Raw genomic sequence first — 112,581 nt, forward strand, 5'->3', positions numbered from 1 at the left:
CTGCCCGGCGTGGTGCTGGCCTACATCGTCGGACTGCCGATCATCGTCGGCGCGTTCGCGGCGGGGATGCTCACTGCCACCGCCACGGGCTTTCTGGCCGAGAACAGCCGGGTCAAGCAGGACACGGTGATGGGCGTGGTGTTCTCGGGCATGTTCGGTCTTGGCATCGTGCTTTACACGCAGGTGCAGACCAACGTGCATCTCGACCATATCTTGTTCGGCAACATGCTGGGCGTGGGCCCGGCCGATCTATGGACCGCGGGCAGCATCGCGGCGCTGGTCACCGCCGGATTGCTGCTGAGCTGGAAGGACCTTGTCCTGCACGCCTTCGATCCGGCGCAGGCGCGGGCCTCGGGGCTGCGGGTGGGGCTGCTGCATTACGGTCTGCTCACCGCGCTGTCGCTGACCATCGTGGCGACGCTGACCGCCACCGGGCTGATCCTCGCCGTGGGTCTGCTGATCGCGCCGGGGGCCATCGGCTTCCTTGTCAGCCGGCGTTTCCCGACGATGATGCTGGTGGCGAGCCTCGCCTGCCTGCTGTCGATGCTCGCGGGCACCTATGCCAGCTTCTTCCTCGACAGTGCACCGGCGCCCACGATCATCCTGATCCTGACCGCGCTGTTTGTCGTGGCCTTCGTGCGGCGGAGCCTGCTGACCCGCCGCGCCGCGCGGGCGGGTGTCTGAACGCCCCCGCGGGGGAGATGCCCGCCGCGGCGTGGGGCGGGGCCGCGCCGGGCAAGGTGTCTGACCGTCGAGACTCTGCCCGGATCGCCGGCAAGGCCCACGGCGCCGGGCGCTGGTGTCGGGCGGGGGCGAGGTCCGGAGGGCACGCCCCCGGGGCCCGCGCGGCGTCGTGACGGCGCGGCGTCCGCACCGCCCGGCAGGCCCCGGCAACGGGCCGGACACCCCGCCCGAACCTGTTACCCCTATGCATCTTCTCGATTTGCCGGGCCGCCGCCACTTTCCCAGACCCCTTGGTCGCTCTAGATTGGCTTCATGTCCGTCGAATCCCCGGCTGATGCGCTTGATCCCTCCAAGCTGATCGCCTGTCCCGCCTGCGATGCCCTCTACACCGATCGCGACGTCGCGACCGGCGAGACGGCGCGTTGTGCGCGCTGTCATGCGGTGCTCGAGGCGCCGCGGCGCACGGCGATGACGCGGATCATCATGCTGGCGCTGTCGGCGCTGATCCTGATGGTGGCCGCGATCTTCTTCCCGTTCCTCGAGCTCGAGGCCGCCGGGCGCATCCACCGCGCCTCGCTTCTGGACACGGTGCAGGCGTTCTCAAGCGGGCTCACCGCGCCGCTGACCTTCGCCATGGCGGGGCTGATCGTGATCCTGCCGGTGATCCGCTTCTGCGCGCTGATCTACGTGCTTGGCCCGATGGCCTTCGGCCACGCGCCGGCGCGCCATGCCGAGTTCTTCTTCCGGCTCGCTGATCACCTGCGGCCCTGGGCCATGGCCGAGGTGTTCATCGTCGGCGTGGCGGTGGCGCTGGTCAAGGTCGCGGGCCTGGCGCACATCTTCATCGGCCCGGCGTTCTGGGCCTTCGTGGCGCTGGTCATCGTGACCGTGCTGAAAGACAATTTCATGAGCAGGCTGACGCTATGGAAGACGCTGGAACGGCGCCGCGCATCCTGACCGCCAAGGAGGCGGGGCTGGTGGGCTGCACCGAGTGCGGTCGGGTGCACGCCCCCGGCGTCGCGCGCTGCACCCGCTGCGGCACGCGGCTCAGCAGCCGCGACACCGCCAGCCTGCAGCGGGTCTGGGCGTGGCTGTTCGCCGGTCTGGTGGTCTACGTGCCTGCCAACCTCTACCCGATGCTGCGCACCACGCTGCTTGGCAAGACCACCGACAGCACCATCTTCGGCGGGGTGGTCGACCTCGTGCATCACGGCAGCTACGGGGTGGCGGCAATCGTTTTCGTCGCCTCGATCGTGATTCCGGTGTCGAAGTTCATCGCCATCGGCTACCTCGCGCTGAGTGTGCAGCGGCGGGTGCAGATGTCGGCCCACAAACGGCACCTGCTGTTCGAGGTGGTGGAGTTCATCGGGCGGTGGTCGATGATCGACGTGTTCGTGGTCGCCATCCTGTCCTCGCTGGTGCAACTGGATTTCGCGGCCTCGATCAACCCCGGGATCGCAGCGGTGAGCTTCGCGCTTTCCGTAGCCTTTACAATGATTTCGGCCCTGAGCTTCGACTCGCGGCTGATCTGGGACGCAGACGTTGGAGTGAACGAGAATGAGTGACCCGCGACCCGCCGAGATGGAGATCGAGGGCCCCAAGCGGTCTATCTGGCGCAACCTGTCCCTGACCTGGCTGATCCCGATCATCGCGCTGGCGATCACCCTGCTGATCGCCTGGCAAAGCTGGGCCGAGCGCGGCACCCGCATCGAGATCACCTTCGAGAATGCCGCCGGGATCGTGCCGGGCGAGACCGCGCTGCGCTACCGCGACGTGAGCATCGGCCTGGTCGAGGACGTGGTGTTCTCCAACGACCTCTCCTCGGTGCATATCGGGGCCCGGATCGACAACATCGTCGCCGAGTCGCTGCCGTCGGATGCCGAGTTCTGGGTGGTGCGCCCCGAGGTCAGCGCCTCGGGTATTTCGGGCCTGTCGACGGTGCTGTCCGGCGTCTATATCGAGGCCGCGTTCGAGCCGCAGGACGGCGCCGAGGCGACCCGCTTCAAGGGGCGGGACACCGCGCCGCTGGTCCGGCCCGGCATGAAGGGCACCCGCATCGTGCTGCGCGCCCCCGACGGCGCCATGCTCAGCGCCGGCGCCCCGATCTTCCACCAGGGCATCGAGGTCGGCCGGATCGAGACACCGCGCCTGATCGAGAGCGGCAACGGCGTGATCGCCGACGCCTTCATCGAGGCCCCCCATGATCGCCGCGTCACCACCTCGACCCGGTTCTGGGACACCTCCGGCTTCAACGTCAATTTCGGCCCGCAGGGGCTCGACCTGTCGGTCGGGTCCGTCTCGGCACTGATCCGCGGCGGCATCGCTTTCGACACCGTGGTGTCGGGCGGCAACCCGGTGCCCTCGCGCTACGTCTTCGACCTGTTCGACGACGAGGCCGCGGCGCGCGACAGCGTGTTCAGCCAGAGCATCGACAACGCCGTCGACCTCATGGTCGAGTTCGACGAATCCGTGCGCGGCCTCGAGGCCGGTGCCCCGGTGAGCTATCGCGGCCTCAAGATCGGCGCGGTCAATTCGCTCGGCGCCTTCATCGACGACGTGAGCGGCGAGCAGCGGGTCAAGCTGCGGGCCTCCATCTCCATCGACCCGCGGGCGCTCGGGCTCGAGGATGACGGCGCCGCCGAAGCCGAGGTCATCACCTTCCTCGCCGAGGCGGTGCAGGACGGCCTGCGGGCGCGGCTCGCATCGCAGGGGCTGTTCAGCCAGTCGCTGATGGTCGAACTGGTCGAGATTCCCGACGCGGAACCGGCGGCGCTTGGCATCTTCGACACCGAGGCACCGGTGCTGCCATCGGTCGAATCCGATGTGCCGGACGTGGCTGCCACCGCCGAGGGCCTGTTCCAGCGCATCGACGATCTGCCGGTCGAAGAGCTCATGGAGCAGGCAATTGCCACGCTGCGCTCGGTCGAGAGCTTCGCCGGCGACCCGGACCTGCGCGCCGTGCCGGCCTCGGTCAGCGGCCTGCTCGACGAGGCCCGCGGGCTGATCGGCAGCGAAGAGACGCAGGCACTGCCGGGCGAGCTCAACGCCACGGTCACCGCGCTGCGCGAGATCGTCGAGGAACTGCGCGAGGCCGGCACCGCCGAGAAGCTCGCCGCCGCCCTCGACGGGGCCACCGCCGCCACCGACAGCGTGAACAGCGTTGCCACCGAGATCACCGCCGCGACCGAAGAGGTGCCGGCGCTGATCGAGGAGATGCGCGATCTCGTGGCCAAGGCCAACGCGCTGCAGCTCGAGGCCTTCGTCGACCGTGCGACGGCTCTGGCCGACAGCACCGACCGCCTGGTCGCCAGCGATGCGACGCAGGCCCTGCCGGGCGAGATCAACGCCACCCTCGCCGAGGTGCGCGGCGTGGTCGAGGAACTGCGCACCGCCGACGCCGTCGGGCGCCTGATGACCACGCTCGACAATGCCTCCGCCGCCGCCGACTCGGTGACCGGGGTGGCGACGGATCTCTCCGGGGCGACCTCGGAGGTGCCGGCGCTGGTCGACGACCTTCGCAACCTCGTGGACACCGCCAACCAACTGCCGCTCGACGCCTTCGTCGAACGCGCCACCAGCCTCGTGGAAAGCGCCGACCGGCTGATCGACAGCGACCAGACCCGGGCGCTGCCCGGCGCCCTGACGCGGATGCTCGACGAGGCGCGCACGGCGCTCGAGGAGCTGCGCGAGGGCGGTGTGGTCGAGAACACCAACGCCACGCTGGCCTCGGCGCGCGATGCGGCGGCGGCCATCGAGGAAGCGGCGGAAAGCCTGCCAAGCCTCTCGACCCGCATCCAGGGCATGGTCGGAGAGGCCCAACTGGCGCTTCAGGGCTATGGCGAGAACTCGCGCTTCAACCGCGAGACGCTGGCGGCCCTGCGCGAAGTCCAGGCCGCCGCCGAGGCGCTCAACAAGCTCGCGCGCTCGATCGAGCGCAATCCCAATTCCCTCCTGTTTGGACGATAAGCATGTATCTGCGCATTCTGCCCCTCGCCCTGATGCTCGCCGCCTGTTCCGGGCCCGAGCCGCAGTTCCTGATCGACACGCCGACGCAGGCCGGCAGCGCCCGGTTGCGGGTGGCCACCCTCGAGGTGCGGCAGGTCTCTCTGCCGGCCTATGCCGCCGCCTCCGAGATCCTGCTCGAGGGCGAGGACGGCGCGCTGACGCAGGTCGACAACGCGCTCTGGGCCGACGAGCCCGCCCGCGCGGTGACGCTCGCCATCGCCGAGCAGATCGGGGCGGCCTCCTCGGCCACCGTGGCGCCGGAGCCGTGGCCGCTGGCCGACGAGGCGCAGGCGGCGGTGCAGGTGACGGTCTCGCGCCTCGTGGCGCGCAACAACGGCACGCTGCGGCTGACCGGGCAATACGCCATCTCGTCCTACGACAAGGTGGTGCGCGAGCGCATCCAGGGCTTCGACATCGTCGTACCGATGGTGGGCGAGGGGCCGCAGGCCATCGCCCGCGCCACCGGCGCCGCGGTCACCGAGCTGTCCGGCCAGATCACCCAGGGCCTGCGCTGACGCGCGGCCTCAACACAGAAACAGGCGGCGCCGGGGCGAGAGCCTGGGCGCCGATCTTCGTCGCGGTGACTGTGGAGTTGTTCAGCTACGGCTGTCGGGGAGCGAGATGTTGGCGACCTGCTCGGCGATCGGATCGGTGGAGAGCGGATGGCGCTCTTCGTCGTAATCGCGGGTGTCTTGCATGACCTCCCAGCCGCCGCGGCGGTAGACTTCGAGCGCGTCGAACTGCGCCTTGTAGCCCATCTTGGGGCTGCCGGGCACCCAGTAGCCGAGATAGACATAAGGCAGGCCGGCCTCGCGGGCGATCTCGACATGGTCGAGGATCATCCAGGTCCCGAGGCTCTTGCGCGCCAGCTCGGGCTCGTAAAACGAGTAGACCATCGACACCCCGTCATCGAGCACATCCGTCAGGCACACCGCCTTGAGGTCGCCGCTGGCGATGTCGCTATACTCGACCACGCGCGAGCGGATCGGGGTCTCCTCGATCATCGCGGCGAACTCGAAGATGTCCATGTCGGCCATGCCGCCATCGGCATGGCGGGTGTCGAGATAGCGGCGGAACAGCGAGAACTGCTCTTCCGTGGCCCACGGGCTCGAGGCGCGCCGTGCGAGGTTGGCGTTGCGCTTCAGCGCCCGGCGCTGGCTCTTGGAGGGCTGGAAGCGGCGCACGTCGATGCGGGCCGACAGGCAGGCCGAGCAATCCGAGCAGGAGGGCCGGTAGAGCACGTTCTGCGAGCGGCGGAAGCCCTGCTTCGACAGGCTGTCATTGAGCTTCTCGGCACTGTCGCCCTGCAACGCGGTGAACAGCTTGCGCTCCATCCGGCCCGGAAGATACGGGCAGGGCTGCGGAGCCGTCACATAGAATTGCGGCGCGAGAGGCAGGGAGTGGCGCATGAAGGTCCTGTCTGGAGATCCTCGAAAAACCTAGCAACGAAATCCTGACCCGCCAAGCCCCCCAAACCGGTGGATCGCGGGGCTTTGATCGCGCCCGGGCTCGCGCTTAACGCAGGGGCGTGCAGGGCGTTCCTGCGGGCGCTGAGGCGAAAACGCAAAACGCCCGGCGGAGATCGCCGGGCGTGTCGGATCGGAATGCGTGCGGGGGCCGGTTCGGGCGCTTCTTCAGGGTCGGTGCCCTCGGGCGTGGTTGGGGGCAGAGCGGTCACGCGCCGCTTGTTGAGCGCAGTCCTTACGCGCGCTTGTTGAGCGCAGTCCTTACGCGCGCTTGTTGAGCGCGACGGTCCCCAGAACCATGTCGGTCAGGCCCTGGCCACGCTCGGTGGCGAACATGCACACGATCGAGATCAGCTGCAGCGGCGCCATGGAGACCGAGACGGCATAGCCCAGCGTATGCAGCACCGCCTGCATGAAATCGAGCCGCTCGCCGCGCCAGTCGCGGAACTCGATCGCCATCAGGCGCATCCCCCACGTGGCCGAGCCGTTGGCGATGGTGAGCACGCGGTAGATGAAGCTCACCACCATCCACAGCGCGAAGAACACGAAGGCGCCGAGAAAGGCGGTGAAGATCAGCGCCAGCAGCACGAAGAAGGCGACGATGATCGTGTCGATGACCCAGGCCAGGCCGCGCTTGATCGCGACACTGTCATAGAACGCGCTCTGGCGCACTGGATCGGGAAGCTGGGAATAGGAAGCGTCGGTATACATCTGGCTCACTTGCGGGCTCTCTGGACCTGTCTCTCTGGTGTCTCGGGCTGTGGCCGCGCGGGCGGCCTTGTGGGGGATGATAGACCATGGCCCCGGTGCGGGGCCATGGAGAAGGCGCTTACGCGTCCTCTTTGCTGTCTTCCTCGGCCACATCGCGCGGGGCGCGGGCACGCTCGTCCATGAACTGGTCGAACTCAGCCTTGTCGCGGGCTTCGCGCAGGCGCTGCAGGAAGTCCTCGAAGCTCTTCTGCTCATCCTCGAGACGGCGCAGCGTGTCCATCTTGTAGGCATCGAAGGCGGCGTTGCCCGAGGGCCGCGCGGCGTTGAAGCTGTGACGGTAGGCGTTGGCGCTGCTGTTGCGGCGACTGCGGCAGGATTTTCCGAACATGCGTTTGCTCCAGATCATGTAGGCAAGAAGGGCGAGGCCGATGGGCCAGAAGACGATGAAGCCAAGTACCATGGCCACGATCCAGGCGGGTCTGCCGCGCTCGTCGAGCCAGGCCTCGGCGCGTTTGAGCCACCCGGGGTTCGCGGGTCTGGCGTCGTACTGCGTCGCGGCGTTCATTTGCGGTTCCTTTGTCTCTCGTTTGCGTATGTGAATGTCTTTCACATTACATCAGATCGGGATTGCCAGCGGTCCGATCAAGGGGCGATGTGAAAGTTTTTAACATCACCCGGAAAACGCGAGTTTTATCAAGGGTTTGCGCTGTATGATTTAGCGCCAAACCCGGGGCCGGGCGGGCGGCTCCGCCGGTGAAACTGGGTGGTTTTGCGGGGAGGAGGCAGGGGTCACAATGTTCTGGCTCCCGGGCGCGGGGGCGTTTGAAGGGGGGGATGCGGACGTTAGGCTCGGCGCGGAGACGGCCTCTCTCGTCGGGAAGGGTGGTCTCTCTCGGGCCGCGCGGCGTCTGTCAACGCCCAGAGCTGCCGTTAAGGCAGCGTGTGGCGAAGGCCGGCAGTGAGGCCAACCTACGCTTTCGACGGGCTGCAGCGAACGGCCGCTCTCGCAATCATCCAAAAACGTGGAAGAACCACATAAGCTATTCCTTGGGGTTCTGTCCCGGCTAACCACTATAAGACGCAGGCCCTCTTGAGGAGGGACAGAAACCACCGTTCTAGGGACACAGGTTCTGGTGAGGGGTTTCTGTCCGGTCGCGGCCGTTCGTGACCAACCGATGATCCAGCCAACTTAAATTTTGCCGTTCGGTATACAAAGGTATACTATAAGTTTGCTATGGCAGTTTGGCTGGTTGTTGCAGGAGGCGAAAAGGGTGGCTGTTTTCGAAAAGGCAGGACTGCGTGAGGTTATCAATGCGCGAGGAACGTTCACGCCCCTCGGGGTGTCACGATCCCCCGCCGAGGTGCAAGAAGCTGTTGGAAAAGCGCTTGGGTCCTACCTATGCATAGAAGAGTTACAGGAGGCGGCCTCGGCGAGTTTAGTCCGTTTCTCTGGTGCAGAGGCAGGAACCGTCGTTCACTGCGCTGCTGCTGCCGTCACTCTGGCGGTCGCGGCTTGCATGACCATGGGTGATGCAGATGCTGTTTCGCGCCTGCCGGAAGCTGATGGACTCGCACGACGTGTTCTTTTGCCCGTCGGCCATGACGTGAATTACGGTCAGGCCATTGAACAGGCCGTTCGGCTTTCAGGCGGGCTGCCGGATGTGGTCGGCACGGAGGCGGGATGCGACTTGAATCTTCTCGCCAATGCGATGTCTCGAGACGACACCTGCTCCCTACTTCTCGTGTCCTCGCGCCTTACCCGGGGGCCAGCATTGAATATGACGTCGGCTGTGGCACTTGCTAAAGAAAGGGGCATTCCCGTCATCATTGACGGGGCCGCGCAGGACATGCGCGTGGCGCATTTGATTGGTACGGGTGCGGACCTGGTAATCTTGAGCGGACAGAAGTATCTTTCTGGACCCACGGCGGGACTTGTTGTGGGCTCAAGGGCTGCCGTGGCAGCGGTGCGTGCGCAAGAGAAAGGCATCGGCCGTGGCATGAAGGCGAGCAAGGAAGCCATTGCTGGAACCCTCGCAGCACTTGAGGTTCGTGCAAATCTGGACCTCGAAAACTGGCGAGCCGCACAGTCTGAAAAACTGAACTGGTTTCTTGGCGAAGCCAGCGAACTTTCCGGCTTGAACGCTTTTGCAGAACCGGATCCGACAGGCCTTCCCTTTGCCCGCGTTGTGCTGGAGCTCGCCCCTGGATTCTGCGCAGAAGAGACAATTCGACAACTCAAGTCACTCGATCCGCCAGTCTTCGTCATGGATCATTTGGTGAACAGCAATAGGCTCGTTCTAGAGATCGTGTCATTGCGGCAGGACGAACTCGAATTAATTCTGGCGGGTCTGAAGTGCCTCTTAATAAAGTAGTCAGTCAAAGAACCTGTTGCTGAAAGGCGAAGCGGCAACCGCCGCTCGCTCTTCTCCATTGCGCCAGAGCGCCTGCCGGGAGAACACCAGACTTTACGCGCCCGAGGCGGATTTCTGCCTCGTCGGCGCAGGTCGCCGGGTCGGAGGCAACGCCTCTGACGGAACCGGCAGAGCCACGTGAGGCCGTCCGGGAAGACCGCCGTCACATCGGGATCGGGCGTTGTTCCTCGATCGCCTCCATGGCGAAATAGGAGGTCACCGTCTCGAGCTCCACCTCTTCGATCAGGCGTTTGTAGACCTCGTCGTAACTCGCCATGTCGCGAGTGATGATCTTGAGCAGGTAGTCGTACTCGCCCCCGATGCGGAAGAAGTCGATGACGTCGGCGATTGAGGAGACATGGGTGCGGAAGCGCTTGAGCCAGCTGGCGGAGTGGTGCCGGGTCTTGATCATCACGAAGACCACCAGCCCGGCGCCAAGCTGATTGCGGTCTAGCACCACCGTGTGATTGCGGATGACGCCGGCCGCATCGAGCGCCTTGAGCCGCCGCCAGCAGGCGTTCTGTGACAGGCCGACCTTCTCGCTCAGGGCGCGCTGCGACTGCGAGGCGTCGCGTTGCAGCTCCTCCAGGATGCGGTAATCAATCTGATCGAGTTTGAGCGTCATTTGTCGTTCATATGATAGAATATGCCTGTTTGTAAGGTGGAAATATGTGAAGAAATTTCCCCTCCGTGTGACATGCTTTGCATCAACGCCCTATTGATACAAGACGGATCCCCCATGTCTCCCCTCGACGATTTCGCCCGCTCCCTCGATCGCCCGGACCTGGCCAGCTGGCTGCGCGGCGGGTTGATCGGGGATGGCGTGGAGATCGACGGCCCCTATGGCCCCAAGCCCCTGATCTACGCCGATTATGTCGCCTCCGGTCGGGCGCTGGCGCAGGTCGAGGATTTCATCCGCGACCGGGTGCTGCCCTATTATGCCAACAGCCACACGCAGGCCTCCTTCTGCGGCGCCTTCATTACCAAGCTGCGCGAGGCGGCGCGGGCCGAGATCGCCCGCATCACCGGCGCGGATGACGGCATGAGCGTGGTGTTCACCGGCGCGGGCAGCACCGCCGGGATCAACCGGCTGGTCGGGCTGCTCGACATTCCCGCGGTGCTGGGCGCCGGCGGGCGCGCCGTGGTGCTGATCGGCCCGTACGAGCATCACTCGAACCTGCTGCCGTGGCGCGAAAGCGGCGCCGAGGTGGTCGAAATCCCCGAGGCGCCGGAGGGCGGGCCGGACATGTCCGCGCTGGCCGCCGCGCTGCGCGAGGCGCATGGCGCCGCGCTGATCGTCGGCAGCTTCTCGGCGGTGTCGAACGTCACCGGCATCCTCACCGACACCGACGCGGTGACCCGTCTGCTCAAGGCGCATGGCGCGCTGGCGTTCTGGGATTTCGGTGCCGGCGGGCCTTACGTGCGCATGAACATGGAGGCGGGCGGCGAGGCCGAGAAGGACGCCATCGTGTTCTCGACCCACAAGTTTCCCGGCGGCCCCGGCGGCTCAGGCGTGCTGGTGCTGCGCGACGCGGTGGCCCGGCGCGCGACACCGACGCTGCCCGGCGGCGGCACCGTCAGCTTCGTGTCCCCATGGGGACATCGCTATTCCGGGCGGCTCTCGAGCCGGGAGGAGGGCGGCACGCCCAACGTGGTGGGCGACATCCGCGCCGCGCTCGCGCTGATGGTCAAGGACGCGCTCGGGCAGGACTGGCTCGACCAGCGCCAGGCGTGGCTGCGGGCGCGGGCCGAGGCGGTCTGGCGCAAGAACCCGCAGCTCGAGATCCTTGGCCTCGAGGGGCCGGCGGCGCTGCCGATCTTCTCGTTCCGCGTCCGGGACGCGCAGGGCGGGCTGATTCACCACCAGTTTTTCACCCGGCTTCTGAGCGACGTCTACGGCATTCAGGCACGCGGTGGTTGCGCCTGTGCAGGGTCCTACGCGCACCGATTGCTGGGGCTGAGCGAGGCCGACTCGCAGGCGATGTTCGAAGCCATCGACCGTGGCGACGAAATGGCCAAGCCGGGTTGGGTGCGGCTGAATTTCTCGGCGCTGATGAGCGACGAGAAGGCGGCGACGATCGTGCAGGCGGTGGACATTCTGGCGCGGAAAGCGGCAGACTATCTGCCAAACTATCGCGCGGATGAAACAACCGCCCGCTTCGCCCCCGTTCTGGAGCCATCGGAGAGCCTCGCCTCGTGACCAGCCCGCTTGCCAACCGCTCCTTCCGCACGCTGTTTGCGGCGCAGGTCTGTTCGCTGTTGGCGGTGGGGCTGCTGACCGTGGCGCTGTCGCTGGCGGCCTACCGCATCGGCGGGGCGGCGGCGGGCGGCAAGGTGCTCGGATTGCTGCTGGCGCTGAAGATGGTGGCCTATGTCGGGCTTGCGCCCTTCGCTGAGAGCGTGCTGGCGCATCTGCCGCGCAAGCGGGCGATGGTGCTGCTGGATCTCGGGCGGATGCTCCTGCTGCTGCCGATGGTCTTCGTCACCCAGACTTGGCAGATCGCGGCGCTGGCCTTCCTGTTCTTCGCGCTCGCCTCGGGGTTCACGCCGCTGTTCCAGTCGGTGATCCCCGACGTGCTGCCCGAGGAAGAGCGCTACACCAAGGCGCTGGCGTGGTCGCGCATCGCCTACACGCTGGAATCGGTGCTGAGCCCGGTGATCGCGGCGCTGGTGCTGAAGATCGTGGCGCCCGAGGCGCTGTTTCTCTGTGCTGCGCTGGCCTTCGTGGGCTCCGTCGGCTGTCTGCTGGCGACCCGCTTTCCGGAGCGCGGGCAAGGGGCGCGAAAGGGGCCGTTCCTGCAGCGGGCCTTCCGCGGCATGACGATCTACGCCCGCACGCCGCGGCTGCGCGGGCTGTTCCTGCTGAACTTCGCGCTCTCGCTGGTGATGGCGTGGGTGCTGGTCAATACCGTGGTCTATGCCGGTGCACGGCTTGGCGATGCCGACGGGCTCTATCCGGTGCTGATGGCGGGCTACGGGCTCGGCGCCGCGCTCGGCGCGGTGGCCGTGCCGCGCCTGCTGCGCCGGATGGAGGAGCGCAGCGCCATGCTGGCAGGGGTGGTGGTCTTCGCGGCGCTGGCGGCGGGCTTTGCCGTGCTGCCGCACCCGCCCTTGGCGCTGCTGCTGCCGATCTGGGCGGGCTTCGGCCTTGCCTCCTCACTGGTGCTGACGCCCGGCGGCCTGGTCATCACCCGCTCTGCCGCGCGGGAAGACCGCGCCGCGGTCTTTGCCGCGCAGTTCTCGCTCAGCCATGCCGGCTGGCTGGTGGCCTATCCTCTGGCGGGCTGGCTCGCGAGTTCCGCCGGGCTTGAGCACGCGTTGCTCGTGCTGGCGCTGATGGCCGCGGTGGTGGCGCTCGTCGCGTCCCGCGTCTGGCCGACGCAGGACCCGCTCGAGAGGCCGCACAGCCATCCCGAGCTGGCCGCGGATCACCCGCACCTGCGCGCCCATCCCGGCCATGGACTGGCACATCGCCACATCCATGCCTACCACATCGACGATCTGCATCAGACTTGGGCCAAGACCCCGAATTGATGCTGAACCAAAACACCTTTTTCTACTAGGATGATTCGTATGCAAACGAACGACCGCTCTCCGATCGACGCCCAGGGCCTGGATGTGCTCGAAGCCCGCCTGCGCGAGGATCTCGACTTCCTGTGCTACCCCGGCAAGGACTGGGTGCCGGCGCAGGAGGGCGTGAGCGATGTCGTCATCATCGGCGGCGGCATGTGCGGCATGGTGGCTTGGCTCGGCCTGACCACCGGCGGCGTGCGCAACATCCGCGTGCTTGACCGCAACCCGACCGGCCTCGAGGGGCCGTGGCTCAACTATGCGCGCATGGAGACGCTGCGCTCGCCCAAGACCCTGACCGGCCCGGCCTTCGGGCATGGCGCACTGACCTTTCAGGCGTGGTTCCGGGCCCAGAACGGGCGCGAGGCGTGGGAGAAGATGGACAAGATCCCGCGGCCGATGTGGATGGACTACCTGCGCTGGTATCGCAAGGCGCTGAACGTGCCGGTGGAGAACGGCGTCTCGGTCGACAAGGTCGAGCCCGAGGGCGATCTGCTGCGGCTCACGGTCTCGGGCGCCGCCGGTGGCACCATCCTGACGCGCAAGCTGGTGTTCGCGACGGGCCGTGACGGCACCGGCGGGCCCAACATCCCGGGCTTCATCAAGGATCTGCCGCGCCGCTTCTGGGCGCACAGCGCCGACGAGATCGATTTCGACGCGCTCAAGGGCAAGCGCGTGGCGGTGATCGGGGTCGGCGCCTCGGCGGTCGACAACGCCGCCGAAGCGCTCGAGCATGGCGCGGGCGAGGTGCGGCACCTGATCCGCCGCAAGGAAATGCCGACCATCAACAAGATGATGGGCATCGGCAGCTACGGCTTCACTGCCGGGTTTGCCGATCTGCCCGACGAATGGCGCTGGCGCTTCATGCAGTACAGCTTCACCACGCAGACGCCGCCGCCGCACGGCTCGACCCTGCGGGTGAGCCGCCATCCGAACGCGCATTTCCACTTCGGCAAGGCCACCACGCGCATCGAAGAGCGCGGCGACGCGGTCGAGGTGTTCTTTGCCGACGGCACCTCCTACGTGGCGGATTTCGTGATCCTCGGCACCGGGTTCACCATCGACCCGATGGCGCGCACCGAGTTCGGCGAAGTGGCGGGCAAGATCCTGCTCTGGGAGGACGTCTACACCCCGCCCGAGGGCGAGGAGCAGGCCGACCTGGGCCGGTTCCCCTATCTCAACCCCGATTTCACCTTCCGCGAGAAGGTGCCGGGCGAGGTGCCGTGGCTCAGCAAGGTCTACTGCTTCAACTACGGTGCCTCGGCCAGCCTCGGGAAGGTCAGCGGCGACATTCCCGGCGTCTCGGAAGGCGCGGCATGGCTGGCGAGGGCCATGGCGGCGACGCTTTACGCCGAGGATCTGGAAACCCACTGGCAGGCGATGCTGGATTATGAGACCCCGGAGCTCGACGGCAGCGAATGGCAGCCGAGCGAGCTGACAGCGGCAAAGGAGGGGCAGGTGGCATGACCATCTTCGACAGCACGACACTGAGCGCCGCGGGCATCCCCGCAGGCAGCGCCACGGGCGCCGCGGCCGAGACCCGCAGCAACATCTTCGAGGCCACGCAGGCCGCTGAAGACGCGGTGCTGCGGCCCAAGCAGGCGGGCGCCTTCCCGCACGGCTTGCGCGCGGCGCTGGCGGCGCGGATCGCCAACGCGGCGGGCGAGAACGACCTTGCCGAGCGCTACCTTGCCGGGGCGGGCGACATGGCCGGGCTGGCCGATCCCTCGCGCGACGGCGAGGACGAGGGGCTGGCGCCCGTGGTGGGGTTTGCGGACAAGGCTGCGAACCACACCCGCGATATCCTCGCCGAGGACATCTCGACGCTGCAGGCCGCTGGCGTAGAAGACGCCGACATCGTGCGGCTTTGCGAACTGGTCGCCTTCGTGGCTTACCAGCTGCGCGTGGTCGCCGGGCTGCGCCTGATGAAGGGAGCCACTGCATGAGCCGCATCGTTCACAAGTTCACCCGCACCGTCCCGCAATGGCAGCCGCGCGTCACGCCGGTGGATCTGCAGGAGGCGAGCGAAGAGCAGCTTGACGCGCTGTCGGTGACGCCGTCGAACACCAAGGTCTCGGCCTATGTGCTGACGCTGGCCCATGACGTGGAAAGCCTCAAGGTGCGCTCGCCACTGTTCAACGCGATCATGTACGACCCGGGTGGCATGTCGCGGGCTGAGCGCGAGCTGGGCGCCATCGGCGCCAGCATGGTCAACCGCTGCATCTATTGCGCCGCGGTCCATGCCGACCGTCACGCCAAGCTCGAGAAGGACACCGCGGTCACCGACGAACTTTTCGCAAAGGGTGAGAAGGCGGATCTAAGCCCCCGCAATCGTGCGATTTTCGACTTTGCGCGCAAGCTGTCGGAAAGTCCGGTTGCGGCGGATGAGGCCGACATGGCCAACTTGCGCGAGGCCGGCCTGAACGACGAGGAAATCCTCGACCTGATCCTGTCGACCTCACTCTTCGGCTGGGCCAACCGGCTGATGCACGTGCTGGGCGATCCGGTCCGCGAAGAGGTGTCGGCATGAGCTGCAAGGTCGGGATTGCCGGTGCCGGCTCCATCGCCTTCGGCAGCGCCGCGCTGCTGCACCACAACGGTCACGCGCCGATGCTGTGGTCGCCCTCGGGGGCGTCCACCAAGGCGCTCGCGGACGGCCCGCTCGAGGCCACCGGCGCCATCGAGACGGTCTTCGCCCCGCGCGTCGCCACCTCGGCGCAGGAACTGGCCGAGCAGAACGACGCCCTCCTGATCGCGCTGCCGGGCTACGGCCACAAGGCGGTGTTCGATGCGCTGGCGCCGCATATCCGCGACGGCCAGCACGTCATCATCAGCAGCCACGCCTCGCTGGGCGCGGTCTACCTGATGCAGAAGCTGGCCGAGCGCGGCGTCGACGCCGCGATCACCGCGTGGGGCACCACCGTGGTCACCGGGCGGCGCGGCGAGGGGACCGGCGTCAAGGTCAACACCGTGCGCAAGAAGGTCGATCTCTGCACCGTGCCCGAGGCGCGCTCGGATTGCGCGCTGGCGGTCTGCACCAAGCTCTTCGGCGATGTCTTCGTGCCGCGCGACGGGCTGCTGGCGATCTCGCTGTCGAACCTCAACCCGCAGAACCACCTCGGCATCGCGCTTGGCAACATCACCCGGATGGAGCGTGGCGAGACCTGGAGCCAGGGCCAGAACGTGACCCCCAAGGTCGGCGCGCTGCTCGAGGCGCTGGACGCCGAGCGGCTCGAGATCGTGGCGGCGCTGGGGCTGCAGACGAAGACCATCTTCGAGCATTTCAGCCAGAGCTTCCATGTGCCGATCTCGACCATCTCCGAGATGAACCAGCAGATGCACGCGCAGGGCAATGGCGGCACCGGGCCGGCGACCGCCGACAGCCGCTACGTGACCGAGGATGTGCCCTACGGGCTGCAGCTCACCGCCGTGCTTGGCCGCCTCGTGGGCAAGCCGGCCGACCTGCACGAGGCCGGGATCAAGATCTTCTCGGCCATGTATGGCCGCGATTTCGCCGCCGAGAACGAATTGCTGAACGCGCTGGAGCTGGGCGGCTACAGCCTCGACGATCTGCGTCAGGCCGCCCGTACCGGCCTGCTGCGCAAGACGCCCGAACCGGCGTCCTGACGATAAAAACGATACGGACACCAACCTTCAGGGAGACGACCCCATGACCAAACTCATTCTCAACCGTCGGAAGTTCCTCAACACCGCGGCGCTGACCGGTGCAGCGCTCGCGAGCCCCGCCTACCTGCGTCGTGCCCACGCGCAGGGCGGCGAGGTCAACATCTGGACCTATAACGACTTCGTTCCGGAAGCCTTCAAGGAGCAGTTCGAATCCGAGACCGGCATCAAGGTCAACGTCCGCCTCGTCGACGACCAGGGCAAGCAGTTCAACCTGCTGGCCGCCGAAGCGCCGAACCCGTCGGTCGACATCATGACCGTGGCCGGCCACCGCTTCCTCCAGTTCATCGAGAGCGACCTGCTGGCGCCGCTCGACACCGACCGTCTGAGCAACTGGAGCAACATCAACCCGACCTTCTCGGAATCCGACTGGTCGACCATCAACGGCGAGAAGTGGGGCGCCCCGATCCTGTCGGGCATGGAGGTGCTGGCCTACAACTCCGACTACGTCACGCCGGAAGAGGCCGAGACGTGGGACACGCTCTTCAGCGAGAAATACAAGGGCCAGACCGCCTATATCATCCAGGACATGATGTCGATCATCATGCTCAAGATGGGCTATGACGGCAACATGGTCGCCTATCTCGATGATCCGGAGAAGGCTGCCGCCGTCGTGGAGGAAGCCAAGAATTTCCTGATCGAGCACAAGCCGCTGGTGCGCAAGTACTATGACGGCGGCGCCGAGTTCCAGCAGATGATGGTCAACCAGGACATCCTGCTCGGCCACTCGTGGAACGGCCCGGCGGCGGCCCTCATCAATGACGGCTTCCCGCTTGGCATGGCGATCCCGAAGGAAGGCTCCTACGGCTTCGTCTACACCTACAACATCGCCAAGAACTGCCCGAACCCGGACAACGCCTACACCTTCCTCAACGCGATCCTCGCATCGCCCGAGATCGGTGCCGCGATGACCAAGGCGTCGGGTTTCATCTCGACCTACAAGGACGCGTCGAACCACCTCAGCGAGCTCGAGAAGAAGTCGACCTCGTTCCCGGACGAGCAGCTCGCGAACCTGCAGTTCTTCCGCGCCGAGGCGAACGACCTGAAATACAGCCTCGTCGATCCGGCCGTCGAGGCGATCAAGGCCGCGTAAGCGCTCCCCACGCATCGATATCCGTCCGCCGCGCCGCAGGGCCGGCGGGCGGGTCCCTCACACGACCCGCCGTCGTTCCTCTCGAAAGGAAGACCCAATGACCTATGACGCATCCGCGCGCGAAGAACGCGGGGCCGTCGCGGAGAGCGCCTCCGACCGCACCTTCTGGGGACGCCTGTCGAGCTGGGCGCCGTACCGGTGGCTTGCATCCTTCGCCACCGCGTCGCCGCGCCGTCAGTTCATCATCCTCGCGGTGTTCCCGATCCTGTGGGTGCTGACCCAACACCTCGGGCCGATGCTGCAGATGCTGCGCGTGTCGCTGACCGACGCCTACCCGGTGGCGCCCGGCGTCGAGCAGCATTTCACCTTCGACAACTACCTGAGCTTCTTCGGCGACAGCATCTTCTGGATGCCGTTCTTCCGCACTCTGATCTTTGCCGGGGTGTTCACCTTCTGCACCCTGATCATCACCTACCCGGTGGCCTATTTCCTGGCCCGGCACGTGAGCCCCAAGAACCGGATGCTGCTGTTGCTGCTGCTGCTGATCCCGTTCTGGGTCGGTGAGATCGTGCGCACCTATGCCATCATGATCCTGCTCGGCAACACCGGCGCGGTGAACATGGTGCTGCGCTTCCTCGGCCTGATCGACCGGCCGATCCCGTTCATGTACACGAGCTTTTCCATGGGGGTGGGCATCGTCTACCTCACCGCGCTCTACATGCTGCTGCCGCTCTACTCGTCGCTCGAGAAGCTGCCGAAGTCGATGAACGAGGCCGCGGCCGACCTCGGCGCGGGCGCGTGGACGCGGTTCCGCCGCATCACCCTGCCGATGACGCTCGAGGGGATCTCGTCGGGCTGCACGCTGGTGTTCCTGATCTCGACCGGCTTCTACGCCACGCCGGTGCTGCTGGGCGGGCCGTCGACCACGGTGTTCGCCGAAACCATCGCGGGCTTCTTCCACGTGGCCGGCGACCAGTGGCCCACCGGCGCGGCCTTTGCCGTCATCATGTTCCTCGCGGCGCTGCTCATCACCACCGCCTTCCAGCGGCTGATGACCGCGCTGCGCAAGGGAGACACCAAATGACCCGTCACAACCGCATCCTGCTGTCCTGCGTCTACTGGGCCTTCGTGGCCTATGTCTTCGTGCCGCTGATCCTGATGGTGACGATGGGCTTCAAGGACAGCAACTTCATCGGCTTCCCGATCCGGTCGTGGACCCTCGACTGGTACACCGGCGTGCTGGCAGACACCGAGACGCTGACCGCGTTCGGCTACTCGGTGAGCATCGCGGTGCTCTCGACGGTGTTCTCGGTGATCGTGGGCACCTGGATCGCGGTGCTGCTCGAGGGGCGCAAGTTCTGGGGCCGGGCGGCGATCTTCGGCATGACGGTGCTGCCGGCGCTGATCCCGGGCATCATCTCGGCCATCGCGTTCCGGATCTACGCCCGCTATCTCGGCATCGAGCCGGGCATGGGCGCCATCGTCTGGAGCCACGCGGTGCACAACGTGCCCTTCGTGGTGCTGGTTGTGATGGCGCGGCTCTCGACCCTGCCGAAAAGCCAGATCGAGGCCGCCCGCGACCTTGGCGCCGACCCGCTGATCGCTTTCCTGCGCATCACCTTTCCCTATCTCGTGCCGGCGATCATGGGCGCGAGCATCTTCTGTCTTCTCCTCAGCTTCGACGATTTCGTGCGCTCGTTCTTCCTGGGGGGCTACGAGCCGACCCTGCCGGTGCTGATCTTCGCCAAGCTGAAATCGGGCATGTCGCCCGAGATCAACGCCATCGCGACCGTGGCGCTGGTCATGACTGCCGTGATCGGCGTCTGGGCCGAGCGTTTCACCCGCCGCATGAACAAGGATAGCTGATCCATGTCTTCTGATCCTCTCGTCCGCCTCGAAGGCGTCACCAAGCGCTTCGGCGACACCGTGGCGCTGGACGACCTGACGCTCGACATCGCGCAGGGCGAGTTCGTCACCTTCCTCGGCCCGTCGGGCTGCGGCAAGTCCACCACGCTGCGCATCCTCGGCGGCTTCGAGCAGCCGACCAGCGGCCGGGTGCTGCTGCGTGGCGACGACGTGACCAAGCGCCCGCCGGAGAAGCGTAACGTCAACATGGTGTTCCAGGACTACGCGCTGTTCCCGCACATGACGGTGCGCCAGAACATCGGCTTCGGGCTCGAGCTCAAGGGGCTGGGCAAATCCGCCATCGCCAAGCGGCAGGACGAGATTATGTCCTTCCTCGAGCTGACCGCCTATGGCGACCGCTACCCGGCGCAGCTTTCGGGTGGCCAGAGGCAGCGCGTGGCGCTGGCGCGCGCCCTTGCGCCCGATCCCGCGCTGCTGCTGCTCGACGAGCCGCTCGGCGCGCTCGACGCCAAGCTGCGCGGACAGGTGCAGCAGGAGCTGAAATCGATCCAGCGCCGCACCGACAAGACCTTCTTCTTCGTCACCCATGACCAGGAAGAGGCGCTGACCATGTCGGACCGCATCGTGGTGATGAACAAGGGCCGCGTGGAGCAGGACGGCACGCCGGAAGAGCTCTACTTCCACCCGGCCTCGCGCTTCGTGGCCGAGTTCATCGGCGAGACCAACCTGCTCACCGGCGAGCTGCGCGGCACCGAGGGTGACGCGGTGGTGATGGACTGGTTCGGCAACACCCTGCGCGGCCATGCGCCGGGCGGCGTGCCGGAGGCCGGCGCGCCGATCACCGCGTCGGTGCGGCTCGAGCGGCTGGGCTTCCACGCCGAACGCCCGTCGACCGCCAACGCCGTGCAGGGCAGGGTGGTCGGCAAGACCTTCCTCGGCAGCCGGATGGCGCTCGACCTGAGGGTCGAGGAGGCCAACGGCGCCACGCTCAAGGCCTATGTCGACGCCGATACCGGCCAGTCGGTTGGCGAGGCACCGGTCTGGATCGGCTGGGACCAGAGCAGCATGGCGGTGTTGCGCGACTGAGGTTCCAAGCTGGGCTTCGGAGAAGGGAAAGGCGGGCCGGGTGGTCCGCCTTTTTCTTTGGTTTGGGGCCGAGGGAGGCCGCGTTCAGCGCATGACACCTGAGCGCAGTTCGCGCGGAATAAAGGCCGAAGGCCGCCGCGCCATCGCCGGCCCGCCCCCCGGGCTGGCGATCTGGTGAGGTCGGTACAACGTGTTGAGGTCCTTCGGACGTGGCCGGGATAAAACGCGAGGTTCGGAGCATGGATCGCCATCCCGCGGGCAGGCGATGGCGCGGCAGGTCGCTTGGCTTGGTCAGCGTTCCCCAAAAGCAAAAAAAACGGACCCGAGGGCCGGCTTTTCCTTATCTCAGCCGCGAATTTTTCCCCTAGGTGCCGCCGCGCCCGTCGACAGCCCGTCGGGGCGGGCCGGCGATGGGCGCGGCGGCCTGCGGCCTTGATTCCGCGCCTTGGCGAGACGGATGGAGGCGCTCGAACGAAAAAAGCGGACCCGAGGGCCCGCTTTTCCGTGTCTTTAAGGGAACGTCCGGCTTAGCTGGCGCGGCGCTCGTCGAAGCTCAGCGCGATGAACTCGGGCAGGTGATCGCCCATGCCCACCACGTTGTTGTCGGACTTGGAGCCACGGCCACGGCCCTTGTCGGAGCGGCCACGATCCGAGCGCGGCTTGTCGCTGCTGCCCTGCGGGGCGGGCGCCTTGCTCTCCCGGGTGTCCTTGCTCTCCTCGACCGCCTCGACGACCGGCTCGGGCGCGGGCGTTTCAGCCGCGACCGCTTCGACCGGTGCCGGTGCGTTGCCCTTGTCGGACTTGTCGGTCCGGCGGGTGCGCGTGCGGGTGCGCTTGGGCTTGGCGTCGGTCTTCTCGTCCTCGGCGGTGGCCTCGGCCTCCTCCGGCGCTTTCACGCCGGGCAACTCGACGCGCGGAATCTCCTTCTGCAGGAGCTTCTCCACATCCTCGAAGTTCTTCTCGTCGCGCGGCACCACGATGGTGAAGGCCTTGCCCTCGCGCCCGGCACGGCCGGTGCGGCCGATGCGGTGGACGTAGTCCTCGGCATGGCCCGGCACGTCGAAGTTGAACACGTGGCTCACGCTCGGCACGTCGAGGCCGCGGGCCGCAACGTCGGAGGCGATCAGCAGGCGGATCGAGCCTTCGCGGAAGCCGTCGAGGGTGCGCGTGCGCTGCGACTGGTCGAGGTCACCGTGGATCGGCTCGGCATTGTAGCCGTACTTCTTCAGCGACTTCGCGACGATGTCGACATCGACCTTGCGGTTGCAGAAGACGATGGCGTTGGTGCACTTTTCGCCCTCGCGGTCGATCAGCTGGCGCAGCACCGTGCGCTTCTCCGAGCCTTCGCGATCCTTGCGCGATCCCTTGAAGAACACCGCGCCCTGCTCGATGGTCTCGGACGCGGTGGCCTGACGGGCCACCTCGATGCGCTCGGGGTTCGACAGGAAGGTGTTGGTGATGCGCTCGATCTCGGGGGCCATGGTGGCCGAGTAGAACATCGTCTGGCGGGTGAAGGGCGTGAGCGAGAAGATGCGCTCGATATCCGGGATGAAGCCCATGTCGAGCATCCGGTCGGCCTCGTCCACCACCATGACCTTCACGTCGGTGAGGATCAGCTTGCCGCGCTCGAAATGGTCGAGCAGGCGGCCGGGGGTGGCGATCAGCACGTCGACGCCCTTGTCAATGAGCTGTTCCTGTTCCTTGAAGCTCACGCCGCCGATCAGCAGCGCCTTGGTGAGTTTCACGTACTTGGCGTAGGTGTCGAAGTTCTCGGCCACCTGTGCGGCCAGCTCGCGCGTCGGGCAGAGCACGAGGCTGCGCGGCATCCGGGCGCGGGCGCGGCCACGGGCCAGCGAGGTGATCATCGGCAGCGTGAAGCTGGCGGTCTTGCCGGTGCCGGTCTGGGCGATGCCCAGCACGTCCCTGCCTTCGAGCGCGTGGGGGATGGCGCCAGCCTGGATCGGCGTCGGCGTCTCGTAGCCCGCTTCTTCGATGGCCTTGAGAACCTTGGGGTTCAGATTGAGATCAGAAAACTTTGTCATGAGTGTCCGTTTTGGGGTGCGGACACTGAGACTTGGCCCGCGCGTATGGTCCTGGATCGGGCCCGGTTGGCCCCATGCGTGATGGCTGATGCGATCCCGATGTGGCGCCTTGTACCGGAATCACCGGGGAAACGTCAATCAGCGTGCCATTTCGGGGCGGAATTCGTGGGTTCAGAGGGACAATCCCGCAAAGGTTGTCCGTGGCAGACAGCGGCAGCGCCTCCGCTTGAGCGGTGCCGTGTCGGCGGCGATGGGATCAGGCGCCGGGGAAATGCCGCCGGCGTAGCGCGTCGAGGTCCATGCGGTGACGACGCAGCAGGCCACGCTCGGCAAGCTGGTCGAGCAGCTGGGGCCGGGCGGTGCAGACCTCGTCGTGGAACAGCCGCAGCGCCGCTTCGCCGCCCTCGCGCTCGATCATCTCGAAGAGGCTGTGCAGGTTGACCGCGCCGTCGCCACGCGCCTGCGGCTTCAACTCGGCGCGGTAGGAGCCCTGCGCCAGCCGGAACCGGTAGAGGCGCAGGAAATGCGCCCAGTCGGCGGCGTGGAAATGGCCAAGCTCGATGTCCGTCAGCTCGATCTGTCCGGGGTTCGTCTCGCCATCCAGCTCGATGTTGTGGATGCGGATCTGCAGCCCCTTGGTGCCGGGGCGGAAGAACAGCTTGCCCGCGACATGGCTCAGGAACCCGCCCGAGAGATGCCGCCCCCAGGTGGGAAAGCAGGCCTCCGCCGCCGCCTGCCGGGCGCGCTGATCGAGCGGGAAGGCCTTGAACGCGGTCTCTGCGCCCGGCGCGAGCGGCGCCAGCGCCTCGACCGGTCGCACGCGGGCGCAGAGGCAGCGGTCGGGCAGGGCGGCCAGCACCTCGGAGACGGGGCGGGTGGGCAGCAGGAACTCGTCGGTGTCGATATGGGCGAGCCATTCGACCTCCGGGGGGCGATTGTTGGCATGGCGGGCATTGGCGCCCTGCCGGACCTGATGTTTCGCCGGCCTGCCGTTGCGCTTGGCCCACCACGCATCGTCGGTGCGAAAGACCCGGATCTTCGGGTGGGCCGAGAGCACCGCCTGCGCCTCGGGGTTTTCGTCGTCGAGATAGAGATAAAGCCGGTGCGCGCCGAGCTCGAGATGCCAGGCGGCGAAGTCGAGGATCTCGGGCAGGGCGGCGTTGGTGGTGGTGACGGTGCCCCAGCGGATCATGGCAGCGCCCCGAAAACCCGCGCCACCGCCGCGTCGGGATCGAATTCGCGGGTGAGCAACATGTCATGCGCGGCGAGGCGCGCCCGCAGCTCGGGCGTGTCGGCGCAGACCTCGTCGAAGAGCATCCGCAGCCCGTCTTCGCCCTCTTCCTCGGCAAGGAAAGCGATCAGGTTGGCCTGCCCCATCTCGTCGCGCTCGGAGCGCGCCCGGTAGGAGCCCTGCGTGCGGCGGAAGGCGAGGTGGTCGCGGAAGTGCTGCCAGTTCGGCGCGTGCAGGTGCGCGAGGTGGATGCCGTCAAGCTTGGCGCGGTTGCTGGCCTCCTCGCCGCGGTATTTCAGCGTGTGGATGCCAAGCCGGGTGTCGGCGATCCCGGTGCGGGCAAAGACCTTGCCAGAGGTGTGGCTCAGGAAGCCGCCATAGAGGTGCAGACCGAAGGTCGGGTAGATCTCCTGCAGCACCGCCTTCTTCTGCCCGGCATGGTGATGGGTGCGCTTGAAATGCCTGGGCCAGCCCGCGTCACCCGCCAGCGCCTCCACCGGGGCGACGCGGGCCAGCGCGTGCCCGCGCGAGACCTCGGAGAGCAGCTCGGGCACGGGGCGGTCGGTGAGCAGGAACTCGTCGGCGTCGATATGGCCGAGCCAGTGCAGATCCTCGGCCACGGCGCGCAGGCAGCGGGTGGCGTTGTGGGCCTGCCGAATCTGGTGTGCCTCGGGGCGCGGCTTGCCGGTGGCCTGCCACCACGCGTCGTCGCAGCGGGTGACGTGGATCTTGGGGTGTCGTTCGAGGAACGCGGCGGTGCCGGCCTCGGGGGCGTCGAGATAGAGGTGCAGCGCGTGGGCGCCGAGCTCGAGGTGATGGGCGGCGAAGCGCGCGATGACGGGCAGCGGCGCGCGGATCGTCGATACCAGCCCCCAGCGCAGCGTCTCGGGCGTGAGCGAGGCGGCCTCGGCGGGCACCGGCGCTGGGTTGCCGGAGCGCTTGCCGGGGCTTGCGTCGGGCGTCTGGCGCGCCTTGCGGGTGCGCATGACCATCAGCCGGCGAAACAGCGTGCGGTCGTCGTGGATCAGCAGGTCGAGCAGATGGTGGGCGAGGGGGGCAATCACCGGGTCGGCCTCGGCCTCGGTCCAGAGCCGCCCGATCATGTTCACGTCGAGCCCGCCATTGACGATGCTATAGGCGTCCATCTCAAGCGGCAGCGCTCCGCCGGCCTTGCGGTCGAGCGCGAAGGGGCGGTCGGCGGGCTGGCCGGAATAGAGCCGCTCGGTCTCGTAGAGCTTCATGGTGCCGAAGAGCACGGAGAGCGCCAGACCAACCGAGCGCTGCGTGGCGGTCAGCCCGTGATCGCCGAAGGTGGTGATGGCCGAGACCAGCCATCGCGCATCGAGCGTGTCGAGCAGATTCGCGCCCTGTTCGGCCCAGAGCCGGTGGAACAGCGCGGGCAGATGCGCGGGAAAGTCGCGCTTGCGCAGATGCGCGATGAGCAGGCCGTTGAGAAACACCAGTTCGCTCTGGCCCTGCAGCTCGCGGCGCAGATCGAAGCGCTTGCGGTGATAGCTCGAGCGGAAGGGGCGGTCCTCGGACGGGTCGTCCTCGGGGTCGGCGACGATCTGCTGCGCTAGCGGGGCAAGGTCGAGATCGGCAGGCGGCGGGGCTTCGCCTCTAGCATAGGTGATGGCATCGCGCCGGCCCTCCATCTGGGTCAGCACGGCTTCGATGCCGCCGGGCCATGTGGGGCGCCTGTCGTTGCGTGTTTCGTCGCTGGGGCCGTCGCTGCTCATGGCGTGGAGAGTGGCGCGGGATCGCGCGCCGCGCAATCGTGGCGGCGCGCTTTCCGGGCGTGGTGGTGCAGCGCGGACGCGGGCGTCAGAGCCGCTCGTAATCGCCCAGCATGGTCGGACAGCGGCGATGGGCATCGGTCAGACCGGCGGCGGCGCCGTTGAGGATCAGGTGCCATGTGGGCTCGTAGCCTGGCACCTGCGCCCGCGAATACGAACAGCCGCCCGGGGTGACATAGACCTGCCCCTGATAGGCGGCGCCGGGATAGGGATGCGCGTTGTCGGCGCTCAGTGTGTTCTGTCCGGAAGGCAAGCTGGCGGCGTGGGCCGCGGCGGTGAGCGAGAGCGTGGCAAAGGCGAAGACAAGCGCTGCGGGGTGGATCATGCGGGGAAACCTCCGGTTCGTTTGTGGCACCCTCAGCATCCGCGAGAGGTGTGAAGGAAACCTTCAGATCGAGACTGCGCCGCGTTTCCTGTCCCCCGTGCCGCCGCGGCAGGGGGGCGCTGCGGGCTTGGCAAAGCCGGCGCTTTGGGGCAGAGCAGGGGCATGAGCACCACCTCCTTTTCCCTCCACGCCACCGACGGCAAGGCGCGCACCGGCGTGATCTCGACCCCGCGCGGCGAGATCCGCACCCCGGCCTTCATGCCGGTCGGGACCGCCGCCACCGTCAAGGCGATGCTGCCCGAGCAGGTCCGCGCCACCGGCGCCGACATCCTGCTGGGCAACACCTATCACCTTATGCTGCGCCCCACTGCCGAGCGCATCGCGCGGCTGGGCGGGCTGCACAAGTTCATGAACTGGGAGCGGCCGATCCTCACCGACTCGGGTGGCTTTCAGGTGATGAGCCTCGCCGATCTGCGCAAGCTCACCGAGGAGGGGGTCAGCTTCCGCAGCCATATCGACGGCTCCAAGCACATGCTCACGCCCGAGCGCTCGATGGAGATCCAGCGCCTGCTGGGCTCGGACATCGTGATGTGCTTCGACGAATGCCCGGCGCTGCCCGCCGACCGCAAGCGGCTCGAGGAAAGCATGCGCCTGTCGATGCGTTGGGCGCAGCGCTCGCGCGATGCCTTCGGCGACCGGCCCGGCCACATGCTGTTCGGCATCCAGCAGGGCGGGCTCGAGCCGGACCTGCGCGAGGAGAGCGCCAAGGCGCTGACGCAGATCGGCTTTGACGGCTACGCCGTGGGCGGTCTCGCGGTGGGCGAGGGGCAGGAGGCGATGTTCGGCTGTCTCGATCACGCGCCGGACACCCTGCCGGTGGACAAGCCGCGCTACCTGATGGGCGTGGGCAAGCCCGACGACATCGTCGGCGCCGTCAAGCGCGGCATCGACATGATGGACTGCGTGCTGCCGACCCGCTCGGGGCGCACCGGGCAGGCCTTCACCCGGCGCGGCGTGGTCAACATCAAGAACGCCCGCCATTCCGACGATCCGAGGCCGCTGGACGAGCACTGTTCCTGCCCGGCCTGCTCCGGCTATTCCCGCGCCTACCTGCATCACGTCTTCCGCGCGCACGAGATGATCTCGGGGATGCTGCTGACCTGGCACAACCTTCAGTATTTTCAGGACCTGATGGACGGGATGCGCAAGGCGATCGCCGAGGGCCGGTTCGAGGCCTGGGAGGCCGCGTTCCATGCCGGCCGCGCCGAGGGCGATATCGAGCCGCTTTGAACCGTCGGGCGGCGGCGCTGAACGGCGCCGTCGCTGCCCCGGCGAGGCGCCCGAATTTCGGGGCTCGCGAACGGAACCCCGGCTGCGGGTTTCGCATTAAGGTCCTGACACGCAAGTAAAAGGAGGACCCATGCGTCACATCACCCTTCCCGCCCTTTCGCTGATCCTGATGACCGGCGCAGCCGCGGCGCAGAGCGTCGACACGTCCAATCTCTACAGCGTCGATGACGCGGACCTGATGGGCCCCAACGGCAACAAGATCGGCGAAGTCGAGGAGATCCTCGTCGACGTCACCGGCATTCCGGTGGCCGCCGTGGTCGAGGCCGGCGGGTTTCTCGATATCGGTGACAAGGACATCATTGTCTCGCTCGAGGACATGACCTTCGACTCCGGCAACTTCAGCACGCTGCTGACCGAGGAAGAGCTCAAAGAGCTTCCGGAATGGGACGACTGATCCAGTTCGGTCACGACGGTTAATCCATACGGCGCGTCTCATCGAGGCGCGCCGTCTTGCTGTCTGCGACCGCCTTGCGCGCAGGCCCCGAAGGTTCCCTGCAGATCTGAACATCCGGTGTGCGCCTGTCAGCGCGGCGCTGCGTTGCAGCAGCGCAGAAAGCGCTTATCTGCTGTCCCAGACCCACGCCGGGCCGCTTCCGCGCCCGATGGCAAAAGGACACGACCATGACCGAAGCTCTGTTCAGCAAGTATACCGCCGGTGGCATCGCGATGAGCAATCGCATCGTGATGGCGCCGCTGACCCGCAACCGGGCCGATGACGACGACGGCACCGTCAGCGACCTGCATGTCGAGTATTACCGCCAGCGCGCCGGCGCCGGCCTGATCATCACCGAAGCCACGCAGATCTCGCCCGTCGGCAAGGGCTATATCCAGACGCCGGGCATTCATACCGAGGCGCAGGCCGCGGCGTGGAAGCGCGTGACCGATGCGGTGCACGCCGAGGGCGGCAAGATCGTCGTGCAGCTCTGGCACGTCGGCCGCATCTCGCACACCTCGCTGCAGCCGGGCGGGCAGGCGCCGGTGGCGCCCTCTGCGATCTCGGCGGGTGTGAAGACCTTCACGCATAATGGCTTCGAGGACACCTCCGAGCCGCGCGCCCTGACCGAGGCCGAGATCAAGGCGACGGTCGAGGATTACCGCAAGGCCGCCGCGCTGGCGATCAAGGCCGGGTTCGACGGGGTCGAGGTGCATGGCGCCAACGGCTACCTGATCGACCAGTTCCTCAAGACCGGCTCCAACCAGCGCGACGATGCCTATGGCGGCGGAATCGAGAACCGGGCCCGCTTCCTCTTCGAGGTGCTCGATGCGGTGACCGACGAGATCGGGGGCGAGCGCACCGGTCTGCGCCTGTCGCCGTTCTCGCCGGCGAACGGCATCGACGACGCCGACCCTCAGACGGATTTCGAATACGTGGTGCCGAAGCTCAACGGCTACGGGCTGGCGTTCCTGCACATGATCGAAGGCGCCACCGGCGGCTCGCGCGCGCTTGAAGAGGGCCAGAGCATCGAGGCGCTGCGTAAGCTCTTCGACGGCGCCTACATGGCCAATAACGGCTACGACCGCCAGATGGCGATCGATGCGGTGGCCGAGGGCAAGGCGGATCTGGTGGCGTTCGGGCGTCCGTTCATCGCGAACCCGGACCTTGTCGAGCGCCTGCGCCGCGACGCGCCGCTCAACGAGGGCGACCAGAGCACCTTCTACGGCGGTGGGGCCGAGGGCTTCACCGACTATCCGACGCTGGAAGACGAATCCGCCTGATCCGGTTATGCTTGTGCGGGCCCGCGCCTTGCGGCATGAGACGGGCCTGCACTCGCGGCAAGGAGCCGGAACATGGATTACTCGAAATCGGGCGGCGCGCGCTCGGGCAGCAACGCCCCGCGCTACGACCGCCACAAGGACGCGCCCAAGGGCAAGGCCGCCACTGCCGGCAAGGCAAGCAAGGCCGAGCTTCTGGCGCGGATGAAAGCCGCACAGAAGCAGGGCGAGAACACGCCCGAAAGCTGAGCGAAACCGGCGGATGCGGCCCGAAGGGGCTGCATCCGCCGTCCGCCGCCCAGGTCGGCGGCGCTGCCCGGGATTTTGCCGCCCTCACGGAAAAGCCGCCTTGCAGCCTCTGGCCCGCTTCGCCATGCTGCGTCGACCGGAGGGGGACGCGGTTGATTTCCGAAGCACGCGACCCCACCTAATAGCTCCGAGACAGGGGATGGCGGGAGCTGCCGGAGAACCGGGGCCGGGCCATCCTGCCAAGACGAAGGAATGCTAATGCAACAGCCTCTCAATTCCTCCTATCCCGTGCTGCCGCTGCGCGACATCGTCGTGTTCCCGCACATGATCGTGCCGCTCTTCGTGGGGCGCGAGAAGTCGGTGAAGGCACTCGAGGAGGTCATGGCCGACGACAAGCAGATCCTGCTTGCCGCCCAGATCGATCCCGCCGTCGACGACCCGACCGCCGACGGCATCTATCGCGCCGGAGTTCTGGCCAACGTTCTGCAGCTTCTCAAGCTGCCCGACGGTACCGTCAAGGTGCTGGTCGAGGGCCAGTCGCGCGTGAAAATCACCGAATATCTCGAGAACGACGAGTTCTTCGAGGCCAAGGCCGAGCACGTGGCCGAGATGCCCGGCGATCCCGCCGCCATCCAGGCGCTGGTGCGCACCGTCGGCGAAGAGTTCGAGCGCTACGCTAAGGTCAAGAAGAACATTCCCGAAGAGGCGCTTTCGGCGGTCTCCGAGACCACCGAGCCGGCCAAGCTTGCCGACCTCGTGGCAGGCCATCTCGGCATCGAGGTGGAGCAGAAGCAGGAGCTTCTGGAGACGCTGCCGATCAGCGAGCGGCTCGAGAAGGTCTATGGCCTGATGCAGGGCGAGCTGTCGGTGCTGCAGGTCGAGAAGAAGATCAAGACCCGCGTCAAGAGCCAGATGGAGAAGACCCAGCGCGAGTACTATCTGAATGAGCAGATGAAGGCCATTCAGAAGGAACTCGGCGATGGCGAGGATGGCCAGAACGAGGTCAACGAACTGGCCGAGCGCATCGAGGCCACGAAGCTGTCGAAAGAGGCCCGCGAAAAGGCCGATGCCGAGCTCAAGAAGCTGCGCAACATGTCGCCCATGTCGGCCGAGGCCACCGTGGTGCGCAACTATCTCGACTGGATGCTGTCGATCCCGTGGGGCACCAAGTCGCGCGTGAAGAAGGATCTTGGCCGGGCGCAGGACGTGCTCGATCACGACCACTACAGCCTCGAGAAGGTCAAGGAACGCATCGTCGAGTATCTCGCGGTGCAGGCGCGCAGCCAGAAACTCAAGGGCCCGATCCTCTGTCTCGTCGGCCCGCCGGGTGTCGGGAAGACCTCGCTCGGCAAGTCGATGGCCAAGGCCACCGGGCGGGAGTTCATCCGCATCTCGCTGGGTGGCGTGCGCGACGAGTCCGAGATCCGCGGCCACCGCCGGACCTATATCGGCTCGATGCCGGGCAAGATCATCCAGGCGCTGAAGAAGGCCAAGACCACGAACCCGCTCATCCTGCTCGACGAGATCGACAAGATGGGGCAGGACTTCCGTGGCGACCCGGCCTCGGCGATGCTGGAAGTGCTCGACCCCGAGCAGAACGGCACCTTCGTCGACCATTATCTCGAGGTGGAGTACGACCTTTCGAACGTGATGTTCGTCACCACGTCGAACTCGTACAACATGCCGGGGCCGCTGCTTGACCGGATGGAGATCATCCCGCTCTCGGGCTACACCGAGGACGAGAAGACCGAGATCGCCAAGCGCCACCTGCTGAGCAAGCAGATCAAGGCGCACGGGCTCAAGAAGGGCGAGTTCACCCTCACCGACGAGGCCCTGACCGACATCGTGCGGTACTACACCCGCGAGGCCGGGGTGCGGAACCTCGAGCGCGAGATCGCGCGTCTGGCCCGCAAGGCGGTGACCAAGATCGTCAAGAAGGAGTCCGAGAAGGTCACGGTCACGCCGGAGAACCTCGACGATTTCCTCGGCGTTCGGAAGTACCGCTACGGTCTGGCCGAGGACGAAAGCCAGATCGGCGTGGTGACCGGGCTTGCCTATACCTCCGTGGGCGGCGACCTGCTGCACATCGAGGCTCTGAAGCTGCCCGGCAAGGGCCGCATGAAGACCACCGGCAAGCTCGGTGACGTGATGAAGGAGAGCATCGAGGCCGCGTCCTCCTACGTGCGCTCCATCGCGCCGCAGATCGGGGTCAAGCCGACGCGCTTCGACAAGTGGGACATCCACGTGCACGTGCCCGACGGCGCGACGCCCAAGGATGGCCCGTCGGCCGGTCTGGCCATGGTGACGGCGATCGTGTCGGTGCTGACCGGCCTGCCGGTGCGCAAGGATATCGCCATGACCGGCGAGGTCACCCTGCGCGGCAATGCCTCGGCCATCGGTGGCCTGAAGGAGAAGCTGCTCGCGGCGCTGCGCGGCGGGATCAAGACCGTTCTCATTCCCGAAGAGAACGAGAAGGATCTGGCCGAGCTGCCCGACAATGTGAAGGAGGGGCTCGAGATCATCCCCGTCAAGCACGTGTCGGAAGTGCTCGAGATCGCGCTTCTGGGCAAGCCAGAGCCCATCGAGTGGGACGAGGAGGCCGAAGAGGCCGCCGCGGCGCTCGCCAAGGGTGACGACACCGCACCGGGCGCCACCGCGCACTGAGGCTGGACCAAAGCTAGAGAACAGACGGCGCCGCAAGCAATTGCGGCGCCGTTTTCCATTCTGACGAGCGTCGCGCGGCGGCGAAGGACCGGACCCCGGCGCCAAAAGCGATTGCGATGCCGTTCTCGTCTCTGCCACAGGCCGGGTGGCCGCCACGGGCTGTACCCGGTGCCGCGAGAGATAGCGGCGTCGTTCTCGTCTCTGCTAAGGTCCGGATGGCCGCGACAGGCCATACCACGGTGCCGCAAACGAAAAACGCCGAGCACAAGGCTCGGCGTTTCGATCAATTTGCGGAGGGGAGAGCTTAGCTGGTCTGGCCCCGCGGAGCGGCCGGTGCCTGCTGCGGGGCCGGTGCTGCCGCGGGGGCGCCTTTGCCGCGGGACGACAGCGGGTCGTCCTGACGCTGCACGGAGCCTTCGAAATGCGCGCCGCTCTCGATCGCGATGGTCTTGTGGATGATGTCGCCCTCGACCCGCGCGGTGGCGGTGAGGCGGACCTTGAGGCCGCGCACCCGACCGACGATGCGGCCGTTGATGACGACGTCGTCTGCGACGACTTCACCCTTGATGGTGGCGCTTTCGCCGATGGTCAGCAGGTGGGCGCGGATATCGCCCTCGACCGTGCCTTCGACCTGGATGTCGCCGGTGGTCTTGAGGTTGCCGGTGATGTGAAGATCGCTCGACAGCACCGATGCCGGCGGCTTGGCCTTCGGCTGCGCCGCGGGCTTGTAGTCGCCGGAGGGCGCGCGCGGCGTCTCGGTGGCCGGCTTCGGTGTGGTGTCCTCGGCCTTGTGGCCGGGCTCGTTGATCTTGCTCTTAGAAAACATCGTTTGCAGCCTTGATGTAGATCATGGGGTTCACAGGTTCACCTCCGACGCGAACCTCGTAGTGAAGATGCGTCCCGGTCGACCGTCCGGTATTCCCCATATCACCAACACGGTCCCCGCGCGAGACCCTTTGGCCGACCTTGACGCGGATTTTGGACATGTGGGCGTAGCGGGTCTCGATCCCGAACTCGTGCTTGATCTTCACCAGCCGGCCATAGCCCGACATCCAGCCCGCATGCGTCACGACGCCATCGGCGGTGGAATAGATCGGCGTGCCATGAGGTGCTGCGAAATCGGTGCCGGCGTGCAGGCGCCCCCAGCGGCGGCCGAAGCCCGAGGTGAAGCGGAAGGGATCCTTCAGCGGCGTCGCAAACGGCGCCTTCTCGGCGGCGATGCGGTAGAGGTTGAGCTTGTCCATCTCGCCAAGGATGCGGTTGGCGCGCTCCATGTCGGGCGAGGGCTGCTCGCTCCGGGTCGAGAAGGTCAGCGGTGTGAGCGGGCCACCCTGGCCGGAATAGCCGCGGCGGACCTCACGGATGATGCGGTCGGGATCCATCCCGGCATCCGAGAACATCTTGTCGAGCGGCTTGACCGAGACGGTCATCGCCTCTTCGAGCTGGCGGAAGATGCGGTCGTTCTTCTCTTCCATCAGGCGCAGCTCGGTGGCGATCTCGTCGGCGCGCACCAGCGCGTTCTGCGCATCGGCAACCACTTGGTCGCGCTCTTCGGCGGTGCGGGCGAGGGCATCGGCCAGCAGGTCGATCGTGCCGTCGGTCTCGCCGGCGCCGGCAACCGCAACGTCGCCGCCTTCGATCTGGGTCTCGAGCGCGGCGAGGCGTTCGTTCACGTCCTCACGCTCTTTCATGGTCTCGCGCAGCGTGGTCTGGATCACGTCGATGCCGGTTTCCAGCTCGCGCCGGCGCGCTTCGCTGTCGAGCAGCTTGCCCTGCATCGCCGAAACCTGTTCCAGCGCGGTGCTGAACCGTTCCTGCGCGGCGAGCGATTCCGTGGTACGGGTGTCACGCTCCTTCGAAAGTTCGTTGAGCCGGCGCTGATACGTGATCTGGTCGCGCTTGGCCTGTTCCCGGAAATTCCCGGCGCTGATGCTGTCCATCAGAAGGATCGCCGTGGCGACGATGGTCCAGGCGACCAGCAGGCCCGCTCCGAGAGCGGCGACCGCTTGCGTCTCCGACCGGAGCCGGATGAAGCGTGTGTCGGTGTCCGATTTCAAAAACACCCGACGTTCTGGAAAGACACGCTCTAGCAGCGCATGGGTCCTGATCGCGAAACGCGTTCTCACCGTGTTTGTCCCCTGTTCCCGTCCAAGTTCATCGCGCCGGTTCCCCACCCGACGACTTGGCACGGGGGTAAAGAGGCTGCGGCAAGATCGCAACAATTTTGGGCTTGGTGTTGTTTTAACGCGGCGGAATCGTGCTTGAATGGCGAAAATTCGCCGACAACAAGGGGTTCCGGGCGCTCAATATCCCGCCAGTGGTGCCTTCGGGCGTTCGCCTGCAAGCGATTACTCCTCGGCCAGCGGCCAGTAGAAATCGAGCGGCAGGCCGGCCTCGGCGCGTTTCTCGTCGTTGAAAGGCGGCTTCAGCGTGCTGTGGAAATAGCGCCGCACCAGGTCGTGGAACACCTCCTTCGGGTCGAGATCGTGGCGGCCGCAGAGGAAGTGGAACCACTTCGAGCCATAGGCCACGTGGCCCACCTCTTCGGCATAGATGGTCTCGAGCGCGGCGACGGCATCGTCGCTGCCGGCGCGGCGGAACAGCTCGATCATGCCGGGGGTGACGTCGAGCCCGCGCGCCTCGAGCACCATCGGCACCACGGCGAGGCGGCCCATCAGGTCCTCGACGGTGTCTTCGGCGGCGCGCCACATGCCGGCATGGGCGGGCAGCGCGCCATAGAAGCTGCCCTGCGCCTCGAGGCAGTCGCACATCAGGTTGAAGTGCTTGGATTCCTCGTCCGCCGCGCGCACCCAGTCATCGTAGAAGCCGAGCGGGAAGCGCGTGTCGGTGAAGCGCGCGATGATGTCCCAGTGCAGGTCGACGGCGTTGAGCTCGATATGCGCGACCGCGTGCAGCAGCGCGATGCGGCCCTTCTCCGAGCCGGGCTTGCGCTTGGGCACGTCGCGCGGGTCGCGCAGTTCGGGCGCCTCGGGCCGCGCCGGTCTCAGCGGCGGCGCGGCCTCGCCCAGCGGGATCGGCGTGCCGGCCTCACGGGCGTCGCGCCAGGCACGCGCATGGGCGTGGCTCAGCGCGGTCTTGGCGCGCCCGTCGGCGGTGGAGAGCACCTCCACCGCCATCTCGCTCAGCGTCTTGGTCATCGGGGCCTGTCCTTCCGGTCCGCGGGTCGTCGCTCAGAGCGCCTTGGCGGCCTCGAGCACCTCGGCGGCGTGACCGGGCACCTTCACCTTGCGCCATTCCTTGGCAATGTTGCCCTCGGCGTCGATCAGGAAGGTGCTGCGCTCGATTCCCATGAAGGTCTTGCCGTACATCTTCTTTTCCGCCCAGACGCCGTAGGCCTCGCAGACCTCGGAGCCTTCGTCCGACAGAAGCGGCACGGTCAGCGCCTTCTTCTTCATGAACTTCTCGTGGCTGGCGAGGCTGTCCTTCGACAGGCCGAAGACCTTGATGCCGGCGGCCTCGAACTCGGGCAGCAGCGCGCTGAACTCCTCGTTCTCCTTGGTGCAGCCCGAGGTGTCGTCGCGCGGATAGAAGAACAGCACGACGGGAGACGGGCGCAATGCAGAGAGGGTGACGTCGGCCCCTTCGGTCGAGGGCAGGGTGAAGTCAGGCGCAGTGTCGCTCATGTCGGAAGCTCCGGTCTTGTGGTTTCTTAATTCCTGACCTTCGGTGTAGAACGCCGTGACCATAAAGCAAAGCAACGGGCCCGACCGCCAGTGACCACAGACGACCACGAGACGCCGGACCCGGCCGCGCCACCGGCGCGCAAGCGGCGTCGCGGACTGCGCCTTCTTCTCGGCGGGCTGGCCGCCCTCATGCTGCTGGCGTTGCTGGCCGCGGGTGCAGCGCTGATGCTGGTCGGGCGGCCCATCTCCGCCCCGGACTGGCTGCGCGAGACCGTCGAGACCCGGCTCGGCGAGGCGTTGCCGGGCCTGAGCGTCGGCTTCGGGGACATTTCGGTGCTGGTGGAGCGCGACGGGATGGCCCGGGTGGTGCTCTCGGACGTGGACCTGAGGACCAGCGACGGCGTGCCGGTGGCGACGCTGGCGGATCTGCGCGCCCGGCTCGACTCGCTACCGCTGCTGCGAGGCGAGCTGCAGCTCGGGCAAGTGAGCCTCACCGGGGCCAGCATGAGCCTGCGCCGCGACCGCGAGGGCAGGGTCGGGCTGGCGCTTGGCGATGCGTTCACCCCGGGCACCAAGGCGCCCGACATTCCGACGATCATCGCCCAGATCGACGCGGCGCTGTCGGATTCGCGGCTCGACAGCCTGCGCCGCGTCGAAGCCGAGGCGCTGACCATCCGCTACGAAGATGTGCGCGCCGGGCGCGGCTGGACCGCCGATGGCGGCCGGCTGAGCCTGACGCGCGAGAACGGCACGCTGCGGTTCGCGGCGGACGTGGCCCTGCTCGGGGCCGGAGACGTGGCCGCGACACTGGCGCTGAACGCCGAGAGCGAGATCGGCTCGCAATCGGTCGAGTTCGGCATGAACCTCAGCGGCTTGCCGGCGCAGGACATCGCAACCCAGAGCCCGGCACTGGTCTGGCTCGGGGGCCTCAGGGCGCCGATCTCGGGAGCGCTGCGCGGCACCCTGACCGAGACCGGCGATCTCGGTGCGCTGAACGCGACGCTGCAGATCGGCGCCGGCGTGCTGCAGCCCAATGCGCGCACCCAGCCGATCCCGTTCGGGCTGGCGCGGACCTATTTCTCCTACGATCCCGTCGGTCAGGCGCTGAGCTTCGACGAGATCACCGTGCAGAGCGCCCTCGGCACGATGATCTCGAGCGGGCGCGCGGTGCTGCACGGGATCGAGAGCGGGTGGCCCGACGGCATGACCGGCCAGTTCCGGGTCAGTCGCTTCGAGGCCGATGCCGAGGGTCTCTTCGACACGCCGTTCACGCTCGACGGTGCCGAGCTCGACTGGCGGCTGAGCTTTGCGCCGTTCCGCTTCGAGCTGGGCCGGTTCCGCAGCACCGACCCCGATCTGCCGCTGCGGCTGTCGGGGGAGCTGAGCGCCGAGACCGAGGGCTGGCGGCTGGCGCTCGACGGACGTCTGGAGGAGATGGATCACGAGACGCTGCTCTCCTACTGGCCCGAGCGCCTGCAGGAGAAGCCGCGCAAATGGGTGGCCGACAACGTCGAGGCGGGCGGCATCGAGCACGGCATCTTCTCGGTGCGCATCGAGCCGGGCGAACGGCCCGAGACCTATATCGATGCGCGCCTCACCGGCGCCGAACTGACCTATGCCCGCACCCTGCCGCGTCTGACCGGCGGCGAAGGGCAGCTCACGATCTACGACCACCGTCTCGCGGTCACCGTCGAGGCCGGCAAGGTGATCCCGCCCGAGGGCGGAGAGATCGACGGCGCCGGAACCCGCTTCGTGATCCGCGACCTGCGCGAGAAGCCCGCGACCGGCGAGCTGACGCTGTCTGCCCGAGGCCCGCTTGTCGCGGCGCTTTCGTATATCGACAGCCCCAAGCTCGAGGTCATGCAGAAGGCGGGCAAGCCCGTCTCGCTGGGGGATGGCACTGTCGAGATCGGCGGCACCATCGTCATGCCGCTGATGAAGGGCGTGAAGCGCGAGGACATGAACATCGACATCACCGGCACGCTGAGCGACGTCTCGAGCGATCAGGTGCTGCCGGGCAGGTCCCTCAGCGCCGAGCGGCTGGCGCTCGCGGTGGGGGATGAGCGGGTGACGATCTCGGGGCCGGTGATGTTCGACGGCGTGCCCTTCGAGGGCAGCTGGTCGCAATCGCTCGAGCCCGGTGCCGGCGGGAAAGTCGAAGGCGAGGTCACGCTGTCCGAGCCGGTGGCACAGGCGCTTGGTCTGAAACTGGCGCCGGGAACGATCACAGGGCAGGGGCGCGCGGCGCTGACCATTGATCTCGCGCGGGGCGTGACGCCGCGCTTTGCGCTGCGCTCTAATCTGGCGGGGCTCGGCCTGTCGCTGCCGCAGCTCGGCTGGCGGCTCTCGCAGCAGCAGACCGGATCGCTCGAGGTGTCGGGAGCGCTGGGGCAGCCGGTGCAGATCGAGCGGCTGGCGCTCTCGGGCGCGGGGCTCGAGGCCGAGGGACGGGTGCAGCTCAACGCCAACGGCAGCCTCGCAAGGCTCGAGCTGCCGCGGCTGCGGGTCGGGGGATGGCTCGACAGTTCCGTCGTGCTGACCCCGCAGGGGCGCGGGGCGCCGCCCGCGATCAGCCTGAACGGCGGCCGGGTCGACATGCGCAGCGCGCCGTTCGGGCAGGGCGGCGGCGGTGGCGGCGCGAAGACGGGGCCGATGCAGATCCGCCTCGACAGCCTTCAGGTCTCCGACAGCATCGCGCTCACCGAGTTCGCGGGGCGGTTCGGCGATGCCGGGGGGCTGACCGGCGATTTCACCGCCGATCTTGGCCGGGCCGAGATCAGCGGGGCGGTGGTGCCGCAGAACGGCGGCAGCGCCATCCGCATCCGCGCCCGCGATGCCGGTGACGTGCTCTCGGGCGCGGGGGTGTTCCACAACGTCAAGGACGGCACCTTCGACCTGACGCTGGTGCCGGTGCGCGGTCAGGGCGGAACCTATGACGGTAACCTCGTGATCCGCGAGCCCCGCCTGCAGGACGCCCCCGCCATCACCGGGCTGCTGGACGCGATCTCGGTGGTCGGCCTGCTCGACGAGCTGAACGGCTCGGGGATCTACTTCACCGAGGTCGAGGCGCGGTTCCGCCTCAGCCCGCGGCAGGTGGTGCTGACCCGGTCAAGCGCCGTCGGCCCGTCGATGGGCATCTCGATGAACGGGGTCTACAACCTTGCCAGCAAGCAGATGGACATGCAGGGCGTGCTGTCGCCGATCTATATCCTCAACGGCATCGGCCAGATCTTTGCCCGCAAGGGCGAGGGGCTGATCGGCTTCAACTTCAACCTGCGCGGGCCCGCCGCCGATCCGGCGGTCTCGGTCAATCCGCTTTCGGCCTTCACCCCGGGCATCTTCCGTGACATCTTCCGCCGCCCGCCCCCGCGCGTCCGTCAGTAAGACCATTCCCCGAGAGGCCCCATGCACCTGAGCGATTTCGATTTCGATCTGCCCGACGCGCTGATCGCGACCCGCCCCGCCAACCCGCGCTCCTCGGCGCGGCTGCTGGTGGCCGAGGGCGACAGCCTCACCGACGCGGTGGTGCGCGACCTGACGCAGTGGCTGCGCCCCGGTGATCGGCTGGTGCTGAACGACACCAAGGTGATCCCGGCGCGGCTTTCGGGGCACCGCACGCGCGAGTGCGCGCAGGGCGTGACGCAGGCGCAGATCGAGATCACCCTGCTCGAGCCGCGCCCGGGCGGACTCTGGGCGGCGCTGGTCAAGCCGCTGAAGAAGCTGCGCGACGGCGAGACGGTGGTGTTCTCGGACGCGCTCTCGGCGACGCTCGAGGCGCGCGAGGAGGGGCAGGGGCTGTTGCGCTTCAACCTCAAGGGCGAGGATTTCGACGCGGCGCTGGCCGAGGCGGGCGCCATGCCGCTGCCGCCCTACATCGCCGCCAAGCGCGCCGCCGACGCGCAGGACAAGACCGACTACCAGACCGTGTGGGCCGAGCGGAGGGGCGCGGTGGCCGCGCCGACCGCAAGCCTGCATTTCGACGCGCCCCTGCTGGCGGCGCTCGAGGCGCAGGGCGTCCAGTTCACCAAGGTCACGCTGCATGTGGGGGCGGGCACCTTCCTGCCGGTCAAGGTCGATGACGTGACCACCCACAAGATGCACGGGGAGTGGGGCGAGGTCAGCGAGGCCGCGGCCGCCGAGATCGCGGCCACCAAGGCGGCGGGCGAACGGGTGATCCCGGTGGGCACCACGGCGCTGCGGCTGCTGGAGACGGCGGCGCGCGACAGCGGGGCCATCGCACCGTGGCAGGGCGTCACTGACATCTTCATCTATCCCGGCTTCACGTTCCGGGTCACCGACGCGCTGATGACGAACTTCCACCTGCCCAAGAGCACGCTGATGATGCTGGTCTCGGCGCTCATGGGGCGCGAGCGGATGATGGGCGTTTACCGACACGCCATATCTGAGCGGTATCGCTTCTTCTCGTACGGCGATGCGTCTTTGCTGATTCCTTAGGCGCTCTGTGCTTGCGTTTGGCGAGGCCTGATGCCACGGCTCACGCGAAACGGAATCGACGCCTCACCGCGTGGGCACGACGCAAGACGACGCACGAAGGAGAGCCGCCATGCTCGACGTTATCAAACATTCCTGGGCCCTGCTGCTCGGGATGTTGCTGCTGATGCTGGGCAACGGCCTGCAGGGCTCGCTGCTCGGTGTGCGCGGCAGCGGCGAGGGCTTCTCGGCCTTCTCGATGTCGGTTGTCATGTCGGCCTATTTCGCGGGATTCCTGATCGCGTCGATGGTGACGCCGGGGATGATCCGCCGCGTCGGGCACGTGCGGGTCTTCGCCGCGCTCGGCTCGTTCATCTCGGCGGTGCTGATCCTCTACCCGTCCTTCCCGCATCCCGCGGCCTGGACGATCGAGCGCATGATCATCGGCTTTTGCTATTGCGGGGTCTACGTGACCGCCGAAAGCTGGCTCAACAACTCGACCTCGAATGACAGCCGCGGGCAGGCGCTCTCGGCCTACATGATGGTGCAGATGCTGGGCATCATCGCGGCGCAGGCGATTCTGCTGGTCCCCGACCCCTCGGGCTTCCTGCTCTTCGTCATCCCGTCGGTGCTTGTTTCGATCGCGTTTGCCCCGATTCTGCTCTCGATCAGCCCGACCCCCGCCTTCGCGACGACCAAGCGGATGAGCCTTCGTGAACTTTACGGCGTATCGCCGCTTGGCTTCATCGGCATCTTCCTGCTGGGCGGCGTGTTTGCCGCGCAGTTCGGCATGGCGGCGGTGTTCGCGGCCGAGGCGGGCCTGCGGCTGACCCAGATCTCGATGTTCGTGGCGTCGTTCTATGTCGGCGCGCTGGTCACGCAGTATCCGCTGGGCTGGCTGTCGGACCGAATGGACCGGCGCCGGCTGGTGGCCATCGTGGCGCTTCTGGGGGGCATCGCCGCGGTTTTCGCCACCGCGATGACCGGCCAGTTCACCGTGCTTCTGGGCGCGGCCTTCGTGATCGGCGGGGCGTCCAACCCCCTCTATTCGCTGCTGATTGCCTACACCAACGACTATCTCGAGCATGACGACATGGCCGCGGCCTCGGCTGGCCTGCTGTTCGTCAACGGGGTGGGCGCCATCGCCGGCCCGATCATCACAGGTTACGCCATGCAGGTCTTCGGGCCGGGGGCCTACTTTGCCCTGATCGCGGTGCTGCTGCTGAGCCTCACGGGCTATGCCTTCTTCCGGATGACCGTGCGCGCGGCACCCTCGGTGGACGACACCAGCGCCTATACCGCGGTGTCGCCAAGCTCGTCTCCGGTCGCCGTCGCGGTGGCGCAGGAAGTGGCGATCGAGACCGCCGAGGCCGAGGCCGAAGCCGAGGCGGAAGCGCTGCGCGAGGCCTCCTGAGGGGCCTTGCCGCGCCGGAATGTCGTAATTGACAGAATAATTTACTTTTGCTCCCTTGGGCGCGGAATGTAACCTTTACATGACGCTCGGACAGGGGCGAAGCGAGAAGGAGCATGTGGCCATGCAGGGGCCCGAGGAGATACTGACATTCTGGCTCGACGAGGTCGGAGAGAAACGCTGGTATGCGCAGGACGAGGCGCTCGACGCCCGCGTGCGCTCGGAGTTCGAAGAGACCTGGGAAGCCGCGATGGAGGGCCGGTTCGGCCTGTGGTTGACCTACCCGAGCGGGGCACTGGCCTATATCATCCTGCTCGACCAGTTCCCGCGCAACATGTTCCGCGGGAGCGGACGCGCCTTCGCCTCCGACGAGATCGCGATGGCGGCGGCCAAGCAGGCGATCTGGCGCGGCTGGGATCTCAGGATCGACGAGCCGGCGCGGCAGTTCTTCTACCTGCCCTTGATGCACTCCGAGAACCTCTGCGATCAGGACCGCTGCATTCGCCTAATGAAGGAGCGGATGCCGGAAACCGGCGCCTCGAACCTTCTGCACGCCCGCGCCCACCGCGAGGTGATCCGCGATTTCGGCCGCTTTCCGACCCGGAACGCGGCGCTCGAGCGGGCCTCGACCGCGGCGGAGCAGGCCTATGTCGAGGCGGGCGGCTACGGCGAAACCATCCGCAAGCTTCAGGCAGAGGCCGCCTGATCCGCCGCGCCGTCAGGGCGCTGGCAATCAAGGCTTTTCATTCCGGCAGGGCCCGTGCGAAGGTGATCGCGCGGGCCCTTTCGCCTTGCGCGACACCGCGCAGGGCCGGTCCGGTACGGAGGAAAGCCGCTGCCCGAGAGTGCTTTGCGTTGAAGCAGTCCGGGAAATGGTTTAATGCCAAACTAATTTCACACGGACGGAGAGAGCCATGGCTTCGCAAAGCTTCGACATGATCGTGATTGGCGCGGGACCGGGCGGCTATGTCGCCGCAATCCGCGGCGCCCAGCTCGGGCTCAAGGTGGCCTGCGTGGAGCGCGAGCATATGGGGGGCATCTGCCTCAACTGGGGCTGCATCCCGACGAAGGCGATGCTGCGATCTTCCGAGATCTTCCACTACATGCACCGCGCCAAGGAATACGGTCTGTCGGCCGAGAAGATCGGCTTCGATCTCGACGCGGTGGTCAAGCGCTCGCGTGGCGTGGCCAAGCAGCTCAACTCGGGCGTCACCCATCTTCTGAAGAAGAACAAGGTGACCTCGATCATGGGCGATGCCACGATCACCGGGAAGGGCAAGGTCTCGGTCAAGACCGAGAAGGGCACCGAGGAACTCACCGCCAAGAACATCGTCGTGGCCACCGGCGCACGGGCGCGCGAGCTGCCCGGGCTCGAGGCGGATGGCGATCTGGTCTGGACCTACAAGGCCGCCCTGCAGCCCAAGCGGATGCCCAAGAAGCTCCTGGTGATCGGCTCGGGCGCCATCGGCATCGAGTTCGCCAGCTTCTACCATACGCTCGGCGCCGACACGACGGTGGTCGAGGTGATGGACCGCATCCTGCCGGTGGAGGACGAGGAAATCTCGAAATTCGCCAAGAAGCAGTTCGAGAAGCAGGGCATGAAGATCCGCGAGAAGACCATGGTCAAGAAGCTCGACCGCGGTCAGGGCAAGGTGACTGCCCATATCGAACAGAACGGCAAGACCACGACCGAGGAGTTCGACACGGTGATCTCGGCCGTCGGCATCGTCGGCAATGTCGAGGGGCTGGGGCTCGAGGAGCTGGGCGTGAAGGTCGAGAAGACCCACGTGGTGACCGACAAGCACTGCCGCACCGGCGTCGAAGGAGTTTATGCGATCGGTGATGTCGCCGGCGCGCCGTGGCTGGCCCACAAGGCGAGCCACGAGGGCGTGATGGTGGCGGAGCTGATCGCCGGCGGTCATCCCCACGCGGTCGATCCCGACAGCATTGCCGGCTGCACCTATTGCCACCCGCAGGTGGCGAGCGTCGGCCTGACCGAGGCGCAGGCCAAGGAGGCCGGCTACAAGATCAAGGTCGGCCGCTTCCCGTTCATCGGCAACGGCAAGGCGATCGCGCTCGGCGAGTCCGAGGGGATGGTCAAGACCGTGTTCGACGAGAAGACCGGGGCGCTGCTGGGGGCTCACATGGTCGGCGCGGAAGTCACCGAGCTGATCCAGGGCTACGTGGTGGGCCGCCAGCTCGAGACCACCGAGGAAGACCTTATGAATACCGTCTTCCCACACCCGACCCTGTCGGAGATGATGCACGAAAGCGTGCTCGACGCCTGGGGACGGGCAATCCACTACTGATCCCGCGCCCGAAGATTTTTCGTCCGAAAAATCTTCGGGCCCCGCACGACGGCAGAGGCCAAGACCTTTCGTACGAAAAGTCTTGGCCTTTTTCGTGATGGCTCAGCGGCGGGAGAAGAAGGCGGCGACGCGCGGGGCCAGCCAGTCCCAGAGCGCCGGGGCGCCGTGGCGGATCTTCGGCCCCATGCGGGCCTCGAACACATCGTGGCTGACGTTGTAATCGTCCCAGCTGCCGCCGCCGGAGGCGAGGTTGAGGTTGGGCGGCTGGAACCGGTCGAGCGACTTGGCAAAGCGCGCGTCCGGGGTCTCGTTGGCCTCGAACTCGTGCCAGAGCGCCAGAAGCTCTTCCGCCTGCGCCTGCGGCAGCATCCCGAAGAGCCGTGCCGCTGCGGCGCTTTCCTCGGCTTCCTTTGCGGCCTCGTCGACCTCGCCGAAGAACGGCGCGTCGCCGGCGTCGATCTCGACCAGATCGTGGATCAGCAGCATCCGGATCACCCGCTCGACCGAGATACTCTCGGGGGCGTGTTCCCCCAGCACCATTGCGAAGAGCGCGAGGTGCCAGCTGTGCTCGGCCGAATTCTCGAAACGTCCATCATGGATGCGGGTGGCGCGGGTGACGCTCTTGAGCCGGTCGGCCTCCATCAGGAAAGCCATCTGGGCGTCAAGGCGGGCGGATTTGGTCGGGGTCTCAGTCATCGGGCCGGTCTCCGTCGGTCATGAGGAGGGGGGACCGGCGCGCCCGGTCGGGCGCCTGTGTCGCGGGGCGGTCTCGGAGCGCCGGTCGGTGAGGAGGCTGCGCGCGCAGGCTGGGCAGGGCGAGTGCAAGGGGACGGCTGCTGCGATCTCGGCGACTTGCCTTTCGAAGCGTTCGCCGCCGGGAACCATCACGCCCTCGAGGGGTCCCCGGGCCGGCGTTTCGGCCGGCGCGCGGGGCGGGGTCATCGGCGCCGTTTCAGCGGCTGCTTTCGGTCAGGCGGCGCTTCACGTAGCCGGTGACGCCGTCGATCATAGTCTCCATGTGCGGCTCTTCGAAGAAGTGCCCGGAGCCCTCGATCTCTTCGTGGGTGACGGTGATGCCTTTCTGTTCCTTCAGCTTGCCCACCAGCGACGCGGTGTCGGCGGGCGGCGCCACGCGGTCCGCTGTGCCGTTGATGACCAAGCCCGAGGCCGGGCAGGGCGCGAGGAAGGAGAAGTCGTACATGTTGGCCGGCGGCGAGACCGAGACGAAGCCGGTGATCTCGGGGCGGCGCATCAGGAGCTGCATTCCGATCCATGCGCCGAACGAGAAGCCCGCGACCCAGCAATGCTTGGAGTTGTTGTTCATCGATTGCAGGTAATCGAGCGCCGAGGCGGCGTCGGACAGCTCGCCCACGCCCTGGTCATACTCGCCCTGGCTGCGGCCGACGCCGCGGAAATTGAAGCGCAGCACCGTGAAGCCCATGTTATAGAAGGCATAGTGCAGGTTGTAGACAACCTTGTTGTTCATGGTTCCGCCGAACTGCGGATGCGGATGCAGCACGATGGCGATCGGCGCATCGTTTTCCTTCTGCGGGTGGTAGCGGCCTTCGAGACGGCCTTCGGGTCCGGGAAAAATCACCTCGGGCATAGGTGCAATCTGCTCCTCAACACGCACCCGGCTTTCTTGACGAAACTGCTCAGGCACCTTAGAACGGTTCTAACTCCGGAGCGTGCTCCGGGTTGTCTTCGTTTGCAGATATGCAATTGGTCTGGCAAGGTCAATCTTTGCCGGTATGATGCGGGGTTGGCGCCGAATGCGCGAGAAAGACGATAGGGGGGCGGTGGCGTGAAGCTGAGTACCAAGGGGCGCTACGCGATGGTCGCGCTGACCGACATCGCGATGCAGTCGAACGGCGTTCTGGTGACGCTGGGCGATATCTCGAAGCGGCAGGACGTGTCGTTGCCTTATCTCGAGCAGCTCTTCGTCAAGCTGCGGCGGGCGGGGCTGGTCGAGTCGGTGCGCGGGCCTGGCGGCGGCTACCGGCTGGCGCGCCCGCCTTCGGAAATCCGCGTGGTCGATATCCTCGGCGCCGTGGACGAGACGGTGGACGCCATGCACAAGGGCGCCGGCGCGTCCGGCGGGACTTCGGGCAGTCGGGCGCAATCGCTCAACAACCGGCTGTGGCAGAGCCTCTCGGCGCATGTCTACGTCTTCCTGCACCAGACGCGGCTGTCGGACGTGGTCGACAATTCGCTGGCGCCGTGCCCTGCGGTGCCCTCGCTGTTCGCGGTGGTCGACGAGGCCTGACCGCGACGCGTCCCAGGGGGTCAGGGGGCGCTGCCCCCGTCCGCGTAAGCGCGGACTCCCCCGAGGTATTTTTGAACCAGAGAAGATCAGGGGCCGGACATGTGGCCCGGCAAGGAGCTTGACGTGACGCGCGCCTATCTCGACTGGAACGCCACCGCCCCGCTGCGGGCAGAGGCTCGGGCGGCAATGATTGCCGCGATGGACGTGGTGGGCAACCCGTCCTCGGTCCATGCGGAGGGCCGTGCGGCCAAGGGTCTGATGGAGCGCGCCCGCGGGCAGGTCGCGGCGGCGTTCGGGGCCGAGGGGGCGGACGTGATCTTTGTCTCCGGCGCCACCGAGGCGGCGGCGCTGGCCTGCGCGGGCCGGGCGCTCGTCGGCGCCCCGGTGGAGCATGATGCGGTGGCGGCGTGGATCGACCCGTCGCTGCCCGTCGATGGGCGCGGGCAGGTGCAGGTGAGCGATCCTGCGCGCACCGCGCTGCAGGCGGCGAATTCCGAGACCGGGGTGGTGCAGGATCTGCCGCAGGGGCTTGCGGCGGTGGATGCCACGCAGGCCTTCGGCAAGATCCCTTTCGCCTTCAACTGGGCCGGATGCACCGCGGCGCTGGTCTCGGCCCACAAGCTGTGTGGGCCGAAGGGCATCGGCGCGTTGGTGCTGCGGCGCGGCACCGATCTGCAGGCCCAGCTCAGGGGCGGCGGGCAGGAGATGGGGCGGCGCGCGGGTACCGAGAACCTGATCGGGATCGCAGGCTTCGGGGCCGCGGCCGAGGCGGCGGCGCGGGATCTCGAGCAGGGCGTCTGGGCGCGGGTCGAGAAACTTAGAAACATTCTAGAGAATGTGATTGCAGACGGCGCGGAAGAGACTATTTTTGTCGGAAATGACGCGCCGCGTCTTCCCAATACCTCCTGCTTCGCGATGCCGGGCTGGAAGGGGGAGACTCAGGTGATGCAGATGGACCTTGCGGGCTATGCGGTCAGCGCCGGGTCTGCCTGCTCCAGCGGCAAGCTGCGTCCGAGCCATGTGCTGCAGGCCATGGGCCATGACGAGGAGGCGGCGCGCTGCGCCATCCGCGTCAGCCTCGGGCCGCAGTCGACCGAGGAAGAGGTACTGGGCTTCGCCGAGGCCTGGCTGAAACACTACCGGCGGCGGACCGGCTGAGCGCCGCGAAACTGGCGCGAAGGGCTGCAGACGAGGGCCGGAGACCCTATATCTGGCGCAATGCCGGAGGAGACCGCGCCGTCGGGCGCACGAATTAGACCGCGCCATCAGGCGCAGGAGACAGACCGCGCCGATGGGCGCAGGAGACAGACCGCGCCGCCAGGCGCAGGACACAAACCGCGCCGCGAGGCGTGAGACCAGAACAGGCGGCGCCCGGAGCGCCGGTGAACGCACGAGACGCGCGCAGGTCGCGCGATGACAGGAGAGAACGCATGGCAGCCTTTGACAATGTGACGGTCAAGGAAGGTGTCGAGAAGGAGACCGTGGACGCGGTCGAAGCCGTCTCGACCTACAAGTACGGCTGGGAAACCGAGATCGAGATGGAATACGCCCCGATGGGCCTCGACGAGGACATCGTGCGGCTGATCTCGAGCAAGAACGGCGAGCCGGAATGGATGACCGAATGGCGCCTCGAGGCCTATCGCCGCTGGCTGACCAAGAAAGAGCCCGACTGGGCAATGGTCGAGTATCCGAAGATCGACTTCCAGAAGCAGTATTACTACGCCCGTCCCAAGAGCATGGAGACCAAGCCCAAGTCGCTGGACGAGGTCGATCCCAAGCTGCTGGCGACCTATGAAAAGCTCGGCATTCCGCTTAAGGAGCAGATGGTTCTGGCCGGTGTCGAGGGCGCCGAGGATGCTCCTGCCGATGCCAACGCGCCCGAGCGCAAGGTGGCCGTCGACGCCGTCTTCGACAGCGTTTCGGTGGGCACCACCTTCCAGAAGGAGCTCGAGAAGGCCGGCGTGATCTTCTGCTCGATCTCCGAGGCGATCCAGAAGCACCCTGAGCTGGTGAAGAAGTATCTCGGCTCGGTCGTGCCGGTGTCGGACAACTTCTACGCCACGCTCAACAGCGCCGTGTTCTCGGACGGCTCGTTCGTCTACGTGCCGCCGGGCGTGCGCTGCCCGATGGAGCTGTCGACCTATTTCCGCATCAACGCCGAGAACACCGGCCAGTTCGAGCGCACGCTGATCATTGCCGACAAGGGTTCTTACGTGAGCTACCTTGAGGGCTGCACCGCGCCCAAGCGGGACACCGCGCAGCTGCACGCCGCCGTGGTCGAGATCATCATCGAGGAAGACGCCGAGGTGAAATACTCCACGGTGCAGAACTGGTTCCCCGGCGACGAGGACGGCAAGGGCGGCATCTACAACTTCGTCACCAAGCGCGCGGATTGCCGCGGCGACCGGGCGAAGGTGATGTGGACTCAGGTCGAGACCGGCTCGGCAGTGACGTGGAAATACCCGTCCTGCATTCTGCGCGGCAACGAAAGCCAAGGCGAGTTCTACTCGATCGCCATCGCCAACAACCATCAGCAGGCCGACACCGGCACCAAGATGATCCACCTCGGCAAGGACACCAAGAGCCGGATCGTCTCGAAGGGCATTTCGGCGGGCGTGGCGCAGAACACCTATCGCGGTCTCGTCTCAATGCACCCGAAAGCCAAGAACTCGCGCAACTACACCCAGTGCGACAGCCTCCTCATCGGCGACAAGTGCGGCGCCCACACGGTTCCGTATATCGAGGTGAAGAACAACTCCTCGCGCTGCGAGCACGAAGCGACGACCTCGAAGGTCGACGACGACCAGCTTTTCTACTGCCGCCAGCGCGGCATGGACGAGGAAGAGGCCGTGGCGCTGGTGGTGAACGGCTTCTGCAAGGAAGTGCTGCAGGCACTGCCGATGGAGTTCGCCATGGAAGCGCAGGCGCTGGTCGCCATCTCGCTCGAAGGCTCGGTGGGCTGACGCACGGCACGGGTGGGCGGCACGCCCACCCCCTCGGGAGAGACGGGACATGATCCAGCAGCTTGCCATCGACTCGCTTGGCGCCGGCATCGGTGTATTCCTCGGTGTTCTGATCGGGCTTGGCATCCGCAGACGCAAGGGCAAGACCGAAGGGCTGCTCGGCGGCTCGGTCCTGCTCACCGCAAGCGCGGCGGCGGGGCTCGCCATGCTCGTGATGATGATGCTGAAGTATGTCACCGCCGTCTGAGGTTCGTCCCGTAAGCGACTGGAGAGACACGATGATTGTGACCACGACCAACAGCATCGAGGGCCATCGCATCACCGCCTACAAGGGCGTGGTGGTTGGCGAGGCGATCATGGGCGCCAACGTGGTGCGCGATCTCTTCGCGCAGGTCACCGACATCGTGGGTGGCCGCTCCGGCGCTTACGAGCGCAAGCTTCAGGACGCCCGCGAGGTCGCCTTCCGCGAGCTCGAGCAGCGCGCGGAGGCGGCTGGCGGCAACGCCGTGGTCGGCGTGGATATCGACTACGAGGTGGTCGGGAACTCCATGCTCATGGTCTCGGCCTCCGGCACGGCGGTGGTGATCGAGTGATCGCAGCCGCGCCCATAACGCGCCCGGAGCTGACCATGCCCGAGGCCGAGGCCGCGCTGCTGCGCGAGACCTATGGCCGGGCCGCGGTGATCCTCGAATACGGCACCGGCGGCTCGACCGTGGTGGCCTCGGAACTGCCGGGGCGTACCGTCTTCGCGGTCGAGAGCGACCGGGACTGGGCGCAGATGATGCGCGACTGGTTCGACCGCAATCCGCCGGCCGAGGGCACCGAGGTCGATGTCATCTGGTCGGATATCGGCGCCATGCGGGAGTGGGGCCGTCCGGTCGACGAGACCGAGTGGCGGCGCTGGTCGCGCTACCCGCTCGAGGTCTGGGAGCTGCCCGAGTTCCGCCACCCCGACGTGGTGCTGGTGGACGGGCGCTTTCGCGAGGGCTGCGCGCTGGCGGCGGCCTTCCTTGCCGAGAAACCGCTGACGCTGCTCTTCGATGATTACGCGCAGCGCAAGCAATACCATCAGGTCGAGGAGTTCCTCGGTCACCCCGAAATGACCGGCCGCATGGCCCGGTTCGAGATCACCCCGCAGCCGGTCCCGGCGAAGCGCCTGCTGCGGATCATGCAATTGACGATGCGGCCCTGAGGCCGGAAAGAGGAAGATCGGCCGCAGGCCGACAGGAGAAAAACATGCTGGAAATCAAAAACCTGCAAGTGAAACTTGAAGAAGAGGACAAGCAGATCCTCAAGGGCGTCGACCTCACCGTCGAGGCCGGCAAGGTGCACGCGATCATGGGCCCGAACGGCTCGGGCAAGTCGACCCTGTCCTACGTGCTCTCGGGCAAGGACGGCTACGAGGTCACCGACGGCTCGGCCGAGCTGCTTGGCGAGGACCTGCTCGACATGGACGCCGAAGAGCGCGCCGCCGCTGGCCTGTTCCTGGCGTTCCAGTACCCGGTGGAGATCCCCGGCGTGGGCAACATGACCTTCCTGCGCACCGCGGTGAACAGCCAGCGCAAGGCGCGTGGCGAGGAAGAGATGAACTCGACCGAGTTCCTCAAGGTCGTGCGCGAGAAGGCCAAGAGCCTCAAGATCGACGCCGAGATGCTCAAGCGCCCGGTCAATGTCGGCTTCTCCGGCGGTGAGAAGAAGCGCAATGAGATCCTGCAGATGGCGATGCTCGAGCCCAAGCTCTGCATCCTCGACGAGACCGACTCGGGCCTCGACGTGGACGCGATGAAGCTGGTGGCCGATGGCGTCAACGCGCTGCGCGACGAGGGCCGTGGCTTCCTCGTGATCACCCACTACCAGCGCCTTCTCGACCACATCAAACCGGACGTGGTGCACATCATGCACGATGGTCGCATCATCAAGACCGGCGGCCCCGAGCTGGCCCTCGAGGTCGAGAACGAAGGCTATGCCCACCTGATCGAAGAGGAGGCGTAAATGGCTCTTGCGCAACCGAAACAGGACGCGACCGAGGCGCGCATCGCCGCGCTCGAGCTGCCCGAGGGCGGCTGGTCGGCCCCGGCGCGCAAGGACGCGCTGGCCCGGCTGCGCGCCATGGGGCTGCCCCATGCGCGTGACGAGTACTGGAAGTACACCCGCCCCGAGACGCTGGTCAGCGCCGAGGCGCCCAAGGCTGCCGTGTTCGACGCCGGCGAGGCGCCGATCTTCGGAGAACGGGACCGGCTGAAGATCGTCTTCACCGACGGCGTCTTCGATGCCGAGGCCTCGGACGAGCTGGCGCTCGAGGGTGTCGAGATCGCCCGCCTCGCGGAGGCGTCCGACATCCACTGGGCCAAGGACCTCTACGGCACGCTGGAAGCCAACGGCCAGACCCCGGTCGAGCGTCCGCTGGCGGCGCTCAACACCGCCTTCGCGACCGACGGCATCCTGATGCGCGTCACCGGCAAGGTGTCGAAGCCGATCAACCTGATCTATCACCACAAGTCGGAGACCTCCGACGCGATCCTGCACCACGTGGTCAAGGTCGAGGAGGGCGGCGACGTCACCATCCTCGAGAACGGCCCGGCGGCGGCCCGGTTCAACAAGGTGATCGAAGTGGACCTTGCGGACCGCGCGGGTTTCCACCACGTGCGCACGCAGGGGCGTGACCACGAGCGCCGCGCCGCCACCCACATCTTCGGTCGGCTCGGCACCGAGAGCACGTTCAAGACCTTCACCCTCACGGTGAACGGCGTGATGACCCGCAACGAGTGCGTCCTTGAGCTCAACGGCGACGATGCGGTGGCCCATGTCGCGGGCGCCTGCATGGGCGACGGCGATTTCCACCACGACGACACGGTGTTCATCACCCATGACGCGGTGAACTGCGAGAGCCGCCAGGTGTTCAAGAAGGTCCTGCGCAACGGGGCGACCGGCGTGTTCCAGGGCAAGATCCTCGTCAAGCCCGACGCTCAGAAGACCGACGGCTACCAGATCTCGCAGTCGCTGCTGCTGGACGATGACAGCCAGTTCCTCGCCAAGCCCGAGCTCGAGATCTATGCCGACGACGTGGCCTGCTCGCACGGCTCCACCTCCGGTGCGATCGATGAGGACGGCCTGTTCTACCTGCGCGCCCGCGGCCTGCCGCGCGGCATCGCCGAGGACCTGCTGACCATCGCCTTCATCGCGGAAGCGGTGCAGGAGGTCGAGGACGAGAGCCTGCAGGAAGAGATCGTCGAACGCGTCGAAGCCTGGCTGCTGCGGCGCCGCGGCTGATGTCGCTTTCGCGCGAAATCCTGGCCACCTACCGGGGGCCGGGCAAGGTCGTCGCGCGGCTCCTTTCGGAGGGGCCGCGCGAAGATCGTGCGCTGATGCTGGTGATGGCGGCCTGCGCGCTGTTCTTCATCGCGCAGATGCCGGCGCTGTCGCGGCAGGCGCATCTCGAAGAGACCGAGCTGAACCCGCTTTTGGGTGGGGCGCTTCTGGCGTGGCTCGTGCTGGCGCCGCTGATGTTCTACCTCATCGCTTTCCTGAGCCATCTCGTCGCCAAGCTGTTCGGCGGCAAGGGCAGCGCCTACGGCGCGCGGCTGGCGCTGTTCTGGGCGCTACTGGCGGCGACGCCGCTGGTCCTGCTGAACGGGCTGGTGGCCGGGCTGATGGGGCCGGGGCTCCAGCTTACGCTCGTGGGGCTGGTCTGGTTCGCGGTCTTCGTGTGGTTTTGGCTCTCGGGGCTGGCCGCCGCGCAGAAAGCGGCGCCGGCATGACCCCGGCCGGGTTCCTCCGACTGGCGTGGCAGACCGTCACCGCCCCGCGCGAGGTGGCGCAGTTGCTGCTCGCCGCTCGGCTCAGCCACGAGGCCATCCTGACCGCGATGGCGCTGGTGGTGGTCCTCAACGCGCTGGTGATGGGCATCATGCAGGCGTCGATGGGCCCCGGCGCGCTCCCGTTCATGATGAGCCCGGTGCTGTTCGGCGCGCTGCTTGCCGCGATGCTGGTGGTGTCGGTGATCGTGCTGACATGGATCGGGCGGATGCTCGGCGGCAGCGGACGGGGCGAGGATCTCGCGGTGCTGCTGAGCTGGCTGCAGGCGGTGCGCATCCTCTGGCAGGTGCTCGTCGCGGTGGCCGCGCTTCTGGTGCCGCCGCTCGCCTCGATCCTCGCGGTGCTGGGCTTTCTGGCCGGCATCTACATTTTCCTGAATTTCCTCGACGTGGCTCATGGCTTCGACAATCTGCTCAGGGCGCTTGCCGTGCTCGTGATCGGCGGGCTTGCCCTTGTCATTGCGATGAGCCTGCTCGTATCCCTGATGGGCATAAGCCCCAACGCGATGGCGATCTGATGTATGACGTGACCGAAATCCGCAAAGACTTTCCGATCCTCTCCCGGGAGGTGAACGGCAAGCCGCTGGTCTATCTCGACAACGGCGCCTCGGCGCAGAAGCCGCAGGTGGTGATCGATGCGGTGACCCGCGGCTATGCCGAGGAATACGCCAACGTCCATCGCGGCCTGCATTACCTGTCTAACCTCGCGACAGAGAAATACGAGGGTACGCGCGGCATCATCGCCCGCTTCCTCGGCGCCAAGGACGAGGAGGAGGTGGTGTTCACCTCCGGTACCACCGAGGGCATCAACCTCGTGGCCTATGGCTGGGCCATGCCCCGCTTCGAGCCCGGTGACGAGATCGTCCTGTCGGTGATGGAGCACCACGCCAATATCGTGCCCTGGCACTTCCTGCGCGAGCGGCAGGGCGTGGTGATCAAGTGGGTCGATGTCGACGAGACCGGCGCGCTCGATCCGCAGAAGGTGATCGACGCCATCGGCCCGAAGACCAAGCTTGTGGCGATCACGCAGCTCTCGAACGTGCTGGGCACCGTGGTCGACGTCAAGACGATCTGTTCCGCCGCGCGCGAGCGCGGGGTGGCGGTGCTGGTCGACGGCTCGCAGGGCGCCGTGCACATGCCGGTGAATGTCGAGGAGCTCGGCTGCGATTTCTACGCCATCACCGGGCACAAGCTCTACGGCCCCTCGGGGTCGGGCGCGATCTGGATCCGCAAGGAGCGGATGGCCGAGATGCAGCCCTTCATGGGCGGCGGCGACATGATCCGCGAGGTCCACAAGGAGGTCGTGACCTATGCCGATCCACCGATGAAGTTCGAGGCCGGCACGCCCGGCATCGTGCAGCAGATCGGCCTCGGCGTGGCGCTCGAGTACATGATGGATCTCGGCATGGAGAACATCGCGGCCCACGAGGCCCGCATCGCGTCCTACGCCAAGGAACGGCTCGCGGGTCTGAACTGGCTTCAGGTGCAGGGTCACGCGCCCGGCAAGGCGGCGATCTTTTCCTTCACGCTCGACGGCGCGGCCCATGCGCATGACATCTCGACCATCCTCGACAAGAAGGGCGTCGCGGTGCGCGCCGGCCACCACTGCGCCGGCCCGCTGATGGACCACCTGGGCGTCTCTGCCACCTGCCGCGCCTCGTTCGGGCTCTACAACACCGAGGCCGAGGTCGACACGCTGATCGACGCGCTGGAGCTGGCGCACGAGCTGTTCGCCTGAGACGTGACGCGTCCGGCCCGAAACCGACATCGGTTTCGGGCGACCCGTCCGGAGATGCCGCGCGTATCAGATCGCCCCGCGGCGCCAATTGTCGAGGCGCGCGCTCGATGCAGAATGGTGCGCGCTGCGACTGGCTGGCCGAGCCGGGTGGGGTGCGCTCTCGGACCCGGTGGCGCAGAGGGCCACGCATCCTGAAGCGCACGGATCGGCTTGGTCGAATTAAAGCGCCGCGAGACGGGAATTCGCGATTGCGGGCCGCGTTTCTTTGCACTATCACCCCGCCGCAGGCACCCGTAGCTCAGCTGGATAGAGCGCTGCCCTCCGAAGGCAGAGGCCAAAGGTTCGAATCCTTTCGGGTGCGCCACCCTTCCTCAAATCGTCATGCGTCCGAAGCGCTGTTGCAAACCGCTTGAGAGCTGTCGTGGACGTCCGAGCCCTTGGCGGGGATGGGCGTCCAGAGATCCCCACGGACATTGATGGTCATAACGGTCGCAGGAGCGACCGAAGGCAGTTTCGACATGTTGGGGGTGGTAGGGGCGTCAGGCGCGGTTCTGCGCCGTTCTAGGCTCGCGAAGCGATCCGCCTTTGCGCATCAGGCCAACTCAACGCGCCGCGGTCGGCATGATGCCCGGATGTCTCCCGGAAAGCTGGACCTAAGAGCCAGTGAGAGCGGACTTTCATGCAGCCAGACGCAAGAAAGCGCCCCCTCTCGGAGGCGCCTTCCTTTGCGATTCGGCCGCAGGTCAGCCGAGCGCCGCGACGCCCGGCAGGACCTTGCCCTCCATCCATTCGAGGAAGGCGCCGCCGGCGGTGGAGATGTAGGTGAAATCGTCCGACGCGCCGGCCTTGTTGAGCGCCGCCACGGTGTCGCCGCCACCGGCGACCGAGACCAGCTTGCCCGATGCGGTGGCCTTGGCCGCGTGCGCCGCGGCGGCGTTGGTCGCGGTGTCGAAGGGGGCGATCTCGAAGGCGCCGAGCGGGCCGTTCCAGATCAGCGTCTCGGCCCGGTCGATGGCCTGCTCCACATGCGCCACGCTGTCGGGGCCGGCGTCGAGGATCATCGCGTCCGCCGGGCAGTCCTCGGCCTTCACCACCTCCGACGGCGCGTTCTCGCGGAACTCGCGGGCCACCACCACGTCGCGCGGCAGCAGGATCTCGCAGCCCGTCGCGGCGGCTTTCTCGGCGATCTCCTTGGCGGTGCCGGTCATGTCGTGCTCGCAGAGCGACTTGCCGACGTCGAGGCCCTGGGCCGCGAGGAAGGTGTTGGCCATGCCGCCGCCGATGACGAGGATGTCGACCTTCTCGACGAGATTGCCGAGCAGCTCGAGTTTGGTCGAGACCTTGGCGCCGCCGACCACCGCCAGAACCGGGCGCTTGGGCGTGCCGAGCGCCGCCTCGAGCGCCTCGAGCTCGGCCTGCATCAGGCGCCCCGCGCAGGCCGGCAGCAGGTGCGCCAGGGCCTCGGTCGAGGCGTGCGCGCGGTGCGCCGCCGAGAAGGCGTCGTTGCAAAAGACGTCGCCGAGCGCGGCATAGGTCTTGGAGAGCTCGGGGTCGTTCTTTTCCTCGCCGGGCTCGAAGCGGGTGTTCTCGAGCAGCACCACGTGGCCCTTCTCGCAAGCTTCGATCACCGCCTCGGCCTCGTCGAGCGTGGCGAAATGCACCTTGGTGCCGAACGCCGCCTCGAGGGCGGGCAGCAGCATCTTCAAAGACATCTCGGGCACGACCTTGCCCTTTGGGCGGCCGAAATGCGCCAGCAGCACCGGGGTGCCGCCGCGCGCGAGAATGTCCTGCACCGTGGCGCAGACACGCTCGATGCGGGTGGCGTCGGTGACCTCGCCGTTTTCCACCGGCACGTTGATGTCGACACGGGTCAGCACGCGTTTGCCGTCCAGCTCCATGTCGTCGAGGGTCTTCCAGGCCATCTTGTCCTCCTGTCAAAGCGTTGCCCAAGGTCTGCCCCGAAGCACCGGCGGCGTCAATGTGCGCGCGTCCCTTGGCATTCGCGCGGGGGAGGATTAAGTCTCGGGTCGTAATATGCTGCGCAGGGAGTGATGCGACATGGCCGAGATCAAGGACCCCGAAAACACCATCCTCATGGAGCTGAAGGACGGCACCGTGACCATCGAGCTGCTGCCCGACGTGGCGCCCAAGCACGTGGAGCGGATGAAGGAGCTGGCGCGGTCTGGCGCCTATGACGGCGTGGTGTTCCACCGCGTGATCGAGGGCTTCATGGCCCAGACCGGCGACGTGCAGCACGGCAACAAGGACGACGGCTTCAACATCGGCCGTGCCGGCACCGGCGGCTCCGATCTGCCCGACCTGCCGGCGGAGTTCTCCAAGCTGCCGCATGACCGCGGCACGCTGGGCGCGGCCCGGTCGCAGAACCCGAACTCGGCCAACTCGCAGTTCTTCATCAACTTCAAGGACAACCACTTCCTCAACGGGCAATACACCGTTTACGGACGCGTCATCGACGGCATGGCGCATGTGGATGCCATCACCCGCGGCGAGCCGCCCGCGGATCCCGACAAGATGGTCAGCGTCAAGGTGGCCGCCGATGCGTAACCTGATCGCAGCGGCGCTCTGCACCCTCGCGGCGCCGCTCTCGGCGGCGGGGCTCGACGTGACGGTGTCGGGCGAGGGCGCCAACGGCACCTTCCACATCGACCTGTTCGAGGACGTGGCGCCGAACCACGTGGCGCAGATCACCGCTCTGGCGGAAGAGGGCGCCTATGACGGCGTCGCCTTCCACCGGGTGATCGACGGCTTCATGGCCCAGACCGGCGACGTGCAGCACGGCAAGATGGGCTCGGACATGCGCATGGCGGGCATGGGCGGCTCGGACCGGCCGGATCTCGAGGCGGAATTCTCGGATCGCGACTTCGGTCGCGGCGTGGTCGGCATGGCCCGGTCGCAGAGCCCGGACTCGGCCAACTCGCAGTTCTTCATCATGTTCGCGCCGGCGCCGCATCTCAACGGCCAGTACACGGTGGTGGGCGAGGTGACCTCGGGCATGGATGTGGTCGAGGCAATCAAGCGCGGCACCGGGCGCAATGGCGCCGTGGTGGGTCAGCCGGACCAGATGGAAACGGTCACCGTGACCGACTGATAGCACGCGGTGCGCGCCCTGCGGGGCGCGCGCTGGTTTTGCCGGCCCGCGCCTCTGGCGCGAACCGGCGGTGCAGGAGGGCGCGGCCCTCCTCTTGCCCCGGCAGGCCGGGGCAATTCACCTCCCGGGATATTTCTGGCCAGAAGAAGGGCGGGCTCAGCGTGAGAGCCGCGCCGGCAGGTGGCGTGCCAGCGGCGCGAGCGCCGGGTGGTGCAGCCAGGTGCCGCCGAGCCGGTGCGGCCTGGCGCCGGTGCCGAGCTTGAAGCGGGTGAGCCCGGGTCCGGCGTCGGAGTTCAGGACGCCGAGGTCCAGGGTGGTGTGGCCCTGCCTTGCGAGCCAGCGCATGGCGGCCCAGAGCAGCGCGTTCATGGCGCAGAGGCGGCGGCCATCGGGATGCGACACACCCATCTGCCAGGTGGCGGTCGGGCCGTGGCGCAGGACGGCGATGGCGGCGACGGGCCGGCCCTGATGCCGGGCCTCCCAGATCAGGGCGGCGCCGGGATTGGCGCGCGCGAAGGCGGCGATCAGCGCCGGGGGTAGCGTGCGGTAGCGTTTGCGCCGGGATTGTTTGGCCTCTGCGTCGAGCAGCCAGTGGTCCGGGGTGAGCGGTTGGTGGTGGATCTGCAGGCGGTGGTCGGCGCTGCGGTTCAGCCGGTTGCGCCATTTGCCGTGCATCGCGGCGCGCATCTCGCCCTCGGTCGAGAGCGGCAGGCGGGCCAGCGTGGCCGGGGTGAGCAGTGGCCAGAAGCCGTCGGCGCGAAGGCGGTCCGGCGTGGGGCCGTCGGCGTTGATCAGCAGCGGGCCGCGATGGCCGTCGCGGCAGAGGGCGAGCCAGTCGGCTGGCAGGGCGGTGCTCGTGACGGGCCCGCGGGAGATCAGGCCCACGTCGCCCAGAAGCGGCAGGCGGCGGCGTTGCGTCATCCAGAGCAGGCCGGCGCGGTCCCCGCAGCGCACCGGCAGCCCGAGGGCGCGCAGGGTGCGGGCGTATTGCGGCGATTGTTGCAGCGGCAGGACGGGGGGGGTCATGCTGCGTATTAACGGCTCGGAAAGTGAATGCGTGGTTAACTCGGGTCCATGTCAGAGAGCTGTTCTCAACGCCGCAAGGCGCTGCGTCCGTCCTCGGTGGTGGCGCCTGCGCCGCGGCCCACTCTGGCCGCGGCTTTGCTGCTCGCCAGCCTGCTGTCGCTGCCCTTCGCGGCGCTGGCGCTGGTGCAACTGCTGCCTTGAGCGGCGGCGCCACGAAAAAGGGCCGGCGCATGGCCGGCCCTCGGGATCGCGATGATGCGCGGTGCGCGTCAGCCGAGCTTGACCAGCGCGTGGCGCTTCTTGCCTGCCGAGAGCTTCACCGGGCTGGCCAGTGCCGCCGCGTCGAGCATCAGCCCGGCATCGGTGAGCGGGGCATCGTCGATGCGGGCGCCGTTCTCGGCGATCAGGCGCTTGGCGTCCTTGCCGGATTTCGCCAGCCCGGCGCGCACCATCAGCTGCACGATGGAGATCCCGTCGCCGCCCAGCTCCTCCGCCGAGAGCGCCAGCGTCGGCAGGTCGTCGCCCACGCCGCCCTTCTCGAAGACCTCGCGCGCGGTGGCTTCGGCCCCGGCCGCCGCCTCGGCGCCGTGGCACAGGGTCGTGACCTCGTTGGCCAGGATGATCTTGGCTGCGTTGATCTCGGAGCCCGAGAGCGCGCCGAGCCGGTCGCATTCCTCGACCGGGAGCTCGGTGTAGAGCTTGAGGAAGCGGCCCACATCGGCATCGGTGGTGTTGCGCCAGAACTGCCAGAACTCGTAGGGCGAGAGCATGTCGGCGTTGAGCCACATGGCGCCGCCCTGGCTCTTGCCCATCTTGCGCCCGTCGGAGGTGGTCAGCAGCGGTGAGGTCAGGCCGTAGATCTCGTTGTCGAGCACCCGCCGGGTCAGGTCGATGCCGTTGACGATATTGCCCCACTGGTCCGAGCCGCCCATCTGCAGCAGGCAGCCGTAGCGGCGGTTGAGCTCGAGGAAGTCATAGGCCTGCAGGATCATGTAGTTGAACTCGAGAAAGCTCAGCGACTGCTCGCGGTCGAGGCGCGATTTGACCGATTCAAACGACAGCATCCGGTTCACCGAGAAGTGCCTCCCGATGTCGCGCAGGAAGGCGAGGTAGTTGAGCCCGTCGAGCCACTCGGCGTTGTTGAGCATCAGGGCCGGGGTCTCGGCGCGGTCGTAGTCGAGATACTTGGCGAAGACCTGCTTCATGCCGTCGATATTGGCGTCGATCTGCTCGGGGGTGAGCAGCGGGCGCTCGTCGGCGCGGAAGGACGGATCGCCGACCTTCGTGGTGCCGCCGCCCATCAGGGTGATCGGCTGGTGGCCGGTCTTCTGCAGCCAGCGCAGCATCATGATGTTGAGCAGGTGGCCCACGTGCAGCGACTTTGCCGTGGCGTCATAGCCGATATAGGCGGTGACCACCCCTTTGCTCAGTGCCTCGTCGAGGCCCTGGTAATCGGTGCAGTCGGCCAGATAGCCGCGCTCGATCATGACGCGCATGAAGTCCGATTTGGGATGGTAGGTCATGGGGCTTCCCTCTTATAGTCCGCACGTTCCTATAAGGGCGGGGCGAGCAGAGGTGAAGGACAAGTTGAAGACAGCGCCGGTCTGGGCGCTTGGGGCGATGTCGGGCACATCGCTTGACGGGGTCGACGCGGCGCTGGTGCAGACGGACGGGCGGCAAATCCTGTCCTTCGGAGAGAGCGGGTACCGGGCCTATACCGGCGCCGAGCGGGCGGCCTTGCGCGCGGCGCTGGGGCGCTGGCCGGGCGACGATCTCGAGGCCGCGAACGACGTGGTGCAGCGCGCCCATGCAGAGCTTCTGGCGGAGTTCCCGCAGGCCGAGCTGGTGGGGTTCCACGGCCAGACGCTGGCGCACGAGCCGCGCGGGCGGGGCACGCACCAGCTTGGCGATGGTGCCGCGCTGGCTGTTGCCCTCGAGCGCGACGTGGTGTGGGATTTCCGCTCCGCGGATGTGGCGCTGGGGGGCGAGGGCGCGCCGTTGGCGCCGTTCTTCCATTTCGCCTGCGCGCAGTGGGCCCAAGCGACCGCGCCGGTGGCCTTCCTGAACCTCGGCGGGGTCGGGAACCTGACCTGGGTCGACCCGTCACGCGCCGGGCCCGAGGCGCCGGGGGCGCTTCTGGCCTTCGACACCGGGCCGGCCAATGCGCCCCTGAACGATCTGGTGGCGGAACGGCGCGGCTGGGATTGCGACCGCGACGGCGCTCTGGCGGCGCAGGGCAATGTCGTGGACGGCGCGCTCGAGCTGTTCCTCGACGAGGCCTATTTCCGCAAGATGCCGCCCAAATCGCTGGACCGGGACGATTTCTCGCTGATGCTCGATCTCGTGCGCGAGCTGGACGACGCCGATGCCGCGGCCACGATGACGGCGATGGCGGCGACCGCGGTGATGCTCGGACTCGAGCACTGCCCCGCGCCGCCGGAGCGGGTGCTGGTGACGGGCGGCGGGCGCCACAATCCGGTGATGATGGCGATGTTGGCCGCCGGGATCGACTGCCCGGTGGAGCCGGTCGAGGCGGTGGGTCTCGACGGCGACATGCTCGAGGCGCAGGCCTTCGCCTATCTCGCGGTGCGGGTGGCGCGCGGCCTGCCCACATCCGCGCCCGGCACGACAGGCGTCGCGGCGCCGGTGAGCGGCGGACGCATCAGCCGGGTGTGACCGGCGGGGCGGACCTCGGGGCGCGGACTTGGCGTCACCGTCCTGCCTGCCTCCGGCGGGAGTATTTTTGACGAAGAGAAGCAAGGGGCGCGGCGCTCCTGGCTTCTTTGGTTCAAAAATACCTCGGGGATGAATTGGCGCATAGCGCCAAGAGGGGGCAGAGCCCCTTGTTTCTCTTTTATCGGCGCGCCTTCGGTGCGACAGGCAGCAGAGCTCCCTCCTTTTCCTTCTCGTTGGCGCACCCGCGGTGCGATAGCAGGCAGTGCCACGCGCCTCGAACACGCCGAGGGCAAGCGCGTGACCCCTTGACGCGGCACGCGGCGCCACATAGCGCGGGGCCATGGCACAGGCACCGCTTCTCCAGCTTTCCGACATCTCGCTGACCTTCGGGGGCGAGCCCGTCTTCGCAAATCTCTCGCTCATCGTGCAGCCCGGCGACCGGGTGGCGCTTGTCGGCCGCAACGGCTCGGGCAAGTCGACCCTGATGAAGGTCATGGCGGGCATGGTAGAGCCCGACACCGGCAGCCGCGTGGTGCCGGCGGGCACCTCGGTGGGCTACATGGAGCAGGAGCCGGACCTGAGCGGCTTCGAGACGCTGGGCGAGTATGCCGCCCAGGGGCTGGGGCCGGCGGAGATGTATCTCGTGGAAGCCGCGGGCGAGGGGCTGGGCTTCGATCCCGAGCGCCCGGTCGCCACCGCCTCGGGCGGCGAGCGGCGGCGCGCCGCGCTGGCGCGGCTGATGGCGCAGGATCCCGACGTGATGCTGCTCGACGAGCCCACCAACCACCTCGACATCGCCGCCATCCAGTGGCTCGAGGCCGAGCTCAAGCGCACCCGCAAGGCGTTTGTCCTGATCAGTCACGACCGTCGCTTCCTCGAGGAGCTGACCCGCGCCACGCTGTGGATCGACCGCGGCGCGGTGCGGCGGCAGGAGCAGGGCTTCAAGGGCTTCGAGGACTGGCGCGACAAGATCTGGGCCGAGGAAGACGAGGCCCGCCACAAGCTCGACCGCAAGATCAAGGCCGAGGCCAAGTGGGCGGTCGAGGGCATCTCGGCCCGGCGCACCCGCAACCAGGGCCGGGTGCGGGCGCTCAAGGCGCTGCGGCAGGAACGCTCGAACATGATCCGCCGGCAGGGCACCGCTGCGATGGAGCTGGCCTCGGCGCCGGTCTCTGGCAAGAAGGTGATCGAGGCCGAGGGCCTGACCAAGGTCTTCGGCGACAAGACCATCGTGAAGAATTTCTCGCTCACCGTGCAGCGCGGCGACCGGGTGGCCTTTGTCGGGCCGAACGGCACCGGCAAGACGACGCTGATCCGCATGTTGACCGGCGAGATCGCCCCCGATGAGGGCCGGGTCAAGCTCGGCACCAATCTCGAGATCGCCCTGTTTGACCAGACAAGGTCGCAGCTCGACCCCGAGATGAGCCTGTGGGAGAGCCTCACCGGCGACAAGGATATGCGGGTCTCGGGCAAGGCCGACCAGGTGCTGGTGCGCGGCCAGCCCAAGCACGTGGTGGGCTATCTCAAGGAATTCCTCTTCGACGAGCGGCAGGCGCGGGCCAAGGTCGCCTCGCTCTCCGGCGGCGAGAAGGCGCGGCTTCTGCTCGCCAAGCTGATGGCGAAGGAATCGAACCTGCTGGTGATGGACGAGCCGACCAACGATCTCGACGTCGAGACGCTGGACCTGCTGCAGGACCTGCTGGGCGAATACGACGGCACCGTGCTGATCGTCAGCCACGACCGGGATTTCCTCGATCGCATCGCCACCACCACCGTGGCGATGGAAGGCAACGGGCAGGCGGTGGTCTATGCTGGCGGCTGGAGCGACTACCGCGCCCAGCGAGCCGAGACCGCCGCCGCCTCCGGGCCGTCCGAGAAGGCCGCCAAGCCCTCCAAGGAGACGCGCGAGGCCACCAAGCCCAAGCCGCAGCAGACTGGGCTGAGCTTCACCGAGAAGCACCGGCTCGAGGAGCTTCCCGAGGTCATCGCGCGGCTCGAGGCCGAGATCGGCAAGCTCGAGCAGCTGCTCGCCGATCCCGAGCTGTTCACCCGCGAGCCGGTGAAATTCCGCAAGGCCACCGAGGCCCTGACCGAGCGGCAGGACAAGCTCTCGGCGACCGAGGAAGAGTGGCTGACGCTCGAGGAAAAGGCCGAGACCGCCGGCTGAGCGGCGCGGCCTCGCAGCGGGCTCAGTCCCGGCTCAGGTCGAGGCGGCGCTCGGCGAGGCCCATGAAGAGCACGGTGAACAGGATGCGCACCACGTGGTGCAGGCTGACCATCGCCGGATTGGCGGCAAGGCTCAGCGCGATCACCGACATCTCGGTCACGCCGCCCGGCGAGTAGGAGATCATCAGCTGCAGGAAGGGCAGGCCGGTTGCGAGGCTCAGCCCGGCGGCAAAGCCCGCGCCGAGGATCAGCATCCACAGCACCGACAGCACGCTCAGCCCGGCACAGCGCCGCAGCATGGCGCCGGTCATGCCGGAAAAGCGCAAGCCCAGCGAGCAGCCCACCACCACCTGCGCCACCGCGATCAGCCAGAACGGCAGGTGCAGGTCGACGGCGCCGGTCAGCGTGACCGCGCCGGCTAGCAGCAGCGGCCCGGTGATCTGGCCCGCGGGCAGGTGGATCAGCTTCGCGAGGCCGAGCCCCGCGGCGGCGGCCAGCGCGATCAGCAGCAGCGCCAGCGGCGTCACCGGTTCGGTCGCGCTTGGCGTCAGGCCGGCGGCGCTGCCCACCGGGTGGCCGAGCCAGACCGACAGCGCCAGTGGCACGAAGGTGATGACGATGATGATGCGCAGGAATTGCTGAGCGGTGAGCACCGGCAGCTCGGCGCCTGAGCGTTCGCCCATCACGAGGCTTTCCATCAGCCCGCCCGGCATCCCGGCGAAATAGGCGGTGGCCCTCGTGTAGCCGCCAAGCCGGCGGAAGATCAGGTAATTGCCGTAATGCGCGAGGACCACGAAAACCGCGAGCGCCGAGAGCGTGACGATCAGGTCGCCGGCCTCGCGCAGGAGATCGGGCTGGACCTGCGTGCCGATCATCACGCCGATCAGCCCGATGAAGCCGGTTCGGAAGCGCATCGGGAAGCGGTAGTCGCGCATCAGCCCGTCCTGGAACAGGGCCACCGCGAGCGCGCCACTGGCAAGACTGCCAAGCATGAACGGCATCGGCAGGCCGACGGCCTGCGCGAGAACCCCGCCAAGACCGCCAAGCGCCAGCAGCGCTGCCGTCAGGGCGATCATGCGGAGGGTGAGGGTGGTGCCGAGCATGGCGCGACCTAACCCCAGCGGCGAGGAAAGTGCAACGCTGAGCGCGACTTGCGCTTTCCGCAGAGGTGCCGCTGCCCTAGATCACCGGCCATGCAGCGCGCACTCTTCATCGGCTCCGAGATCTATCGCGGATCGAAATACGGCACCCGGCATCCGCTCTCGATCGAACGGGTGCCCGCCGCGACCGACCTTGCCGCGGCGCTGGGGCTTCTGCCGCGGAGCCTCTACCGCACCAGCCCGCGCGCCAAGCCCGAGGCGCTGGCGGCGTTCCACACCCCCGATTACATCGCCGCCCTGCAGGCCGCCGAGGCCGAGGGCGCGGTCAGCGACGAGACCCGGGCGCGCTATGGCCTCGGCACGCTGTCCAACCCGGTCTTTCCCGAGATGTACCGCCGCCCGGCGACGGCGGTTGGCGGCGGTCTTCTGGCGGCCGAGATGGTGATGTCGGGCGCGGTGCGGGCGGTGCACAATGCCGGCGGCGGCACCCATCACGCGCTGGCCGGGCAGGCGGCGGGGTTCTGCTTTCTCAACGAGCCGGTGCTGACCATCCTGCACCTGCGGCGGCTGGGGGCGCGGCGGGTGGTCTATGTCGATATCGACGCCCATCACGGCGACGGGGTGGAGCTCGCCTTTCACGGCTCCGAGGACGTCCGGGTGATCTCGGTGCACGAGGACCGGCGCTGGCCCTTCACCGGCGCTCTGGAGGATGAGGGCGGTGGTGCGGCGTTCAACCTGCCGGTGCCGCGGGGATTCAACGATAGCGAGTTCGCCTATGTGCTCAACGAGATGATCCTGCCCGCCGTCGCGGCGTTCCGGCCCGATGCGGTGTTCCTGCAATGTGGCGCGGATGCGCTCACTGAGGATCCGCTGTCGCGGCTCGAGCTGTCGAACAACAGCCATTTCCGTGCCGCCCGGGCGCTCTTCGATCTGGCACCGAGGCTCGTGACCTCGGGCGGCGGCGGCTACAACCCGTGGAGCGTGGCGCGCTGCTGGGCCGGGGTCTGGGCGATGCTTTCGGGGCAGGAGCTGCCCGACGAGTTGACACCCGAGGCGCGGGCCGTGCTGGCGGGGCTCACATGGTCGCGCAAGGGACGGCCCGGTCCTGTGCTGCTCAGCACGCTGCGAGACGCGCCGCGCGAGGGGCCGATCCGCGCCGAGATCCGCGCCGGCGTGGCCCGTCTGCGCGCGCGTCTCTGAGGCTCAGAGGTGCGTCGCGGCCTCGCGCCGGGCAAACGGCTTGAGCCGCGCGCCATGGGCGTCGAGAAACCCCTCGGCGCGGGCGCGGTCATGTTTCGACAGATCGCGGATCCACCAGCCGATCGCCTTCTGCAGGAACCAGTCACGATCCTCGGTAAAGTGTGCGGCCCAGCCAAGCACCCGGTCGCGGATCGCCAGATCCTGTTCGGAGGGAAAGTTCATCTTGGCCCATGGCAGGGTGATGACCAGCGCCGCGCGGCGGGTCCACATATGCGGGCTCTCGGTCCAGTGCGCGACGGTCTCGAGGCGCGAGGGATCGGAGGTCAGGCGGCGCTGCCCGGCCATGCAGGCGTGATCGGCGATGGCCCAGCTGTCGAACTGGGGCACCCAGTCGCAGATCAGCCGCCAGACCGCGTCATCGGGACGGATACGCGCCTGAGTCAGCAGCTTGGCAGCTGCCAGCCGCGCCTCGAACACATCCGTCAGCCACAGATCGCGCGCCAGCGCGACGCGCTCGTCCAGCGGCAGGGTCTGCCGCCAGTTCCGCGTGAGCTCGTTGAGGGCCGGGTTCGGCACGCCAAGATAGGGGCGGTCGATCTTGTGATAGGCGCGCATCCCCTCGGCGCGGCCGGGCTCGGCGTGGCGTTCGATCTCGGCAAGGGCCTCGTCGGCGGTCATCTGTCGTGGTCCTTTGGGCCGTTGGGGCGGCGGTCGCGTGTCGCCGGGCGGAGGCCGGCGCCAGGGGCGTCGAATCGGTGTGGCATGGCAAAGCCCTCCGGGGTGCCGGGGCGCAGGGTACGCCACCGGCGGCACGGGGCCAGCAAAACCGGCGAGGGTGGCGCTTATTCCACCGTCACCGATTTCGCGAGGTTGCGCGGCTGGTCCACGTCGGTGCCCTTGGCGACCGCCGCGTGATAGGCCAGAAGCTGCGCCGGCAGGGCGTAGAGCAGCGGCGCGAGGCGGTCGTCGACCTCCGGCAGGGTGATGACCTGCCAGACGCCTTCGCCGGCCTCGGCGGCGCCGCGCGCATCGGTCACGAGGCAGATCTTGCCGCCGCGCGCCATGACCTCCTGCATGTTCGACACGGTCTTGTCGAAGAGCCCGTCATGCGGTGCCATGACGATCACCGGAACGGACTTGTCGATCAGCGCGATGGGACCGTGCTTGAGTTCGCCCGACGCATAAGCTTCGGCGTGAATGTAGCTGATTTCCTTCAGTTTAAGCGCGCCTTCGTAGGCGATCGGATACATCAGGCCACGCCCCAGGAAGAGCACGTCGCGAGCCTCGGCGATCTTCTGCGCCGCGGCCTCCATGGTGTCGTCACGGTCGAGCGTGGCGTTGAACAGCCCCGGCAGCGCGCGCAGCTGTGCCAGCAGCGCCGCCTTGTCCTCAGGGGGCATGTGGCCCCGCTCGCAGGCCGCCTTGACGGCCAGAAGCAGCAGCACGTTGAGCTGGCAGGTGAACGCCTTGGTCGAGGCGACGCCGATCTCGACGCCGGCATGGATCGGCAGCGCGAGGTCGCTCTCGCGGGCGATCGAGCTGGTCTCGACATTGACCACCGAGACGATGCTGTCGGCCTTGTCGCGGCAGTAGCGCAGCGCGGCGAGGGTGTCGGCGGTCTCGCCGGACTGGCTGACGAACAGCGCCACGGTGCCCGGCAGAACCGGCGGCTCGCGGTAGCGGAACTCCGAGGCCACATCGACCTCGACAGGCAGGCGCGCGAGCTTTTCGAACCAGTATTTCGCCGTCAGGCAGGCGTAGTAGGCGGTGCCGCAGGCCACCAGCACCAGCCGCTCGACCTTGGAGAAATCCAGCGCCGCCTCGGGGATATCGATGCGGTCGCCGTCGAGATAGGCGCCCAGAGCGTCGGCCAGCACGGTGGGCTGCTCGGCGATCTCCTTGGCCATGAAGTGCTTGTAGCCGGCCTTGTCGACGCGCGCGGCATCCATGCGGATCTTGCGCGCCTCGCGGGTCACGCGGCGGTTTTCCATGTCGAAGATCTCGGCGCCCTTGCGGGTGATCACCGCCCAGTCGCCTTCCTCGAGATAGGTCAGCGTGTCGGTCATCGGGGCCAGCGCGATGGCGTCGGAGCCGATGAACATCTCGTTGTCGCCGTAGCCGATGGCCAGCGGCGAGCCCTTGCGGGCGGCGATCATCAGGTCTTCTTCGCCGTCGAACAGGAAGGCCAGCGCAAAGGCCCCCTCGAGCTGCGCGATGGTCGCCTGCGCCGCCTCGACCGGGCGGCTGCCGGCATCGAGATACATCTGCGTCAGCATCGCCACGGTTTCGGTGTCGGTGTCGGTTTCGGGCTGGTAGCCGGCCTTGGCGAGGATGGCGCGCAGCTCGCGGAAGTTCTCGATGATGCCGTTATGGACCACCGCCACCGGCCCCGCCTTGTGCGGGTGGGCGTTCTTCTCGGTCGGGCTGCCATGGGTGGCCCAGCGGGTGTGCCCGATGCCGGCCTTGCCGGGCAGCGGTTCGTGCACCAGCCGGTCGCTGAGATTGACCAGCTTGCCCACGGCGCGGCGACGGTCGAGCTTGCCCTCGTTGACCGTGGCGATGCCGGCGCTGTCATAGCCGCGGTATTCGAGCCGACGCAGCGCCTCGACGAGGATCGGCGAGGCCTCGTGACTGCCCAGCACTCCGACGATTCCACACATGCCCGTTATCCCTTGTTCTGTTGGTTTTTCTTGGCCTTCAGCATGTCGAAGAGCCGGGTTGCGAAGCCCGGCTTCTCGACCTGCTTGGCCCGCCCGAGCGCGAGTGCGCCCGGCGCCACGTCGTCGGTGATCACCGAGCCCGACCCGGTCATCGCGCCGTCGCCGATGGTGACCGGGGCGACCAGCATGGTGTCGGAGCCGATGAAGGCGTTGCGCCCGATGGTGGTGCGGTGCTTGAACACGCCGTCATAGTTGCAGGTGATGGTCCCCGCGCCGATATTGCTGCCCTCGCCGATATCGGCATCGCCGAGATAGGTCAGGTGATTGGCCTTGGCGCCCTCGCCGAGATAGGCGTTCTTGATCTCGACGAAATTGCCCACATGGGTGTGCTCGGCCAGCTCTGCGCCGGGGCGCAGACGGGCGAAGGGGCCGACGACGGCGCCGCGGCTGACGTGGCAGCCCTCGAGATGGCTGAAGGCGCGGATGCGGGCGCCGCTCTCGATGGTGACGCCGGGGCCGAAGATCACGTTGGGCTCGATCTCGGCATCGCGGCCGATCACCGTGTCCCACGCGAACCAGCAAGTGTCGGGGGCCTGCAGGGTGACGCCGTCTTCCATCAGTCGGGCGCGGATCGCCTGCTGGAACGACGCCTCTGCGCCGGCCAGCTCGGCGCGGGAGTTCACCCCCAGCGTCTCGGCCTCGGCGCAGTGCACAACGCCCGCCGAAAGCCCGCGGGCGCGGGCGATCTCGACGATGTCGGGCAGGTAGTATTCGCCCGCCGCGTTGTCGTTCTTCACCTCGGAGAGCAGGCTTTGCAGGGTTGCCGCGTCGGCGGCGACAACGCCCGAGTTACAAAGGGTTATGGCGCGCTCTTCATCCGTTGCGTCCTTGAACTCGACGATGCGGAGCAGCGCGTCGCCCTCGGTCACGAGGCGCCCGTAGCGGCCCGGATCGGCGGCCTCGAAGCCCAGGACCACCACGTCGTGCTCGGCGCGGGCGCGGGCCATGTCCTCGAGCGTTTCCTGGCTGATGAAGGGCGTGTCGCCGTAGAGCACGATGGCATCGCCGTCGAAGCCGTCGAGCTCCGGGCCCGCCTGCCGCACCGCGTGCGCGGTGCCGAGCTGTTCGGACTGGATCACCACCCGCGCCTCGGGGTCGAACTCCTGCGCCGAGGCGGCCACCTGCTCGGCCTCGTGACCGGCCACGACGATGCTGCGCGCGGGCGCGAGACTTTGTCCGGCGCGCATGGCGTGCCACAGCATCGGCGCGTGGGCGATGCGGTGCAGCACCTTGGGCAGGTCGGATTCCATGCGGGTGCCCTTGCCCGCGGCAAGGATGATCAGGGCGATGCTCATGCCGGTTTCCCGTTTGTGTTCTGTCGTTGCCCGTTCTATCGGCTCAGGGGGCAGGAGCAAGATCGCATCCATCACGTTGAATGTCGTGATGTGTCAGCCGGAGGATTTCCCATGCGCTCGGTCATCTTCGATCTCGACGGCACGCTGGCCGACACCAGCGGCGACCTGATCGCCGCCGCCAACTGGTGCTTTTCCGAGATGGGCTCGGAAGCGCGGCTCGATCCGATGCGCGATGCGGCGACCTCCTTCCGGGGCGCGCGGGCGATGCTGAAGCTCGGGCTCGAGCGGGCAGATGCCTTTGACGCGGAGACGGTCGAGCTCTGGTATCCGCGGCTGCTCACCGCCTATGGCGATGCCATCGACGTGCATACGCGGCTCTATCCCGGCGCCATCGAGGCGGTCGAGGCGCTGCGCCGCGACGGCTGGCGCGTGGGGATCTGCACCAACAAGCCCGAGGGGCTGGCCGAGACGCTGCTGCAAAAGCTGGGCGTGCGCGACATCTTCGGTGCGCTGATCGGCGCCGACACGCTGCCGGTGCGCAAGCCGGACCCGCTGCCCTATACCGAGGTTGTGGCGCGGCTGGGCGGCGCCGTGGGGCGAAGCTGTCTCGTCGGCGACACCGACACCGATCGCCAGACCGCGGCGGCGGCAAAGGTGCCCTGCATCCTCGTGACCTTCGGACCCGATGGCGAGGCGGTGCGCGATCTCGCCCCGGAAGGTGTCATCGGCCATTTCGAAGAGCTGCAGGGCGAGGTGGCCCGGCTCGTTTCCTGACCTCGTCCGCGCGGAGAAAATCTTTCCTGCGAAAGATTTTCCGGGCCCGAGCGGGGGACGAAGATTTTTCGAACGAAAAATCTTGAAGGCCGGGGTAATTGACGTGACCGCTGGCGGGGCGCAGAAACGGCGCATGACAGAGCGCTTTACCGGAAGTTTCACCCAGCAGGAGCCGATCCCCGAGGCGGGCATCGAGGCCGCACTCGCGGTGTTGCGCCATGGCCGACTGCATCGCTACAACACCGCGCCCGACGAGCTGTCGGAGACCGCGCTGCTCGAGCAGGAGGTCGCCGCCCTGACCGGCGCGCGCTTCGCGCTCGCCGTCGCCTCCGGTGGCTATGCGCTCGGCTGTGCCCTGCGCGCGGTGGGCGTGCAGCCGGGCGACACGGTCCTGACCAACGCCTTCACCCTTGCGCCGGTCCCCGGAGCCATCGCGTCGGTCGGCGCGACGCCGGTCTTCGTCGGCGTCACCGAGGATCTGGTGATCGATCTCGACGACCTGGCCGCCAAGATCGGACAGGCCCGCGTCCTGATGCTCAGCCACATGCGCGGGCACCTGTGCGACATGGACCGGCTGATGGCGATCTGCGATGCCGCCGGCGTCACGGTGATCGAGGATTGTGCCCACACCATGGGCGCGGCGTGGAACGGCGTGCCGTCTGGACGGCACGGCGCGGTGGGCTGCTATTCGACCCAGACCTACAAGCACGTCAACTCCGGCGAGGGCGGCTTTCTCGTCACCGATGACGAAGAGATCGCCGCGCGCGCAGTGATCCTGTCGGGCTCCTACATGTTCTACGAGCGCCACCTCGCGGCCCCGGGCCCGGAGGTGTTCGAGCGGATCAAGTACCACACCCCCAACGTCTCGGGCCGCATGGACAACCTGCGCGCCGCCATCCTGCGCCCGCAGCTGCGCGATCTGGAGACGCAGGTCACACGCTGGAACGACCGGTACCGCGCCGTCGAGGAGGGGCTGCGCGGCGTGCCGGGCCTGACGCTGATCGACCGCCCCGCGCCCGAGCGCTATGTCGGCTCCTCGATCCAGATGCTGCTGCTCGACTGGGCGGCGGAGGCAGTGCAGGAGGTGCTGCGCCGCTGCGCCGCACGCGGGGTCGAGCTCAAGTGGTTCGGCGGCGCCGAGCCGGTGGCCTTCACCTCGCGCTACGACAGCTGGCGCTATGCCGAGAGCGTGCCTCTGCCGCGCACCGACCGGGTGCTGGCCGGGCTTCTGGACATGCGCCTGCCGCTGACCTTCAGCCTTGCCGATTGCGCCCAGATCGCCCGCATCATCCGCGCCGAGGTCTCGGCGGTGCATCAGCAGGGCTGAGCACGGCATCCCAGCTTTGGCAGGGGGCGGGCCCGCACCGCCCCTGCCGGATACGACAAACCACACCGGGGGAGACATACATGGCCGACAGCGATCTGAGCGACCGCATTCCCGAAACCGCGCTCGGCTGGCACCGCGCAGGCAAGGGCGCCGTGCTCGCTACGGTGATCGAAACATGGGGCTCGGCCCCGCGCCGCGTCGGCGCGCAGCTGGCGATCTCGGGGGAGGGCGAGATCGAAGGCTCGGTCTCGGGCGGCTGCGTCGAGGGCGCGGTGATCGTCGAGGCGCTGGAGGCGCTCGAGGAGGGGGCCCCGCGCGAGCTTGAATTCGGGGTCTCCGATGGCGACGCCTTCGCAGTGGGGCTGGCCTGCGGCGGCACCATCCGGGTGCTGGTCGAGCCGGTCGGACGCGTGCTGCCAGAGGCGCTTCTGGCCGATCTCTGCGCCGCCCGCGCCGCGCGCACGCCGGTGGCCTACGTGGTCGACCTCGACACCGGCACCCGCCGGCTCGACCGCGACGGCCACGAGACCCGCTTTCGCATGGACCGCTCGGGCTTCGAGGACGAGAGCCGGACCTTCGTGGCCATCCACAACCCGCCGCTGCGCCTCATCGTGGTGGGTGCGGTGCATATCGCGCAGGCGCTGGTGCCGATGGCGCGCATCGCGGGCTACGATCCGGCCATCATCGACCCGCGCGAGACCTTCGGCGCGCAGGTCCGCTTTCCGGGCGAGACCCTGCTCAACGACTGGCCCGACGAGGCGGTCGAGACGCTTGGCCTCGACAGCCGCACCGCGCTGGTGCTGCTGACCCACGACCCCAAGCTCGACGACCCGGCGCTGATGCTGGCGCTGCGCTCTCGCTGCTTCTACATCGGCGCGCTCGGCTCCACCCGGACCCACGCCAAGCGGGTGGCGCGGATGCAGGAGGCGGGCTTCTCCGAGGTTGAGATCGCCCGCATCCACGGCCCCGTCGGGCTCGACATCGGCGCGGCCGGCCCGTCCGAGATCGCGGTCTCGATCCTGGCCGAGATGACAGCCGTGTTGAGGAAAGGCGCGTGAGGTTCGGCCCCGTCCCGGTGGCCGAGGCGGCGGGCCAGGTGCTGGCCCATTCCGAGGCGCTGCCCTCGGGCCGGCTGCGCAAGGGCACGGTGCTCAGCCCCGACAACCTCGCGGCGCTGTCGGCAGCGGGCCTGACCGAGGTGGTGGTCGCCCGCCTCGAGCCCGGCGACGTCGCCGAGGACGCGGCCGCGGCGCGGCTGGCCCGCGCCATGCTGCCCGAGCCCGACGCCTCGGGCCTGCGCATCGGCAAGGCCGCCACCGGGCGGGTCAACCTGCACGCCACCCGGATCGGCCTCGTGGAGGTCGATGCCGCCCGCATCGACGCCATCAACGCGGTGCACCCGATGATCACCGTGGCCACCGTGCGCCCCTGGCAGAGCCTGCCCGAGCGCGGCATGGCGGCGACGATCAAGATCATCTCCTACGCGGTGCCCGGCGCAGCACTCGAGGCGGCCTGTGCCGCGGCTCCCGGCGCGCTGACCCTGCGCCCGGTGACGCGCAAAAGCGCTCAGCTCATCGAGACGGTGATCGGCGAGGGGCCGGCGCAGAAGGGCCGCCGTGCCGTCGCCGGCCGGCTGCAGCGCATGGGCGTGCCGATGCTGCCCGGGGCCGTGGTGCCGCACGACATCGCGCCGCTCGCCGCCGCCATCGCCGAGAGCACGGCGGAGGTCATCCTGATCCTCACCGGCTCGGCCACCTCCGATCTGCACGACACCGCCCCCGAGGCGTTGCGGGCGGCAGGTGGCGAGGTCACCCATTTCGGGATGCCGGTCGATCCCGGCAACCTGCTGTTCTTCGGCAAGCTCGGGGAACGCCCGGTGATCGGCCTGCCGGGCTGCGCGCGCTCTCCGGCGCTCAACGGCGCCGACTGGGTGCTCGAGCGGATGCTCTGCGGCATCGAGGTCAGCGCCCGCGAGATCAGCGCCATGGGCGTCGGCGGCCTGCTGAAGGAGCCACCGTCGCGCCCGCGCCCGCGCGACGCCTGAGCGCGCTTCACAAGCCTCACCGCGCAGCGCCCGCATCTTCTTCTGGCCGAAAATATCCCGGGGGAGTCCGCGCCCGCGCGGACGGGGGCAGCGCCCCCTGACAGCTCCGGCCCGCCCACGGCGCGACGGGCATGGCGCGCTCCGGGCAAAGAAAAACCCGCCGGAATGCGGCGGGTTGCTCTTGTCGCTCTGTCGGGCGCCTTACTTGGCGACCGGGCCGATCATCATGATCATCTGGCGGCCTTCCATCTTCGGCATGTTCTCGACCTTGCCGACTTCCTTGACGTCTTCGGCCACCCGCTCGAGCAGCTCCCGACCAAGGTTCTGGTGCGCCATCTCGCGGCCGCGGAAGCGCAGGGTGATCTTCACCTTGTCGCCGTTCTCGAGGAACTTCAGCACATTGCGCATCTTGACGTCGTAGTCGTGGGTGTCGGTCCCGGGACGGAACTTCACCTCTTTGACTTCGATGATCTTCTGCTTCTTGCGAGCTTCGGATTCGCGCTTCTGCTGTTCGTATTTGAACTTGCCGAAGTCCATGATCTTGCAGACCGGCGGATTGGCATTGGGCGAGATCTCGACGAGATCAAGCCCGGCCTGCTCGGCCAGCTCCATCGCACGCCGGGGGGGCTGGACGCCCAGGTTCTCGCCTTCGGCGCCGATCAGACGGATTTCAGGGGCCCGGATACGGTCGTTGACGCGGGGGCCGGTGTCGCGCGTTGGGGGCGCGTTGTGAGGTCTGCGAGCTATGGTTTCGGTCCTTTTACCGTGAACACTTTGGTGGGGCAAAATAGTCCTGCGCCACCAGTGTTTCAAGCGCTTTATCCGGCCCTTTGCAGCAATCCAGCGACCGACCGTCCGCGCGCGGGACGGGGGCGGGTCGAGCGGCACCGCGACGCGGTATGTTTGCGATAACACCGTGGTGCGCGATTCCGATCGGGGAGCGCCTCGTGGGAGCCGATCTTCCTCTAACGTGTTGCCAGATGGGCGAGATCGGCCCGAGGTTGCCGTGCGCGGGCCAGAATGTCAGAAAAAGACGGGCCAGGGCCAAAAACCTGCAACCACGCAATTGCATGAATCGGGGGGCTCAGCTAACTTTGGTGGCCAGTTTTCGGTTTCTCAAGCATGGGGGTCACGTCGGTGGACAGTGGTCGTCTCTCTCAGATCCTTGTGTCCCTCGGGGCGGTTTGGATGGCTGCCATCCTGTTCGGCTGGCTCACCGGCTTCGAAGATCTCTCCCGTGTCGCCTCGCATCGCGCCGGCACCGTGCCAAGCACCGCCCTTGCCATCGCGCTTCTGTTCGTCGCCGCGATGGAGTTCGATGACCAAGACAGGTGCTCGGCGCTGATCCGCCACAAGCTTACTTCGATCGCGCTAGCCATCGCTGCTGCCAATCTGCTGCTGTCGCTCGCGGGCCGGGCCGATATCGATCACAGCCTGTTCGACGCGATCATCCGGCCTGCGGATCGCATGTCGCCGGGCACCGCGCTTGGCATCATCGTCGCCTGTGCCACGATCTGGCTGGCAGGGGCGCCGGAAACACGCCGTCTGAGCGCGGCGGTCGCCATCGTCGCTCTTTCGGCCCTGACGGCGATCGTCCTCGGCAACGCCTTCGTGCCCGGGGCGGTCTTCGGGAAGGCGCTGCTGTCGGGAATGTCGCTCTACACCGCGCTGGCCTTGGGGCTGTTCTTCCTGGCACATCTGCTGAAGCTCGACGCCTGTGATTTCGGAACGCCGAGCCTCCCGGATTACGACTGATCCCACACGCTTTGGCCTGACCCGGATCCGCTGTCGCGGCGGCGTGAGTCGCCTCCTCCTGGTTGCGCCGACAAAAAAGGCCCCCGCCGAACGGCAGGGGCCCTGAAGCGTTTGAGGCGGGTCCGACCAGAGGTCAGTCGAGGAACGCCTTCTCGACCACGTAATGCTTGGGGTCGGAGTTCGCGCCTTCCTCGAGCCCGTATCCCTCGAGCATCTCCTTGAGCTCGAGGTTGAAGGCAAGGTTGCCGCAGATCATCGCGCGGTCGGTCTCGGGGGTCAGGGGCGCGACGCCGAGATCGGCAAAGGCCTCGCCCGAGCGCATCAGGTCGGTGATGCGGCCCATCTTGGGGCTCTCTTCGCGGGTGGTGGTCGGGTAGTACTTGATCTTCTTCCAGAAGCCTTCGCCGATCACCTCGTTGAGCAGCTCGTCGGTCTTCAGGCTCTCGATCAGGTCGGCGCCGTACTTGAGTTCGCCCGCCTCGCGGCAGGTGTGGGTGATGATGACCTCGTCGTAATCCGCATAGGTCTGCGGCTCGCGCAGCAGCGAGGCGAAGGGCGCAAAGCCGGTGCCGGTGGCAAAGAACCACAGGCGCTTGCCGGGCAGCAGCGCGTCATGCACCAGCGTGCCCACGGGTTTGGGTCGCAGGATGATCTCGTCGCCGGGCTGGATGTGCTGCAGCTTCGAGGTCAGCGGGCCGTCCTGCACCTTGATCGAGTAAAACTCGAGCTCTTCGTCCCACGAGGGCGAGGCGATCGAGTAGGCGCGCAGCAGCGGTTTCTGCTTGCCGGTCTCGGGGTGCGGATCGCCCATCAGGCCGATCATCACGAACTCGCCCGAGCGGAAGCGCAGGCTCGCCGGGCGGGTCACCCGGAACGAGAACAGGCGGTCCGTCCAGTGCTTGACCTCGGTCACGGTCTGGGCGTCGGGCAGCACCATCTTCTTCGGCGCGTCGGCGGCTTTGGTCGCGTTGGTGTCGGTCACGGGGCTCATCTCGGTCATGGTGTTCACATCGAGGGGCGTTGCTTCTGCGCGGGGCAGAAATTGTTTGTAGGCAAACGAACCTCGAGTCCCTTTTTAGAGCGTTGTCGTATGGATTGAAAGATGACTCAACCGCGCAGGCGGCTTTGGTAGTCGTGTTGCTGCCAATTCGAGCGGAACAGCCACTCGGCCTCGGGCTGGCGCGCGGCGAGCTCGTCCGAGATCTCGACCTCGTCGAAGCCGGCGCGGCGCGCCATGGCGTACTGGTCCGAGATCACGTGGCCCTTGGCGCGCAGGCGGCCCCGGTAGCCGCGCAGGCGAAGCAGGCGGGCCAGCGTGAAGCCGCGCCCGTCCGCGAAGCTCGGGAAGTCGACGCGGATCATCTGCGTGTCCGCGTCGAACGCGAGCGCCGCGGGATCGGTGTCGGAGGGCAAGTCGAGCGCGGTCTCGGTTTCGAAGCCGGCGCTCCAGTCGTCGGGCGCAAAGCCCGCGTCGGTGACGATGATGCTCATGTGCTCGGTCCTTGTCTCACCATGCGGCCATTGGCGAAATGAATGCCGCATTCCACTTTTTCCTCGCCGCGCCAGCGTCCCGAGCGCGGGTCCTCGCCCTCGGCCACCGGGGAGGTGCAGGGGGCGCAGCCGATCGACGGGTAGCCCTTGGCCACCAGCGGGTGCCGGGGCAGGCGGTTCTCGTCCATGTAGGCGCGCACGTCCTCGGGCGCCCAGTGCGCCAGCGGGTTCACCTTGATGCGCCCGGTCGCGTCCTCGAGCTCGAAGAACTCGAGCGTCTGCCGCGTGGCCGACTGGAAGCGCTTGCGGCCGGTGATCCAGCCGTCGAACCCGGCCAGCGCCTGTTCCAGCGGCACGGTCTTTCGAAGCGCGCAGCAGGCATCGGTGCTCTGGTTGCGCAGGTCGTCGTTCGGGTCGCGCTCTGCCAGCAGGGCCTCGTCGGTGCGGATCACCCGCACGTCCTCGAGATGCAGCCGCTCGGCCACGTCCTGCTGGTAGACCAGCGTCTCGGCAAAGAGCAGCCGCGTGTCGATGAACAGCACCGGCGTCTTGCGGTCGATCATCGCCACGAGGTGCAGCAGGGCGATCGACTCGGCCCCGAAAGACGACACCATCGCGATGTCGCCGGCCTCGGGGTCGCGCAGCGCCCCCTCGAGCACCGACACCGCGCCGTGATGGCGGTAGCGCGCGTTCAGTGCGGCAACGCGCTGGCGCAGGTCCGCCAGCGCATCGGCGCTCGGCGCGGGGGCGCCGGCGGCCTGCGCGTCGGGGAGAGACTGAAAGCTCATCCGATCACGCGGCCCGGGACCGCTTGCCGCTGTCCTCGCCGTAGAGCGCCAGCTTGAATGGCGCCATGCCGAGACGGCGATAGGCCTGCAAGAAGCTCTCCTCGGGGCCCTCCCGATGCTCCATGTAGGCCCCGACGATGCGCTCGATCGCGGGCACCACCTCTTCGGCCGGGAAGCCCGGGCCGGTGCGTTCGCCAAGGCTCGCGGTCTCGGTGGCGTCGCCGCCGAGGGTGATCTGGTAGTTCTCGACACCGGCCCGGTCGAGGCCGAGGATGCCGATATGGCCCACGTGGTGGTGACCGCAGGCGTTGATGCAGCCCGAGATCTTGATCTTCAGCTCGCCGATCTCGTTTTCGATCTTCAGCTCGTCGAAGCGGGTGGCGATCTCCTGCGCGATCGGGATCGAGCGGGCGGTGGCCAGCGCGCAGTAGTCCATACCGGGGCAGGCAATGATGTCCGAGATTAGGCCGATATTGGCGGTCGCCAGACCGTGCGCCTTCAGGATCTTGTGGATCTGCGGAAGGTCCGACTTGTGCACATGCGGCAGCACCACGTTCTGCTCGTGGGTGATGCGCAGCTCGTCATGGCCGAAGCGGCGGGCGAGATCGGCCATCACGCGCATCTGCTCGGCGGTGGCATCGCCCGGCGTCTCACCATGTGCCTTGAGGCTGATCTGCGCGATGGCATAGCCGCCGGCCTTGTGCGCGGTGAGGTTGCTGTCGGCCCAGGCGCGGAACACCGGGTCCTCGGCATAGGCGGCGTCATAGGCGTCGGTCGGCGCGTTGCGGAAGGCCGGCGGGGCGAACTGCGCCTTGATCTCGTCGAAGATCGCCAGATCGGCCCCGTCGAACGCCTGCTTGGTCTCTTCGAAGCGGGTCTCGACCAGTGAGCGGATCTCGTCGATGCCGTGCTCGTGCACGGTGATCTTGATGCGCGCCTTGTACTTGTTGTCGCGCCGTCCGAGCAAGTTCCAGACCGAGACCACGGCCTCGACATACGGCAGCAGGTCTTGCTGCGGGACGAAGGGCGACAGCTCCTTGCCGATCATCGGGGTGCGGCCCAGCCCGCCGCCAACGAGCACGCGGTAGCCGATCTCACCGTCGCGCTCGACGACCTGGATGCCGATGTCATGCGCCTTGATCACCGCGCGGTCGTTCTCGGCCCCGGTGACGGCGATCTTGAACTTGCGCGGCAGGAACTGGAATTCCGGATGATCGGTCGACCACTGGCGCAGCAGCTCGGCCACCGGGCGCGGATCGGCGACCTCGTCGGCAGCGGCGCCGGCGAAGTGGTCTGCGGTCACGTTGCGGATGGTGTTGCCGCTGGTCTGGATGGCGTGCATCCCGACCTCGGCCAGCGCATCGAGCATGTCGGGCACGTCGCGCAGCTCGGGCCAGTTGTACTGGATGTTCTGCCGGGTGGTGAAATGGCCATAGCCCTTGTCCCATTTCTCGGCCAGCAGCGCGAGCTGATCCATCTGCGCGCTGTTGAGGGTGCCGTAGGGAATGGCCACGCGCAGCATGTAGGCGTGCAGCTGCAGGTAGAGGCCGTTCATCAGGCGCAGCGGCTTGAACTCGTCCTCGGTCAGGGCCCCGGAGATGCGGCGCTCCACCTGTTGACGGAACTGGCGGTTGCGCTCTGCAACGAAGGCTGTGTCGAACTCTGTGTAGCGGTACATCTGTCAGTCTCTCCCGCAGGGATGCGTATCGGGCCCTGCACTTGTCTCAGAGAAGGCGCGGCGCGGCCTCAGCCGGCGGCCTGCTTGCCGTGATGGTAGTTGGAGGGGCCGGTGGCGCGGAATTCCTCGCGGAAATGCGTCGGCTGCGGGCCGTCCTCGGTGGGGGCCATGTCGGCGAGGTAGACGCCGACCGCCTCGGAGGCGCGGGCCTGCGCGTCGAGCAGGCGGATCTGCGCGATGGCCTCGTCGGTGATGATCTCGGCCTCGTCGAGGCGCCGCACCCAGCGGTCATCGGCGGCGAGGTAGATCACGTCGCCCTCGAGCAGGGCGTTGGCGGTGACGACTTTCGGGGTAAAGGCCTTGGGCATCAGGACACCTCCTGTCTTGCAAATGCGATGGCGCGCGCGGCGCGGGGGGCGAGCCCCAGAAGAAGAACAGCGGGGCCGTCGAGATCGGCGGCCTCGAGATCGGCGGGCAGGCTGGCCAGCGTCGAGGCCAGCTGGCGCTCGTTCGGGCGCGAGGCGTTCGCCACCACGGTGATGGGGGTGGCGGGATCGCCGCCATGCATCATCAGCCGGCCCTGCAGGAAGCGCGCGGCGCGCTTGCCCATGTAGATCGCGGCGACGGCACCGGGGCGCGCCAGCGTGCGCCAGTCCTGCTCGGCGAAGCCCTTGACGTCGTGCCCGGTCAGCAGCCGCAGGTCGGAATTGCGCCCGCGCCGCGTCAGCGAGACGCCGAGGCTCGCGGCGGCGGCGGTCGAGGCGGTGAGGCCCGGCGTGACATGGTAGGGGATGCCGGCGGCGTCGAGCGCCTCGGTCTCCTCGTCAAGCCGGCCGAACACGCCGGGATCGCCGGCCTTGAGGCGCACCGTGCGGGCGCCGCCCGAGGCATGGGCGATGATCAGCGCGGTGATGTCGTCCTGCTTCATCGAGGGGCCGAAGCCGGTTTTGCCCACGGGCACGAGCGTGGCGCCCTCCGAGGCCAGCGACAGGATCGCCTCCGGCACAAGCTGGTCGTGCAGGATGACCTCGGCGGTCTGGATCTCGCGCAGGGCACGCACCGTCAGAAGCTCCGGGTCGCCGGGGCCGGCGCCGACGAAGGCCACGTGCCCGCTGGGCAGGGTCTGGGTGGGATGTGCCATCTGGATCCGTCCGCTGTGTGAGTTTCGCTTGCGAGAATATAGAACAATCTCCCCCTTTATCGCTAGATGGGGGCGGTTTTAAAGAACTTTGTTCTCCGCTGGCGGCGTGATATGAAACAGCGTCTACGGATGGACGGGAAAGAGGAAAACCCATGCAGCTCGACGGCACCGACCGGAAAATCCTTCGCGAACTGCAGCTCGATGCGGGCCGTTCGCTCGACGAGATCGCCCGCGCGGTGGGATCGTCCAAGACCCCGGTGTGGAACCGGATTCGCAAGATGCGCGAGGGCGGGGTGATCGGCCCGCAGGTGGTGATCGCCGATGCCGACAAGCTGGGCTTCGAGGCCTGTTTCTTCGTGTTGGTGCGCACCTCCGAGCACGATGCTGACTGGCAGGGGCGCTTCCTGCACGCGGTGCGTTCGCGCCCCGAGGTGATGGAGGCGCACCGGCTTGCGGGGGATATCGACTACATCCTCAAGGTACGGGTGCAGAATGCCCGGGCCTATGACGTGTTCTATCAGGCGCTGATCTCGGAAGTGAAGGTGCACAACGTGACCGCACTGCTGTCGATGGAGGAGATCAAGAACACCACGGCGCTGCCGGTGTGAGGTTTGGCGACAGGGCGCCCGTTTCGATTGCATCATGGGAGGAAGACGCGCAGCGTTGGGCCGCGGATTGGCGATCCTTGCGTGGAATCCCTCGATTTATCACGGCCACATCCGAAGGACCTCGAAGCTGAGCGCCTGGGGCCGCCAGATCGCCGGTCCGGGGGGGGCGGCCCGGCGATGCGCGGCGGCCTGCGGCCTTGATTCCGCGCGGGCAGGCGGCTCAAGCGATCCGGAAACACAAGAACAGCGCGAGGCACCACCCTCACCGCGTCACAACCAGCCGCTCCAGCCCGTGGAACGGGTAGAGGTCCGCGTAGCGCGGTGGCTCCGCCAGCCGCAGCCCCGGGCAGCGTGCGAACAGGATCGGCAGCGCCACCTGCAACTCCAGCCGCGCCAGCGGCGCGCCGACGCAGAAATGCGGACCGCCCCCGAAAGCGTGATGCGCAGGCGCCTCGCGCCTAGGGTCGAAGCGGTGCGGATCGGCGTAGACCCCGGGATCGCGCCCGGCGGCCCCGAGCAGGAGTGCCACCTGTTCGCCACGCCGGAAGCGATGGCCGAAGACCTCCACGTCCTCGTAGGCGTAGCGCATGAACAAATGCAGCGGCGGGTCGTGGCGCATGATCTCTTCGCTGACAGGCCCCGCGTCGGCCTCCGTGATCGGCGTGCCGGTCTCGAGCAGCGTCTTGATGCCGTTGCCCATGGTATGCACCGTCGCCTCGTGCCCTGCATTGAGCAGCAGGATGCAGGTGGTGATCAGCTCTTCGGTCGAGAGCTTCTCGCCTTCCTCCTCGGCGGCAATGAGCTGCGACAGCAGGTCGTCGCGCGGATCGCTGCGCCGGGCGTCTATGTACTCCGTGAGGAAGGCCGAAAACTCCAAGGCCGCCCGCGAGGCCGCGTCCTCGATCTCGTGCGTGCGCCGTGCCTGATACATCGCGACCATGGCGTTCGACCAGTCGAGCAGCTGCGGCGCCAGGCTGTCGGGCACGCCGAGAAGCCGCGCGATCACGATCACCGGGATGGGCTGGCAGAAGGCGGGCAGCAGATCGAGCGCGCCCTCGGGGAAGGCATCGATCTGCTCATGCGCCAGCGTCGCGATCTCGGGGCCGAGAGAGGCAATGCGCCGCGAGGTGAAGGCCCGCAGCACCAGACCGCGCAGCCGGGTGTGACGCGGCGCCTCGAGCTCGAGCATCGAGTGGTTCTCGACCGCGTAGAAGGGCACGAGGTGGTCGGGCACGGGCCGGGCCATCTCGGAGGGCACCTCGCGCCCGAAGCGGCGGTCGCGCAACAGCGTATGCACGGCGCGATGCGAGGCGGCACAGACCATGCCGTAGTCTTCCCACCATGCCAGATCGCCCGCTGTGCGCAGGCGGTCGTAGAACGGGTAGGGGTCTTGCACGAAGGCGTGTTCGGTCGGGGCGTGGGAGAAGTGCTGCATGGGCGCGACCCTGCCTCTGCGCGGCTTCCCTGACAAGACGGTGCTTGCTATGTCACGACGATGACGCGGACCCTGTATCACAGTCGCGGCGCGCTGCTGGCGCTCGCCCTCATCACCACCGCCGCGCTGACGGGGGCGGTCTGGCACTATGGGTATGTGCAGGCGCTGGGCCCGCTCGCCGCGCGCGGGCAGAGCGATCTCGAGCTGGCCTCCGAGCGTCTCGTCACCCAGCTGCAGCGCTTTCGCGAGTTCGCCGTGCTGAGCGCCGATCACCCTGCGCTGAGCGCGCTGCACCATTTCGGCTCGCGCCGCGCCGCCGAGGCGACGCTGCTGCGCGGAGCCGATCGCTCCGGTGCGGCGCTGGCGGCCTACGTCGACACCACGGGCCGGGTCCTTGCGGCCTCCGAGGCGGGCCTGCCCGATTGGGTCCTGAGAGGAGAGCCCTTTGCCCGCGCGCTCGACGGGGCGCTGGGCATCGCGCATGGCGCGGGGCCGGAGGGCATCGACCGGGCCTTCTATTTCGCCGCCCCGAGCTTCGGGATCGACGGACGGGTGCGCGGGGCGCTGATCGTGGTGGTCGATATCGCGCGGCTGGAGCAGGACTGGCGCGGCTCGCTGCCGGCGGTGTTCTTCACCGACAGCGGCGGAGAGATCTTCGCCACCAACCGCTCCGAGCTTCTGGGCTGGCGACGCACCGGCCCGACCGAGGTGGTGACCGCCGACGGCAAACGACGCGAGGTCACGGTGCGCGAGCCGGGCGGGCATATCGTCTGGCAGCAGCGCTTCTCGCCCTACGTGCCCGCCCACGCGCTTCGGCTCGAGAGTGCGCTGCCGGTGATCGACATGACCGGCGTGCTGCTGATGGACACCGCCCCGGCCACGCGTCTTGCCGGGCTGCAGGCGGCTGTTGTGGCCTCGGTGGTGCTGTTCTTCGGCGCGCTGCTGTGGCTGGCGCTGGAGCGTCGTCGCGCGCTGGCCGAGGCCAATCTCGTGCTCGAGGAACGGGTCTCGGCCCGCACCCGGGCTCTGCAGCAATCCAACGTCGCCCTGCGCCGCGAGATCGCCGAGCGCCAGGACGCGGAGGCCGCCCTCAAGCGCGCTCAGGCCGAGCTGGTGCAGGCCTCGAAGCTGAGCGCGCTGGGCAAGATGAGCGCCGGCATCAGCCACGAGCTGAACCAGCCGCTGATGGCGATCCGCTCCTTCGCCGAGAACGGCACGGCCTTTCTCGAACGCGGCAAGCAGGAGCGCGCGGCGGAGAACCTCGGGCGGATCTCGGACATGGCCAACCGCATGGGGCGGATCATCAAGAACCTGCGCGCCTTCGCCAAGGCCGAGCCCGAGCCCGCTCGCCGGGTCGGACTGGCGGCGGTGGTGGAAAGCGCGCTCGAGGTGCTGGCGCCGCGCATCCGCGAGACGGGCACCCGCATCGACTGGCAGCGCCCCGAGACCACCACAGTGGTGATGGCGGGCGAGGTGCGGCTGGGGCAGGTGGTGATCAACCTGCTCTCGAACGCGATGGACGCCATGGCCGATAGCGACCCCCGCGCCATCACCATCCGCGTGACCCGCGACGCCGCCGCCGGGCAGGTCTTGCTCAGCGTGCGCGACACCGGCCCCGGCATCGCCGATCCGTCACGCATCTTCGATCCGTTTTACTCCACCAAGGAGGTGGGCGCCGAAGAGGGGATGGGCCTCGGGCTTTCGATCTCCTATGGCATCGTGGAAGGCTTTGGCGGACGCCTGCGCGGCGAGAACGTGCCGGGCGGGGCCTGTTTTACCGTTGAGTTGCTGCAGGCGAAGGAGATGGCATGAGCGTGCGCAGAGTGCTTCTGGTCGATGACGACGCGGCGGTGCGCGAGGCGCTGGGCCAGACCTTGGAGCTGGCCGAGTTCGACGCGGTCACGGCGGGGTCGTTCGTCGAGGCCAAGGACCGCATCGGGCCGCAGTTCGAGGGCGTGATCGTCTCGGATATCCGGATGCCGGGGCGGGACGGGTTCCACCTGCTCGATTATGCCCACGAACAGGACGCCGAGCTTCCGGTGATCCTGCTTACCGGCGAGGGCGACATTCCGATGGCGGTGCGCGCCATGTCGGCGGGGGCCTTCGACTTTCTCGAGAAGCCTTGCGCGCCCAAGGACCTGATCTCGGTCATCGAGCGCGCGCTGCGCACCCGCGGGCTGGTGCTCGAGAACCGGCGCCTCAAGGCCCAACTCGAGACCGGCGACCCGGCGGCGCGGATGATCTTCGGCATTTCGCCGCAATCCGAGACCCTGCGCGCGCAGGCCCGCGCCGCCGCCCGCGCCGGCACCGACGTGTTGATCCGTGGGGCGCGCGGGTCGGGCATCTCGAAGGTGGCCGAGGTGGTGCACCTGTGCTCGCCCCGCGCCAAGGGACCGTTCGAGAAGCGCTCGGCCGCCGGGCTCGGACGCGAGGGGCTGGAGGCGGTCTGGCAGGGCTGCGCCGGCGGCACGCTGTTTCTCGACGAGATCGCCCAGCTGCCGCTCGACACCCAGCTGGCGCTGCAGGACCGGCTCGAGGCCGGTGGCGCGCGGCTGATCGCAGGCACCGTCGAGGATCTGGGGCAGGCGGCCGAGGCCGGGCGCTTCTCGGCCGAGCTCTATTATCGGCTCGAGGTGATGCAACTGCGCATCCCCGCGCTGGCTGAGCGGCCCGAGGACATTCCCGTGCTGTTCCGCCACTACGTGGCGCAGGCGGCGGAGCAGTCCGGCATGACCCCGCCCGAGATTGGCGAAGAGGTCATCGCCGGGCTGATCGCACGCGACTGGCCGGGCAATGCGCGGGCGCTGATGTCGGCGGCGATGCGCTTCGTGCTGGGGCTGGGCGATGAGGATGCCGCGGGCGAGGGGCTGGGGCTGACCGAGCGTCTGGCGCAGGTCGAGCGCTCGCTGCTGGCCGATGCGCTCAAGCGCACCAGCGGGCAGGCCAGCGCGGCGGCGGAGATGCTCAAGCTGCCGCGCAAGACCTTCTACGACAAGCTGGCCAAGTACGGGCTTAAGCCGGAAGAGTTCCGTTAAAGCCCGACCCTTGGCGACGCTCTGAGCGCCGTGGCGAATCGGACTCGGTTTCGCTGCGAATCATATCTGTGCGGATTTCCGCACAAGTTGCGCCGGCCAGCGTGCGGAATTTCGCACATGCTTGGCCGCTTCATTCCGACGAAGAAAGCACGCAACCGCTTAACCGGCTCTAAGAGAAAGAAAATATCGCGAATCTCCATGAGAGCGCACAATTCCTTGATGCGTCTGGTGCATGGCGGTCTTGTGCCTAGCGAAGGGCCGGCAGGGGAGCGGGCTCTCGCTCATCATCATCTCGGGAGGATACCGATGAAGAAGTTTCTGATGACCGCCGTGGCCGCAGCGGCCCTGACCACGGGCGCGACCGGCGCGATGGCGGCCTGCGACGATGGCGAGATCGTCATCAAGTTCAGCCACGTCACCAACACCGACAAGCACCCCAAGGGCATCGCCGCCTCGCTGCTGCAAGAGCGCGTCAACGAGGAAATGAACGGCAAGGCCTGCATGGAGGTCTACCCGAACTCCACGCTCTACAACGACGATCAGGTGCTCGAGGCGATGCTGAACGGCGACGTCCAGATGGCCGCGCCCTCGCTGTCGAAGTTCGAGCAGTTCACCAAGGTCTTCCGCATCTTCGATCTGCCCTTCATGTTCGTGAACATGGAATCGGTCGACGCGTTCCAGAACTCGGAAACCGGCCAGGAAATGAAGGAATCGATGGTCCGCCGCGGCCTGCTCGGCCTTGGTTTCTGGCACAACGGCATGAAGCAGATGTCGGCCAACAAGCCGCTGCTGATGCCCGAGGATGCCGCCGGCCTGAAGTTCCGCGTTCAGCCCTCCGAAGTGCTCAAGGCGCAGTTCGAGGCGCTTGATGCCAGCCCGCAGCCGATGGCCTTCTCGGAAGTCTACGGCGCGCTGCAGACCGGCGTGGTCGACGGACAGGAGAACACCTGGTCGAACATCTACGGCCAGAAGTTCTTCGAAGTGCAGGACGGCTCCACCGAGACCAACCACGGCGTGCTCGACTACATGGTCGTGACCTCCGCCGACTGGTGGGACAGCCTCGACGACGACGTCCGCAGCCAGCTCGAGACCATCGTCAACGAAGTGACCGAGACCCGCAACGCGGCGATCGCCGAGGTCGACGCCGAGAACCGTCAGGCGGTTCTGGATGCCGGCGGCGAGATCCGTGAGCTGACCGCAGAGCAGCGCGAAGCCTGGGTCAACGCGATGAAGCCGGTCTGGGAGCAGTTCACCGACGATGTCGGTCAGCAGAACATCGACGCCGCGCAGGCGTTCAACGCCGAAGTCGAGGGCTGACGCCCGCCACGACACCCTCCCGGCCCTTGGAGACAGGGGCCGGGAGCGGTTCAGGGGACGCTGGGTCGTCCCCTTTTTCATACCATCGTGAACAACGGACAGATGGCGCCGGGGCCGGGGCCCGGACGCGGAATGGGGGACGGCATGTCCAGTCATTATCAAGGCCAGAGCGCGTTTGGCCGCTTCGTCAACGAGTTCGAGGAAACTGCCATCGCGGTCATTCTCGGCCTCATGACGCTCATCACCTTCGTCAACGTCGTGCTGCGTTACGGCTTCAACACCGGCCTGATCTGGGGCCTCGAGGCGGTGACCATCCTTTTCGCCTGGCTGGTGCTGTTCGGCATCAGCTACGCGGTCAAGGTCACCGCGCATCTCGGTGTCGATGCGGTCGTCAACCTGGTCTCGCCTGCTGCCCGCCGGGTGCTGGCACTGATCGCCGCGGCGATCTGCATCGTCTACGCGGCCCTGTTGCTCAAGGGCGCGTGGGACTACTGGGCCAACTTCGCCAACCTGCCGCAGACCACGGGCCGCTTCTTTCCCACTGGCTTCGAGGAGATGAGCCGCACCTCCTACCGCTCGTGGTACGAGGTCGTCGACATCCCGATGCCGGACTGGCTGCGCTTCATCGAGCCGTGGATCAACTACGGCGACGCCTATGAAAAGCTGCCCCGCTTCATCCCCTACGCGATCCTGCCCTTTGGCGCCGCGCTTTTGCTGTTCCGCTTCATCCAGGCCGGCGTGCGGATCTGGCGCGGAGACCAGCAGAGCCTGATCGTCAGCCACGAGGCCGAAGACGCGGTCGATGACGTGGCCCACATGAACCGCGAGGACTGATCTGATGGACGTTCTTCTTCTCTTCGTTTCCGTCATCGGCCTGATGCTGATCGGCGTGCCGATCGCGGTGTCGCTCGGCCTGTCGTCGATCGTCTTCCTGCTGGTGCTGTCGGACACCTCCCTGGCCTCGGTGGCGCAGAGCTTCTTCCAAGCCATGGCCGGGCACTACACCCTCCTGGCGATCCCGTTCTTCATCCTCGCCTCGAGCTTCATGTCGACCGGCGGCGTGGCACGGCGGATCATCCGCTTCTCGATCGCGCTGGTGGGCCACATGCATGGCGGCCTCGCCATCGCGGGCGTGTTTGCCTGTATGCTCTTCGCCGCGCTCTCGGGCAGCTCGCCCGCGACCGTGGTGGCGATCGGCTCCATCGTGATCGCGGGGATGCGGCAGGTGGGCTACACCAAGGACTTCGCCGCGGGCGTCATCGCCAACGCGGGCACGCTGGGCATCCTGATTCCGCCGTCGATCGTGATGGTGGTCTATGCCTCGGCGACCGACGTCTCGGTCGGCCGGATGTTCCTCGCCGGCGTGATCCCGGGCCTGATGGCCGGCACCATGCTGATGATCACCATCTATGCCATCGCGCGGATCAAGAACCTGCCCAAGGGCGAGTGGCTGGGCTGGGGCGAGGTGCTGACCTCCGGACGCGACGCGCTCTGGGGCCTGTTCCTGATCGTCATCATCCTGGGTGGCATCTATGGCGGCATCTTCACGCCGACCGAGGCGGCGGCGGTGGCGGCGGTCTACGCCTTCTTCATCGCCAACTTCGTCTACCGCGACATGGGTCCGCTGGCGACCCGGGAGGGCGAGCGCAACCTGACGCTGCTGCGCAAGCCCATCGCGCTGGTGACGGCGTTCTTCCACCGCGACACCCGCGACACGCTGTTCGATGCCGGCAAGCTGACGATCACGCTGATGTTCATCATCGCCAACGCGCTGATCCTCAAGCACGTGCTGACCGATGAGCAGATCCCGCAGCAGATCGCCGCGGCGATGCTCGACGCGGGCCTCGGGCCGGTGATGTTCCTGGTGATCGTCAACGTGATCCTGCTGATCGGCGGCCAGTTCATGGAGCCCTCGGGCCTGCTGGTGATCGTCGCGCCGCTGGTGTTCCCGATCGCCATCGAGCTCGGCATCGACCCGATCCACCTCGGCATCATCATGGTGGTCAACATGGAGATCGGCATGATCACCCCTCCGGTCGGCCTGAACCTCTTCGTGACCTCGGGCGTGGCCGGAATGCCGATGATGAGCGTGGTGCGCGCGGCGCTGCCGTTCCTCGCGGTGCTCTTCGTGTTCCTCATCATGGTGACCTATATCCCGATCCTGTCGACATGGTTGCCAACGACCTTCATGGGGCCGGAGATCATCACCCGCTGATCCGGACCGACGATCGCAAAACCAGAAAACGGCGCCCTTGCTCGGGGCGCCGTTTTTCGTGGCAGGCCGCGGGATCGCCTCCGTCGGGAGTATTTTCCAACAAGAAGAAGCAGGGGGCAGCGCACTCGTCCGGCGTGCGGCGGCGTGACGAGCATGGGGCGAATTGTGCTCCTGCCCAAGGCGCCGTTTTGCGTGGCAAGGGCGGGATCGCCTCCGGCGGGAGTATTTTCCAACGTGAAGAAGCAGGGGGCAGCGCGCCGCACCCCTGCTTCTCTACGTGTCTAGATACTCGAAATCTGAGGGCGTCTCAGCCCGCGGCGGCGTTGAGCGCCTCGATGATCGGCACGAAATCCGCGGCTTTCAGCGAGGCGCCGCCGACCAGCGCGCCGTCGACATTGGAGACCGCGAAGATCTCTTCGGCGTTCGAGCCCTTGACCGAGCCGCCGTAAAGCAGCCGCACCGAGCGGCCCACGCCCGCGCCGAAGCGTTTCTCGAGCCGGGCGCGCATGAAGTCGTGCACCTCGCCGATCTGGTCGGTGGTGGGCACCTTGCCGGTGCCGATGGCCCAGATCGGCTCATAGGCGACGACGAGGTTGTGGCCGGTGGCACCGTCGGGCACCGACGTGGCGAGCTGGCCGCCGATGATGTCGAGCGTGTTCGACGCCTCGCGCTCCGCGAGGCTCTCGCCGACGCAAAGCACCACCGTCAGCCCGGCCTCCCACGCGGCCTTGCACTTGGCGCGCACGTGCTCGTTGTGTTCGTCGTGATCGGTGCGGCGCTCGGAGTGGCCGAGGATCACGTAGGATGCACCGGCGTCCTTCAGCATTCCGGCCGAGACGTCGCCGGTGTGGGCGCCCGACTCGCTGGCGTGGCAATCCTGTCCGCCGATGGCGATGTCCCCGGAAGCCGCGTCGGCGGCGGCGGCGACCAGTGTCGCCGGCGGGCAGATCAGCACCTCGGAGACGCCCTTGGCCGCCTCTGCCATGCCCTCGAGTTCCGAAAGCGACGCTTTCAGACCGTTCATCTTCCAGTTGCCGGCGGCGAGTTTCGTGCGCATGGTCTCTCCCTCATTCGATTTGCGCCCATCATCGGGGGCAGGGCGGCGGCGTCAAGGGCGCCGCCCGGAGAGACATGACGCAGGGGCCTGATTTTGCAAGGGTTCGGCCAGCCCCGAGGAGTCAGTTGGCCTGACGATCGGCCTCGAGCTCGTCGAGATCCTTGAACTTGATCGATTCGCCGCAGCCGCAGGCATCGGCGACGTTGGGGTTGTTGAAGTGGAACCCGGCCTCGAGCAGCGAGACCTGGTAGTCGATCTCGGTTCCGAAGAGGAACATCTGCGCCATCGGCGCGATCATCACGCGCGCGCCGTCCTGTTCGACGACCTCGTCGTTGCCGTCGGCGGTGTCGACGAACTCCATGGTGTATTCCATGCCGGCGCAGCCGCCCTTCTTGACACCGATGCGGAGCCCGGCGCGCCCGTCACGCTCCATCAGCTTGCGCACCTGCGTCACCGCGGCGGGGGTCATGGTGACAGCCTGTTTGCCTGGAATGCCGAACATTTTGCGTCTCCTTATCCGTCTGCCAAGGTAATATGCCTGTTGCCCCGTCACAAGGGGGCGCCGGGCCGACCTGCCTGTGCGCGAGCGCTCAGGTCACGGACTTGGCGGGGCGAAGCGGGCGCGCCGGATTGCCCGCCACCGTGACGCCCGGAGGAACATCGCGGGTCACCACGGCACCGGCCCCGATGACCGCGTCGTCGCCGATGGTGACGCCGGGCATGAGGAGCGCCGCACCGCCGATCCAGACATTTGCGCCGATGGTGATGGGGCGGCCGAACTCGAGTCCCGCGTCGCGGGTGGCGCCGTCGCGCGGGTGGTCGGCGGTGAGGATCTGAACGTAGGGGCCGATCTGGGTCTTGGCGCCGATTCGGATCGGGCAGACGTCGAGGCACACGCAGCCGTAATTGAAGAACACGCCCTCGCCGAGATGAATGTTGTCGCCGTAATCGACATAGAACGGCGCCCGGATCGCCACCGCCTCGGGGCAGGTGCCCAGAAGTTGCCGCAGAAGGGCCGGGCGTTCGGCATCGCCATAGATCGTCGCGTTGTACTCCGACATCAGCCGTTGCGCCCGCTTGCGGGCGGCGACGAGGTCGGCATCGCCGGGATCGTAGAGCTCGCCGGCCATCATCTTTTGCTTTTCGCTCGTCACGCCCGCCTCCGCTGCTGTCAGATCGAGCCTGTCAAAGGGCGCTGACGGGCGCAAGGGCGTCCGTCAGGCGGCCTCGGCGGGCGTGGCTTGGGGGAAGATCGCCTTTGCGTCTGCGTCGAGCTTGCGCGCCTCCTTGAGCAGGGCCTCGCGGACCTCGCAGGCCATCGTCCACGCAAGGTTGGGGTCGGGCGTCGGCACGAGGAACAGCACCTCCTGCCCGAACACGTCGTGGCCCTTGACGTAGACGCCGCGGTCCTCGTCGCGTTCGTCGGGGATCTCCATGGCGTCTAGGATCTCCTCGTACTTCTTCCGCAGCACCTCGATATCGGCGGTGTGCGACAGCCGCAGGACCACCTGCTCGATGAGGAAATGCTCTTTCATGGTCCAGTTCTCGAACGGCTCGGAGACGAAATCCACCACCGGAACCACAAGCCGCGCGCCGGTCCAGACGCGCAGCTGAACGAAGGTGAAATGGATGCGTTCGACGGTGCAGAAGCGGTCCTGATAGATCACCTTGTCGCCGATGCGGGCCGACTGGTTGAGCGCGATCTGCAGCGACGCCATGATGTTGGTGAGCACGTTGCGCCCGGCATAGGCGAGGATGATGGTGGCCGTGCCGGCCCCGGCCAGAAGCGACACGCCGAGCGAGCGCATGACGCTGGCCTCGTTGATCGTGATGCCGGCGCCGACCAGCACCACGATGACGATCACCGCGCGCCGCGCCGCCGAGATCCGCGTGGCGACGTTGCGGCGCTGCTCCATACCGTCGCCCATCGCGGCGAGTTCCTCGTCGTCGAAATTCACCAGCCGCGACAGGATCACGTCGGCGACGTTAACGATAAGCCAGAGCGTGGCGACCACGAAGCCGAGGATGATCAGCGGCGACAGCACGGTGTCGATGCGGCCCGAGAACACGAAGACCTTGCTGGTCAGCACCGACATGGTCAGCGTCACGACCGCAAGCGTCAGCGGCCCGCGCGTCGCCACCAGCATCGAGGTCGGCGCATCGCGGTGGGTCCGGCCAAGGCCCTTCGACAGCGCCTGGTTGAACAGGAAGCCGACCAGCGTGGTGAGGGCAAGCACCAGTGGAAACGCCCCGACCTCGTACCAGCGCAGACCCCAGAAGGCCTTTTGCCGCAGCGGCTCGGGCAGCATGAGTTCGAATTCGGTCGGCCCGTAGGCTTCGGCCAGGGCCGGCAGCGACATCACGGTCTGCCGCGACACCAGCCAGACCGGCTCGCCGATCGCGGGCTTGATTCGATTGATGCGGATCGGAATCGGACGGTCGCCAAGCTTGACGTACCACAGCAGCAGCGAACGGCGCGGCTCACCCGCCATCGGCGCATCGCTGGTGCGCGAGTCGACCGCATCGGGCCGGTCGCGCAGGTCGTACCAGTCGATGATGATGCGGCGATCGAGCAGGGTGGAGAACTGCTTGGCGCGTTCCGGGCCGACCTCGGCCTGTTCGTCGGGTGGGATGGCAGAGAGGTCGAGCATATGCGCCGCCTCGCCCCATTCCTCGGCATCGGCGCGGAACAGGAAGCTCTCGAGGCTCGAGCGCGGCGTGGTGCGGTCGATGTTTCCGGGTGGGGTGCCGAGGCCGGGATTGACCTCGGTCACACGGTACCAGGAATCGAGGCCGCTCTTCTCCTGCGCGCGCGCCTCGGGTGGCGCCACCAACAGCACGCTCAGGGCGCAGAAGACGGGAAGAAGGGCACGGACAAGCTGCAGCATCGCGGTCAAACGGCGAATGCAGCCGGTTCGTTCCCGTTGGGGTAAAATAAAACCGCCGGCCTCGTGTGGCCGGCGGGTCTGTCACATGAAGCCAAGTTCGAGGCGGGCTTCGTCGCTCATCATGTCCATGCCCCAGGGCGGGTCGAACACCATCTCGACATCGACCTCTTTCACGCCGGGCACGGCGCTGATCGCATCCTGCACCCAGCCCGGCATCTCGCCGGCGACCGGGCAGCCCGGCGCGGTCAGGGTCATGATGACCTTCACGGCGTTCTCGGCGTCGATCTCGATCGTGTAGATCAGGCCGAGATCGTAGATGTTGACCGGAATCTCCGGGTCATAGACCGAACGGCACGCCTCGACACATGCCTCGTGAAGCGGGTGCTCGGTCGAGGAGGGCGCGATCAGCGGGGCGCCTTCGAGCGGTGCATCGTCCATGGCCTGTCCTTTGTCTGCTTTTCTGAGAGATTATATAGGAAATCGGACCGGGAGGGTAAAGGCCGCAACCGAAGGCTTGCGCTGTGCGAGGGCGCTCAGAGCGCGTGCGTGGCAATCCAGTGGCGGACGGTCTCGAGCCGGCCCCGCGCCACCGGCACGACACTGTCGTCGGCGAGGCGGAGCACCGGTTTGCCGCCGTCGCGGCCAAGCTCGCGCACCGAATGCCGCGGCACCCACCACGAGCGGTGCGGCTGGATGCCATCCTCGTCGCGCGTCTGGGCCACGATATCCGACAGGCGCGCGCGCTGGCTCAAGGTGCCGTGACGCAGATGCACATGCACGTGATGCTCGCGCGCCTCGATGACCGAGACCTCGCCGAGCGAAATCCGCCGCGCCCCGACATGGATCTTGCGGTGATTGGGATCGGGGGCGGTGTTGTGGTCCGGGGCGGAAGCCGGGGCAGGGGAGTCGGACGTGGCCTCGGCGCCGTGTTCGCCCTGCGGTGCCTGTCTCTCTGCGGTGACCTGGTCCGCCGCAGGCGCGGCCTCATGGTGCGATGTCGCCTTCGGCCCGATCGCCGAAGGGGCCACCCGTGGCAGCACGAATCGCAGGAAGAAGGTCTCGAAGATCATCGCCGTCGCGGCAAGGTACCAGACCCGCTCTGTCAGCAACGGGCGCAGCCCGTCGCCTGCGGCCCATGTCAGGCAGGTTTCCATCGCCATAAGCGTCGGGGCGAAGGCCAGCAGGCTGACCAGAGGCCAGTAGATGGCCGGCTTCTGGCGCCCGCTGAGATAGCGCAGCGCTCCCAGCCCGAGCAGGATCGCCATGTGCACGCAGATGTAGAGAACGAAGGCCGCGACCCATGCGGAAACATAGAGCAGCAGCGGAACCGACGACATGAGATGGCTCGGATCTGCGACCAGAAGAAACGCCAGCACGAATCCGAGATAGGTGCGCATCAGGCGATGCTCGAACAGCGCCAGATACTCACGGATGCTGAGGTTGATCGGCTCAAGCGTCGTGGCGCGAATATTCAGTTGGGTTCGCAGAAAATCAGGCAAATCAGACAATCCGGCACAGAACGCGTCGCTCACGGATGCATGGGATTGTCAGGAGAATCAAGGCATTCGCTTGGCGGCGTTGTGTCACGGAAGCAGCGCATGGCGCCTTTTGTCCGCATCTAGGCGACCGTTCAGAGCAGCTCGGAGCCCAGCTTTCCCCAAAGCAGCGGCTCTGCGACGCGGACACACCGCCGCGCCGGTCGAAAGCAGGGCAGTCTGCGCTGCCTTTCCCGCGGCGAAGCCGCCGGCCCCGCGTCGGGATCGTCGCGGCAACGGCTTGAAAAACCAACAATAACTGACGATCTCCGGGGTTCGCGCAGGGCCAGGACAACGGCCCCCGGGACTTTTCTGAGAAAATGCACATTTCCGCTTCCGAAACCGCTTGACGGCATCCGGACCTCCGCCTAGAAGGGCCTCCACGTTCGGGGAGGCACTCCTCGGAGGGCAGTGAGCGGTTGTAGCTCAGATGGTTAGAGTACCGGCCTGTCACGCCGGGGGTCGCGGGTTCGAGCCCCGTCAACCGCGCCACCACTGCCCCCAAGATGCCGCCCCGCGGAAAGCGCGGTTGTAGCTCAGTTGGTTAGAGTACCGGCCTGTCACGCCGGGGGTCGCGGGTTCGAGCCCCGTCAACCGCGCCACTTTCCCCACCCACGATGGACGAGAAAAAATCACCCCCACCGGGGGCCCCCAGACCTCGCGCCTGATATTCTCTACGTCGTCAAATACTCCGGGGTGAATTGGCGCGCCTGCGCGCCAAGAGGGGCAGCGCCCCTGCACCCCCCTCCCATGCGCGCACCGCTTGAGAAACGCCGTGGCGCAGGTTAAACCGCGCCGAATTCGATCTACTTCTCGCGCCCTCATTCCCGAACGGACCAGACACATGAAATTTCTCGATCTTGCCAAGGTCTATCTCCGCTCCGGCAGCGGCGGGAACGGCTGCATCTCGTTCCGTCGCGAGAAATACATCGAATTCGGCGGCCCCGATGGCGGCGATGGCGGCGGCGGCGGTGACGTCTGGGCGGAAACCGTCGACGGGCTCAACACGCTGATCGACTTCCGCTACCAGCAGCATTTCTTCGCTGAGAATGGCCGCCCCGGCATGGGCCGCCAGCGCACCGGCAAGGATGGCGACGACATCGTACTGCGCGTCCCCGTGGGGACAGAGATCCTCGACGAGGACGAGGAAACGGTGATCGCCGACATGACCGAGCTCGGCCAGCGCGTGCTGCTGTGCAAGGGCGGCAATGGCGGCTGGGGCAACCTGCACTTCAAGTCCTCCACCAACCAGGCCCCGCGCCGCGCCAACCCGGGTCAGCCCGGCGTCGAGCGCACGATCTGGCTGCGTCTCAAGCTGATCGCCGATGTGGGGCTTCTGGGGCTTCCCAATGCCGGCAAATCGACCTTCCTCGCCGCGACCTCGAACGCGCGGCCGAAGATCGCCGATTACCCCTTCACCACGCTGCACCCGAATCTCGGGGTGGTGGGAGTCGACGGCAAGGAATTCGTCGTGGCCGACATCCCCGGCCTGATCGAGGGCGCCCACGAGGGGCGCGGCCTCGGCGACCTGTTCCTCGGCCATATCGAGCGCTGCGCCGTGCTGCTGCATCTCGTGGATGGCAGCTCCGGCACGCTGCTCGAGGATTACGACACCATCATCAACGAGATCGAGCAATACGGCGCCGGCCTCGACGACAAGCCGCGCGTCACCGTGCTCAACAAGATCGACACCATGGATGACGAGGAGCGCGCCTTCCTGCGCGAGGAACTCGAGGCCCGCTCCGGCGGCAAGGTGCTGCTGATGTCGGGCGCCTCGGGCGAGGGCACCACCGAGGTGCTGCGCGCCCTGCGCGGCTTCATCGACGACAAACGCCTCCGCGAGGCCCCCGAGGATGACAGCGAATGGCGGCCCTGAACGCGGCGCGCCGGCTGGTCGTCAAGATCGGCTCGGCGCTGCTGGTCGACAAGCAGACCGGCGCCTTCCGCGGTGACTGGCTGCGCTCCATCGCCGAGGACATCGCCCGCATCAAGGCCCGCGGCACCGACGTGATCCTTGTTTCGTCCGGCTCCATCGCGCTCGGGCGCGGCATCCTCAGGCTGCCCCCGGTCACGCTGCCGCTCGAGCAGAGCCAGGCCGCCGCCGCCGTTGGCCAGATCCGTCTCGCGCGCGAGTGGGAAGACGCGCTGGCGCCGCATGGGGTGGTCACCGGGCAGGTGCTCGTCACCCTCGAGGACAGCGCCGATCGCCGCCGCTATCTCAACCAGCGCGCCACCATGGAGACGCTGCTGGGCTTCGGCGTCGTGCCGATCGTCAACGAGAACGACACCATCGCCACCGACGAGATCCGCTACGGCGACAACGACCGCCTCGCGGCGCAGGTCGCCGTGACCGTCGGGGCCGACCAGCTGATCCTGCTGTCGGATGTCGACGGCTTCTACTCCGCCAACCCGGCGCAGGACCCGACCGCGCAGCGCTACGAGGTGATCGACGAGATCACCCCCGAGATCGAAGCCATGGCAGGGGATGCCGGCTCGGGGCTGTCCAAGGGCGGCATGAAGACCAAGCTGCTGGCGGCCAAGACCGCCACCGCGGCGGGCTGCGCCATGGCGATCACCGAAGGCTCGGTGCTGCACCCGCTCTCGGCGCTCGAGGCCGGGGCCAACGCCACGTGGTTCACCTCGCGGCTCGACCCCCACGCGGCGCGCAAGCGCTGGATCGCGTCGATGAAGCCCTGCGGCGCGGTGATCGTCGACGATGGCGCCGCCACGGCGCTCGGCGAGGGGCGCTCGTTGCTGCCGGTGGGGGTGACCACGGCGGTGGGCGAGTTCGGCCGCGGCGACCCGGTGGCGATCCTCGATGCTCGCGGCGTCACGCTGGGCCACGGCCTCACGCGCTACACCGCCGACGAGACCCGGCTGATCACCGGACGCCACTCGTGGGAGATGGAGGAGGCGCTCGGCTATCCCGGCCGCGCCGTGCTGATCCACCGCGACGACATGGCTCTGTAAGCCACGCCCCGTCGCCCCCTCGACAGCCCGGCGCGCCACGCAGGCCGTCCGCGCCGGCGCCCCGATCTTCTCTGGTTCAAAAATACCTCGGGGGAGTCGCAGCTCTGCTGCGGCGGGGGCAGCGCCCCCTGCGCCCGCGCCACACCGTGCCGCATCCGGGGCCCCGCAGGGACCCCCGCCCACATCGCCTCACCGCCCCAACTTCCCCTAGGCCCCGCCCGCGCAAGCCGCTATAGGGAGGCTCTCTGAAACCGGAACCCGAAGGGTGAACAGCGATGAACGACATGAGCGACATTCCCGCCGTCATGACCGAAATCGGCCGTCGTGCGAAAGCGGCCGCAGCCGAGCTCGCCTTCACCCCGCCAGCCCGCAAGACCGCGGCGCTCGAAGCCGCCGCCGATGCGGTCTGGGCCAATCGCGCGCAGATCATCGAGGCGAACGGGCAGGATCTGCAATTCGGCCGTGACAAGGGGCTGACCGAGGCGATGATGGACCGGCTGCTGCTCGACGAGACCCGCATCAAGGGCATCGTCGACGGCCTGCGCGCCATTGCCGGGCAGGACGATCCGGTCGGCAAGGTCATCGCCCAGTGGGAGCAGCCCACCGGGCTGCAGATCGAGCGCGTGCGCACGCCGCTCGGCGTGGTGGGGGTGATCTACGAATCGCGCCCCAACGTCACCGCCGATGCCGGGGCGCTGTGCCTGAAATCGGGCAACGCGGTGATCCTGCGCGGCGGCTCCGAGAGCTTCCACTCCTCGCGCGCCATCCATGCCTGCCTCGTCGAGGGCCTCCTCAAGGCCGGCCTGCCGGAGGATGCGATCCAGCTCGTCCCGACCCGGGACCGGGGCGCGGTGACCGAGCTTCTGCAGATGACCGACTATGTCGACGTGATCGTGCCGCGCGGCGGCAAGGGGCTCGTGGGTCTCGTTCAGCGCGAGGCGCGGGTGCCGGTCTTTGCCCATCTCGAGGGCATCGTGCACATCTACATCGACGCCTCCGCCGACCCGGTGAAGGCGCTCGAGGTGGTTCTGAACGCCAAGACCCGGCGCACCGGCATCTGCGGCGCCGCCGAGTGTCTGCTGATCCATCGCGATGCGGTCGACACTATCGGGCAGGGCGTGATCCGCGCCCTGATCGAGGCCGGGGTCGAGGTGAGGGCCGACGCAGAGCTTCAGGCCATCGAGGGCACCTCGGCGGCCACCGAGGAAGACTGGGGCCGCGAGTATCTCGACAGCATCATCGCCGCGAAGGTGGTCGAGGACGAGGACGCCGCCATCGCCCATATCCGCGATTTCGGCTCGCACCACACCGACGCCATCCTCGCCGAGGAGCCCGCGGCGATCGAGCGCTTCACCGAGCGCGTTGACAGCGCCATCGTCATGGTCAACGCCTCGACTCAGTTCGCCGATGGCGGCGAGTTCGGCATGGGCGCAGAGATCGGCATCGCCACCGGCAAGATGCACGCCCGTGGCCCGGTGGGCGCCGAGCAGCTGACGTCGTTCAAATACGTGGTCCGGGCCGACGGCGCGCTGCGCGCCTGACCGTCTTGCCCTTGGTGAGGGGGCGGTGCTCAGGCGATGGCCAACGACACCGCCGCCTCGCCGGTCGTGACCTCGAGCTTGCGCCCGTGATCGGGCGCAAGCGTCCCGAGCAGCGCGAACTGCACCCGCGCGGGCGCCAGATCCCCGGGCATCGCACCGCCCGAGAGCATGGCCCAGATCTCGGGCTCGATCTGCAGCCGGCGGCCGGTTCCGGTGACACGCCAGCCGTCCCCCTCTTCGGCCACGGTGACCTTGCCGCCAAGCGGCAGGGCGCTCTCGCAGCACAGGACGGCAAGCATGGCGAGCTGCATGTCGCGTCGTTCGGCATCGCCCGACGGCTGCCAGTCGATGCTCAGCCGGCTTCCGGCGCAGTACCCGGCGAGCAGCTTGCGCGCCTCGGCGCCGCCGATCTGCTGATCCGACGAAGCCGTGCCGAACGCCATGCGAAACAGGTTGAGGCGGGCGGTGGCAGAGCTGCAGCTTTGCGAGATCAGCGCCATCTCGTCGGCACCGGGCTGACCGGCCAGCGCGATCAGCTCGAGCCCGTTCGAGATCGCCCCGACCGGGCTCACCAGATCGTGACAGATGCGGGACCCTACCAGTCCGGCGATCCGCGCGCTATCGTTGGTCATATCTGGCTCCTCACAGCATGACAGGGTGGACATAGGCAACATGGACGAACTCAACGCATTACTCGAGCCCGGGATGCTGGTCTCTCACCCCGAGCAGCCCGACTGGGGCGTTGGACAGGTGCAGTCCAATATCGGCGGCCGCATCACGGTGAATTTCCGGGAAGAGGGCAAGGTGGTGATCGATGGCAGCCGCGTCACCCTGCTGCCGGTCTTCGGTGACTGACGAGGCCATTCTCTTTAGGACAGGGCATCTTAACGAGAGGTTAAGGCCAACGCGCCGACCTTGGCGAGGGGGAAAGCTGTTTTCCTTTGCGGTCCCCCGGATTATGAACGGGCCGAGGTTGCAAAGAGGGGCGCCGATGGCTCTGGACGACGCTGATTTCTCCGTGCGGCTGGCCAGCGACGCGGCCGATCTGCACGCCGCGCAGCGCCTGCGCTACGAGGTCTTCGTGGCCGAGCTTGGCGGCGGCGGGGCGATGGTCGACCACGCGCTGCGGCTCGAGCGCGACCGCTTCGACCCGTTCTTCGACCATCTGATCCTGACCGATGCGCGCCGCGACGGCGCGGTCGTGGGCGTCTACCGGCTGCTGCGCGACGATCAGGCCGAGGCGGCGGGGCAGTTCTATTCCGAAGGCGAATACAATCTGGCACCGCTGCGCGCCTCGGGGCGGCGGCTGCTCGAGCTCGGGCGGTCCTGCCTGCATCCCGACTACCGCGGCGGCACCGCGATGATGCACCTGTGGAACGCGTTGGCCGACTACGTGCGGGCGCATGACATCGAGATCCTGTTCGGCACCGCCTCGTTCCACGGCACCGACGTGGCGGCGCTGGCGCAGCCGCTGTCGCTGCTGCATCACCGCCATCTTGCGCCCGAGGCGCTGCGGGTGCGCTCGAAACGGTTCCAGAGCATGGATCTGATCCCCGAGGCGGCCATCGACCGCCGCGCCGCCATGCGCGACGTGCCGGCGCTGATCAAGGGCTACCTGCGTCTGGGCGGAGTGGTCGGCGAGGGGGCCTTTGTCGATCATGATTTCAACACCACCGATATCTGCCTCGTGATGGACACCGCGCGGCTCAACGAGAAGGCCGCCGGGATCTACACGCGGGGCCGCGGATGACCGGCCCGAGCGGCCCTGCAGGCCCGACCTGGCGCGGCGACGCGCCGGAGGCGGCGCGGCTCTCTGCCGGTGGCTGGGCGCGGGTGGCGCTGCGCGGCCCGGCACTGGCGCTGGTTCTGTTGCTGGGCGTGCTGGTGAAGCTGCCGCTGCGCCTGATCGAGCGCCCGCTCTGCGGCCAGCGCCGCCCGGTGACGCCGTGGATCACGCAAGGGGTCTCGCGGCTGGCGCTCGCGATCCTCAGGATCCGGCTCGAGGTGCATGGCCCGCGTCTGCGCGGCGCCGGGGCGCTGGTGGCCAACCACGCAAGCTGGCTCGACATCTTTGCGCTCAATGCCCGGCGCAACGTCTATTTCGTCTCCAAGGCCGAGGTCGCGGGCTGGCCCGGGATCGGCTTTCTCGCGCGGCTGGCCGGGACGGTGTTCATCACCCGCGACCCGCGCGCCGCCGCCGAGCAGAAGCAGCTGTTCGAAGAGCGGCTGCTGCACGGTCACAGGCTGCTGTTCTTCCCGGAAGGCACCTCGACCGACGGCCAGCGGGTGCTGCCGTTCAAGCCGACGCTGTTTGCCGCCTTCTTCGCCGATCCGCTGCGCCACCGGCTCGCCCTGCAGGCGGTCACGGTGATCTGGCACGCGCCGCCGGGCGAGGATCCGCGGTTCTATTGCTGGTGGGGCGACATGGGCTTCGGGCCGCATCTGCTCAGGGTGCTGGGCGCGCCGCGGAAGGGCCGGGTGGAGCTGATCTATCACCCGCCGGTGCGGGTCGACGATCACCCCAACCGCAAGACGCTGGCGGCCCATCTCGAGGCGCAGGTGCGCTGCGCCCATCCTGCAGGGCGCTAAAGCGTCGGCTTCATGTCAGAGGGATTGCGCCGCGGACTGCGTCCGCTTCGCCGGGCGGCGCGCCGCTGGCGCGGCGCGCGGCCTGTGGCTTGGGGGAGCGAGTGCGACGCGGCGCGCCGCCGCGTGGCGCGCTCAGCCCATCGCAGCGATAAGGTCTGTCAGCGCGGCGGCGGGGTCGTCCTGCGACCAGATCTCCTCACCGATGCCGAAGAAATCGGTCAGCGGGGTGAGCGTGGCGACCAGCTCGGGGGTGAGCCCGCCTTCGGCCACCACCGGCACTTCGATCATCTGCGACCACCACTCGAAAAGCTCGGGCTCGGCCAGCGTGCCGTCGCCCAGCGAGGCCCCGTCCACCGGGCCGAAGGAGACGTAGTCGGCGCCGTGCTCGCCGGCGGTCATGCCGTCATGGCGCGAGGCGCCGCAGAAGGCCCCCACGATGGCATCCGGGCCGAGCTCCTTGCGGGCGTGGCGCACCGAGCGCGCGCCGTCGGTCAGGTGCACCCCGTCGAGCCCCAGCCGCTGGGCCAGCACCACGTGGGTGTCGATCACCAGCGCCACGTCATGGGCGTGGGCCACCTCGCGCACCGCGTCGGCGGCGCGCATGATGCGGTCTTCGTCGCGGGTCGCAAGCGCCAGCCGGATGCAGGCGATCGGCGCGGCCCGCAGCACCGCGTCGAGCTGCGCCGGGAAGGCGGAGAGATCGAACTCCGGCGGGGTGATCAGGTAGAGCTGGGGCAGATCGGTGTCGGTCTCGGCCATGGGGTATTCTCCGGAAAGCTGCGGCGTCCATACACCGAGTGACGGAGCGGTGCCAAGGGGTTGCCTTGGCGGTTGGGCCTAGAGAGGTGGGGGGGGCTTTTCCAAGGGGCGTCGTGAGGGGGGAGAAGTCGGATGCCTCCGGCGGGAGTATTTTTTTGACGAAGAGAAGAGGGGGACGGCGTGGCGAGGGCGGCTCGGTGCGGGGGCCGGCGTTGGGGAGGTGGTGAGGTCGGGTGCCTCCGGCGGGAGTATTTGGGACGAAGAGAAAGTTGCGGCGGTGTGGTGAGGGCGGCTCGGTGGGGACCCGGCGGGGGTGGCGGTGGAGGTCTTTCGGGAATTGCGCGGGGTCGCCGCCTGTTTCACGGGGTCTCGAAGCGCGTGGCGGGCGATGCCGGCTTGTCCTTGTTTTGCAGGGCGCTTAGGGATGCGTCCGAGACAAAGGAGAGGCCATGCCAAGCGATGTGAAACAGCCCGCCTTCGTGCTGGTGCGCCCGCAGATGGGCGAGAATATCGGCGCCGCCGCGCGGGCGATGTGGAATTTCGGGCTCGATCAGATGCGGCTGGTGAGCCCGCGCGACGGCTGGCCCAACCCGTCCTCGGTGGCGATGGCCTCCGGCGCGGGGCGGCTGCTCGACGACGCGGTGCTCAGCGACGAGGTGGCGGGCGCGGTGGGCGATTGCGATCTCGTCTTCGCCACCACCGCGCGCCAGCGCGGCATGACCAAGCCGGTCTACTCCCCCGAAGAGGCGATGCGCGCCGCCGCCGAGCGCATCGCGCAGGGCGGCCGCGTCGCGGTGATGTTCGGCCCCGAACGCGCCGGGCTCGAGAATGCCGACGTGGCGCAGGCCAATGCCATCATCTCGGTGCCGGTGAACCCCGAGTTCCCTTCGCTCAACCTCGCGCAATGCGTGCTGCTCTGCGGCTACGAATGGCGCCGGGCCAGCGCCGAGATCGAGGCGCGCCGCGACGAGATGGCGGGCGCGGCCTGGGCCAGCGGCATCGAGGTCGAGAAGCTCGCCGAGCATTACGAGCAGCGGCTCGAGGAGGCGGGCTTCTTCTTTCCCGATCACAAGGCGCCGGCGATGAAGCTCACGCTGCGCAATCTCTGGTCGCGGATGCCGCTGACCAGCGAGGACGTGCGCACCCTGCACGGGATCCTGCGCCAGATGGTGCGCTGGAAGCAGCGCGGCTGACACCGCCGCCAGGAGCGCTGCGTCACAATGGCGCGCGACGGTTGAAGCAATTCCGGGGCGGCCCTATCGTCCGCCCCACATCAACGAGAGGTGAGGCATGGCCGGACAGCGAAAGCTCTTCGAGGAGGTCGGCGCGGAGACGCCGAAGGCGCAGCCCGCGGGCGGCATGATCGACAGGGGGCGCGGCGGCGCGCGCGGGGCCATCCGCCTCTGGCTGATGCTGCTGTTCGCGCTGGTCATGGCGATGATCGTGGTCGGCGGTATGACCCGGCTCACTGACAGCGGGCTGTCGATCACCGAGTGGAAACCGGTCACCGGCGCCATGCCGCCGCTCGACGCCGCCCACTGGCAGGAAGAGTTCGAGCTCTACCAGCAGAGCCCGCAATACCGGCTGATGAACAACCAGATGACGCTCGACGAGTTCAAGAGCATCTATTGGTGGGAATGGGGCCACCGCCAGCTTGGCCGGGTGATCGGGCTGGTCTGGGCGCTCGGCTTCCTGGGCTTCCTCGTGACCCGGAAGATCCCCGCCGGCTGGACCGGGCGCCTTCTGCTGCTGGGTGCACTCGGCGGTCTGCAGGGCGCGATCGGCTGGTGGATGGTGGCCTCGGGCCTCGTGGGCGAGATGGTCTCGGTCGCCTCCTACCGGCTGGCGCTGCATCTGGGCCTCGCCTTCGTCATCCTCGGCTTCATCGCGTGGTACGCCTTCGCCCTGAAACGGCCCGAGCGTGACCTGATGCAGGCGCGGCGCGGGCGCGAGGCCAAGCTCTTCTCGATGGGCACGGGCCTGATGCATTTCGCCTTCCTGCAGATCCTGCTGGGCGCGCTGGTGGCGGGCATCGACGCCGGGCGCAGCTACACCGACTGGCCGCTGATGGCGGGCGGGTTTTTTCCGCCGCAGCCCTTCGACCTGCAGCCGGTCTGGCGCAACTTCTTCGAGGATCCGGGGCTGGTGCAGTTCATGCACCGGATGGCGGGCTACCTGCTCTTCGTCTTCGGCATCGTGACCTGGCTCAGGGCGCGCAAATCCGCCAACCGCGACACGCGCTTCCGCTTCAACGCGGTGATGGCGATGATGCTGGTGCAGGTGGTGCTGGGCATCGTCACGGTGCTCTACATGGCGCAGATGCACATCGCGATTACCCACCAGATCGGCGCCGTGGTGCTCTGGGTGCTGATCATCCGCGCCCGCTTCGGGGCGCAGTACCCGAAGGCGCAATCGATCCGGGGGACCGCCGCATGACCGCCTTCGAGACCTTGATGGCCTTCCAGCGCGAGACCGGGGCGCTGGCGCAGGTCGCCGGACGGCTGAATTGGGACCAGGAAACCATCATGCCGCCCGGCGCCGGTGAGCAGCGTTCGGACGAGATCGCCGCGATGGAATCGGTGCTTCATGCCCGGCGCACCGACCCGCGGGTCGGGGCGTGGCTCGAGAAGATCGATGCCGGATCGCTGGACGAGGAGGGCAGGGCGCAGCTGCGCCACATCCGCCGCGCCTACGCGCGCAGCCTGCGGGTACCGGCCAAGCTGGCCTCGGATCTCGCGCGGCTGACCAGCCGGGCGCACCAGGTCTGGGCCGAGGCGCGGGCCGACGACAATTTCGCCGCCTTCGCGCCGGTGCTGCGCGACGTGGTGCGCCTCAAGCGCGAGGAGGGCGCCGCGCTGGCCGCGGGCGGCGATGTCTACGACGCGCTGCTCGAGGATTACGAACCCGGTGCGACGGCGGCGCAACTGACCGAGATGTTCGGCGCGCTGCGTCCGCGGCTCGTGGCGCTGCGGCAGGCGGTGCTCGACAAGCCGCAGCCCCGCGCGCTGCGCGGCCCGTTCGACGAGCAGGCGCAGATGACGCTGGCCCGGACCGTGGCCAAGACCTTTGGCTACGAGATGGCGCGCGGACGGCTCGACAAGTCGGTGCACCCGTTCAGCTCCGGCTCGGGCGACGACGTGCGCATCACCACGCGCACCAACGCGCTCGATCCGTTCAACTGCCTGTATTCGACGATCCACGAGGTCGGTCATGCCTGTTACGAGCAGAACGTGCGGAGGGCCTACCGCTTCACGCCGCTCGGGGCGGGCGTGTCGATGGGCGTGCACGAGAGCCAGAGCCGGATCTATGAGAACCAGCTAGGCCGTTCGCGCGCCTTCACCGGCTGGCTCTTCGAGCGCATGAGCGAGGCCTATGGCGATCTCGGGCTCGACGGGCCTGAGGCGTTCTACGCGGCGGTGAACCGGGTCCAGAACGGCTATATCCGCACCGAGGCCGACGAGGTTCAGTACAACCTCCACGTCCTGCTGCGCTTCGATCTGGAGCGCGCGCTGATCGCCGGAGATCTCGAGGTCGACGACCTCGAGGCGGCGTGGAACGAGCGGTTCCTCGCGGATTTCGGCTACGAGGTCGACAAGCCGTCGGACGGCGTGCTGCAGGATGTGCACTGGTCGGCGGGGCTCTTCGGGTACTTCCCGACCTACTCGCTGGGCAACGTCTATGCCGGGTGCCTGCACGCCTCGCTGCGGCAGGCGGTGCCGGATCTCGACGCGCAGCTGGCGCAGGGCGATCTGCGCGCGGCGACCGGTTGGCTGGCCGAAAACGTGCAGCAGTACGGCGGCCTGTACGAACCGCGCGAGGTCATTACCCGCGCCTGCGGCGGGGCGCCGTCCGAGACCGCCTTGCTGGATTATCTCGAGGCGAAATTCGGGGCGATCTACGGCCTCTGAAACCCTGCCCGCCGCGCGGGTGTTCCGCGCGGCGGGCAGGGCCTGTCTCGCACCGTCTTTGAGGGACGATCAGGGCGCGACGGTCTCTGGCGTCGGCTCGGCGATGTCCTCGAAGCAGCGAATGATCCAGTCGACCGCGCGGCGCAGCCCGGGATCTTGGCGGCGGCTCTCGTGGTAGAACAGCCAGCAATTTTCGGTCCGAACCGGCGTGTCGGAGAACAGCGGCACAAGATCGGGATCGCGCTGCGCGATCAGATCCGGGAGCGGGCCGGGCAACTCGGTGAGCCTCATCAGCCGGTAGAGCGCCATCAGGCTGTCGACCCGCAATTTCGGCTCGCGGCCGAACTGGTCCAGTCCGTACTGCATCAGCGGCTGGTCGTCATGGGCTTCCCCAAGGCCGGCCCAGTCCTCGCTCGCGGGGGCATCGGCGAAGCGGTAGAAGCGGAAGGCCAGGTCGCCGACCTTGCGGGCAATTATCCGCCCCTGCTCCGGGCGGTGGAGCTGCAGCACGAGGTCATGTTCGCCCAGCCCCTCGCGGAACATCCGGTCGGAGAAGTTCAGCCGCACGCCGTCGAGCATGTCGGCGTGCTTTGTCAGGCCGGGAAACAGCACCAGCGAGGACAGCGCGGGCAGGCTGCCGAGATTGATCGTCACCGGCTCGGAGTCGGTGTTCTCAGCTTGCGTGTTCAGCGCCGCCTGCAACTCGCCGTCGAAGCTCTGGGCAAGGCTGATGAGCGAGGCCACGGCCTTGGACGGGCGCCATCCGTCAGAGGTCTTGACGAAGGCCGGGGTGCCGAGGGTTTCGGAAAGACGGTCGATCCGGCGCGACACCGTCGCGGTGTTGGTGCCGAGGCTCTTGGCGGCCGCGGTCATCGTGCCGGTCCTCGAGAGCGCCACCAGAAAGCGCAGATCGTCCCAGTTGTTCATTGTCGTCTGCTCGGAACCCCACGGAAACAGATGCGCAGGTGACCGCACAAATCTGCGGCTGGAGACAGGCGTTCGGCGAAGGCGCCGCACTGTCGCAAGGGATACCTGATGATCTGTTAACTCATCTTTGAGGATTTCTAAGCGGCGAAATTATTTCCTGCAAGCGCGACTTTACATATCTGCAACGATGCTAAGAACCTGTTTTCGCGTCAGGGTTTATAGAATAGAGGCGCCCGCCACTCCTGGTGGAGCGGCGGGCGTTGTCTGGTCGATCCCGATGGCGGGCCGGGTTTCAGGGCAGATCAGCCGAACGCGGCGCCAAAGCTGCCGCGGTAGATCTCGGACAGCTCGGAGAGCGGCGCCTCGCTGCCACCCAGCTTGACGCTGTCGCCCTGGAAGCGGCCGACGGTCTCGATGCTGACATCGGCCTGACCGGCGGCGATCATCAGCGCCTCTGCGGCGTCGAAGCTGCAGGCGATCAGGTAGCGGCCCTGATCCTCGCCGAAGAGCGTGGCGGTGTCGTCGCTGTCGAGCTGCACCCCGACGCCAGAGGCCTCGGCCATCTCGAAGGCGGCCAGCGCCAGTCCGCCGTCGCTCAGGTCGGTGCAGCACTTGATCCACTCGCGATTGGCGCGGATGAATGCGCCGTTGCGCTTTTCCTCGGCCAGATCTACCGCCGGCGCGTCGCCGTCTTCGCGGTTGAAGACCTCTGCCAGCAGCGCCGACTGTCCGAGATGGCTGCCGGTGCGGCCCACCATGAGCAGCACGTGGCCGTCGCGGGCATAGCCGAGGATCGGTTCCTCGTCGGCGGCGATCAGGCCCACGGCGCCGATCGTCGGAGTCGGCAGGATGCCCTGTCCGTCGGTCTCGTTGTAGAGCGAGACGTTGCCCGACACGATCGGCATGTCGAGCGCCGAGCAGGCCTCGCCGATGCCGCGCAGGGCCTCGACGAACTGGCCCATGATCTCGGGCTTCTCGGGGTTGCCGAAATTGAGGTTGTCGGTGGTCGCCAGCGGCAGTGCGCCCACGGCGGTCAGGTTGCGATAGGCCTCGGCCACGGCCTGCTTGCCGCCCTCGACCGGGTTCGCCTTGACGTAGCGCGGGGTGACATCCGAGGTGAAGGCAAGCTTCTTGTCGGTTCCGTGCACCCGGATCACGCCCGAGCCGAAGCCGGGGATGCGCAGGGTGTCGGCCATGACCTGGCTGTCATACTGTTCGTAGACCCATTCGCGCGAGCAGTAGTTGGGCGAGGCGATCAGCGCCTTCAGCCCATCGATCGGATCGATCTGGGGCACGTCGGCGAGCTCGGCGGCGGGCTCGGAGGGCTCCCACGGGCGGTCGTATTCGGGGGCGGAGGAGGACAGGCGCGACAGCGGCATGTCGGCCTTGACCTCGCCGTTGTGCACGATGAGGAAGCGGTCTTCCTCGATGGTTTCGCCGACGATGGCAAAGTCGAGATCCCACTTGTCGAACACCGCCTTGGCCTGGGCCTCCTTGGCGGGGTCGAGCACCATGAGCATCCGCTCCTGGCTTTCGGACAGCATCATCTCGTAGGCGGTCATGTTGCGTTCGCGCTGCGGCACCTTCTCGAGGTCGAGCCGCACGCCAAGGCCGCCCTTGTCGCCCATCTCAACGGCCGAGCAGGTCAGGCCCGCGGCGCCCATGTCCTGGATCGAGATCACCGCGCCGGTCTGCATCAGCTCGAGCGTGGCCTCCATCAGGCGCTTTTCGGTGAACGGATCGCCGACCTGAACGGTGGGACGCTTTTCCTCGATCGTCTCGTCGAACTCGGCCGAGGCCATGGTCGCGCCGCCCACGCCGTCGCGACCTGTCTTGGCGCCGAGATAGACCACCGGCATCCCGATGCCCGACGCGGCGGAGTAGAAGATCTTGTCGGCATCGGCGAGGCCCGCCGCGAAGGCGTTGACCAGACAGTTGCCGTTATAGGCCGGGTGGAAGCGCACTTCGCCGCCCACGGTCGGCACGCCGAAGCAGTTGCCGTAGCCGCCCACGCCTTCGACCACACCATGCACGAGGCGGCGGGTCTTGGCATGGTCCTTTTCGCCGAAGCTCAGCGAGTTCATCGCCGCGATGGGCCGGGCGCCCATGGTGAACACGTCGCGCAGGATGCCGCCGACACCGGTGGCCGCGCCCTGATAGGGCTCGATATAGGAGGGGTGGTTGTGGCTCTCCATCTTGAAGACCACCGCCTGACCGTCGCCGATATCGACCACGCCGGCATTCTCGCCGGGTCCGCAGATCACCTGCGGGCCGCTGGTGGGAAGGGTCTTGAGGTGGATCTTCGACGACTTGTAGGAGCAGTGCTCGTTCCACATCGCCGAGAAGATGCCGAGCTCGGTGAAGGTCGGCTCGCGATTGAGGATTTGAAGGATGCGGGCGTATTCATCCGGCTTGATGCCGTGCGCCTCGATCAGCTCTTCGGTGATGGCCGGTTCCTGCATGCTCATACCCCTCTGGCAATCCTGCGCGCTCTTTAAGGCAAGGGTGACGCAGTGGGAAGGGGGCTGAGGGCCGCTCGGGGCCGGGTTGCAGAGAAAAGGTGGATGCGCGCGGGGATATGGCACCCCTCGGCGTCGTCATAGGCGGAAAAGGCGGTGCGCATGTCCTCGAGAAGCGCCGCGCGGTCGGCCTCGGTGCCGTCCTTGGCGCGCAGCTGGGCGGGGATCGGGCCGATATACTGCGTCAGCGCCGCCGCCTCGGCACTGCCGCCGGGGACCTCGAGGGTGGTGTCGATCGTTTGCGCCTGCGCGTCCTCGAACCCGGCCTCGGCCAGCAGGTCCAGAACACGGCTCTGGTCGGCGAAGGCTGCGGGGCCGGGGGCGTGCGGATCGCCGGGCTCAGAGGGGCCGAGCCGCGCCTCCGCGGCGCGCTTGGCCAGGTCGAACCACGGGTTCTCTGCGAGCGCGGCCCAAGCCACGAAGACGAGCCGCCCGCCGGGGCGCAGGTGGCGGTGGAGGTTCGATAAGCCCGCCCTGGGGTCGGCGAAGAACATCAGCCCCATCCGCGAGACGCATAGATCGAAGGGCGCGCCGTCATGCGCCCAGCTCTGGGCGTCCGCCACGCGGAATGCCGGCGCGGAAGGGCGGCCCTCGGCGCGGTCGCGGGCGACCGCGATGAGCGGGGCGGAGATGTCGAGCCCCAGAACGCAGCCCTCGTTGCCGACCCGCTCTGCGGCGGCGAGGGCGACCGCCCCGGCACCGCAGCCGATGTCGAGCACCCGCGCGCGGGGGCGCGGATCTGCGGCGTCGAGAAGGATGTCCGTGAGACGCGTGTGCAGCGTGTCGAGTTCGCGGTGCAGCCGCACCCAGTGCCGACCGGGGCCGGTGCTCCAGAAGGCCTGCTGCGCGGCATTCGGCCCGTGGGTCATGCTGTCAGTCATGGTTGCGCTCCCTTGCGATGAGCCTACCCAGGAATCCGGATGCGCGCGCCAAAAAAAAGGCCGAGCACAAAGCTCGGCCGAAGTCCAACAGGGAGGTATGAAGATGATGCGCACGAGGGCGCTTCAAGCTTCATCTGCCGAATATGTTATCAGTTCTGAGTCGATCAAGAGAGAAGAGGCCGCAGGGGCAGCATTCCCGCCATGAATGTGGCGCATAGCTCACACTTATAGCGCGAGTTCAGTCCGCTCCCATAGCCCTAAGTTGCCGGCGGTGGGCAAAGATTTCTTCCTGAACGAAGTCGCGGAAGGCCGCGACGCGCTTCGAATGGCGCAACTCTTCCGGGTAGGCGAGGAACACCGGGACCTCGTTGCTCTCGACCTCTGGGAGGACGCGGACCACCGACGGGAAATCCTCGATGATGTAGTCGGGCAGGACCCCGATGCCGAGATTGGCGACCACGGCCTGCAGCACGCCGAAATAGTTGTTCACCGTGAGCGCGGTCTGGATGTCGTAGGTCAGCAATTCCTGCACCAGCAGCTTGCCCGCGGCGACCTGCGAGGAGGCGGGGTTCTGGCAGATCAGCCGGTGCTGGGCCAGTTCATCCAGCGAGCCCGGCACACCGCGACCGGCGAGATACTCGGGCGAGGCATACATGCGCATCCGGATCGACATGAGCCGCTTGCGGATCAGGTCGGCCTGGCTCGGCTCCTTCATGCGGATGGCGACATCGGCCTCGCGCATGGGCAGGTCGAGCACGCGCTCCTCGAGCATGAGGTCGATCTTGAGATCGGGATACTTCTCGTACAGCTTGGTCAGGCGGGGGGCGAGCCAGAGCACCCCGAAGCCGTGGGTGGTGGTGACCTTCAGCTCACCGAACACCTCTTCTTCGCTGTCGCGAATGCGCGCGGTGGCGGCATCGATGCGCTTCACCATCGACGCGGTGGCGTCGAACAGCAATTCGCCCTGTTCGGTGAGAATCAGCCCGCGGGCATGACGGTGGAACAGGGTCGTGTTGAGCGACTCCTCGAGCGACCGGATCTGCCGCGACACCGCCGATTGCGACAGATGCAGCGCATCGCCCGCATGTGTCAGGCTGCCCGCATCCGCAACCGCGTGAAAGATTCTTAGCTTGTCCCAGTCCATTTCGGTACCCATGCCTGCTCGCGGCGCCTGTATACGACAGATATCATAAATAGGAACCTATCCTTTCAGGACAGGCTGAAAACACGGAAAAAAGGATATCCAGGTCAGTTATTTTGACCTATTATGAGACACAAATGCCACGGGATGAGCGACGGGAGGCGCGCATGACGAAGCAAGACATCTCACTCAACGACCGATTTGACCTCGAGAAGAGCCCGGTGCTTCTGAACGGCACACAGGCGCTCGTGCGCCTGATGCTGATCCAGAAGGCGCGTGACGTCGCCGCCGGACTCAACACCGCAGGCTACGTCACCGGGTACCGCGGCTCGCCGCTCGGAGCGGTGGACCTGCAGATGCTGCGCGCCGGGAAATATCTCGCCGCGTCCGATGTGCGCTTTCAGGAGGGTCTGAACGAGGATCTCGCGGCCACCGCGCTCTGG

General features: G+C 67.5%; 105 protein-coding genes and 3 tRNA genes (2 of these 108 cut by a window edge). 67 read left to right on the forward strand and 41 right to left on the reverse strand.

All coding sequences use genetic code 11. The features are described from left to right. From LCM15_RS00240 to LCM15_RS00260, 5 genes are all read left to right on the forward strand, one after another. Window positions 1–684: the 3' portion of a metal ABC transporter permease gene (locus LCM15_RS00240; RefSeq protein WP_224852229.1), read on the forward strand. It extends 150 nt beyond the left edge of the window; only the last 684 of its 834 coding nucleotides appear in the window; its start codon lies off the left edge, out of view; its stop codon occupies window positions 682–684. Window positions 685–996: 312 nt separating this feature from the next. Next, on the forward strand, window positions 997–1,641 hold the full coding sequence (locus LCM15_RS00245; RefSeq protein ID WP_224852230.1) for a paraquat-inducible protein A: 645 nt from the start codon (window positions 997–999) through the stop codon (window positions 1,639–1,641). Next, complete coding sequence (locus LCM15_RS00250) at window positions 1,608–2,249, forward strand: paraquat-inducible protein A (protein ID WP_224852231.1); 642 nt, start codon at window positions 1,608–1,610, stop codon at window positions 2,247–2,249. Before LCM15_RS00245 ends, LCM15_RS00250 begins: the two co-directional genes overlap by 34 nt. Then, on the forward strand, window positions 2,242–4,650 hold the full coding sequence (locus LCM15_RS00255) for an MlaD family protein (RefSeq protein ID WP_224852232.1): 2,409 nt from the start codon (window positions 2,242–2,244) through the stop codon (window positions 4,648–4,650). Before LCM15_RS00250 ends, LCM15_RS00255 begins: the two co-directional genes overlap by 8 nt. Before the next feature lie 2 nt (window positions 4,651–4,652). Beyond that, a complete protein-coding gene (locus LCM15_RS00260) occupies window positions 4,653–5,204 on the forward strand; it encodes a membrane integrity-associated transporter subunit PqiC (RefSeq protein WP_224852233.1) in 552 nt (183 codons plus the stop codon). Window positions 5,205–5,285: 81 nt separating this feature from the next. Here the strand turns inward: LCM15_RS00260 and LCM15_RS00265 are convergent, their stop codons facing one another. The 3 genes from LCM15_RS00265 to LCM15_RS00275 all read right to left on the reverse strand — a co-directional run bounded on the left by LCM15_RS00265 (window position 5,286) and on the right by LCM15_RS00275 (window position 7,431). Beyond that, a complete protein-coding gene (locus LCM15_RS00265; RefSeq protein WP_224852234.1) occupies window positions 5,286–6,098 on the reverse strand; it encodes an arginyltransferase in 813 nt (270 codons plus the stop codon). Between the two features lie 318 nt (window positions 6,099–6,416). After that, entirely contained in the window at window positions 6,417–6,866 is a 450-nt protein-coding gene (locus tag LCM15_RS00270; RefSeq protein WP_224853036.1) for an RDD family protein, read from the reverse strand. 118 nt (window positions 6,867–6,984) lie between these two features. Beyond that, complete coding sequence (locus LCM15_RS00275; RefSeq protein WP_224852235.1) at window positions 6,985–7,431, reverse strand: DUF2852 domain-containing protein; 447 nt, start codon at window positions 7,429–7,431, stop codon at window positions 6,985–6,987. Window positions 7,432–8,137: 706 nt separating this feature from the next. On the opposite strand from LCM15_RS00275, the gene LCM15_RS22825 reads away from it, so the two are divergent. Continuing rightward, window positions 8,138–9,238: a beta-eliminating lyase-related protein gene (locus LCM15_RS22825; protein ID WP_224852236.1), complete on the forward strand. Its 1,101-nt coding sequence runs from the start codon at window positions 8,138–8,140 to the stop codon at window positions 9,236–9,238. A 202-nt stretch (window positions 9,239–9,440) separates the two neighbouring features. Here the strand turns inward: LCM15_RS22825 and LCM15_RS00285 are convergent, their stop codons facing one another. After that, on the reverse strand, window positions 9,441–9,902 hold the full coding sequence (locus tag LCM15_RS00285) for an Lrp/AsnC family transcriptional regulator (RefSeq protein ID WP_224852237.1): 462 nt from the start codon (window positions 9,900–9,902) through the stop codon (window positions 9,441–9,443). A 114-nt stretch (window positions 9,903–10,016) separates the two neighbouring features. Here LCM15_RS00285 and LCM15_RS00290 point away from each other — a divergent pair, with 114 nt between their 5' ends. The 10 genes from LCM15_RS00290 (at window position 10,017) to LCM15_RS00335 (ending at window position 20,576) form a co-directional block, all read left to right on the forward strand. Continuing rightward, a complete protein-coding gene (locus tag LCM15_RS00290) occupies window positions 10,017–11,477 on the forward strand; it encodes an aminotransferase class V-fold PLP-dependent enzyme (protein ID WP_224852238.1) in 1,461 nt (486 codons plus the stop codon). Next, complete coding sequence (locus LCM15_RS00295) at window positions 11,474–12,811, forward strand: MFS transporter (protein ID WP_224852239.1); 1,338 nt, start codon at window positions 11,474–11,476, stop codon at window positions 12,809–12,811. The genes LCM15_RS00290 and LCM15_RS00295 overlap by 4 nt, the downstream gene beginning before the upstream one ends. 39 nt (window positions 12,812–12,850) lie before the next feature. Next, entirely contained in the window at window positions 12,851–14,314 is a 1,464-nt protein-coding gene (locus tag LCM15_RS00300; protein WP_224852240.1) for an NAD(P)-binding domain-containing protein, read from the forward strand. Further along, window positions 14,311–14,793, forward strand: coding sequence for a hypothetical protein (locus LCM15_RS00305; RefSeq protein WP_224852241.1), 483 nt, complete (start codon window positions 14,311–14,313; stop codon window positions 14,791–14,793). Before LCM15_RS00300 ends, LCM15_RS00305 begins: the two co-directional genes overlap by 4 nt. After that, complete coding sequence (locus LCM15_RS00310; protein ID WP_224852242.1) at window positions 14,790–15,377, forward strand: peroxidase-related enzyme; 588 nt, start codon at window positions 14,790–14,792, stop codon at window positions 15,375–15,377. Before LCM15_RS00305 ends, LCM15_RS00310 begins: the two co-directional genes overlap by 4 nt. Then, window positions 15,374–16,474: an NAD/NADP octopine/nopaline dehydrogenase family protein gene (locus LCM15_RS00315; protein WP_224852243.1), complete on the forward strand. Its 1,101-nt coding sequence runs from the start codon at window positions 15,374–15,376 to the stop codon at window positions 16,472–16,474. The genes LCM15_RS00310 and LCM15_RS00315 overlap by 4 nt, the downstream gene beginning before the upstream one ends. A 43-nt stretch (window positions 16,475–16,517) precedes the next feature. Next, window positions 16,518–17,624, forward strand: a complete 1,107-nt coding sequence (locus LCM15_RS00320; RefSeq protein WP_224852244.1) for an ABC transporter substrate-binding protein — start codon at window positions 16,518–16,520, stop codon at window positions 17,622–17,624. Window positions 17,625–17,721: 97 nt separating this feature from the next. Further along, window positions 17,722–18,708, forward strand: coding sequence for an ABC transporter permease (locus LCM15_RS00325; RefSeq protein WP_224852245.1), 987 nt, complete (start codon window positions 17,722–17,724; stop codon window positions 18,706–18,708). Next, on the forward strand, window positions 18,705–19,490 hold the full coding sequence (locus tag LCM15_RS00330; RefSeq protein WP_224852246.1) for an ABC transporter permease: 786 nt from the start codon (window positions 18,705–18,707) through the stop codon (window positions 19,488–19,490). Before LCM15_RS00325 ends, LCM15_RS00330 begins: the two co-directional genes overlap by 4 nt. Window positions 19,491–19,493: 3 nt before the next feature. Then, entirely contained in the window at window positions 19,494–20,576 is a 1,083-nt protein-coding gene (locus tag LCM15_RS00335; protein ID WP_224852247.1) for an ABC transporter ATP-binding protein, read from the forward strand. A gap of 527 nt (window positions 20,577–21,103) precedes the next feature. Here LCM15_RS00335 and LCM15_RS00340 read toward each other — a convergent pair. From LCM15_RS00340 to LCM15_RS00355, 4 genes are all read right to left on the reverse strand, one after another. Continuing rightward, window positions 21,104–22,618, reverse strand: coding sequence for a DEAD/DEAH box helicase (locus LCM15_RS00340; RefSeq protein WP_224852248.1), 1,515 nt, complete (start codon window positions 22,616–22,618; stop codon window positions 21,104–21,106). A 256-nt stretch (window positions 22,619–22,874) separates the two neighbouring features. Further along, the gene (locus LCM15_RS00345) at window positions 22,875–23,810 is read right to left on the reverse strand and encodes a glycosyltransferase family 2 protein (RefSeq protein WP_224852249.1); all 936 of its coding nucleotides are present in this window, start codon (window positions 23,808–23,810) and stop codon (window positions 22,875–22,877) included. Beyond that, on the reverse strand, window positions 23,807–25,588 hold the full coding sequence (locus tag LCM15_RS00350) for a glycosyltransferase family 2 protein (RefSeq protein ID WP_224852250.1): 1,782 nt from the start codon (window positions 25,586–25,588) through the stop codon (window positions 23,807–23,809). Before LCM15_RS00350 ends, LCM15_RS00345 begins: the two co-directional genes overlap by 4 nt. Before the next feature lie 85 nt (window positions 25,589–25,673). After that, the gene (locus LCM15_RS00355; RefSeq protein WP_224852251.1) at window positions 25,674–25,970 is read right to left on the reverse strand and encodes a hypothetical protein; all 297 of its coding nucleotides are present in this window, start codon (window positions 25,968–25,970) and stop codon (window positions 25,674–25,676) included. 162 nt (window positions 25,971–26,132) lie between these two features. On the opposite strand from LCM15_RS00355, the gene tgt reads away from it, so the two are divergent. The 5 genes from tgt (at window position 26,133) to lon (ending at window position 31,946) form a co-directional block, all read left to right on the forward strand. Further along, on the forward strand, window positions 26,133–27,260 hold the full coding sequence (gene tgt, locus LCM15_RS00360; protein ID WP_224852252.1) for a tRNA guanosine(34) transglycosylase Tgt: 1,128 nt from the start codon (window positions 26,133–26,135) through the stop codon (window positions 27,258–27,260). A gap of 130 nt (window positions 27,261–27,390) precedes the next feature. Further along, the gene (locus LCM15_RS00365; RefSeq protein WP_224852253.1) at window positions 27,391–27,714 is read left to right on the forward strand and encodes a PRC-barrel domain-containing protein; all 324 of its coding nucleotides are present in this window, start codon (window positions 27,391–27,393) and stop codon (window positions 27,712–27,714) included. Between the two features lie 227 nt (window positions 27,715–27,941). Next, window positions 27,942–29,036, forward strand: a complete 1,095-nt coding sequence (locus tag LCM15_RS00370) for an alkene reductase (RefSeq protein ID WP_224852254.1) — start codon at window positions 27,942–27,944, stop codon at window positions 29,034–29,036. A 72-nt stretch (window positions 29,037–29,108) separates the two neighbouring features. After that, window positions 29,109–29,282 (forward strand): hypothetical protein, encoded by a 174-nt coding sequence (locus LCM15_RS00375; protein WP_224852255.1) that lies wholly within the window; start codon window positions 29,109–29,111, stop codon window positions 29,280–29,282. A gap of 258 nt (window positions 29,283–29,540) precedes the next feature. After that, on the forward strand, window positions 29,541–31,946 hold the full coding sequence (lon, locus tag LCM15_RS00380) for an endopeptidase La (RefSeq protein ID WP_224852256.1): 2,406 nt from the start codon (window positions 29,541–29,543) through the stop codon (window positions 31,944–31,946). Between the two features lie 304 nt (window positions 31,947–32,250). On the opposite strand, the gene LCM15_RS00385 is transcribed toward lon, so the two are convergent. From LCM15_RS00385 to LCM15_RS00400, 4 genes are all read right to left on the reverse strand, one after another. After that, a complete protein-coding gene (locus LCM15_RS00385; protein ID WP_224852257.1) occupies window positions 32,251–32,772 on the reverse strand; it encodes a bactofilin family protein in 522 nt (173 codons plus the stop codon). Beyond that, the gene (locus LCM15_RS00390; protein WP_224852258.1) at window positions 32,762–34,072 is read right to left on the reverse strand and encodes a DUF5930 domain-containing protein; all 1,311 of its coding nucleotides are present in this window, start codon (window positions 34,070–34,072) and stop codon (window positions 32,762–32,764) included. The genes LCM15_RS00385 and LCM15_RS00390 overlap by 11 nt, the downstream gene beginning before the upstream one ends. A gap of 222 nt (window positions 34,073–34,294) precedes the next feature. Then, on the reverse strand, window positions 34,295–35,104 hold the full coding sequence (locus LCM15_RS00395) for a ferritin-like domain-containing protein (protein WP_224852259.1): 810 nt from the start codon (window positions 35,102–35,104) through the stop codon (window positions 34,295–34,297). A 33-nt stretch (window positions 35,105–35,137) separates the two neighbouring features. Continuing rightward, window positions 35,138–35,590 carry a peroxiredoxin gene (locus LCM15_RS00400; protein WP_224852260.1) on the reverse strand — a complete coding sequence of 151 codons (453 nt, stop codon included), beginning with the start codon at window positions 35,588–35,590 and terminating at the stop codon, window positions 35,138–35,140. A gap of 90 nt (window positions 35,591–35,680) precedes the next feature. Here LCM15_RS00400 and LCM15_RS00405 point away from each other — a divergent pair, with 90 nt between their 5' ends. From LCM15_RS00405 to lpdA, 5 genes are all read left to right on the forward strand, one after another. Beyond that, window positions 35,681–38,974, forward strand: a complete 3,294-nt coding sequence (locus tag LCM15_RS00405) for an AsmA-like C-terminal region-containing protein (protein WP_224852261.1) — start codon at window positions 35,681–35,683, stop codon at window positions 38,972–38,974. A 21-nt stretch (window positions 38,975–38,995) separates the two neighbouring features. Next, the gene (queA, locus tag LCM15_RS00410; protein WP_224852262.1) at window positions 38,996–40,045 is read left to right on the forward strand and encodes a tRNA preQ1(34) S-adenosylmethionine ribosyltransferase-isomerase QueA; all 1,050 of its coding nucleotides are present in this window, start codon (window positions 38,996–38,998) and stop codon (window positions 40,043–40,045) included. 109 nt (window positions 40,046–40,154) lie between these two features. After that, a complete protein-coding gene (locus tag LCM15_RS00415; protein WP_224852263.1) occupies window positions 40,155–41,435 on the forward strand; it encodes an MFS transporter in 1,281 nt (426 codons plus the stop codon). 121 nt (window positions 41,436–41,556) lie between these two features. Next, window positions 41,557–42,138: a DUF924 family protein gene (locus LCM15_RS00420; protein WP_224852264.1), complete on the forward strand. Its 582-nt coding sequence runs from the start codon at window positions 41,557–41,559 to the stop codon at window positions 42,136–42,138. A 208-nt stretch (window positions 42,139–42,346) separates the two neighbouring features. Then, on the forward strand, window positions 42,347–43,741 hold the full coding sequence (gene lpdA, locus LCM15_RS00425) for a dihydrolipoyl dehydrogenase (RefSeq protein ID WP_224852265.1): 1,395 nt from the start codon (window positions 42,347–42,349) through the stop codon (window positions 43,739–43,741). Window positions 43,742–43,843: 102 nt separating this feature from the next. Here the strand turns inward: lpdA and LCM15_RS00430 are convergent, their stop codons facing one another. Next, window positions 43,844–44,437, reverse strand: coding sequence for an HD domain-containing protein (locus LCM15_RS00430; protein ID WP_224852266.1), 594 nt, complete (start codon window positions 44,435–44,437; stop codon window positions 43,844–43,846). A gap of 256 nt (window positions 44,438–44,693) precedes the next feature. Beyond that, a complete protein-coding gene (locus LCM15_RS00435) occupies window positions 44,694–45,347 on the reverse strand; it encodes an alpha/beta hydrolase (protein ID WP_224852267.1) in 654 nt (217 codons plus the stop codon). 198 nt (window positions 45,348–45,545) lie between these two features. Here LCM15_RS00435 and LCM15_RS00440 point away from each other — a divergent pair, with 198 nt between their 5' ends. The 12 genes from LCM15_RS00440 (at window position 45,546) to LCM15_RS00495 (ending at window position 54,887) form a co-directional block, all read left to right on the forward strand. Next, window positions 45,546–46,007, forward strand: a complete 462-nt coding sequence (locus LCM15_RS00440; protein ID WP_224852268.1) for an Rrf2 family transcriptional regulator — start codon at window positions 45,546–45,548, stop codon at window positions 46,005–46,007. A gap of 123 nt (window positions 46,008–46,130) precedes the next feature. Further along, window positions 46,131–47,165, forward strand: a complete 1,035-nt coding sequence (locus tag LCM15_RS00445; protein ID WP_224853038.1) for a cysteine desulfurase family protein — start codon at window positions 46,131–46,133, stop codon at window positions 47,163–47,165. 272 nt (window positions 47,166–47,437) lie between these two features. Further along, window positions 47,438–48,970: a Fe-S cluster assembly protein SufB gene (gene sufB, locus LCM15_RS00450; protein WP_224852269.1), complete on the forward strand. Its 1,533-nt coding sequence runs from the start codon at window positions 47,438–47,440 to the stop codon at window positions 48,968–48,970. Window positions 48,971–49,019: 49 nt separating this feature from the next. After that, window positions 49,020–49,217 carry a hypothetical protein gene (locus LCM15_RS00455; protein ID WP_224852270.1) on the forward strand — a complete coding sequence of 66 codons (198 nt, stop codon included), beginning with the start codon at window positions 49,020–49,022 and terminating at the stop codon, window positions 49,215–49,217. 31 nt (window positions 49,218–49,248) lie between these two features. Next, window positions 49,249–49,563 (forward strand): heavy metal-binding domain-containing protein, encoded by a 315-nt coding sequence (locus LCM15_RS00460; RefSeq protein ID WP_224852271.1) that lies wholly within the window; start codon window positions 49,249–49,251, stop codon window positions 49,561–49,563. Window positions 49,564–49,598: 35 nt separating this feature from the next. After that, window positions 49,599–50,162: a hypothetical protein gene (locus LCM15_RS00465; protein WP_224852272.1), complete on the forward strand. Its 564-nt coding sequence runs from the start codon at window positions 49,599–49,601 to the stop codon at window positions 50,160–50,162. Between the two features lie 44 nt (window positions 50,163–50,206). Further along, entirely contained in the window at window positions 50,207–50,962 is a 756-nt protein-coding gene (gene sufC, locus LCM15_RS00470) for a Fe-S cluster assembly ATPase SufC (RefSeq protein ID WP_224852273.1), read from the forward strand. Beyond that, window positions 50,963–52,240, forward strand: coding sequence for a SufB/SufD family protein (locus LCM15_RS00475; protein ID WP_224852274.1), 1,278 nt, complete (start codon window positions 50,963–50,965; stop codon window positions 52,238–52,240). Further along, window positions 52,240–52,728, forward strand: coding sequence for a YIP1 family protein (locus LCM15_RS00480; protein ID WP_224852275.1), 489 nt, complete (start codon window positions 52,240–52,242; stop codon window positions 52,726–52,728). The genes LCM15_RS00475 and LCM15_RS00480 overlap by 1 nt, the downstream gene beginning before the upstream one ends. Continuing rightward, window positions 52,725–53,303, forward strand: a complete 579-nt coding sequence (locus tag LCM15_RS00485) for a YIP1 family protein (RefSeq protein ID WP_224852276.1) — start codon at window positions 52,725–52,727, stop codon at window positions 53,301–53,303. The genes LCM15_RS00480 and LCM15_RS00485 overlap by 4 nt, the downstream gene beginning before the upstream one ends. Next, on the forward strand, window positions 53,303–54,523 hold the full coding sequence (locus LCM15_RS00490; protein WP_224852277.1) for a cysteine desulfurase: 1,221 nt from the start codon (window positions 53,303–53,305) through the stop codon (window positions 54,521–54,523). Before LCM15_RS00485 ends, LCM15_RS00490 begins: the two co-directional genes overlap by 1 nt. 287 nt (window positions 54,524–54,810) lie before the next feature. After that, window positions 54,811–54,887 (forward strand) — tRNA-Arg (locus LCM15_RS00495). 379 nt (window positions 54,888–55,266) lie between these two features. Here the strand turns inward: LCM15_RS00495 and LCM15_RS00500 are convergent. Continuing rightward, window positions 55,267–56,445 (reverse strand): phosphoglycerate kinase, encoded by a 1,179-nt coding sequence (locus LCM15_RS00500; protein WP_224852278.1) that lies wholly within the window; start codon window positions 56,443–56,445, stop codon window positions 55,267–55,269. Between the two features lie 136 nt (window positions 56,446–56,581). Here LCM15_RS00500 and LCM15_RS00505 point away from each other — a divergent pair, with 136 nt between their 5' ends. Both LCM15_RS00505 and LCM15_RS00510 read left to right on the forward strand, forming a co-directional pair. After that, window positions 56,582–57,088 (forward strand): peptidylprolyl isomerase, encoded by a 507-nt coding sequence (locus LCM15_RS00505; protein ID WP_224852279.1) that lies wholly within the window; start codon window positions 56,582–56,584, stop codon window positions 57,086–57,088. Next, a complete protein-coding gene (locus tag LCM15_RS00510; RefSeq protein WP_224852280.1) occupies window positions 57,081–57,632 on the forward strand; it encodes a peptidylprolyl isomerase in 552 nt (183 codons plus the stop codon). The genes LCM15_RS00505 and LCM15_RS00510 overlap by 8 nt, the downstream gene beginning before the upstream one ends. A gap of 156 nt (window positions 57,633–57,788) precedes the next feature. Here the strand turns inward: LCM15_RS00510 and LCM15_RS00515 are convergent, their stop codons facing one another. Then, entirely contained in the window at window positions 57,789–58,658 is an 870-nt protein-coding gene (locus LCM15_RS00515) for a GNAT family N-acetyltransferase (protein WP_224852281.1), read from the reverse strand. A gap of 48 nt (window positions 58,659–58,706) precedes the next feature. Here LCM15_RS00515 and LCM15_RS00520 point away from each other — a divergent pair, with 48 nt between their 5' ends. Then, on the forward strand, window positions 58,707–58,859 hold the full coding sequence (locus LCM15_RS00520; RefSeq protein WP_224852282.1) for a hypothetical protein: 153 nt from the start codon (window positions 58,707–58,709) through the stop codon (window positions 58,857–58,859). A gap of 68 nt (window positions 58,860–58,927) precedes the next feature. Here LCM15_RS00520 and tyrS read toward each other — a convergent pair whose 3' ends face one another. Then, complete coding sequence (gene tyrS, locus LCM15_RS00525; RefSeq protein WP_224852283.1) at window positions 58,928–60,181, reverse strand: tyrosine--tRNA ligase; 1,254 nt, start codon at window positions 60,179–60,181, stop codon at window positions 58,928–58,930. A gap of 97 nt (window positions 60,182–60,278) precedes the next feature. Here tyrS and LCM15_RS00530 point away from each other — a divergent pair, with 97 nt between their 5' ends. Together LCM15_RS00530 and LCM15_RS00535 are read left to right on the forward strand one after the other, a co-directional pair. Continuing rightward, window positions 60,279–61,334: an anhydro-N-acetylmuramic acid kinase gene (locus tag LCM15_RS00530; RefSeq protein WP_263619534.1), complete on the forward strand. Its 1,056-nt coding sequence runs from the start codon at window positions 60,279–60,281 to the stop codon at window positions 61,332–61,334. A gap of 340 nt (window positions 61,335–61,674) precedes the next feature. Then, on the forward strand, window positions 61,675–63,501 hold the full coding sequence (locus tag LCM15_RS00535) for an ABC-F family ATP-binding cassette domain-containing protein (RefSeq protein ID WP_224852285.1): 1,827 nt from the start codon (window positions 61,675–61,677) through the stop codon (window positions 63,499–63,501). Window positions 63,502–63,523: 22 nt separating this feature from the next. Here the strand turns inward: LCM15_RS00535 and LCM15_RS00540 are convergent, their stop codons facing one another. Further along, entirely contained in the window at window positions 63,524–64,603 is a 1,080-nt protein-coding gene (locus LCM15_RS00540) for an AbrB family transcriptional regulator (RefSeq protein WP_224852286.1), read from the reverse strand. Window positions 64,604–64,693: 90 nt separating this feature from the next. Here LCM15_RS00540 and LCM15_RS00545 point away from each other — a divergent pair, with 90 nt between their 5' ends. Continuing rightward, complete coding sequence (locus LCM15_RS00545; protein ID WP_224852287.1) at window positions 64,694–65,800, forward strand: acetoin utilization protein AcuC; 1,107 nt, start codon at window positions 64,694–64,696, stop codon at window positions 65,798–65,800. A gap of 3 nt (window positions 65,801–65,803) precedes the next feature. On the opposite strand, the gene LCM15_RS00550 is transcribed toward LCM15_RS00545, so the two are convergent. The 3 genes from LCM15_RS00550 to glmU all read right to left on the reverse strand — a co-directional run bounded on the left by LCM15_RS00550 (window position 65,804) and on the right by glmU (window position 69,815). Further along, a complete protein-coding gene (locus LCM15_RS00550; RefSeq protein ID WP_224852288.1) occupies window positions 65,804–66,478 on the reverse strand; it encodes a DNA alkylation repair protein in 675 nt (224 codons plus the stop codon). A 164-nt stretch (window positions 66,479–66,642) separates the two neighbouring features. Beyond that, entirely contained in the window at window positions 66,643–68,460 is a 1,818-nt protein-coding gene (gene glmS / locus LCM15_RS00555; RefSeq protein ID WP_224852289.1) for a glutamine--fructose-6-phosphate transaminase (isomerizing), read from the reverse strand. A 5-nt stretch (window positions 68,461–68,465) separates the two neighbouring features. Beyond that, window positions 68,466–69,815: a bifunctional UDP-N-acetylglucosamine diphosphorylase/glucosamine-1-phosphate N-acetyltransferase GlmU gene (gene glmU, locus LCM15_RS00560; RefSeq protein ID WP_224852290.1), complete on the reverse strand. Its 1,350-nt coding sequence runs from the start codon at window positions 69,813–69,815 to the stop codon at window positions 68,466–68,468. A gap of 111 nt (window positions 69,816–69,926) precedes the next feature. Here glmU and LCM15_RS00565 point away from each other — a divergent pair, with 111 nt between their 5' ends. The 4 genes from LCM15_RS00565 (at window position 69,927) to LCM15_RS00580 (ending at window position 73,960) form a co-directional block, all read left to right on the forward strand. Then, window positions 69,927–70,589: an HAD-IA family hydrolase gene (locus LCM15_RS00565; protein ID WP_224852291.1), complete on the forward strand. Its 663-nt coding sequence runs from the start codon at window positions 69,927–69,929 to the stop codon at window positions 70,587–70,589. Window positions 70,590–70,722: 133 nt separating this feature from the next. Beyond that, a complete protein-coding gene (locus LCM15_RS00570; protein ID WP_224852292.1) occupies window positions 70,723–71,916 on the forward strand; it encodes a DegT/DnrJ/EryC1/StrS family aminotransferase in 1,194 nt (397 codons plus the stop codon). 80 nt (window positions 71,917–71,996) lie between these two features. Further along, window positions 71,997–72,974, forward strand: coding sequence for an XdhC family protein (locus tag LCM15_RS00575; protein ID WP_224852293.1), 978 nt, complete (start codon window positions 71,997–71,999; stop codon window positions 72,972–72,974). Then, window positions 72,971–73,960, forward strand: a complete 990-nt coding sequence (locus LCM15_RS00580; RefSeq protein WP_224852294.1) for a molybdopterin-binding protein — start codon at window positions 72,971–72,973, stop codon at window positions 73,958–73,960. The genes LCM15_RS00575 and LCM15_RS00580 overlap by 4 nt, the downstream gene beginning before the upstream one ends. Window positions 73,961–74,161: 201 nt before the next feature. Here the strand turns inward: LCM15_RS00580 and infC are convergent, their stop codons facing one another. Continuing rightward, window positions 74,162–74,707, reverse strand: coding sequence for a translation initiation factor IF-3 (gene infC / locus LCM15_RS00585; protein WP_224853040.1), 546 nt, complete (start codon window positions 74,705–74,707; stop codon window positions 74,162–74,164). Between the two features lie 441 nt (window positions 74,708–75,148). Between infC and LCM15_RS00590 the strand changes: the two genes are divergently transcribed. After that, window positions 75,149–75,715, forward strand: coding sequence for a hypothetical protein (locus LCM15_RS00590; RefSeq protein WP_224852295.1), 567 nt, complete (start codon window positions 75,149–75,151; stop codon window positions 75,713–75,715). Between the two features lie 133 nt (window positions 75,716–75,848). On the opposite strand, the gene LCM15_RS00595 is transcribed toward LCM15_RS00590, so the two are convergent. The 6 genes from LCM15_RS00595 to cobA form a co-directional block, all read right to left on the reverse strand. Continuing rightward, window positions 75,849–76,715 carry a ferredoxin--NADP reductase gene (locus LCM15_RS00595; RefSeq protein WP_224852296.1) on the reverse strand — a complete coding sequence of 289 codons (867 nt, stop codon included), beginning with the start codon at window positions 76,713–76,715 and terminating at the stop codon, window positions 75,849–75,851. A 107-nt stretch (window positions 76,716–76,822) separates the two neighbouring features. After that, the gene (locus LCM15_RS00600; protein ID WP_224852297.1) at window positions 76,823–77,206 is read right to left on the reverse strand and encodes a DUF934 domain-containing protein; all 384 of its coding nucleotides are present in this window, start codon (window positions 77,204–77,206) and stop codon (window positions 76,823–76,825) included. After that, window positions 77,203–77,994: a phosphoadenylyl-sulfate reductase gene (locus tag LCM15_RS00605; RefSeq protein ID WP_224852298.1), complete on the reverse strand. Its 792-nt coding sequence runs from the start codon at window positions 77,992–77,994 to the stop codon at window positions 77,203–77,205. The genes LCM15_RS00600 and LCM15_RS00605 overlap by 4 nt, the downstream gene beginning before the upstream one ends. A 4-nt stretch (window positions 77,995–77,998) precedes the next feature. Beyond that, window positions 77,999–79,672 carry a nitrite/sulfite reductase gene (locus LCM15_RS00610; RefSeq protein ID WP_224852299.1) on the reverse strand — a complete coding sequence of 558 codons (1,674 nt, stop codon included), beginning with the start codon at window positions 79,670–79,672 and terminating at the stop codon, window positions 77,999–78,001. Between the two features lie 68 nt (window positions 79,673–79,740). Continuing rightward, window positions 79,741–80,040 (reverse strand): DUF2849 domain-containing protein, encoded by a 300-nt coding sequence (locus LCM15_RS00615; RefSeq protein WP_224852300.1) that lies wholly within the window; start codon window positions 80,038–80,040, stop codon window positions 79,741–79,743. Further along, window positions 80,040–80,813 (reverse strand): uroporphyrinogen-III C-methyltransferase, encoded by a 774-nt coding sequence (gene cobA, locus LCM15_RS00620; protein WP_224852301.1) that lies wholly within the window; start codon window positions 80,811–80,813, stop codon window positions 80,040–80,042. The genes LCM15_RS00615 and cobA overlap by 1 nt, the downstream gene beginning before the upstream one ends. 152 nt (window positions 80,814–80,965) lie before the next feature. Here cobA and LCM15_RS00625 point away from each other — a divergent pair, with 152 nt between their 5' ends. Next, complete coding sequence (locus tag LCM15_RS00625; protein ID WP_207075586.1) at window positions 80,966–81,421, forward strand: Lrp/AsnC family transcriptional regulator; 456 nt, start codon at window positions 80,966–80,968, stop codon at window positions 81,419–81,421. Window positions 81,422–81,683: 262 nt separating this feature from the next. Here the strand turns inward: LCM15_RS00625 and LCM15_RS00630 are convergent, their stop codons facing one another. Beyond that, window positions 81,684–82,856: a cytochrome P450 gene (locus LCM15_RS00630; protein ID WP_224852302.1), complete on the reverse strand. Its 1,173-nt coding sequence runs from the start codon at window positions 82,854–82,856 to the stop codon at window positions 81,684–81,686. A gap of 60 nt (window positions 82,857–82,916) precedes the next feature. Here LCM15_RS00630 and LCM15_RS00635 point away from each other — a divergent pair, with 60 nt between their 5' ends. The 5 genes from LCM15_RS00635 to LCM15_RS00655 all read left to right on the forward strand — a co-directional run bounded on the left by LCM15_RS00635 (window position 82,917) and on the right by LCM15_RS00655 (window position 89,423). After that, window positions 82,917–84,668 (forward strand): ATP-binding protein, encoded by a 1,752-nt coding sequence (locus LCM15_RS00635; RefSeq protein ID WP_224852303.1) that lies wholly within the window; start codon window positions 82,917–82,919, stop codon window positions 84,666–84,668. Beyond that, the gene (locus LCM15_RS00640; protein WP_224852304.1) at window positions 84,665–85,891 is read left to right on the forward strand and encodes a sigma-54-dependent transcriptional regulator; all 1,227 of its coding nucleotides are present in this window, start codon (window positions 84,665–84,667) and stop codon (window positions 85,889–85,891) included. The genes LCM15_RS00635 and LCM15_RS00640 overlap by 4 nt, the downstream gene beginning before the upstream one ends. Before the next feature lie 306 nt (window positions 85,892–86,197). Next, complete coding sequence (locus LCM15_RS00645; RefSeq protein ID WP_224852305.1) at window positions 86,198–87,208, forward strand: TRAP transporter substrate-binding protein; 1,011 nt, start codon at window positions 86,198–86,200, stop codon at window positions 87,206–87,208. Window positions 87,209–87,352: 144 nt separating this feature from the next. Next, window positions 87,353–88,042 carry a TRAP transporter small permease gene (locus LCM15_RS00650; RefSeq protein WP_224852306.1) on the forward strand — a complete coding sequence of 230 codons (690 nt, stop codon included), beginning with the start codon at window positions 87,353–87,355 and terminating at the stop codon, window positions 88,040–88,042. Between the two features lie 4 nt (window positions 88,043–88,046). Then, entirely contained in the window at window positions 88,047–89,423 is a 1,377-nt protein-coding gene (locus tag LCM15_RS00655) for a TRAP transporter large permease (protein ID WP_224852307.1), read from the forward strand. 307 nt (window positions 89,424–89,730) lie between these two features. On the opposite strand, the gene tpiA is transcribed toward LCM15_RS00655, so the two are convergent. The 6 genes from tpiA to LCM15_RS00685 form a co-directional block, all read right to left on the reverse strand. Beyond that, window positions 89,731–90,480 (reverse strand): triose-phosphate isomerase, encoded by a 750-nt coding sequence (tpiA, locus tag LCM15_RS00660; RefSeq protein WP_224852308.1) that lies wholly within the window; start codon window positions 90,478–90,480, stop codon window positions 89,731–89,733. Between the two features lie 121 nt (window positions 90,481–90,601). Then, window positions 90,602–90,982 (reverse strand): HesB/IscA family protein, encoded by a 381-nt coding sequence (locus tag LCM15_RS00665; protein ID WP_224852309.1) that lies wholly within the window; start codon window positions 90,980–90,982, stop codon window positions 90,602–90,604. An 88-nt stretch (window positions 90,983–91,070) separates the two neighbouring features. Beyond that, window positions 91,071–91,634, reverse strand: coding sequence for a sugar O-acetyltransferase (locus LCM15_RS00670; protein WP_224852310.1), 564 nt, complete (start codon window positions 91,632–91,634; stop codon window positions 91,071–91,073). A gap of 63 nt (window positions 91,635–91,697) precedes the next feature. Further along, complete coding sequence (locus LCM15_RS00675) at window positions 91,698–93,368, reverse strand: mechanosensitive ion channel family protein (protein WP_224853042.1); 1,671 nt, start codon at window positions 93,366–93,368, stop codon at window positions 91,698–91,700. Window positions 93,369–93,449: 81 nt separating this feature from the next. Further along, entirely contained in the window at window positions 93,450–93,806 is a 357-nt protein-coding gene (locus LCM15_RS00680) for an SUF system Fe-S cluster assembly protein (RefSeq protein ID WP_224852311.1), read from the reverse strand. Between the two features lie 95 nt (window positions 93,807–93,901). Beyond that, complete coding sequence (locus tag LCM15_RS00685) at window positions 93,902–94,867, reverse strand: LytTR family DNA-binding domain-containing protein (RefSeq protein WP_224852312.1); 966 nt, start codon at window positions 94,865–94,867, stop codon at window positions 93,902–93,904. Between the two features lie 451 nt (window positions 94,868–95,318). Here LCM15_RS00685 and LCM15_RS00690 point away from each other — a divergent pair. The 5 genes from LCM15_RS00690 (at window position 95,319) to LCM15_RS00710 (ending at window position 99,414) form a co-directional block, all read left to right on the forward strand. Then, a tRNA-Asp gene (locus tag LCM15_RS00690) sits at window positions 95,319–95,395 on the forward strand. A 33-nt stretch (window positions 95,396–95,428) separates the two neighbouring features. Continuing rightward, window positions 95,429–95,505, forward strand: a tRNA-Asp gene (locus LCM15_RS00695). A gap of 242 nt (window positions 95,506–95,747) precedes the next feature. Then, entirely contained in the window at window positions 95,748–96,779 is a 1,032-nt protein-coding gene (gene obgE / locus LCM15_RS00700; RefSeq protein ID WP_224852313.1) for a GTPase ObgE, read from the forward strand. Then, the gene (proB, locus tag LCM15_RS00705) at window positions 96,767–97,873 is read left to right on the forward strand and encodes a glutamate 5-kinase (protein ID WP_224852314.1); all 1,107 of its coding nucleotides are present in this window, start codon (window positions 96,767–96,769) and stop codon (window positions 97,871–97,873) included. The genes obgE and proB overlap by 13 nt, the downstream gene beginning before the upstream one ends. A 275-nt stretch (window positions 97,874–98,148) precedes the next feature. Continuing rightward, on the forward strand, window positions 98,149–99,414 hold the full coding sequence (locus LCM15_RS00710; RefSeq protein WP_224852315.1) for a glutamate-5-semialdehyde dehydrogenase: 1,266 nt from the start codon (window positions 98,149–98,151) through the stop codon (window positions 99,412–99,414). A gap of 29 nt (window positions 99,415–99,443) precedes the next feature. Here the strand turns inward: LCM15_RS00710 and LCM15_RS00715 are convergent, their stop codons facing one another. Next, on the reverse strand, window positions 99,444–100,046 hold the full coding sequence (locus LCM15_RS00715) for a histidine phosphotransferase family protein (protein ID WP_224852316.1): 603 nt from the start codon (window positions 100,044–100,046) through the stop codon (window positions 99,444–99,446). Window positions 100,047–100,086: 40 nt separating this feature from the next. Here LCM15_RS00715 and LCM15_RS00720 point away from each other — a divergent pair, with 40 nt between their 5' ends. From LCM15_RS00720 to LCM15_RS00730, 3 genes are all read left to right on the forward strand, one after another. After that, window positions 100,087–100,269 (forward strand): DUF3553 domain-containing protein, encoded by a 183-nt coding sequence (locus LCM15_RS00720; RefSeq protein ID WP_007799637.1) that lies wholly within the window; start codon window positions 100,087–100,089, stop codon window positions 100,267–100,269. A gap of 136 nt (window positions 100,270–100,405) precedes the next feature. Beyond that, on the forward strand, window positions 100,406–101,164 hold the full coding sequence (locus tag LCM15_RS00725; protein WP_224852317.1) for a GNAT family N-acetyltransferase: 759 nt from the start codon (window positions 100,406–100,408) through the stop codon (window positions 101,162–101,164). Next, window positions 101,161–102,003 (forward strand): lysophospholipid acyltransferase family protein, encoded by an 843-nt coding sequence (locus LCM15_RS00730; protein WP_224852318.1) that lies wholly within the window; start codon window positions 101,161–101,163, stop codon window positions 102,001–102,003. Before LCM15_RS00725 ends, LCM15_RS00730 begins: the two co-directional genes overlap by 4 nt. A gap of 132 nt (window positions 102,004–102,135) precedes the next feature. Here the strand turns inward: LCM15_RS00730 and LCM15_RS00735 are convergent, their stop codons facing one another. Beyond that, the gene (locus tag LCM15_RS00735) at window positions 102,136–102,762 is read right to left on the reverse strand and encodes a thiamine phosphate synthase (protein WP_224852319.1); all 627 of its coding nucleotides are present in this window, start codon (window positions 102,760–102,762) and stop codon (window positions 102,136–102,138) included. A 449-nt stretch (window positions 102,763–103,211) separates the two neighbouring features. On the opposite strand from LCM15_RS00735, the gene LCM15_RS00740 reads away from it, so the two are divergent. From LCM15_RS00740 to LCM15_RS00750, 3 genes are all read left to right on the forward strand, one after another. After that, window positions 103,212–103,955, forward strand: a complete 744-nt coding sequence (locus LCM15_RS00740) for an RNA methyltransferase (protein WP_224852320.1) — start codon at window positions 103,212–103,214, stop codon at window positions 103,953–103,955. Between the two features lie 97 nt (window positions 103,956–104,052). Then, the gene (gene ctaA, locus LCM15_RS00745; RefSeq protein ID WP_224852321.1) at window positions 104,053–105,198 is read left to right on the forward strand and encodes a heme A synthase; all 1,146 of its coding nucleotides are present in this window, start codon (window positions 104,053–104,055) and stop codon (window positions 105,196–105,198) included. Beyond that, complete coding sequence (locus tag LCM15_RS00750) at window positions 105,195–106,670, forward strand: carboxypeptidase M32 (protein ID WP_224852322.1); 1,476 nt, start codon at window positions 105,195–105,197, stop codon at window positions 106,668–106,670. The genes ctaA and LCM15_RS00750 overlap by 4 nt, the downstream gene beginning before the upstream one ends. Window positions 106,671–106,739: 69 nt before the next feature. On the opposite strand, the gene LCM15_RS00755 is transcribed toward LCM15_RS00750, so the two are convergent. The 4 genes from LCM15_RS00755 to LCM15_RS00770 all read right to left on the reverse strand — a co-directional run bounded on the left by LCM15_RS00755 (window position 106,740) and on the right by LCM15_RS00770 (window position 112,141). After that, the gene (locus LCM15_RS00755; RefSeq protein ID WP_224852323.1) at window positions 106,740–107,597 is read right to left on the reverse strand and encodes a LysR family transcriptional regulator; all 858 of its coding nucleotides are present in this window, start codon (window positions 107,595–107,597) and stop codon (window positions 106,740–106,742) included. 302 nt (window positions 107,598–107,899) lie between these two features. After that, window positions 107,900–110,059 (reverse strand): phosphoribosylformylglycinamidine synthase subunit PurL, encoded by a 2,160-nt coding sequence (purL, locus tag LCM15_RS00760; RefSeq protein ID WP_224853044.1) that lies wholly within the window; start codon window positions 110,057–110,059, stop codon window positions 107,900–107,902. Window positions 110,060–110,091: 32 nt separating this feature from the next. Continuing rightward, window positions 110,092–110,997 (reverse strand): class I SAM-dependent methyltransferase, encoded by a 906-nt coding sequence (locus LCM15_RS00765; protein WP_224852324.1) that lies wholly within the window; start codon window positions 110,995–110,997, stop codon window positions 110,092–110,094. Window positions 110,998–111,235: 238 nt separating this feature from the next. Beyond that, the gene (locus LCM15_RS00770) at window positions 111,236–112,141 is read right to left on the reverse strand and encodes a LysR family transcriptional regulator (protein ID WP_224853046.1); all 906 of its coding nucleotides are present in this window, start codon (window positions 112,139–112,141) and stop codon (window positions 111,236–111,238) included. Window positions 112,142–112,305: 164 nt separating this feature from the next. Between LCM15_RS00770 and LCM15_RS00775 the strand changes: the two genes are divergently transcribed. Beyond that, on the forward strand, window positions 112,306–112,581 hold the beginning of the coding sequence (locus tag LCM15_RS00775; RefSeq protein WP_224852325.1) for an indolepyruvate ferredoxin oxidoreductase family protein. It continues 3,147 nt past the right edge of the window; only the first 276 of its 3,423 coding nucleotides appear in the window; it begins with the start codon at window positions 112,306–112,308; its stop codon lies off the right edge, out of view.

Source organism: Salipiger bermudensis (genome assembly GCF_020171625.1).
Lineage (GTDB): Bacteria > Pseudomonadota > Alphaproteobacteria > Rhodobacterales > Rhodobacteraceae > Salipiger > Salipiger bermudensis_B.

Coding starts and splice junctions, on each gene's coding strand:
- LCM15_RS00245 (WP_224852230.1), top strand. CDS start 997: ATGTCCGTCGAATCCCCGGCTGATGCGCTTGATCCCTCCAAGCTGATC.
- LCM15_RS00250 (WP_224852231.1), top strand. CDS start 1,608: ATGGAAGACGCTGGAACGGCGCCGCGCATCCTGACCGCCAAGGAGGCG.
- LCM15_RS00255 (WP_224852232.1), top strand. CDS start 2,242: ATGAGTGACCCGCGACCCGCCGAGATGGAGATCGAGGGCCCCAAGCGG.
- LCM15_RS00260 (WP_224852233.1), top strand. CDS start 4,653: ATGTATCTGCGCATTCTGCCCCTCGCCCTGATGCTCGCCGCCTGTTCC.
- LCM15_RS00265 (WP_224852234.1), bottom strand. CDS start 6,098: ATGCGCCACTCCCTGCCTCTCGCGCCGCAATTCTATGTGACGGCTCCG.
- LCM15_RS00270 (WP_224853036.1), bottom strand. CDS start 6,866: ATGTATACCGACGCTTCCTATTCCCAGCTTCCCGATCCAGTGCGCCAG.
- LCM15_RS00275 (WP_224852235.1), bottom strand. CDS start 7,431: ATGAACGCCGCGACGCAGTACGACGCCAGACCCGCGAACCCCGGGTGG.
- LCM15_RS00285 (WP_224852237.1), bottom strand. CDS start 9,902: ATGACGCTCAAACTCGATCAGATTGATTACCGCATCCTGGAGGAGCTG.
- LCM15_RS00290 (WP_224852238.1), top strand. CDS start 10,017: ATGTCTCCCCTCGACGATTTCGCCCGCTCCCTCGATCGCCCGGACCTG.
- LCM15_RS00300 (WP_224852240.1), top strand. CDS start 12,851: ATGCAAACGAACGACCGCTCTCCGATCGACGCCCAGGGCCTGGATGTG.
- LCM15_RS00305 (WP_224852241.1), top strand. CDS start 14,311: ATGACCATCTTCGACAGCACGACACTGAGCGCCGCGGGCATCCCCGCA.
- LCM15_RS00310 (WP_224852242.1), top strand. CDS start 14,790: ATGAGCCGCATCGTTCACAAGTTCACCCGCACCGTCCCGCAATGGCAG.
- LCM15_RS00315 (WP_224852243.1), top strand. CDS start 15,374: ATGAGCTGCAAGGTCGGGATTGCCGGTGCCGGCTCCATCGCCTTCGGC.
- LCM15_RS00320 (WP_224852244.1), top strand. CDS start 16,518: ATGACCAAACTCATTCTCAACCGTCGGAAGTTCCTCAACACCGCGGCG.
- LCM15_RS00325 (WP_224852245.1), top strand. CDS start 17,722: ATGACCTATGACGCATCCGCGCGCGAAGAACGCGGGGCCGTCGCGGAG.
- LCM15_RS00330 (WP_224852246.1), top strand. CDS start 18,705: ATGACCCGTCACAACCGCATCCTGCTGTCCTGCGTCTACTGGGCCTTC.
- LCM15_RS00335 (WP_224852247.1), top strand. CDS start 19,494: ATGTCTTCTGATCCTCTCGTCCGCCTCGAAGGCGTCACCAAGCGCTTC.
- LCM15_RS00340 (WP_224852248.1), bottom strand. CDS start 22,618: ATGACAAAGTTTTCTGATCTCAATCTGAACCCCAAGGTTCTCAAGGCC.
- LCM15_RS00345 (WP_224852249.1), bottom strand. CDS start 23,810: ATGATCCGCTGGGGCACCGTCACCACCACCAACGCCGCCCTGCCCGAG.
- LCM15_RS00350 (WP_224852250.1), bottom strand. CDS start 25,588: ATGAGCAGCGACGGCCCCAGCGACGAAACACGCAACGACAGGCGCCCC.
- LCM15_RS00355 (WP_224852251.1), bottom strand. CDS start 25,970: ATGATCCACCCCGCAGCGCTTGTCTTCGCCTTTGCCACGCTCTCGCTC.
- tgt (WP_224852252.1), top strand. CDS start 26,133: ATGAGCACCACCTCCTTTTCCCTCCACGCCACCGACGGCAAGGCGCGC.
- LCM15_RS00365 (WP_224852253.1), top strand. CDS start 27,391: ATGCGTCACATCACCCTTCCCGCCCTTTCGCTGATCCTGATGACCGGC.
- LCM15_RS00370 (WP_224852254.1), top strand. CDS start 27,942: ATGACCGAAGCTCTGTTCAGCAAGTATACCGCCGGTGGCATCGCGATG.
- LCM15_RS00375 (WP_224852255.1), top strand. CDS start 29,109: ATGGATTACTCGAAATCGGGCGGCGCGCGCTCGGGCAGCAACGCCCCG.
- lon (WP_224852256.1), top strand. CDS start 29,541: ATGCAACAGCCTCTCAATTCCTCCTATCCCGTGCTGCCGCTGCGCGAC.
- LCM15_RS00385 (WP_224852257.1), bottom strand. CDS start 32,772: ATGTTTTCTAAGAGCAAGATCAACGAGCCCGGCCACAAGGCCGAGGAC.
- LCM15_RS00395 (WP_224852259.1), bottom strand. CDS start 35,104: ATGACCAAGACGCTGAGCGAGATGGCGGTGGAGGTGCTCTCCACCGCC.
- LCM15_RS00400 (WP_224852260.1), bottom strand. CDS start 35,590: ATGAGCGACACTGCGCCTGACTTCACCCTGCCCTCGACCGAAGGGGCC.
- queA (WP_224852262.1), top strand. CDS start 38,996: ATGCACCTGAGCGATTTCGATTTCGATCTGCCCGACGCGCTGATCGCG.
- LCM15_RS00415 (WP_224852263.1), top strand. CDS start 40,155: ATGCTCGACGTTATCAAACATTCCTGGGCCCTGCTGCTCGGGATGTTG.
- LCM15_RS00420 (WP_224852264.1), top strand. CDS start 41,557: ATGCAGGGGCCCGAGGAGATACTGACATTCTGGCTCGACGAGGTCGGA.
- lpdA (WP_224852265.1), top strand. CDS start 42,347: ATGGCTTCGCAAAGCTTCGACATGATCGTGATTGGCGCGGGACCGGGC.
- LCM15_RS00430 (WP_224852266.1), bottom strand. CDS start 44,437: ATGACTGAGACCCCGACCAAATCCGCCCGCCTTGACGCCCAGATGGCT.
- LCM15_RS00435 (WP_224852267.1), bottom strand. CDS start 45,347: ATGCCCGAGGTGATTTTTCCCGGACCCGAAGGCCGTCTCGAAGGCCGC.
- sufB (WP_224852269.1), top strand. CDS start 47,438: ATGGCAGCCTTTGACAATGTGACGGTCAAGGAAGGTGTCGAGAAGGAG.
- LCM15_RS00455 (WP_224852270.1), top strand. CDS start 49,020: ATGATCCAGCAGCTTGCCATCGACTCGCTTGGCGCCGGCATCGGTGTA.
- LCM15_RS00460 (WP_224852271.1), top strand. CDS start 49,249: ATGATTGTGACCACGACCAACAGCATCGAGGGCCATCGCATCACCGCC.
- LCM15_RS00465 (WP_224852272.1), top strand. CDS start 49,599: ATGCCCGAGGCCGAGGCCGCGCTGCTGCGCGAGACCTATGGCCGGGCC.
- sufC (WP_224852273.1), top strand. CDS start 50,207: ATGCTGGAAATCAAAAACCTGCAAGTGAAACTTGAAGAAGAGGACAAG.
- LCM15_RS00475 (WP_224852274.1), top strand. CDS start 50,963: ATGGCTCTTGCGCAACCGAAACAGGACGCGACCGAGGCGCGCATCGCC.
- LCM15_RS00480 (WP_224852275.1), top strand. CDS start 52,240: ATGTCGCTTTCGCGCGAAATCCTGGCCACCTACCGGGGGCCGGGCAAG.
- LCM15_RS00485 (WP_224852276.1), top strand. CDS start 52,725: ATGACCCCGGCCGGGTTCCTCCGACTGGCGTGGCAGACCGTCACCGCC.
- LCM15_RS00490 (WP_224852277.1), top strand. CDS start 53,303: ATGTATGACGTGACCGAAATCCGCAAAGACTTTCCGATCCTCTCCCGG.
- LCM15_RS00500 (WP_224852278.1), bottom strand. CDS start 56,445: ATGGCCTGGAAGACCCTCGACGACATGGAGCTGGACGGCAAACGCGTG.
- LCM15_RS00505 (WP_224852279.1), top strand. CDS start 56,582: ATGGCCGAGATCAAGGACCCCGAAAACACCATCCTCATGGAGCTGAAG.
- LCM15_RS00510 (WP_224852280.1), top strand. CDS start 57,081: ATGCGTAACCTGATCGCAGCGGCGCTCTGCACCCTCGCGGCGCCGCTC.
- LCM15_RS00515 (WP_224852281.1), bottom strand. CDS start 58,658: ATGACCCCCCCCGTCCTGCCGCTGCAACAATCGCCGCAATACGCCCGC.
- LCM15_RS00520 (WP_224852282.1), top strand. CDS start 58,707: ATGTCAGAGAGCTGTTCTCAACGCCGCAAGGCGCTGCGTCCGTCCTCG.
- tyrS (WP_224852283.1), bottom strand. CDS start 60,181: ATGACCTACCATCCCAAATCGGACTTCATGCGCGTCATGATCGAGCGC.
- LCM15_RS00530 (WP_263619534.1), top strand. CDS start 60,279: ATGTCGGGCACATCGCTTGACGGGGTCGACGCGGCGCTGGTGCAGACG.
- LCM15_RS00535 (WP_224852285.1), top strand. CDS start 61,675: ATGGCACAGGCACCGCTTCTCCAGCTTTCCGACATCTCGCTGACCTTC.
- LCM15_RS00540 (WP_224852286.1), bottom strand. CDS start 64,603: ATGCTCGGCACCACCCTCACCCTCCGCATGATCGCCCTGACGGCAGCG.
- LCM15_RS00545 (WP_224852287.1), top strand. CDS start 64,694: ATGCAGCGCGCACTCTTCATCGGCTCCGAGATCTATCGCGGATCGAAA.
- LCM15_RS00550 (WP_224852288.1), bottom strand. CDS start 66,478: ATGACCGCCGACGAGGCCCTTGCCGAGATCGAACGCCACGCCGAGCCC.
- glmS (WP_224852289.1), bottom strand. CDS start 68,460: ATGTGTGGAATCGTCGGAGTGCTGGGCAGTCACGAGGCCTCGCCGATC.
- glmU (WP_224852290.1), bottom strand. CDS start 69,815: ATGAGCATCGCCCTGATCATCCTTGCCGCGGGCAAGGGCACCCGCATG.
- LCM15_RS00565 (WP_224852291.1), top strand. CDS start 69,927: ATGCGCTCGGTCATCTTCGATCTCGACGGCACGCTGGCCGACACCAGC.
- LCM15_RS00570 (WP_224852292.1), top strand. CDS start 70,723: ATGACAGAGCGCTTTACCGGAAGTTTCACCCAGCAGGAGCCGATCCCC.
- LCM15_RS00575 (WP_224852293.1), top strand. CDS start 71,997: ATGGCCGACAGCGATCTGAGCGACCGCATTCCCGAAACCGCGCTCGGC.
- LCM15_RS00590 (WP_224852295.1), top strand. CDS start 75,149: ATGGCTGCCATCCTGTTCGGCTGGCTCACCGGCTTCGAAGATCTCTCC.
- LCM15_RS00595 (WP_224852296.1), bottom strand. CDS start 76,715: ATGACCGAGATGAGCCCCGTGACCGACACCAACGCGACCAAAGCCGCC.
- LCM15_RS00600 (WP_224852297.1), bottom strand. CDS start 77,206: ATGAGCATCATCGTCACCGACGCGGGCTTTGCGCCCGACGACTGGAGC.
- LCM15_RS00605 (WP_224852298.1), bottom strand. CDS start 77,994: ATGAGCTTTCAGTCTCTCCCCGACGCGCAGGCCGCCGGCGCCCCCGCG.
- LCM15_RS00610 (WP_224852299.1), bottom strand. CDS start 79,672: ATGTACCGCTACACAGAGTTCGACACAGCCTTCGTTGCAGAGCGCAAC.
- LCM15_RS00615 (WP_224852300.1), bottom strand. CDS start 80,040: ATGCCCAAGGCCTTTACCCCGAAAGTCGTCACCGCCAACGCCCTGCTC.
- cobA (WP_224852301.1), bottom strand. CDS start 80,813: ATGGCACATCCCACCCAGACCCTGCCCAGCGGGCACGTGGCCTTCGTC.
- LCM15_RS00625 (WP_207075586.1), top strand. CDS start 80,966: ATGCAGCTCGACGGCACCGACCGGAAAATCCTTCGCGAACTGCAGCTC.
- LCM15_RS00630 (WP_224852302.1), bottom strand. CDS start 82,856: ATGCAGCACTTCTCCCACGCCCCGACCGAACACGCCTTCGTGCAAGAC.
- LCM15_RS00635 (WP_224852303.1), top strand. CDS start 82,917: ATGACGCGGACCCTGTATCACAGTCGCGGCGCGCTGCTGGCGCTCGCC.
- LCM15_RS00640 (WP_224852304.1), top strand. CDS start 84,665: ATGAGCGTGCGCAGAGTGCTTCTGGTCGATGACGACGCGGCGGTGCGC.
- LCM15_RS00645 (WP_224852305.1), top strand. CDS start 86,198: ATGAAGAAGTTTCTGATGACCGCCGTGGCCGCAGCGGCCCTGACCACG.
- LCM15_RS00650 (WP_224852306.1), top strand. CDS start 87,353: ATGTCCAGTCATTATCAAGGCCAGAGCGCGTTTGGCCGCTTCGTCAAC.
- LCM15_RS00655 (WP_224852307.1), top strand. CDS start 88,047: ATGGACGTTCTTCTTCTCTTCGTTTCCGTCATCGGCCTGATGCTGATC.
- tpiA (WP_224852308.1), bottom strand. CDS start 90,480: ATGCGCACGAAACTCGCCGCCGGCAACTGGAAGATGAACGGTCTGAAA.
- LCM15_RS00665 (WP_224852309.1), bottom strand. CDS start 90,982: ATGTTCGGCATTCCAGGCAAACAGGCTGTCACCATGACCCCCGCCGCG.
- LCM15_RS00675 (WP_224853042.1), bottom strand. CDS start 93,368: ATGCTGCAGCTTGTCCGTGCCCTTCTTCCCGTCTTCTGCGCCCTGAGC.
- LCM15_RS00680 (WP_224852311.1), bottom strand. CDS start 93,806: ATGGACGATGCACCGCTCGAAGGCGCCCCGCTGATCGCGCCCTCCTCG.
- obgE (WP_224852313.1), top strand. CDS start 95,748: ATGAAATTTCTCGATCTTGCCAAGGTCTATCTCCGCTCCGGCAGCGGC.
- proB (WP_224852314.1), top strand. CDS start 96,767: ATGGCGGCCCTGAACGCGGCGCGCCGGCTGGTCGTCAAGATCGGCTCG.
- LCM15_RS00710 (WP_224852315.1), top strand. CDS start 98,149: ATGAACGACATGAGCGACATTCCCGCCGTCATGACCGAAATCGGCCGT.
- LCM15_RS00715 (WP_224852316.1), bottom strand. CDS start 100,046: ATGACCAACGATAGCGCGCGGATCGCCGGACTGGTAGGGTCCCGCATC.
- LCM15_RS00720 (WP_007799637.1), top strand. CDS start 100,087: ATGGACGAACTCAACGCATTACTCGAGCCCGGGATGCTGGTCTCTCAC.
- LCM15_RS00725 (WP_224852317.1), top strand. CDS start 100,406: ATGGCTCTGGACGACGCTGATTTCTCCGTGCGGCTGGCCAGCGACGCG.
- LCM15_RS00730 (WP_224852318.1), top strand. CDS start 101,161: ATGACCGGCCCGAGCGGCCCTGCAGGCCCGACCTGGCGCGGCGACGCG.
- LCM15_RS00735 (WP_224852319.1), bottom strand. CDS start 102,762: ATGGCCGAGACCGACACCGATCTGCCCCAGCTCTACCTGATCACCCCG.
- LCM15_RS00740 (WP_224852320.1), top strand. CDS start 103,212: ATGCCAAGCGATGTGAAACAGCCCGCCTTCGTGCTGGTGCGCCCGCAG.
- ctaA (WP_224852321.1), top strand. CDS start 104,053: ATGGCCGGACAGCGAAAGCTCTTCGAGGAGGTCGGCGCGGAGACGCCG.
- LCM15_RS00750 (WP_224852322.1), top strand. CDS start 105,195: ATGACCGCCTTCGAGACCTTGATGGCCTTCCAGCGCGAGACCGGGGCG.
- LCM15_RS00755 (WP_224852323.1), bottom strand. CDS start 107,597: ATGAACAACTGGGACGATCTGCGCTTTCTGGTGGCGCTCTCGAGGACC.
- purL (WP_224853044.1), bottom strand. CDS start 110,059: ATGCAGGAACCGGCCATCACCGAAGAGCTGATCGAGGCGCACGGCATC.
- LCM15_RS00765 (WP_224852324.1), bottom strand. CDS start 110,997: ATGACTGACAGCATGACCCACGGGCCGAATGCCGCGCAGCAGGCCTTC.
- LCM15_RS00770 (WP_224853046.1), bottom strand. CDS start 112,141: ATGGACTGGGACAAGCTAAGAATCTTTCACGCGGTTGCGGATGCGGGC.